Here is a 115,343-nt window from a genome sequence, read left to right as displayed (position 1 = left end):
CATCGGAACCTTCCCGCCGGTCGTCACCAGCGGCGCTGGCAGGATATCGCCGAGCTGATGGAGGCGGGGATCGCCGTCTACAGCACGCTCAACGTGCAACACGTCGAAAGCCTGAACGATCAGGTCCGCCGGATTACCGGCGTGGCGCAGCGCGAAACCGTTCCGGATGCTTTCCTCGACCGCGCGCGCGACATCGTGCTGGTGGATCTGCCGCCTCGCGAACTGATCGAACGGTTGCGCCAGGGCAAGGTGTATCTGCCCGATACGGCGAATCATGCGCTGAACGCTTTTTTCTCGCCGGCGAACCTGGCGGCGTTGCGCGAGCTGGCGGTCGAAACGGTCGCGCAGCACGTCGATAGCGAACTGCGCGAGCAGATGCTTGCCCATGGCGGAGCCATGCCGGTGCGCCGCCGTGTTCTCGCGGCCATCGACGGCTATCCGCACAGCGACTACCTGGTCCGCGTCGCGCGACGTATCGCGGAGCGTCGCGGCACGCCCTGGACTATCGCGTTCGTCGACACCGGCGCGACGTTGTCGGTCGAGCGTCGCGAGACGATCGATGCCGCCATGCGCCTGGCGCGGCGGCTGGGTGGCGATGCCGTCGTATTGCGCGGCCATGCGGTAGCGGACGAGTTACTTGCCCATGCGGATCGGGAGGGCGTGGCGCAAATCGTTCTGGGACGTACGCGCGAGCGTCCCATCGCGCGCTTTCTGGGTTTGTCGCTCACGCAGCAATTGCTTCGCCGCGGCGCGCATCTCGAATTGACGATCATTGCGACACCCAGCGAGCGCGCCGTCGCGCGGCGTCGCCTGCGCATGCCCGGCGGCAAGGGTTCGCGGGGCGAGTACGTGTTCGCGACCGTGGCGGCGCTGATCGCCTTCGGATTGTCGTTTGTCGCCGATCGCTATCTTTCCGTCGCCAACCTGTCGCTGATTTTTCTCACCGCCGTGCTGATCGTCGCGGTAAGGACGCGTATGGCCGTGGCGGTCTACACCGCGCTGTTGTGCTTCTTCGGATACAACTTTTTCTTCGCTCCGCCGCGTTACACGCTTGCGATCAGCAATCTCGACGACTTGCTCGCCGTATGCCTGTTCCTTGTCGCGGCGCTGGTATGCAGCCGGCTCGCCACGCGTCTGTCCAGTCAGGTGCAGGCGTTACGCAGCGCGCATGCGCAAAGTCGCGCACTGCTTTCGCTGGGCCAGCGACTGACCGCCAGTACCGATGCGGATAGCGTTCGCATGGTCGGTGCCGATGCGCTTTCGCGTTCGCTTCGCTGCACCGCCGCGGTGCTGGTACGTGAGGCCGACGGCACCATGCGCGTCGGCGCCGCCTCGCCGCATCGTTTCGAACTGGATACGCACGACGGCGCTGCCGCGGACTGGAGCGACCGGCATCGCGAGCCGGCAGGCCGTTACACGGACACGCTCAACGCCTCCGCCAGCTGGGTTCTTCCCCTTGGCGGCGAACCGAGCGTCGGCGTACTCGCGCTTCGTTTCGCACCCGGCGAGTCCGAACCGGACATCGAACGCCGGAGCCTGGCGTTGGCCATGGCGCAGGATATCGGGCAGGCGCTGCAGCGTGTGCGGTTGTCCGGCGAGCTGGAAAGCTCCCGTCTCGAGGGCGAAACGGAGCGATTGCGCAATGCGTTGCTGTCGTCGGTTTCGCATGACCTGCGCTCGCCGCTGGCATCGATGATCGGTTCGGCGGGCACGCTCGCCGCTTACTGGGATTCGGTTCCCGCAGGCGAACGACGCGAATTGCTCGATGCCATTCTGGGCGAAGGGCAGCGGCTCGATCGTTACATCCAGAATCTTCTGGACATGACCCGCCTGGGGCATGGCGGACTCAAGCTCAATCGGGACTGGGTCGATCTGCACGAAGTCGTCGCTTCGGCCACGTCGCGCCTGAGATCCCCTTTTCCCGATACGCATGTCGAGGCAACGGTCGCCCCGGACATTCCGCTGCTTTACGTTCATCCCGCCCTGGTGGAGCAGGCGCTGTTCAACGTGTTGGAGAACGCGGCGAAGTTTTCGCCACCGGACGAGGCTGTTCGTCTCCTTGCGCGCATGGAGAACCAGCGTCTGCTGATCGACGTCAGCGACCGTGGGCCGGGCATCCCGGAAGACGAGCGTCGCCGTATCTTCGACATGTTCTACTCGGTGGCCCGGGGCGATCGCGGCGCGCACAGTACCGGTCTGGGCCTTGCCATCTGCCGCGGCATGATCGGCGCGCACGGCGGCGCCGTGGAAGCCCTGCCCGGAGCCGGGGGGCAGGGCACGACGATCCGTATCTCGCTGCCCATGACGTCCGGTTCGCCCGAATCCGCGCCACAATAGGGACGTTCCGTCTCATGGCTGCCCGTATGAATGCCGCTCCCCGTGTCCTCGTTATCGACGACGAAACGCAGATCCGTCGCTTTCTCGACATCGGCCTGCGTGCGCAGGGGTATGAGGTTCTGCTCGCGGCCAACGCTGCCGAAGGCCTTGCCATGGCCGCGACGCGGACGCCGGACCTGGTGATTCTGGATATCGGCTTGCCGGACAGGGAAGGGCACGATGTGCTGGCCGAACTGCGGCAGTGGTCGCAGGTCCCGGTGCTGATGCTTTCCGTACGCGACAGCGAAACCGAGAAGGTGCGCGCGCTCGACGCCGGCGCCAACGACTACGTCACCAAGCCTTTCGGCATTCAGGAGCTGATGGCGCGGCTACGGGTGCTCCTGCGGCAAAAAGCGCCCGATGGCGCGATCGCATCGCCGGTCTACGACGACGGTCGACTGCATATCGATTTCGCGCGGCGGGAAGTCAGTCTCGACGGGCAGCCGCTAGCGCTGACGCGGAAGGAGTACGGCGTGCTCGCCGCGCTGATCGCGCACCGGGGCCGCGTCGTGACCCAGCAGCACCTGCTTCGCGACCTGTGGGGGCCGACCCACGTCGAAGACACCCACTACCTGCGTATCGTCGTGGGGAAGCTCAGGCAGAAGCTTGGCGACGATCCCGCATCGCCCGTCTGGCTGAAGACCGAAGCGGGCGTCGGCTACCGGTTTCTCGGTACGGGCTGATCGGAAGACGCGGGCTCGCCCGGCCGCGCATACATAGCCTTCGAATACGACGACCGACCCTTGCGCGGGCGGTTACGACGGCTTTGTGCGACTTGCGTTCGTGGAGCCCACGGGTGGTGCCCATGCCCCGCACTTTTAATTGCGCCGAATTTTCAGAATTGCCTTATCGGCGCGGGGCGTCGCGATCCCGATACTTCTCATCGAGGCGTCGCGGATCGATCTCTCCCTGTCCGCACAGCTTCGATCATTCCTTTATTGCAGGATTCACCATGAAAATCTCAACCATTACATTGGCTATCGCCATCACGCTGGGCGCGACCAGCTTTACCGCCGTCGGCGCCGATCTTGACGGCACCATCGAATTCACCGGTTCCCTCACCACGTCCACCTGCCTCATCGAAGGGCATCCGCCGGGCGGAAACGCGGCGAGAGTTCCGGTCAATCTTGGCGGCGTACCGGTCGCCAAGCTGGCAACCCCGGGTAGCGCGGCGGGCGATCGCGGTTTCACCATCACGGTAGGTGGCGCAAACGACACCGGATGCGAGGACGGCAAACTGGCAAAGGTCGGTTTCGATACCAGCAGCCCGCTTCTCGACACGACGACCGGGCGTCTGAATATCGACACCGGTACCGGCGCGGCATCGGGGGTACAGATCGAAGTGGCCAACCAGGATGACGATCAGCCCATTCATATGTTCACCGAGCGGTCGCACCCGGTCGTTGTCGCGAATCACACGGCTGTCATTCCGCTCATCGCCCGCTATCGCAGCGATCTGACTAACCCGGTGGTGCCCGGTACGGCGAACAGCCGCATTGGTTTCAACGTGACATTCGACTGATCGATTTCGTCGATCCGCGCGAGTTCGCGCGGCGGGGCTCGTCGCATGTGCGGCGAGCCCCATCTGGATCAAGGAATACGAACCATGCCTGGCTATAGAAAATTTATCGTCCTCGTCGGCACCGCCGCCTTTTTTGCGTTTTCTTCCTTGCCCGTATGGGCAGGCGTCATTATTGGCGGTACACGTGTCGTTTTTCCGGCGAAAGCTCGGGAAGTGACAGTGAGACTGCAGAACAAGGCCGCCGATCCCGCGTTGGTGCAGGCATGGGTCGACAATGGCGACGAACGGTCCACTCCCGATACGGCGGATGCCCCCTTCACGCTATCCCCGCCCATCTTTCGTATGGAGCCGGGCAAGGGGCACTCGATCCGCCTCATCCACACGGGCGAGCCGTTACCTGCGGACAAGGAAACCCTGTTCTGGCTCAACGTTCTCGAGGTTCCACCCAAACCGAAAAATGCCGAGGGGCAGAATATTCTGCAGTTCGCGTTTCGTATCCGGATCAAGCTGTTTTACCGACCGGAAAATCTGGCCTACGCATCCGTCGAAGCGCCGGAGCGACTCACCTGGACCCTGATTCGCGAAGGCCAGGAAGTCCAGCTCGAAGTCACCAACCCTACGCCGTACCACGTCACGTTCAGCGACGTCGCCCTGGTATCCGGTAGCCAGCGCTTCGCCAAGCGCGAAGCCGGTGGTGGAATGGTTTCGCCGGGCGAGAAAACTCGTTTTCCGATCGTCGGTGTCGATGCTTCCGCAAAAGAACTCACCGTCGAGTTCAAGACGATCAACGATTACGGTGCGATGGTTTCCGCTATCGCGCCTCTGACGCACTAACGACCTGCCGACGCTCCATCGGCGCCGTAAGCAAGTTCCCTGCTCGGCCGCTAACTGCGGTGGACCGGACGCGCCTGCGCGACCGCCGCGAATGACTAATGGACTGGACACAATGCGACCGCGACTGAGCATCAATACCCCGAGACATGCGGAACGACCGCATGTTCTCGGCGCTTTTATCCATGCTGCGCTTCTCGCGGGCGTCAGCGGCACGGCCGTTGCCGCCGAAACGAACGCGAACGACGAAGCGGTTGAGTTCGACAGCCGGTTCTTTCCGGCGGGTAGCCGCGCTGCCGCCGATGTATCGCGCTTTGGCCGGGCCAATGTCGTACTGCCCGACATCTATTCCGTGGACGTGTACTTCAATGGCGAGCGAAAGGGACGACGCGATGTGCGTTTTGCCGTCGTCGGCGACAACGAAGGCGCCAGTCCGTGTATCGAGCGAAGCTGGCTCGTTGAATACGGAGCCAAAGCGGGCGACGTGACCCTTGCCGCGCCCCGTGGCGACAGCTCGACATGCGAGCCCATCGACCGGATCATTCCCGGCGCCACGGCAAGCTTCGACGTCTCGGACCAGACGCTCGAACTCACTGTTCCCCAGGTTTACGTCAATCGTCTGCCGCGCGGTTACGTGCCTCCCGAACTGTGGGATCCGGGTATCGATGCCGGCCTGCTGTCTTATCGGGCCAACGCCTATCGCACGACGACAGGTCGCAGTTCCACGACGACGTCATATCTCGGTGTGGATGCAGGGGCCAATCTGCGCGGCTGGCAGTTTCGTCATACCGGAACGTTGAACGCAACCTCTGGCAACGGTATCCGTTACCAGAAGAATGCCAGTTACGTGCACCGCGACCTTCCCGCGGTGGGCGCGCAGCTATACCTCGGCGATACCTATACCGACGGCAGCATGTTCGACAGCCTCCGCGTGCGGGGTGTGCGACTTGCCAGGGATCAGCGCATGTTGCCGGGATCGCGCAACGGCTACGCGCCAGTCATTCGAGGCGTGGCCGCGACGAATGCACGGGTAACGGTGACGCAGCGCGGTATCAATCTTTATGAAACCACCGTGCCTCCTGGCCCTTTCGTCATCGACGATCTTTATCCGACGGGTTACGGTGGCGACCTCGACGTGACCGTGATCGAGGCAGACGGTCGTCGCGTCGAGTTCAAGGTGCCGTATGCGGCAACGCCGAATCTCTTGCGGGAAGGGCAGACGGACTATGCCGTCAGTGCCGGTCATCTGAACGAAGTGGAGCAGGCGGAGCGGCCTTATATCGCGCAGGCCACGCTACGTCACGGTATCAGTAACAACGTCACGGGTTATTTTGGCGGCGTGATGTCGCGTGGCTATGGCGCATATCAGTTCGGTGCGGCGTTCAACTCGCGCATCGGCGCGTTATCGGCCGATATCACCTATGCGCGGGCGAACGTGCCCGGTCTCGGTGTGTCCAATGGTCATAGTGTGCAGCTCCGTTACAGCAAGACGTTTTCCGGAAGCGGCACGATCTTCGCCCTTGGCGCGTACCGTTATTCCACCGCCAGCTATCTCAGTCTTCTTGATGCCAACCGTCTGCGTTCGTTGTATCGGCAGGGAAACGACATCCACGACTACGAGCGCATCCGCAGTCGCTTCGAACTGACGCTCAATCAGTCGTTGGGCGACCAGCGTGGTTCGCTGTTTCTTTCCGGTTCGGCGGAGAGCTTCTGGAATGCGAAACGAAATTCGGTCACGTACTCCGCGGGATACACCACGACGATCCGCTCGGCGACCGTGGGTATCGGTGTCCAGCGGGTACGGACGGCACTGGCGACAACCGGCAGGGGCCGCACGGAAACGCGTGCCCAGCTTACCTTGTCGCTACCTCTCGGTAGCGCTCCGCGTTCCCCTTATTTGTCCTCGGAAGTGGGGCACGAGACGTCGGGCGGCAGGCACGTGCGAGCCGGTATCAGCGGAACCGCTGGAAGCATGGGTCAATACAGTTACGCGGGTAGCGCCACGCGCCGTGGTGGCCGGACGTCGGTCGAGGCAACCGGGAGCTACGCGGCGCCTGTGGCGGACGTATCCCTCGGAGCCAGTAGCGACGGCGAGATTCGTACCGTGTCGGCGAGCGCTTCAGGTGGTCTCGTGGTGCATGGCGGAGGCGTGACCCTGGCACAGACGCTTGGCGAAACGATCGCCATTGCCCACGCGCCCGATGCGAAAGGCGCCATGCTCTCCAACACGCGCGGTGCGAAGCTCGATCGTCGTGGCTACGGTGTGGTTCCCTATCTCACGCCATACCAGATGAACGAGGTCGCGGTCGACCCCGTCGGCACATCGCTCGATGTGGAAATAAAAGCAACCAGTCAACGCGTTGCACCCCGTCGCGGCGCCGTTGTGCTGGTGAAGTATGAGACGGTCAATGGACGTGCTCTGCTGGTCAAGGCGCGTGCCGATGACGGCCTGTCGCTACCCTTCGGTGCCGAAGTGCTCGATCACCAGGGGCAGGTGGTGGGTGTCGTGGGGCAGGGCGGCCGCATCTTCGTACGCGACGGCGGCGATAGCCTCAGCCTGACCGTGCGTTGGGGCGACGGCGCCGGTCAGCACTGCGAAATCGCATTGCCTGCCGACCTGCCAAAGACATCCGGTAAGACGCTTACCACCGTCACATCATCGTGTACGCGAACGACGCCTGTTGCCACGGCTCGTGCGCACTAATCCGTTCGCTCGAAGGAAAGCATTGTCCATGATTCATCCAAGCAACGCCCTGTCGCGACGACTGCACGCATCGGGCCTGATTCTGCTGGCACTGTGTTCGTGTTCCTTACCCACACTTGCATCCACGCCAGGTCCCCAGCTCCACTTTGCCGTCACCGGGAATCTGATCGGCAGTTGCGGCTTCAGAACGACCGACATCCTGTTTGATATCGGTGATGTAAAAGCGAGCGATTTCCTCCAGGTGGGCACCGAAGTGGGCAACGCCGAGAACGCCATTGAGTCGACGGGTTGCCACGGTGTAACGAATGTAAAGATGGCGTTCTCTGGCACGGGTGAACCCGGCTATCCCGACCTGTTCGCTCTCGCTTCCGGTGGCGCCGAAGGCATTGCCGTGAATCTCCAGACGAGGGATGGCAGGCAAGTCAGGCCGGGGGCCAGCCTTAACTGGGCGCCTCAGCCAAACGGCGGCAAGTACCCGTTCAAGGCGAGCTATGTGCGCACGGGTGAGATGAAAGCCGGCGTAGCCAACGCCCAGATCACGGTGGACATTACCTATGACTAGCGGAGCGGGAGTGCTCGCGATCGCTATTGCCATCGCATGCCCTGCGATTTCGTTCGCGTCGAACGCCGGTGCGTTGGTGCAGCCGGGCACCTCGGAGAGCGTCAATCTCTGGGTGAGTGGCCGCATCGTCGGCGGATGCACGTTCGAGACGGCGGACCTCAAGATACCTCTCGGCCAGATCAAGGCGAGCGAACTCCCTGCCGTCGGTGCGCCCGGTCCGTGGGTCGATCGGGCATTTCGCGCCACGGCGTGCGATGCGGTAAACCGTGTGCTGATGAGTTTCGACGGCGTGCCTGACGTCGACGACGCGAATCTGTTCGCCGTGGACGATGCCTCGCGAGGCATCGCTATCGAACTGCAGACCGCGGATGGTCGCCCCGTCGTGCCCCGATCCCCTCAGCCGGTGGTCTGGGATCCTCTGCCCGCTCAGGGAGAGTTCGGTTACCGCGCGCGCTACAAGCGTGTGCGCGATATGACCCCCGGCCACGCCGACGCCACGGTAACCGTGGGCATGACGTTCGACTGATCGTTTGCGTCGTTTGCGATCGGTCGACGCGCAGGGAACGTCCACTTTTAAACTCATCAATGGATTGATATGAAAATTGCCGCGCTGAGGTTGGCCCTGAGCGTCCTGCCCATGGGTGCCTCACTCCTCCATGCCGCTCCCGCGGACCGGATTGACGCCAGGGTTCAGGGACGCCTGACGGGTAGTTGCGGCTTCGACCAGTCGCGCGACGTAAGGTTCGAGCTGGGCGATGTCTCCGCGTCGTCGCTACCTGAGGTGGGTGACACGAGTAGCTGGGTGTCGGGCGATATCGTGACGACAGGTTGCTTCGCTGTCGAAAAGGTTCTGATGACCTTCAACGCACCAACCGCCGCAACCGAAGGCCATCCGGAGCTTTTCTTCGCGTCCGGCGGATCGCAAGGCGTGGCCATCGAACTGCAGACGCAGGACGGCCAGGCCATCCTGCCCAACGATGCCAGCGCGCCATTGACCTGGATGCCCGCCAGTCAGGGAAACCGCTTTGGGCTCCGTGTGCGCTACCGTCGCATCGGCGCGCTGGGAGTGGGCGACGCCAAAGCCTGCATTGTCGTATTCATCGATTTCGCCTGACGGCCGGCCAGTCACCGATGGGACGCGGGCCGGGCTTGCGAATGACACCCGCGAAGCCCTTCGTCTTCCTCATCCATGCCTCTGGACCCGCCGACCCGGGTCGGGCAACCTCAGAGGCCGCGCTCTGGGGCCGTTTCCGGGCGACCGTTTGCAGGCCCCGGACGGATACCGGAAAATGACCGGTCCGATCCGCCCAGCCCGTCGACCCCAGCAGGGCGAGCGTGGTTAGATGGGCGGACTCGACGCCGGTTCGTCCTTCGGGTCGCGGTGAACAGACAGCAAACGAGGGAAATCCATGGCACGCGGCATAAATAAAGTCATCATCGTCGGCAACCTCGGCGCGGACCCGGAAACCCGGTACACCGGCAGCGGTACGGCGATCACCAGTTTGCGCATCGCCACGTCCGAGGCCTGGACCGACAAGGCGAGCGGTGAGAAGCAGGAACGCACCGAGTGGCACCGCGTCAAACTCTTCGGCAAATTGGCCGAAATCGCAGGCGAATACCTGAAGAAGGGCCGCCAGGTCTATATCGAAGGTTCGCTGCGCACCGACAAGTACACCGATAAAGACGGCGTCGAGCGCTACTCGACCGACATCATCGCCAACGAAATGCAGATGCTCGGCGGCAACGCCGGCGCGGAAGGCGGCGGTGGTGGTGGCGGCTTCGGTGGCGGCCAGGGCAACGCCCGCCCGCAGCAAGCTCGCAGCGGCGCCCCCGCTGGTGGTGGCGGTGGTCAGCGTTCGGGTGGTGGCGGCAACTTCGGTAACCGCGGCGGCGACGACTACGGCCAGTCGCGCGGTGGCAACGACCGCGGCGCCCCGACGCGCCAGGCACCCCCTCCGGTCAGCAACGAAGGCTTCGACGACGACGATATTCCGTTCTGAATCCTGCTGCGGCAGACGTGTTGCGTTACATCTCAAAGCCCGCCTATGGCGGGCTTTTTTGTTCCTTCCATATCAGGGGACAGACCGTTCCGTCACCCGTCTGCCGCAGGGAATGCACGACTGGTCGCTTGGCGCTGGATACATAGGCAGTGGCCGATGCTTAATCGATCCCCGGAAACCCGACAACCGTGGAGCGACGCATGAAATTTACCTGTCTTGCCCTGGTAGCGCTGATCGGAACGATCGGCACGGCTACCGCCTCCGACGTATCCCCGCGACCCGACAACACGACATCCAAAGCGCAGATCCAGCAACTGGTGGATACGTTCCGCTTGGCTATCATCGCGAAGGATGGCGCCAAACTGAGGAGCCTGTTCCTGCCGGACAACGGCACGTGGTTATCGGCATACGACGATGAAACCTACAAGGCGTTGAAGGCGAAGCGTCCGGATGTGCCGAAAGTGGCGCCCGACAATTACAGGAAATTCGCCGATTTCGTCAGCACCAGCCCGAAACCGCCGGAGGAAAAATTCTCCAACGTGCGTATCGATACGGACGGAACCATCGCCACGGTGTACTTCGATTACGCCTTCTTCCTCGACGGCAAGCAGACCAACGACGGCAGCGAAACCTGGCAATTGGTGAATACGGGCGATGGCTGGAAGATCAGTGCGATGCTTTACTCCGTCAGGCTCGACCCCGCGAAGATGCGCTGATTCCGACGTGTGCCGGGCGCAGGGACGCGTGCCACACGCATCGTCTGCTGGCGACCTTACGTTACGTCGCTTCCCAGTCGCATATTGATGCGAAGGTCAGTGGCCAGTTCGCGCATGGGTTCGTTGTCGCGGGTCTGTGTGATCCATCCGGCGTAATTGCCTTCGTCGGTTTCCCATGCCCATAAGGTGTAACCGAACTGGGCGAGGTAATCGTAGGCGGTAGAAAACAACGACGCCGCGTCCATGTCGTCGTGAAAATCGTCGTCGTCCGGATCGCCATTCCAGTCGATCGACAGATTCCAGCGCGATGCCAGTTCGTCGACAGCCTGCACCAGTGCATGCGTATCGTCGGCGTCCACCTGGAAACCCGAGCGCCAGTCGATGATCCGGGCGATCACTTCGACCGGATCGGTCTCTTCAGCCGCCTCGGTCATGGCTTCGCGATACGCCGCGAACTGCTGCATCGCCATGTCCTCGTCGCCGGGATTGATCAGGAGCAGCAAATGCCAGATGCGTGCCTCCACCGGATCGCCGCTCTCCTCATCGTGGTCGAGGTCGTGTTCGGAATCAAAATCGTCGTCGAATGAAGTCATGATCGGATCACTGATGGGGGCGGCACGCCGGGCAACGTATTATCGCCGGAAGCGTCCCGGCGCAGCTGCCAGAATAGCGGCTTGTCGAACGGTGCCCACCAGGGAGCGCGTACGCCTGCCGCCGAAAGCGCGTCGCGGACCCACTGGTTGCAGGTCGTGAACAGGCTGTAGTGGCCCTGCGCCTCGTAAAACGCATCGTTCTCCCCGTAGCCATGCCCCTCGATCGGGACAGCGCGGCCACTGGCATCCATCGTCGTACTTGCACGAATAAAAGCGACGAGCCTTCCGTAAGCCTCCGGCGTAAGCGTCAATGCCATCGCATCCGGCCCCGGAACCGGCGACTTTTCGTATTCGACATGCATCACGGTCCGGTCGAGACCGCTCAGCGCGTAAAGCGCCGTCGATGCATCCAGATCGTTCCACGTCGGCACGTTGAGGAAAAAGGTCCGGTCGCCCCAGCCAACCGTCACGACCTCCGGCGAAGAGCCCGATGGACGGTCAGGCGGACGTTCGGGAAAGATTTCCGTCCAGTCCATCGACTCGTTGCGAATGGGCATGGTCAGACCGGCGTGCACGCCGTTGGTCGTCAACCACACGGTGATACCCCGATCGGCGTCGTGCCAGTCGCGATTGACGGAAAGGCAGCCCAACACCGGCGCGGCGACGAGGTAGACGACGGGAAGCAGCAGAATGGCGAGCATGCCGCGCCACAGGATCGAGCGCAGCCGGGTGCCGGTTGTCGCACCGGAAGGAGACTTCTTTTCCGGCGATCTCGTCCTCGGATGCATCGACCGGTGTCCTCCGCTGGCTGACAAATCAGGCGTCTGTCACATTCGATAAGCTTACACGCCCCTCACTGTCGTTCCTGCGCAGCCAGGAATTCAGTGCGGTGTAGTGGGTTTTCGCGAGTACGTTGATTCAGCACTCCTGCGACCTCGATGCCATCGCGCTCAAACGCGCTGCGTGCGAATTATTATGGGCGCAAGACGGCCGCTCTTTGCCCCAACACGCCCCACCATCCGGAAGAGCCTGCCGCTGCCCTCGTCGCGACCGGTAGGAGCGCGCGTGAGTTGGGAAGGGCGAGGCAATGATTGCGCGACGTGGGCGCGACGAGGGCAGCGGCAGGCTCTGTGCGATGCGTAACAATGCACGGCGCTACGGCGAAGAGCTGATCGAGGGTGGTCGCGACAACCCCATGCACTGCACTGGGTCCCTGCCTGCGCAGGGACGACGGTGAGGGGGCACGTGAGGCGTGGCGATGGATCGTCGTCACCACGAATAGCGCGCACCCAGCGCCCCGCCCAGCGAGAGGTAATGGCTTTTCCCGACGCTGGACTCGACGTTCGTCCAGAGGGACCAATGTCCGGCCAGACGGGCTTCCAGGCCCGCCGTGACCGCATGCCTGCGACCCGGTGCGCCCGTGGCGACGTCTTCGCCATTGAAGGTCATGCGATCCAGCGAACGCTGACGATACAGCCAGTTCCAGCCGAGAAAAGGCTGGATGACGGTTCCGTTATGCAGGATATGGCGAGCGTGGATACGCATGCCGATGCGCGACGACATGCCCGCCGCATGGTCGAAGACGACGAGGGTGCCCTGGGCTTCGCGGTGAGGTGTCCCGTCGATTGCGATATAGGTCAGCTGCGCCTGTGGCTCGACGAAGATGGTTGTGGTTCCCGATGCGGCAACGGGCCACGCGTATCCGGTTTCGACCGAGCCGTCGAGCGTGCCGGCGCTATAGCGCTCGCGGGGAAGTCCCGAACCTTCGACGCTGTTGTTGAAGTGCGCATACTGCGTCCATGCATCGACGCGAAAGCCTTCGATCGCGGCCGGGTCCGCGTACCATGTTGCGTAGACGCCGAGTGCCGCACCGCGCACCTTGCCGCGGGAGGCATATCCGCTGATATGCGAATAGGTACTCGTATGCGCCTGTCCGGTGGACAGCATGACGCCCGCGATACCCAGGCCGCGGCGTTCCCAGTGCGCCAGATCGCGACCGATGCGAAGCGACCAGGTATTGCTCGTCGTCGCCAGCTGTTCACCTGCGTCGTACGTGGCATGGTCGTGGTCCATGCGTGCCCATGTGCCCTGTGCGGTGACATCGCCCCGGAGGTCGTGCGGCGACGTGTGGAAGATGTCGGTCATCGCTCGCTGGTTCGCTGGATAAGTGCCTGCTTCGGGGCGCCAGACATAGGGCGGCGGAGGCGTGACGGGCGGGTCGATGGCCGGATCGGGGCTGATACCTATCTCGGGATCCGGGCCAGGATCGGTCGGCGCTGTAGAACGCAGATACCAGTCGCCATCGCCCGCGCGCAGGGTGTCGCCCTTCACCAGAAAATATTCGTAAGCGCCGGCAACGGCCCGACCGCCCAGAACGAATTCGCCCGTCGACGTGCCATCCACGCCGACGAGCCGGATGCCTCGCAGGGTAAGGCCACCCACGCCGCCCGCGTTGTCGACGGCAATCGTCGTGCGTCCGGACGTATTGCCTGCTACCTGGAGAAGATCGCCCGGCGCGTCGTCGCCGGCCAGTGCGACGTTCATTCGAAGGAATGCATCGTTGCCGACATAATCGCCATCGACGCGCAACGTTCGGAACTGGCCGTCGATCGGTGGCGCGAAGACGATCGCGCTGCCGTCGACGCGCAAGTTGCCGACGCGCGAATCGTTCGTCATCGTCCAATGGCTGCCCTGGGTCAGGGACAGGTTATCCAGAATGCGGCTCGCACCGGTCCATTGCGAGGTGTTGTCCAGCGAAAGCACGACGCGTTCGCCGTCGGGCGTCGCTCCGCGACCGACGATATCGCCACTGGCAAAGACGCCGCCGCTCATCGTTACCGATAGCGGAGCGTCGGCGGTTCCGCCGACCGATAACAGCGTACCGTTGCCTCCGATAATGCGCGCACCTGCTGTCGCGTCGATGGCGGAGGCGCCGACGGCGACGATAGCGCCATAGCGTTCGCTTATCAGGGTGCTGCCAACCAGTTTCAGCGATGCCCCCTCGGCGATGGCCGCCGCCCAGGACTTCTCGCCCTCGGTCGCGATCTCGCTCTGGAATACATGCAATTTGCTTCCACCCTGGCCGTGCAGGGCATGCGCACCCGTGCCCGTCGTCCGGATGCTGCTGTCTTCGATGTCGACGTTTCCAGCCATATACGCCCACAGGCCGGTAGCACTCGCGCCGGTCGTCAGGATCCGGCTGCCGTTCAGTATCAGATTTCGTGTGCCGCGATTGGCATTGATGCCGTAGCTGAATTCGCCCGTGGTACCGATCGTTACGTTTGCCAGGCTCGCCGACGCGCCGTCGAGCAGGTAAATACCTTCCGCCGCGTTACCTTCGGTGACGAGCGTCGTGTCGCGCAGCTCGACGCTGGCGTTCGGGCCGGTGATATCGATGGCATAGGCTTTGTCTCCCAGTGTGTGGATAGTCGTATTTTCCGCGAACGCACGCGAGCCCGCGCCGACCGCGAGGCCGTACGCGCCGATGCCGTGGGTGCCGATGGTGCTTCGGTACATCCAGGCCTGCGCACCGCCGACAGTCTTCACGCCCGCGGAGCTGCTTCCCCAGGTATGCACGTCGACATTGCGCAACTCCACTCGTCCCCCAACGGGGACCGGGCCGTCGCGGCCGACCAGAACACCATCCGCCACGTCGCCGTGTGTATGAACTACGCCACCCTGTAGTAGCGCCAGACTACTGTCGTGCAGTACGCGCAGTCCATTGGCCTGGGAGCCGTGCGCGACGAAGTCGAGGTCGGTCGAGAAAGCCCTGCCACCGTTCAGCACGTGCAGGGCGTGGACGCCATCGTCGTCTACGTCTGCCCCTTCAAGCAGATAAACGCGCTCGCCGTCCACCACCAGGCCTTCGTCTTTCGCCAAGCTGACGCCGGGTGCCAGCAGCAGTGCGGCGGATTGGACCAATACACTTAATCGTTGTAGTCCGTGTTGCATTCGTCATCCTTGGTTTGCGCTAAACGCTGCAAACTAAGGGGCGAGCCCGCGTTGACGAATACGACTAGTCTGAATTTTTACTCCGAATTAGTAGTGCATGGTGTCCGGCTCAGATGTCGTCCGCCACGCGCAGTACAAGTTTGCCGCGATGGGTGCCGTCGAACAGGCGATTCAATACGACCGGCGCGTTGGGCAATCCCTCCGCCACGGTTTCTTCGGCCTTGATGCGGCCGTCCCTGACCCAGCCGACGAGTTCGCCCGCCGCGCGTTGGCTGTCGGGGAAGTCGAATGCAAGGAAACCGCGGACGGTGAGGCGCTTGACGATGATGATGCTGTAATCGTCGCTGGGCTTTTCGCTGCTGTTGTAGTTGGCGATGAGCCCGCACAACGCGACACGTCCACCGTTGACCATGCGTCCGAGGACGGCGCGCATCACCGCTCCGCCGACGTTTTCGAAGTTGACGTGGACGCCATCGGGGGTCGCGTCGGCAAGAGCCTGCTTCCAGTTCTCCGCTTTGTAATCGACGGCGGCATCGAAGCCCAGCTCATCGGTGAGGTAGCGGCATTTGTCCGCGCCACCGGCAATCCCGACGACGCGGGCACCCTTGAGCTTGCCGATCTGTCCGGCGATCGAGCCGACCGAGCCGGCAGCAGCGGACACGACCAGGGTCTCGCCGGGCTGAACGGGGGCGATTTCAGTCAGGCCGTAGTAGGCCGTGAGTCCGCTGAAGCCACACGCGCCAAGCAGGGTAGGCAGCGGTACGCCGGGATGGGATGGCAGCTTCGCGAACTGTTTCGCCTGCTTATCGTCGATGACCGCATAGTCTTGCCAGCCGAGCAGCCCCTGAACGAGGTCGCCCTCCGCAAAATGATTCGAACGGGAGGCGACGACGCGGCCAAGGCCGAGCCCCCGCATGGTTTCACCGATGGCGACCGGCGGCATGTACTGCGGCTTATCCGTCATCCACACGCGATTCGTGGGGTCCATCGACAGATAGAGCACGCGGACCAGCGTCTGGCCCTCCGCAATCTCGGGTGTCGTTTCCTCGACGAGATCGAAATCCTCGCGGCGAACGAGGCCCTCGGGGCGGGTTTTCAGGCGTAACTGACGGTTTAACAGCATGAAACGACCTCCTGTGTCGAAAACAATGGCGGCCACGACCGGCCTCTGGCGCCTCGCAGGCGGGAGATATAGCACTGCGGGGCGGGCTTGTCCGGTGATCGTGCCGTCTCGAAACCTTCACCCATGTCTGAACGGCTTACACCGAACGATCTGTCGCCCGGAACGGTATTCGTGGCATGGTATATAGGCAGGCGCGGCGATTCGCCGTGGAATACGCGCCGTCTGGTGTATGTCGAGACGCCGCGCCTGTCCCTATTTGGATAATTAAGAGGAGCCATCATGAAGACTGTATCGACCTTAGCCCTTGCCCTGGTCGCGGCCGCCCTGCTGGCCGGCTGCAGTAAGACGGAAGACACGCCGCCGGCAGCGGCCACGCCGCCTGCGGCATCCACCGCCGCTCCTGCGGCACCGGCTGCGGCACCCGAAACGGCGCCTGCGGCTACCGGTACGGCAGCAACGCCGGCACCCAGCTCCACCGCGGCCAAGTAAGAACAAACCTGCGCGAAGTTCGCTTCGCGCAGGTTTGGCTGGATCGGCAACGCGGTAACCGGGACTTTCGGCCGGTTTCCACCAGCATCTGAATGGGGCACGATCACCCGATTACTATCAGGGTGAAAGCACGCATGTCCCGTTTCCGTCTGACCCTCTTCTGTGGCCTGGCCGTTCTCGTTGCCGGCTGCCATGCGCCGGTGCGCACGACCGCACCCGCTACCCCTCTGAAAATCGTTACCTGGAACATGGAGCATCTGGCCGAGGCCGATGGCACGGGCTGCCGTCCGCGCACGGAGTCGGACTATGCGGCGATGCGCCGCTATGCCGACCAGATGGACGCGGACGTCATCGCGTTCGAAGAAGTGGAAACCGCCAAAGCCGCGGCACGGGTGTTCACGCCCGACAAATACCATGTCGTGTTTTCCGATCGGCCCGACAGTGGCCGCCACGGTGCGTGCGGCGGTTCGCGCGATGGCCTGACGATCCGGAAGCAGGATGTGGGCTTCGCCATTCGCAACGGCATCCCGTTCACCCGGCACGACGACGTACGCGAACTGGGCGTCGGCAATCCCGACCTGCGCTGGGGGGTGGACATCACCATCGAAGACCGTCAGCCGCTTCGCCTGCTCGGTGTCCACCTGAAGAGTGGTTGTTTCAAGGGCGAGCAGGGCAGTGCCTGCCCGGTCCTGCTCGATCAGGTGCCCGTACTGCAGAAATGGATCGGCGAGCGCGAGAAAGAAGGCGCCGCCTTCGTCATCCTGGGCGACTGGAACCGTCGACTCGACCTGCCCGGCGATCGCGTGTGGCTGGACCTCGGCCGCAGTACCCCGGGCGTCAACCTCGTCGACGCGACGGCCGGACATTCGGCCACGTGCGAGGCGAAATATCCCGACTTTATCGATCATCTCGTGATGAATCGCGCGGCGAGCACGCGTATGGTCGCGGGGTCGTTCAACGAGTTCACCTATGGCGTGCCGGAAGCGGAACATCCCTCCGACCACTGCCCCGTGTCGATCATGCTGACGCGGTGACTGTTCGCAAGACTGCTGGGAAGCCCCGATAGCATGCATCGACGGACGCGGTAGGGGCCGTGTCCGTCCCATCGTTACAGAGGAACTTCAATGACCGTTCGTCGCACGTTGTTGCCTATGCTTGCCTTGTCCGCCGCGCTTGCCGCATCGCTCGCCGCCGCGCAGACACCGCCGATGACGCCGGATATTCCGGCGAAGTTCGACAATCCGACCGCGAATCTCGATTACGTCAAACGCGACGTCATGATCCCGATGCGCGACGGCGTGAAGCTGCATACCGTCATCGTGATACCCAAGGGAGCGAAGCACGCGCCGATCGTGCTCACGCGTACGCCGTACAACGCCAGCGGCCGGGCCGCGCGCCTCGAATCGCCGAAGATGCGCGACCTGCTGCCCCAGGGCGACGAAGTCTTCGTCGATGGCGGCTACATCCGTGTTTTCCAGGACATCCGCGGCAAGTACGGTTCGGAAGGCGATTACGTCATGACGCGCCCCCTGCGCGGGCCGCTGAATTCCAGCGAGGTCGATCACTCGACCGACGCTTACGACACGATCGACTGGCTGGTGAAGAACCTGCCCGAATCCAACGGCAAGGTCGGCATGATCGGCTCGTCGTACGAGGGCTTCACCGTCGTCATGGCGCTGGTCAATCCGCATCCCGCGCTGAAGGTCGCGGTGCCCGAAAGCCCCATGGTCGACGGCTGGATGGGTGACGACTGGTTCCATTACGGGGCCTTCCGCCAGACGAACTTCGATTATTTCATCGGCCAGACCACGGCGCGTGGCAAGGGCTCGACGGCCGCGCGCGAAGGTTACGACGACTACACCAATTTCCTTGCCGCCGGTTCGGCGGGCGACTATGCGCGGCTCACCGGCATGGACGTATTGCCTTACTGGAAGAAGGTCAGCGAGCATCCGTCCTACGATGCGTACTGGCAGGGACAGGCGTTGGACAAGGTCATGGCCAAACAGCCCCTGAAAGTGCCGACCATGTGGCTGCAAGGCCTGTGGGACCAGGAGGACATGTGGGGTGCCATCCATAGCTACGAAGCGATGGAGCCGAAGGACAAGGGTAACGACCATAATTACCTGGTCATGGGACCGTGGCGGCATAGCCAGGTGAACTACGACGCGGCTTCGCTGGGCGCGTTGCAGTTCGAAGGCGATACAGCGTTGCAGTTCCGTCGCGACGTGCTGCGGCCGTTCTTCGACCAGTACCTGGTGGACGGTGCGCCGCGCGCCGATACGCCGCCGGTACTGATCTACAACACGGGCGAGAATCACTGGGACCGCTTCAAGTCCTGGCCGCTCAGCTGTGCCGAAGGCTGCAAGTCGAAACCGAAGCCGCTTTACCTCAACGCGTCCGGCGGCCTGTCGTTCACGGCGCCGGCGGCGGGGCAGCCCGAGCACGACGACTATGTATCCGATCCCGCCAAGCCGGTGCCGTACGTGCCGCGTCCGGTACGCTTCGGCGACCGCACGTCGTGGACCACCTGGCTCGTGCAGGACCAGCGCTTTGTCGACGGCCGCCCCGACGTGCTCACCTATGTCACCGAGCCGCTGACCGAACCGCTGCGTATTTCCGGTGTGCCGCAGGTCAATCTTTACGCCGCGACCAGCGGTACGGACAGCGACTGGGTCGTCAAACTGATCGACGTCTATCCCGAAACCATGGCGTCCAACCCGGCCATGGGCGGATACGAGCTGGCGGTGTCCATGGATATTTTCCGTGGCCGTTATCGCGAGAGCTTCGAAACGCCGAAGGCGCTCGCGTCGAACGAACCGTTGCTCTACAGGTTCGGCCTGCCTACCGCCAACCACGTGTTCAAGCCGGGCCATCGGGTGATGGTGCAGATTCAATCCTCCCTGTTCCCGCTGTACGACCGCAATCCGCAGACCTACGTGCCGAACATCTTCTTCGCGAAGCCGACCGACTACGTCAAGGCGACGCAGCAGGTATGGCATGCGCCGGGTAAGGCGAGCGCGATCGAGCTGCCGGTGGTGCCTTAGAGCGGAGGTGGGGGGTGGGAAGTGGGGGCGCGTTTCCGGCGGTCGCCTGAGGGAACGACATGCGCCAAGCAGGCGTTATGTCCGCCGGGCGATACCAGTCCCCTCATGCGCTCGCCGGAAACGCGCCCCCACTTCCCACCCCCCACCTCCGCTTTTCACCCATTGCCATTACCTCGACGTGACCGGGCGCTATTCTCCGCACCCAGGCTCACGTCCCGGAGTTCTGCCATGGCGAGCTTCAAGGTCACGCATCCCGAGCGCGTGGTATATGCCGAGGGCGATATCACCAAACAGGACGTCGCCGATTACTACGCCGCCGTCGCGCGCTGGCTGCTACCCGAACTGGTGAACCGCCCGTTGTCGGTGGTGCGTTGTCCTCACGGCGCGCAAGGTCAGTGTTTCTTCCAGAAACATCATGCCGATACCTTGGGCGCGCACGTACCAGCGGTGAAGCTCACCGAGAAAGACGGCGATCCGGCGGAATACATTTACGTCGACAGCATCGAAGGCGTGCTGGAACTGGTGCAGATGAACGCGCTGGAGTTTCATCCCTGGGGCGCACGGGTCGACGATCCGGACAAGCCGGATCGCCTCATCTTCGATCTCGATCCGGCGGAGGATGTGGAATGGAAAACGGTCGCCGCGGCGGCACGGGATATTCGCGATGTATTGCTCGGCGCCGGAATGGAAAGCTTTGTGCGGACGTCGGGCGGCAAGGGACTGCATGTCGTCGCGCCGTTCCAGCGCGGACCGTCGTGGCGCGAGGTCAAGACGTTCTGCGAAAGCGTGGCGGATGCGTTGGTGGCGAAGCGGCCGGCGCGTTACATCGCCGAAGCCAGCAAGGCGAAGCGCGAAGGGCTGATCTTCATCGACTGGTTGCGCAATACGCGAGGTGCGACGAGCGTGACCGGATGGTCGCTGCGCGCGCGTGCCGGTGCGCCTGTGGCCATGCCGGTGCGATGGGAGGAGATCGGGCGGTTGAAGACGGGTGGGGCGTTTGGATTGAAGCGGGCGTTGAAGCGGGCGCGGGATTTGCCGGAAGATCCGTGGGAGGGGATGGCGGCGTTGCGGCAGGTGTTGGGGAAGCTGCTCTAGGGCGTCCATCGCGGACAAAGTCCGCTCCCACCAGAAAACCGGCTCCGGTGGGAGCGGACTCTGTCCGCGAAAGCCGACAGAGCGGCGATGCCGCTCCGTAGCAACCTCAGGGCTTTCCACCCCGCCGGATAAGCGCCATAATTTCATCGCACGCGCCCATCGTGTGGTATCGGTCTTCCCGGCCGGGCTCTTCTCTAGGGCGTCCATCGCGGACAAAGTCCGCTCCCACCAGAAAACCGGCTCCGGTGGGAGCGGACTTTGTCCGCGAAAGCCGACAGAGCGGCGATGCCGCTCCGTAGCTACCTCAGGGCTTCCCACCCCGCCGGATAAGCGCCATCACCTCATAGCACGCGCCCATCGTGTGGTAATCGGTCTTCCCGGCCGGACTCTTCCTCTAGGGCGTCCATCGCGGACAAAGTCCGCTCCCACCAGAAAACCGGCTCCGGTGGGAGCGGACTTTGTCCGCGAAAGCCACCGGAGCGGCGATGCCGCTCCGTAGCTACCTCAAGGCTTCCCACCCCGCCGGATAAGCGCCATCACCTCATAGCACGCGCCCATCGTGTGGTAATCGGTCTTCCCGGCCGGACTCTTCTCGTCGTCGTACTTCCTGTTATCGCGCGTGAGAATGCGATACCAGGCACCGTACTCGTGATCGACGAAGTGTTCCCACGAATACGCCCAGATCCTGTCGTACCACACCGCATAACGCGGCTCGCCGGTGCGATCGTGCAGCAGTGCGGCGGCGGCGAGCGATTCGGCCTGAACCCAGAAATACTTGTCGTCGTCGCACACATAGCCTTCGGGCGAGAAGCCATAGGCGATGCCGCCGTGCTCGTCGTCCCAGGCATGGGCTAGTGCTTTGTCGAAGAAATGCTGCGCCGTCGGTACCAGCCAGGCGATCGACTGGTCACGCTTGGTCGTATAGCGATCCAGCATCAGCAGCAGCTTCGCCCATTCGGTCTGATGGCCGGGCTGGAATCCCCACGGGCGGAACAGGTGCTTGGGATTGTCGAGGTTGTACTTCCAGTCGACGTTCCAGTGAACGTCGTAATGCTCCCAGATCAGCCCCTCGCCGAGCTTTGCCTGACGCTGCGTCATGTTGTCGGCAAGCAGCAGCGCGCGATCGAGATAGCGGTCGTTACCCGTCGCCTCGTAGGCGGCGATCATCGCCTCGCACGTGTGCATGTTGGCGTTCTGGCCGCGATAGCCCGAGAAATTCCAGTGCTTGTCGGCTTCGTCCTTGTACAGGCCGTATGCCGGGTCCCAGTAGTGTTTCTCGAACAGATCCCAGGTTTCGTCCATCCATGCGGCGGCTTCGGTAATGCCGGCTTTCACGCCGCAGGAATACGCAAGCAGGACGAAGGCCACGCCATAGCAATGATAGGTTTCGTCTTCGGGCTTGCCGGACTCGATGGTCCACGCGTAACCGCCGGTTTCGGGATTGCGGTGGACGTCGCGCAGATACTTCAGGCCATGCCGGGCGGCTTCGACGTCTTCGGCCTTGCCGAACTCGATGGCTGCCATCGCGTGATTGAAAACGAAACGCGTGCTGCTGACCAGATGACGGTGCGTGCGGTTGTACACGCTGCCGTCGTCCTTGAAGTACTGGAAGAAGCCACCCGCCGGATCGATCTCGTTGGGCTTGTAGAACGCCATCGTTTTGGCGATGTGCGCACGAAGGACATCGGCGGAGCGGAAATCGGGAAGAGGTACGGTTGTCATGTGTGTTTCTCCATGAAGGCGCGTACTTCGGCCTGATCGGGGATGGCCGTGAACGAGCCCTTGCGGGTGACCGTGATCGCACCGCACGCGGCGGCGAAACGCAGCAGGTCGTGAAAGCGCGACGTGTCGGCGAGCAGGCCGGGCAACGTTTCGCGCGTGATTTTTTCGTCGGCCAGACGGCTCAGCAGGCCGCCGACGAAGGCATCGCCCGCCGCCGTCGCATCGACGGTCGTGACGGGCCAACCGGGGATCGTGCCGCGTCCGTCGCGGGTGAACCAGAGCATCGGTTCGCTACCGTCGGTCACGAGCAGCACCTTCGCTTCGCCACGCCACAACCGGGCAAGCAATGCATCGTCGGAACCGGCGCCCGCATGGATGAAGGCGAACTCCTCGGCGCTGAGTTTCACGATGTCGGCTTCGAGCAGCGCGTTCCACAAGCGCGGCATCGGTGCCTCGTCGCGCGGCCAGAGGGCGGGACGCAGATTCATGTCGAAACTGACCAGCGCACCCGCGGCGCGGGCACGGCGCATGCCGTCGATGGTGGTATCGGCAATCGCCGCTTCCGTCAGGCTGTTCGAGCAGACGTGGAAGATGGCCACATCGTCGAATGTCTCCGCACGGAAGTGTTCCGGCCGGAAAAGCAGGTCGGCGGCTGGCGGACGATAAAAACTGAAACTGCGCTCGCCGTATTCGTCGAGCGCGACGAAGGCAAGTGCGGTGCGTGCCTCGTCGGTGCGCACGACATCGGTCGTGCCGACGCCGAGTTCGTCGAGACTCTTCAGCAGGAAATCGCCGAACATGTCGCGGCTTAGCATGCCCGCGAAACGCGAGCGGGCGCCCAGGCGCGCGGCGGCGACGGCGACATTGGCGGGAGCGCCGCCGGCAAAGGGAACGAAGGCAGGCGGCTGGTTGCCGCCAGCTTGCGGCTGCGCGTGAAAGTCGATCAGCGCTTCGCCGAAGCAAAGAATGGATGCCATGCGATTGAAGCCTGTCCTATGGCGAGGAAACTGCGCGACGGCCGGTCGAATGCCGGCCGTCGCCAGACGTGATGGTCAGTGCGTGACGGTGGGGACCGCACGAACCTTGGAGCCGCTGAATCCGTAGAACACGATGTACGCGTAACCGATGAGCGGAATGAAGAAGGCGTGCTGCACGCCGATGTGGTCGGCGAAGAGGCCCTGGATATAAGGCATCAGCGCGCCACCGACGATCGCCATGATCAGCAGGCTTGAGGCCTTGCCGGTCAGGGGGCCGAGACCTTCGATACCCAGCGAGAAGATCGTCGGGAACATGATCGAGTTGAACAGACCGATGGCCACGATGCTGTAAACGGCGACCATGCCGGTTGTCGTCATGGTGGTCAGCAGCAACACGAGGTTGATAATGGCGAACAGACCAAGCAGCAGGCGCGGCGAGATCTTGACCAGCAGGGCGGAGCCGATGAAGCGACCGATCATTGCCAGCGTCCAGTACGCCGAAACGTAGTGGGTGGCTTCCTTCTCGCTGAAGTTGCCGATCTCCGGCATGTGCAGGTAGTTGACCAGGAAGCTGCCGATCGACACTTCCGAGCCCACGTAGAAGAAGATGCCCAGCACACCGAACAGCACGTGCGGATAACGCAGGGCGTCCTTCAGCGTGTGCTTCGACGTGTCGGCTTTCTCGGTGGATTCCTCGAGAGCCGGCAGGCGGAACAGCCAGACGAAGATGGCGAGCAGGAAGAGCACGATGGCAAGTCCGACATACGGGCCCTGCACCGAGCTGGCTTCCTGAGCGCGGTAGGTGAGCTGTTCGGCGGCGGAAAGCTTCGCGATCTCGTCGCCGCTCTTGACCGTATTGGCCAGGATCAGCAAGCCGCCGAAGATCGGCGCAATGGCCGTACCGGCGGAGTTGAGCGCCTGGGCCAGCGTGAGGCGGCTGGAGCTGGTGCGTTCGGGTCCGAGCAGGGCGACATACGGGTTGGCTGCGACCTGGAGCACCGTAATGCCGGTGGCCAGGACGAACAGCGCGCCGAGGAACGCTTCGTAGTTATGCAGCGCGGCGGCCGGCCAGAAGCCGAGTGCGCCGACACCTGCGATGGCCAGACCGGCCACGATGCCCTTCTTGTAGCCGAGCGCCGCGACCAGGCGGCCGGAGGGTAGCGACATCAGGAAGTACGCGCCGAAGAAGGTGAACTGGATGAGCATGACGCGCGCATAGCTCAGTTCGAACACGGCTTTCAGGTGGGGAATCAGGATGTCATTCAGGCAGGTAAGAAAACCCCACATGAAGAAGATCGTGGTCATCACGCCAAGGGCGAGAGGGAAGTAGGTGTAACGGGTGTCGCCAGCCTTGGCGGACGACGCGGGCGGTGTTGGCGCGGAAGCAATAGCCATGGGGCGCTCCGTTGGGGTCAGGAAGAATGGGGTGCGCAGCTGCTTTCGCGAATCACCAGCTGCACTGGCGCGATCGTATGGCCGGGTGCCGCGTCTGGATTGGAAAGTCTGCTCAGGATGAGTTCTGCCGCCTGCCTGCCGCGACCCCGTGGATCGACGGCGATGGTGGTAAGAGGCGGAACACTGACGGAAGCCTCGGCGACATCGTCGAAGCCGGTGAGGGCGAAATCCTCGCCCGGGCGCCGTCCACGCCGGGTGAGGCCAAGCATCAGGCCAAGCGCGACGGCGTCGTTGTAGCAAACCGCGGCCGTGGGAGCGGGATCGCGCAGAAACAGCGCGCCTGTCTGCCGCGCGGCTTCGAGGCGCGTGGGAGCGCTTTCGATCAGCCAGGCGGGGTCGATGGGGAGCCCGGCATCGCGCATGGCGCCGGCATAGCCGCGGCGGCGTTGTTCCACGGAGCTGGAGTCGCGGTGGCCGCCGAAGAAGGCGATGCGCTGGTGGCCCAGGCCGATGAGATGTTCGGTGGCGAGGCGGGCGCCACGCTCGTTGTCCATTTCCAGCGTGTCCCAGCGATGCTCGCCCTGGGCGTCGGGCAGTTCGCGGTTGAAGACCAGCAGAGGCGTATGGACGCCGACCGCGGCAAGCACGCGCTCGCCTTCGCTGCCCTCGGCGGGCGAGAGAATGATGCCCGCCGGACCGTGTTCGACCAGCGAGTTGAGTACCGCCTGCTGGCGCTCGGGCGATTCGCCCGTATTGCCCAGCAGGGTGACGAAGCCGGCGCGGCCCAGCGCTTCGTCGGCACCTGCCGCGAATTCGGCGAAGAAGGGGTTGCCCAGGTCGTTGACGACCAGGCCGATGCTGGACGAGGTACGGCGGCGCAGGTTGGCCGCGGCGCGGTTGTACACGTAGCCCTGTCGCTTCAGTTCGGCCTCGACCCTGGCCCGTGTGGCTGAATTGACCAGCGGACTGCCGCGCAACACCAGCGAGACAGTGGCGCGCGAAACGTCACACCCCAGCGCGATATCGGCGAGGGTGACCTTGCGGCGCTGCGGGGGTGGCTTAGGCATCGACTCGTTCCTTCAAACGATCTAAATCCGGGCGATCATCGCTCGGGACGGCAAACAAGGCATCACGCACTGCAACATGCATCGGCGAAGCAAGTTTGGTAGCTTCGGTCCGTTTATCACGATCCAAATCCATTGTAACGATCCGATCGAGGGGAAGCCGAATGTCGAAGTTCATCCGTCTGCGTCGTGGCCTGCTGGCCGCGGCGTTGTCCGTCCCCTTCGCGGTCGGGGTCGCGGCGGCCGGCAAGCCAGTCAGCGCCTGGTCCGCGGTCGACCCCATGGTGGGCACGGGTGGCGACGGACATACCTTCCCGGGCGCCACGGTGCCCTTCGGCATGATCCAGCTCAGTCCCGACACGGCCATGCCCGACTTCAAGCACGCCTATAAGTGGGCGGCAGGCTATCAGTACGGCGACAACAGCATCCTCGGTTTTTCGCATACCCACTTCTCCGGCAGCGGACATTCGGACCTGGGTGACGTACTGGTGATGCCGATTGCCGGCGACGTGCGGCTGGACCCCGGTACCCCGGACCAGCCGGGCAGTGGCTATCGGTCGCGCTTCGATCACAAGAGCGAGAAAGCCGAGGCAGGTTACTACGCGGTCACGCTGGCCGACTACGGCATTCGCGCGGAACTGACCGCCGGGACGCGCGTGGGCTGGCATCGCTACGCCTTTCCGAAGGGCAAGCCGGCTCACGTGCTGATGGATCTTCGGCCCAGCATTTACGACTACGACGGCAAGGTCCTGTGGGCGAGCCTGCGCGTTCGCGCCGACGGTACGGTGACCGGCGGTCGTTCGACTCGCGGCTGGGCGCCGGGTCGGCAGCTCTTCTTCGCCATGCGTTTCAATCAGCCGATGACCTCGCGCATGCTTTACAACCGCGAGAAGGACATCGTCTATCACGGCTTTGGCGGCCCCGGAAATCGTGCGGAAGACCGCGACGGGCAGGCCGGCCGGGCGCTGGAAGGCGTGTTCGACTTCGGTCCGCTCGACAAGCCGCTGATCGTCAAGGTCGCCGTGTCCTCGGTCAGCGAGGACAACGCGATCGCCAACCTCGACAAGGATGGCGTCGGTTTCGACTTCGACGCCCGCCGCGCCGAAGCGCGCGGGGCGTGGGAAAAGGCGCTGGCCACGGTCGATGTCGACGCGCCGGCGAAGACGCGCGAGACGTTCTACACGGCCCTGTATCACGCGATGATCGCGCCGGGTCTGTCCATGGACGTCAACGGCGAATACCGCGGTCCGGACAATCAGGTGCATACGGCGAAAGGCTTCGACTTCTATTCCACGTGGTCGCTGTGGGACGTGTTCCGCGCGCAGCAGCCGTTGATGACCCTGCTCCAGCCGGCAAAGAGCAACGATTTCGTCAGCTCGCTGATCGCCTCGCAGCAATCCAGTCCGTTCGGTATCCTGCCCGTGTGGGCGTACCAGGGCATGGAGACATGGTGCATGATCGGCTACCACGCCGTTCCCGTGATCGCCGATGCCTATATGAAGGGCATCCGCGGTTACGACGCCAAGGCCGCGCTCGATGCCATGGTGGCCAGTGCGTCCTATGGTCCGTACGGTGGCCTCGACGACTATATGAAGCTCGGTTACGTGCCGATCGACCGTCAGCCGGAAGCCGCGTCGAAGACGGTCGAATACGCGTACGACGACTGGTCGCTGGCGCAGATGGCCCGCGCCATGGGACAGAACGACATCGCCGATACGTTCACGAAGCGGGCCGGTAACTGGCGCAACAGCTTCGATACGAAAACCGGTTTCGTACGCGCGCGCAAATCCGATGGCGCCTTCCGCGAACCGTTCGATCCGGGACAGGCCGGTTACGGCAGCGATTTCACCGAAGGCAATGCGTACCAGTACTCCTGGTTCGTGCCGCAGGACATCGCGGGTCTGGTGAGTGCGCTGGGTGGCGACGACAACTTCGTGAAGAAGCTGGACGAGGTATTCGACGCGAAGGTCGATCCGAAGGCATTCGCGCACGTCGAAGACATTACCGGCCTGATCGGCTGGTATGCGCACGGCAACGAACCGAGCCATCACATGGCGTATCTGTACGACTTCGCGGGTCAGCCGTGGAAGACGCAGGAGCGCCTGAAGACGGTCATGGATACCCAGTACACGCCCACGCCGACCGGACTGGTAGGTAACGACGATCTTGGCCAGATGTCGGCTTGGTACGTGTTCACGGCGATGGGCTTCTATCCGGTTACGCCGGCCAGCAACGAGTACGTGATTGGTCGCCCCTTCGTGAACAAGGTCACGCTGAATCTTCCGGATGGGAAGCACTTCACCGTGTCCGCCGAGCATCTGGATGCGTCGCATCCGTATGTCGGACAGGTCACGTTGAACGGCAAGCCGCTCGATCGCACGTATGTCCGCCATGAGGAAATCGTCGCGGGTGGCGAACTGAAGTTCACGATGCAGACGCAGCCGAACAAGACCTGGGGTACCGCGCCTTCCGCGCGGCCTTCTTCGATGTCGAAGGCGGCGCAGTAAGTAACTGGCATTTCTTCGTCGTCGCTCCGTTGGCTTTCGCCCGCAAGCGGGCTCCTACAAAAAACCGCACCGCCGCTCTTGTAGGAGCCCGCTTGCGGGCGAAAGCCAACGGAGCGACGACGCGGCAACCCCACCCCTCACGACGGTTTCACGCCACCTCCTGCAAAAAGCACGCCTCCTGCAGGACAGGCGCGCACTCGCTCCCGGTCGTATTCCGTTAAATCGGACGCGTCCGGGTTAAGCGAAGGGGCGCCTGTTGCATCGATTCCGAGGCCTCCGTGACCGTCCCGTCAACACCATGCACGCGCGAAGCGTGCCAGAATGCGTGTCCGTCCCGGGCAGGAAGGGCTGTGAGGGTAGTGGTCGCATGATCCAACGTATCGGACTGCGCTGGCGTATGGCCGGCCTGCTGGTCGCCGTTGTGGTGATCGTAGGGCTCCCCTATATCGTGACGCGCTCAAGCGCCGACGATGCACTCGTTTCGCGTGACTGGGTGACGCATACCGCCGAGGTCAAGACAGGCGTCTATCGCCTGGAAGCCGCTCTGCGCGACAACGAAGCGGCCGTCTACACCATGCTTGCGCCGGGTGCCGTTATCGATCCCGTGCTGGAAGACCGCACCGTAGGCGCGCGAAAGACGGTTCCCGGCGTTCTCGGCAACCTGCGCGACATGATGCGCGACAATCCTTCGCAGATGACGCGTCTTGGCGCGCTGGAAGCCGTGGCAAACGGTCGTATCGTACTGATGGATCAGGCACTCAAGCGCCTGCGTGCCGGCGACCGCGCCGGCGCGCTCGAATCGATGGAAGATTCCCGAAAGCTCTTTGCTTTCCGCGACCTGATCACTCAGGTAGTGGCCGAAGAAGACACCCTGCTCGTCGCGCGTCGCGAACACGCGAACGAACTGGCCACGAATAACCGGCTCGTACTGCTGATCGCGGCGCTGGCGCAGATAGCCTTGCTGGGTATCGTCGTCGTCGTTTCCGAGCGGCAGATAGCCATCCGCCTGAATGCCGAATCGAGAATGCAGGAAGCCGTGCAGCGTTCGCTGCTGATCGTGCAAGCCGTCCGCGAGCCGATCGCCATGCTCGACGACGACCTGCGCACGCTGCTGGTGAACACCGCCTTCGGCGAGCTCTACGGTATCGACAGCGATCGGGATAGCAGTATTCCGCTTCAGGACGTTGGCGACGGTGCCTGGACCGATGGCGCCCTGTTGCAGCGGCTGAACGACGTGATAGCGCGCGATCGCGAACTGTGGGACTACGAGCTTACCCAGCGCACGGTCGATGGCATCGACCGCTTCGTGGTGATCAACGCCCGTCGCATCCATCAGCCCGACAGCAAAAAGCCGGCATTGCTGCTGACGGTAAGCGATATCACCGCGCGTGCGCTGGTCGAGCAGAAGGTCAACGAACTGAACCGTCAGCTGGAAGGCAAGGTCGAACAGATCTCGGACGTGAATCGCGAGCTCGAAGCGTTCAGCTATTCGGTATCGCACGATCTGCGTGCTCCGTTGCGGCATATCTCCGGTTTCGCCGGCAAGCTGGAAGCCCAGCTTGGAGAAGATGCCGACGAGCGCTCGCGTCATTACATCGACGTCATCAGCAGCTCTTCCCGGCGCATGGCCCAGTTGATCGACGATCTGCTGGTTTTCTCGCGACTCGGGCGCGGCGCGTTGCGTCTGCAACCGGTCGACATGCAGTCGCTGGTCGAAGAAGCGAAGGCGCTTCTCGAATCGGATACGCAGGAACGACACATCGACTGGCGCATCGCACCGCTGCCCATCGTGATCGGCGACGAAAACATGCTGCGCACGGTCTGGCAGAACCTGCTGGGCAATGCGGTGAAGTACACATCCCACCGGGAGCGCGCGGTGATCGAGGTCAAACTCGGCCGCACGGGTACCGGAGACTACGAATTCACGGTATCGGACAACGGTGCCGGTTTCGACATGCAGTACGCGGGCAAACTTTTCGGCGTGTTCCAGCGTCTGCATCGCGCTTCGGAATTTCCCGGCAACGGCATCGGCCTGGCCAACGTACGCCGCATCATCGCGCGCCACGGCGGACGGACCTGGGCCGACGGCGAAGTCGACCGCGGCGCAACTTTCCACTTTTCACTACCGGCCTCCGATGTGCCGGGCTCAAGAATGGGTGACACATGAACCAACGCGACCTGCGCACCATCCTGCTCGTCGAAGACTCCAGCGCCGACGCTGAAATGGCGATGGATGCACTTCGCGAGGCCAAGCTCGCCAATCCCATCGTCCATGTCGAGGACGGTGTCGATTGTCTCGACTATATCTATCGTCGCGGCCGCTTCGCCGATCGCCCCGAGGGCGATCCCGCCGTCGTGCTGCTCGACATCAAGATGCCGCGAATGGATGGTCTCGAAGTACTGAAGCAGTTGCGTACGGACGAACAGCGCCGGCGCCTGCCCGTGGTCATTCTTTCGTCTTCCCGCGAGGAAAGCGATCTGGCGCGGAGCTGGGATCTTGGCGTCAACGCCTATGTGCTGAAGCCCGTCGATGCGCAGCAGTTCTTCACCGCGGTGCAGACGCTCGGTCACTTCTGGGCAGTGCTGAACCAGCGCCCCGATCCCATCTGAACCACCCCATCCGAACCAGAGTCACGAGCGGAACGACGAGATCCATACCCACATGAATGGACAAGCGCAAAAGGTCCGGATTCTCCAGGTCGAGGACAGCCCGCTCGACGCGGAGCTCGTGCTTTCGGAGCTCGATATGGACGGCCTCGCGTACGAGGTGCGTCTGGTCGAGGACGAGGCGGCCTTCACGCGGGCGCTGGACGAGTTCCACCCGGATATCATTCTTTCCGACCTGAGCATGCCGGTATTCAGCGGCGAACGTGCGCTGGAGGTGTTGCGGGAGCGCAGTAGCGATATCCCGTTTATCTTCGTTTCGGCGACATTGGGCGAAGAGGCGGCCATCGAAGCGTTGCGCAACGGTGCCACCGATTACATCCTCAAACAGAACACCGCGCGTCTTGCGTCCGCGGTGCGTCGCGCATTGCGCGAGGCCGAAGAGCAGCGTGCGCGTGCGCGCGCCGAGCTGGAACTGATTCGTGCGCAGCGCTTCGAGAGCCTTGCGTTGCTGGCTGGCGGTCTCAGTCACGATCTGCGAAACCTTCTTCAGCCGTTACTGCTGGCCGGGGATACTTTGCAGGACTACGCCGACGATCCGCGCCTGGCGCGTCTCGGTGCGCTGGTCCGCGACTGCGGACGGCGCGGACTGGAAATGGTTTCGTCGATGCTTTCGTTCGCCCGTGGCGCACGTCGCGCGGAGCAGGTGCGTCTCGGGGCGTTACTCGATGCGCTGAAATTATTGATGCAGGGCAGTGTGCCGCGCACGGTACAGATGGATGTCGATGTTTTCGACCCGGAAATTTCCATCGAAGGCAACCACACCGAACTGCAGCAGTGTCTGCTTAACCTGTGCCTCAATGCGCTTCAGGCCATGCCCGATGGAGGACAGCTTCGCGTCGAAACAGCACAGATCAATCTTCCCGAGGACTTCTTCGTCGAAGGGGAGCAGCCCGCCGCGGGTCGCTATCTTCGCCTGAGCGTGATCGATTCTGGCGTGGGGATGTCGCAGGACGTCCTCCAGCGTCTGTTCGAACCGTTCTTTACCACCAAGGAAACCGGCACCGGGCTCGGTCTGCTTTCGTGCAAACGCATCATCGCCAGCCACGGTGGTGTCATGCGTGTGCGCAGCAAACCCGGCGAAGGCACGCAATTCCACCTGTACCTGCCGCTTGCCGAAGGCGACGACTCGATCGCGGAAACGATGCGTACCGAAACCGGCCTGCTTGGCGAAGCCGAGCGCGTACTGGTTGTCGTCGAAGAAGCGATGCAGCTCTCGCTGCTGGTCGATACCCTGGATGCTTACGGCTATCAGGCCGGCGCGAGCCAGAGCGGCACCGCCGCGTTGCAATGGATCGAAGCGCACGGCATTCCCGATCTTGTCGTATTGGACGCCGACATGAATCTGTTCACGGGAGTGCGTACGCTGGCGGCATTGCTGGAGCGTGGCTACAAACGTTCGGTACTTCTCCTCGCCCGCCCCGAATCCCCGCCGAACCTCGATGAACTTCCGACCCTGGAGCATCTTTACGTGTTGGACAAGCCCGTGCAGGCAAGGGCGTTGTTGCGCACGGTGCGCGAGGCGCTGGATGCCAGCGAAGGGAAAGTCGTCTAAGCCGTCGCGCTGTTGCAACGAGCAGTTCCCTGACCAGTTGGGAGGGATTCGTCGATCCATGCGTTGCGGTCGCGGCGATGCCGCTCCATTTTCGTGGGTGCCGGTCCGCATGCTTCACGATATGGAAGGGCGCGTCCATCGGTTCGCCCGCAGAAACGTTCCATAGTCGTTGAAACGAACTCCCGCTTCACGCATCGCCTTGTATGCCACCGGCGCGGATAGCTGGCGGATATAGAACGGTTCCTTGACCACGAAGTGGTGAATGACATGCGTCGCACCGAAGTTGAAGCAGAACGCCTGAAACGGCCACAGCCACCAGGGGTTGAGTACCTGAACCTGTTTGGCGAGGTCGTTTGCTTCGATGTCGCCGTAATAGTGAATATTCGATGTTATGAAGTGCAGGCAGAGTGTTCGGAAGATGTTGGGTCCGATAAGCACGACTACGACGATATCTACGATATGCATGAAATCTGTCGTTGCATTCGACCATGCCATGGCATGGTCGAATGCATTGGCAAGCAGGTTGATCGCATGGAATCCGAGGAATAAATACCAGAGTCCCCAGTTGACGATGGTCAGCGGCATATATGCCTTGCCACCCATGCGGATGAGCCTGAGTTTCTTTTCCATGGAGTCCTCTCTGCCGATCATGACGACGGTGGAGACGACCAGGTCGCAGACCATTAGCAGGCGCAGCATTCCCCAGGGGGTGCCATTGGAAAGCGTGCGCTCTTCGATGTCGCCTTCGGTGCCGGACAATTTGTGATGGTTCAGGTGGTGCTGGCGACGGACCCATGGGTTAATGGTGCTCGGTCGCGCAAGCCAGCAGAGCGTGAGCATCACGTGCTGCGCCGTTCGCGTCCCGCGGAAGTAGAGGTCGTGTAACAGGTCGTGCTCGATCTCGTGCAGCAGCGAGGCGAAGAATGCGTTCAGCAATAGGCAGGCCCACCAGGCGATGAACCCGCCGATATAGAGCGCGGCGCTGCCGAGCATGCCGAGCAGTGCGAGAACCATGATGCCGGCACCGAGGGCATTCTGGTGTTTCAGGAAGGGATGGCGCCGTCGAAGTTCCGCGCCATAACCGGTCACTACGCCGCGAACGTGAAGCGCCCCATCCCGTGGGGCCGATTCGTTGAACCCAGACGTCGATGCCGACATGACGTGCGCTCCCCGTAGACGGACAGGGTGTCCGCGGTTACGTACTGGGAGCTTTTGTCTATTCCGAACGAAACGCAATAGGCCATGCGTTGTAGGGCACCGGACAACGGTATCAGTCGATGCCCAGCTTCTTCAGCTTGTAACGCAGCGCACGGAACGTGATGCCCAGCTTCCGTGCGGTGGCGGTCTTGTTGTAGCGCGCTTCTTCGAGTGCTTTCACGATCGTGTCGCGTTCGATGTTGGAGATGTAATCTTCCAGGGGCACATCGCTGTGTGTTGTGCCGCGCAATGCGGATGTCGCGGGGGCAGCCGCGCCGCCCGTGCCGTCGGCGGCATGGGTGCGCTGGGGAAGCATCAGGTCGCCTGCTTCGATCGTATCGCCTTCGGCCATGGCCATGGCACGCTCGAGGATGTTTTCCAGTTCGCGGACGTTGCCCGGGAAATGGTAGGACTCCAGTGCCGCGAGTGCGTCGGGCTTCAGACGGCCGCTGGGCATGCCCGATTCGGTGGCCAGTTGTTGCAGGATGAAATCGGCCAGCGCGGGTACGTCGCCGCGACGTTCGCGCAGCGGAGGAACGCGCAGTTCGATGACGTTGATGCGATAGAAAAGGTCCTGACGGAACAGGCCTTGCTCGACGAGCGCGGCCAGATCCTTGTGCGTGGCGGACAGGATGCGCACGTCGACGGGGACTTCGTCGCGGCCGCCGATGGGGCGTACCGCTTTTTCCTGGATGGCGCGCAGCAGTTTGACCTGCATGTGCAGCGGCAGCTCCGCGACTTCGTCGAGGAACAGCGTGCCACCCTGCGCCGCCTGGAACAGGCCTTCCTTGTCCGCGTGGGCGCCGGTGAAGCTGCCTTTGCGATGACCGAAGAATTCGCTTTCCATCAGCTCCGACGGAATGGCGCCGCAGTTCACGGGCACGAAGGCGCCGGGAGCGCGTGGGCCCATTTCGTGGATCAGGCGGGCGACCAGTTCCTTGCCCACGCCCGACTCGCCGCCGATATAGACCGGCGCCTGGTTGCGCGAGAGTTTGGAAATAGTGGAGCGCACCTGCTGCATCGCGGCCGAGGTACCGATGAGGCGGTCGGAGGACTGGGTCCCCTTCGCGCCGCCGGCTTCGGCTTTACGTTCTTCGGAGAGCTTCAGCGCGGTACGTACCAGTCGTCGCAGCAACTGGATGTCGACGGGTTTGGACACGAAGTCGAAAGCGCCGGCCTTCAGGGCGTTCACGGCCGCGTCCACGTTGCCGTAGGCCGTGATCATGGCCACCGGCGTTTCCGGATAGGTCTCGCTGATCAGTTCGATCAGCTCCTGACCGCTGCCGTCGGGAAGGCGCATGTCGGTGAAGCAGAGGTCGTAACGACGACCGGCCAGTGCGCTCCGCGCTTCGCTGACGCTGCCTACCGCGTCCACGTCGAGTTCCATTCGACCGAGTGTGATGGTCAGCAACTCGCGGATATCGCGCTCGTCGTCGATGACCAGTACGGTCTGTTTGCTCATGAGTTCCGGTCGATGTCCTTAAGCGTGAAAGGTTAACCCTGCCCGGACGCCTTCGCAAAGCGCGGCGTTCACGCTCTTGCCGCCACGGGGGCGGTGGCGGCGGTTCGTGCGGGGGGAGTGAGGCTGATCCGGAAGCAGCTGCCGCCACCGGCCACGCGTACGTATTCCAGCGCCGCCTGATTGGCTTCGCTCATCTGGCGAGCCAGGTAGAGGCCAAGCCCCGTGCCGTATTCGTGCGTGGTGAAGAAGGGTTCGAAGATCTGTGCGGCGACTTTCGGGGGAATGCCGGGGCCGCGATCGATGACTTCGAGGATGGGCGTGCCCGTATCGGAGTTGCGCGCCACGATCATCACCCGTGCCGGCTCGTTCGGCATGCGCCCGTAGCGCAGTGCATTCTGGACGAGATTCCACGCTACCTGTTGCAGATGCTGGGGATCGGCGACGGCGGCCACCGGTTCGCCCGGGGCCACGGCACGCAGAATGTCGGCGCCCAGGTCGTTGCCCTGGCGGTATTCGGCCACGAAGTGGTGGACCCACTGGCTGAGGTCGAGCGTTTCCGGCCGGGAGCGCTCGCGGCGCGACAGCTGGAGGATGTTCTCGATAATTTCGTTTAACCGCGAACAGTGATTGTTGATGATCTCGACCATGCGCAGGTCGGTGTCGTTCATGTCCGTCGATTCGGCCAGCAACTGCGCCGAATAGTGGATGGCGGCCAGGGGATTGCGGATTTCATGGGCGATCGATGCCGAAAGCCGGCCCAGCGAGCTGAGGGTCAGTTCCTCGGCGCGGCGCGACAGCAGCGAGGTGTCGTCCAGGAAGATCAGGACATGGGAATCGTCGTTGGGCGCCAGCCGGGAGAAGCGGGGCACGACCTCGGGGACGCCGTCGGCCAGTGCCGTGGCCGTTTCGTCCAGTTTGCCCGCCGTGCGCCAGTGATAGAGGCGGCGGGACAGTTCCGGGGCCAGCGTGCCCAGGTCGCGCTGGTCGGCCGACGGATTGCCCATGAGCATCCACGCCGATTCGTTGAGCTGGTGGATGCGGTTGCCCTCGTCCACCAGCAGCACGCCGGTTTTCATGCGCCGGATGATGAGTTCGTTGACCTGCGAGAGGTTGGCCAGGTCGATGCCGCGCTGCTCGGCCAGTGCTTCGGACGCGCGGATATTCCGGCCGAGCACGTAACACAATGATGCGGAAGCGAAATACGCTAATCCAAACAGGGCGTACTCCAGCATTTCGCGGTCGCCGCTGTCCGGCTGAACGTCGAAGAAGGTATGCCCCAGCATGGCCAGCGAGGCCACGGCGGCGAAGAACATGGACAGTCGCAACGGCAGCAGCAGCGAGCCGGTGGCGATATTGACCACCAGCATCATCGCCACGCCCATCCGCACGTCGTGCATCAGGATCAGGGCTACCGCCGCGGCCAGTACGTCGAAGACGAGGCCGGCGGACACGACAATAACCGGGTGATTGAGTGCCTGCCGGGTGCGGGCCACCATGACCAGCGCGACCAGCAGGTAAGCCAGCGCCATGACCCGGGCCAGCAACGGATCGGGCAGGGTAGGCCACGCCAGGTGGCCCGGCCGGAAAGCCAGGGCGATATAGACAGCGGCCTGGCCCAGGCGGAAATAATTGAAAAAGAAGAGCTCGTGACGCGCCGTGCTCTGATTTTCCCCGCTATTCCTCGTGTTGAGGTTCGACGCGATAGTTGACACGGTTCGAGCCTCCGCCTGGCGTCCCTCAGTCCCCGGCAGTATAGGCGTGGACGGAAGCAGTCATACACATTTCGGGCGGTTGAGGTGTTTGGGGATGGTGAAGCGGGGGTGGGGGGTGGGAAGTGGGGGCGTGCTTCCGGCGATCGCCTGAGGGAACGACAAACGCCACGCAGAGATAGCTTCCGCCGGGCGATACCCGCCCCCTCAGGCGTTCGCCGGATCGACGCCCCCACTTCCCACCCCCACCCCCGCTTCACCATCCCCCGCTAATCCACAAACCCCCAATGCGACTTAATTCAGAGCATCCCTTGAGCCGCCAAAGGCCTTCACGAACGGCCAATGACACCGCGCCCCTTTCCATCTGGGCGCCCTTCCGGGAAAATACCCGGCCGTATTGTGTGAAAACCCGACGACGTCCTGTCGGCTCCACGCACTGCATGAAGGCGCCGCGCCCCCGCGCGCACCATCCCCCATGCCCGTACAAGCCGCGTGCTGGCTTGTACGCATTCGTACGTTTTCTTCCGTTCGCTCGAGGTATCGAATGAATTTCCACGAGTACCAGGCTAAAGAGCTCTTCGCGAAATACGGCATCGCCGTACCGCCGGGCAAAGTCGCCAACTCTCCCGATGCCGCTGTCGACGCCGCCAAGCACCTTGGTGGCACGCAGTGGATGGTTAAGGCCCAGATCCATGCCGGCGGTCGCGGCAAGGCCGGTGGCGTCAAGTTCTGCCGCAGCCTGGACGACGTCCGCGCCGCTGCCAAGGGCATGCTCGGCACCAACATGGAAACCTACCAGTCGGCCGGCCGTGCGCTGCCCGTCAACCTGGTGCTGGTGACCGACGCGACCAACATCGCCCGCGAGCTGTACCTCTCGATCCTCGTCGATCGCGATACCAAGGCCATCTCGTTCATCGCCTCCAAGCACGGCGGCGTGGACATCGAGCAGGTTGCCAAGGAGACGCCGGAAGACATCCACACGTTCTCCGTCGACTTCGTCGAAGGCCTGCAGCCGTACCAGTGCCGCCAGCTCGGTTTCGCGATGGATCTCAACGCGAAGCAGGTCGGCCAGCTGACCAAGATCATGCTTGGCCTGTACAAGCTGTTCAACGAGAAAGACCTCGCGCTGGTCGAGCTGAACCCGCTCGCCGTGCTCGAAGACGGCAACCTTGCCGCCCTCGACGGCAAGGTCGACTCGGACGACAACGCCGAATTCCGTCACGCCGATCTGGCCGCCATGCGCGACCTGACGCAGGAAGACGCAGCCGAAGCCGCCGCGATCCGCCATAACCTCAACTACGTGACGATGGACGGCACGATCGGTTGCATGGTCAACGGTGCCGGTCTCGCGATGGCCACCATGGACGTCATCAAGCTGGCGGGCGGCGAGCCGGCCAACTTCCTCGACGTCGGCGGCGGCGCCACCAAGGAACGCGTCACGGAAGCGTTCAAGCTGATTCTGTCGTCGGACAAGGTGCAGGCCATCCTGGTCAACATCTTCGGCGGCATCGTTCGCTGCGACCTCATCGCCGAAGGCATCATCGCCGCGGTGAAGGAAGTCGGTCTGAAGATCCCCGTCATCGTGCGCCTCCAGGGCACGAACGTAGAGAAAGGCCGCGAACTGCTGGCGAACTCCGGTCTGGCGATCACGCCGGCCGACGATCTCAACGACGCGGCCCAGAAAGCCGTGGCTGCGGCCAAGGGCTGAGGAGAGAACCATGAGCGTCCTCGTTAACAAGAACACCAAGGTTCTCGTCCAGGGCTTCACCGGCCAGCAGGGCACCTTCCACGCCGAGCAGGCCATCGACTACGGCACCAAGGTCGTCGGCGGCGTGACCCCGGGCAAGGGCGGTTCCGAGCACATCGGTCTGCCGGTCTTCAACAGCGTGAAGGAAGCGGTCAACGAGACCGGCGCCGACGCGTCGGTCATCTTCGTGCCGCCTCCGTTCGCGGCCGACTCGATCCTCGAAGCCGTCGAAGCCGGCATCAAGGTCATCGTGACGATCACCGAAGGCATCCCGGTCCTCGACATGCTGCGCGTCAAGAACGTGCTGAAGTCGCATCCGGACACCATCCTGATCGGTCCGAACTGCCCCGGCATCATCACCCCGGGCGAGTGCAAGATCGGCATCATGCCGGGTCACATCCACAAGCCGGGTAAAGTCGGCATCGTGTCGCGTTCGGGCACGCTGACCTATGAAGCGGTCTTCCAGACCACCAACGAAGGCCTTGGCCAGTCGACCTGCATCGGCATCGGCGGCGACCCGATCAACGGTCTGAACTTCATCGATTGCCTGAAGCTGTTCCAGGACGATCCGCAGACCGAAGGCATCATCATGGTCGGCGAAATCGGTGGCAGCGCGGAAGAAGACGCCGCCGAGTTCATCGCCCAGTACGTGAAGAAGCCGGTCGTCTCGTTCATCGCCGGCGCTTCGGCCCCGGCCGGTAAGCGCATGGGCCATGCCGGTGCGATCATCTCCGGTGGCAAGGGCACGGCGGCCGCGAAATTCGCGGCGCTGGAGAAAGCCGGCGTCACCACCGTGAAGTCGCCTGCCGATCTCGGCAAGACGCTCGCGGGTCTGATGAAGTAAGAGCGCGCAAGCGTTCGTAGTATGAAAGGCCGCGGCAATGCCGCGGCCTTTTTGTTTGCAGCTCGCCAATAGGTGCTCTCTGCACGTTCTCTATGTGCTCTTTGTGGGAGCGCGCCTGCGCGCGAAAGCCTACGGAGCGGAGATGCTATGCGTGGCATCCGCAGCCCGGAGATTGGGCTCGCGATGGAGATCTTGCCGCTTCATTGCTCCGTAGGCTTTCGCGCGCAGGCGCGCTCCCACAGAGAGCAAAAGTCGTCGTCGCGCAAAGTCCGTCGACTAACGCCGCAGTCTTGCCGGCCCCAGCATCTGTGCCGACACCCCCGCATCGACCAGATGCGCCGGCAGCGGCCGGCGCAGCACGAGATTCGCGCACGCCTCGGCCATCGCCGCCGAGGTCTGTATGCCGTAGCCGCCCTGCGCAGCAAGCCAGAAAAACCCCTCCACGTCCGTGTCGTAACCGCCGACGAGATCGCTATCGGCCACGAACGAACGCAATCCCGCCCACGTACGCGTCGGACGGCGGATCGTCATCGTCGTGGCTTCCTCGATGCGATGGATGCCGAGCGCGATGTCGTATTCCTCCGGCTGCACGTCGTGCGGCGAGACGGGGTCGGCATTCGCGGCCGATCCCAGCAGCAGGCCCGCGTCGGGTTTGAAATAGAAGGTCTCGTCGATGTCCACGACGAAGGGCCACGTGCTCGTATCGATGGCCGGAGGCGGCTCGAAAAGAAATGCGGAGCGGCGCCGGGGTTCGAGTCCGATGGGAGCGACGCCCGCCTGCATGGCGACTTCGTCGGCCCATGCACCGGCGGCGTTCACGAGCACCGGCGCGCGATAGACCCGTTCCGCGCAGGCGACTTCCCAGCGGCCGGCGTTGTGCGCGATGCCGCGAATATCGGCATCGAGACGCAACTGGCTTCCCCGTGCGCGTGCGCCGCGCAGGAAGCCCTGATGCAATTCGTTGACATCGATATCCGCGGAGCTGGGTTCGAACAGCGCGATATGCGCCGCTTCCGGGCGCAGCACGGGCACCATCGCGAGAAGGCGGCTGGCATCGAGCAGTTCGAGGTCGTGCGTGTGCGGCTTCACGGCGTCGTATTCCTCGCGCACGCGATCGGCCTGCGAAGCGTTGCCGATGACGATATTGCCGCGATGAAGCAGCAGCGGATGCTCTGCGAAACCGGCTGGCGGATGGTCGAGGAATGGACGCGTGGCGCGAGTCAGCGCGCGCACCTGCGGCGAACCGTAGGACTCGCTGAAATGTGCGGCCGAGCGGCCCGTCGTATGCATGCCCGCGAAAGCTTCGCGTTCCAGGATGAGCACGCGCGCGTGCGGTGCGAGGAACCAGGCGATCGACGCACCGGCGATGCCGGCGCCGATCACGATGATGTCGAAGTTCGTGGTGTCGTTCATGCGTCGTCGTCTTTACGCGATTGAGCGGCGACGACGCTCGTCGCCGCCAGATCCGCGGTCACGTTGCCCAGCGTCGCCAGCGCATCGGGAAGCGTGTCCACCGCCAGCATCAGGCCTAGCGGTCCGACCGGCAAGCCCATCGCCTGTGCGACGGGAAGATTGGTGGCGATAAAGGTCACCTGTCCCGGCAGCCCGATCGAGCCGAGGCTTATCACCACCGCGAGTGCCGCACCGGCGGCCAGTTGCGCCACGCCAAGATCGATCCCGTAAGCCCATGCGATAAAACTCGCCGAGACGACGTACTGCACGGGGCTGGTCAACCGGAACAGCGAGACGGCCATGGGCAGCACGAGCGCGGTGACGGCCGGCGGATAGCCCAGTCGCCGATCCGCGCTTTCCAGCATCGCGGGCATCGAAGCCAGCGACGACTGTGTGCTGGCCGCGACGATCTGCGCCGGGACGATGGCGACGGCGAAACGGCTCATCGATTCGCGGCCCCATACGCGAACGACGGGCAACATCAGTGCGGTGACGACGATATAGATCGCGCATTCCACCAGCACGTACACGCCCAGCGCTCCGAGCATATGCAGGCCGGCGCGTGCGCAGACGGCGAGAATCAACGCGAAGACGCCAAAGGGCGCAACCGCAAGTACCCAGCCCACGATGACGATCATCGCATCCGCAACGGCCTGGAAAAAGCCGACGACCAGCGTACGGCGCACCGCTTCGATGCGGGTCAGCGCGAAACCGAAGAACATCGCGAACACCACTAGCGGCAGCATGGCGTTCTGTGCCGCCGCCATGATCGCGTTGGTGGGCACGATGCCGCCGAGCCAATCCGCCCAGCCAACAGGCGCCGCCGCAACGGGTGCATGTGTCGCGACCGCGTGGTTCAGTGCGTCGGTCAGTGCCGCGCTGCGCGGAAACAACGCGAACAACATGGGTGCGGCGAGCGCGGCGACCGCGGCGCCCAGGGCGAGGATCACGATAAAGACGACCAGCGCGCGCCGGGCGATGCGTCCCGAGGCGGCGGCATCCGTCGCGGCATTCGCGCCGACGACGACCAGCGCCAGCACCAGTGGCACGACGGTCATCTGCAACGCACTCAGCCACAGTTTGCCAAGCGGCTGCACGGCATCCGCCACGTGCACGGCGGTATCCGGCGCGTACGAGGCGAGCGCGATACCGAGGACGGCGCCGGCGGCCAGACCGATGAGTACCCGTCGGGTCGGCGTCACGGTGCCGGCAGCCGCCAGGTGCTGCGCAGGCGTGCGTATTCGTTCTTCGGCAGCAGTACGAAAACGGGCTGTTTCTTCGGGTCGAGCCACGCGAGCAGATGTTCCATCGTGGTATCCGTCATGGCCGTACAGCCCGCGGTCGGCGAGGTGGGCGACTTCCACAGGTGCGCGAAAATGCAGCTGCCCTTGCCCTTGCGTGCATCCGGGTTGTGTTCGATCACGAAGCCGATCCGGTAGGCATGGTCGCCATTGAAATGCAGGTCGCGCCGCATGGGTTCCGTGGAACCCTCGACGGCTTTCTCTCCGACCTTTCGCGCGTCGACGAGTTGATTGTAATAAGGCGAGTCGCTGACATCGACACAATAGTCGGATGCCGTGAGTCCGCGATACGGCATGCCGGTTCCGTTCGTTTCCGCGTAACCGAAAGCGGGGCCAATGTGGAACACGCCGGCCGGGCTACGGTTGTCGCCTTCGACCTTTACGGGTCCGTCGGACGGGGCGGGGTTGAGACCGATACCCCACGCGGCGCCATTGCTTCCGATCGTCACGTCCGATGCGGTGCCGTCCGGGCGCCATGCACCGCCGTCGCGCGTATACGCACGCAGCGTGCCGTGATCGGTATTCCAGTCGTCGACGATCACCACCACCATCTGCCGGGAACGTGCCCATGCGACAGGTGCATCGGTTGCACAGACATGCGGCATCGCACTGGCAAACAACATCAGGGCAGCAGTGACAGCGCGCGGATAACGTCGAAGTTCTGGCATGGGCGTTGGCGTCCGGTCGGATCAGGAGTCGAGCGTTTGCTGGATGCGGTCGAGGTTGGCGACCAATTGCGCATGACGCGTATCGTCGCTTTCGCAAAGACTGACGAATACGGTATCGAGCAGGTGCTGCAACGAGGACTGGTACACCAGCGACTGGATGTACGGCAGGTCGTCGTGTGCGGAAACGACCAGAGCGATATCCGCCAGAGCGCGCAGTGGATTGGAAGTGTGCCGCGTGACCGTAATCACCTGGCCGCGGCGTTCATGGAAAAAACGTGCGATCTTGCATAGTCCCGGATGCTTGCCATGTTCGGAGAATGCCAGCAGCACATCGCCCGGCTGCGCCGTGGATATATTGGCGGCCATGCGCGCGGCATCGAACTGGTAGATGGCGAGAATGCCGAGCAGCGACAGCTTGAGCGCAAACCCCCGCGCGTAAATATCGTCCTCGCCCAGGCCGATGATGAACACCTTGCCCGACCGGCCGGCTGCGTCGATGGCCTGCACCGTACGCTCGACGGTTTCGCGAGAGTTGATCAATCGCGTGGCTTCCTCCGCTTCGTTCTTGCGTCGCCACAGAACGGCGCCGGGCGGATCGTCCGATGCGTCGGCGGCCGTCGCCACGCTATCCGCGTCGCCGTTGTCGCGTGCGATAGCCTCGCCTACCGAATACTTGAGATCGGGGTAGCCGCGAAAGCCCAGCTTCTGGGTGAATTTCACGACGCTGGACTGACTGATGCCGAGTGCGTTCGCCAGTTGCTGCGAGGAATAGTCGCGCAGCAGCAGCGCGTTCTCGAGGATGAAGTCGGCAATACGTCGCTCTACCGCCGACATGCTGTCGCGTTCGGAACGAATCTTGACCAGTGGCGACATGGGGGAACCTCAGCCGCAGGGTTCGAGGCCGCGAATTTCGCGGATGCCCAGGCCGGGCGCGTCGGTCACCGAGATTTCGGACTCGTTGAAGATCACGCCGCCGTCGACGGGGTTGTACAGGCATAGCGATGGTCCGTCGAGGTCCACCTTCGTAATGATATTGGCGTGGGCTACGGCAACATGGACGGCGGCGGCGACGCTGATGCTCGTTTCCAGCATGCATCCGATCATGCATTCCACGCCGTACATGCCGGCAATATCGGCGATGCGGACAGCGTTGGATATGCCGCCGGTTTTCATGAGTTTGATGTTGATGATATCGGCCGCGCGCATGCGGATCAGGTCGATGACTTCCATCGGGCCGAATACGCTTTCGTCGGCCATGATCGGCGTGTGCACGCGTTCGGTCACGTAGCGCATGCCTTCGAGATCGCGTGCCTTCACGGGTTGTTCGACCAGTTCCAGGCGGACGCCTGCATTCTCCAGCGTGTTCAGTGCGTAGACCGCTTCCTTGGCCGTCCAGCCCTGGTTGGCGTCCAGGCGCAGCAGGGCGCGATCCTCGACGGCGGCATAAATGGCGCGCACGCGCTCGATGTCGACGCCGATGTCCTTGCCGACCTTGATCTTCAGCGATTCGAAACCGCGTTCCACGGCATCGATCGAATCGGCCACCATTTTGTCGATGTAGTCGACGCTGATGGTGATATCGGTGGTGATCACCGGATCGCCGCCGCCGAGCAGCTTGTAGAGCGGGGCACCGTAAAGCTGGCCCCACAGGTCGTAGACAGCGATTTCCACCGCCGCTTTCGCGCTGGAGTTCTTTTCCATCGAACCCTGGATCAGCTGGGTCAGCCGGTTGAGGTCCGCGACGTCCTGGCCGATCAGCCGGGGCGCGATGTAATGACGGATCGCATCCACGATCGAGCCATGCGTGTCGCCGGTGATGACGGCGGTCGCGGGAGCTTCGCCATAGCCGATGTTTCCGTCGTCGGTATGCACCATGACGACGATGTCCTCGACTTTGTCGACGGTCCTGAGCGCCGTCTTGAAGGGCGTCTTCAGCGGCACGCGCAGCATGCCGAACTGGATATCGGTGATTTTCATTGATTCCCGCTGATCGAGAGAAAGGGGCGCACGGATGACCTCAGGGACGGATGCGAACGATGCTGGTCATGTGGTCGACGAACGTCTGGCGGTCGTTGAACATCATGGGCAACAGCGGGGTGACCGATACTTCGTTGAGTTTGACGTGACGCATCGTGCCGTCGGCCGTGCGATAGCTCATGCCGCCGACGTCGTGGATCACATAGGGCTGGCCGTCGATTTTCCCGATGACCATCATCACGTGACCGGGGATGTAGACAAGGTCGCCGATGTCCAGTGCAAGGGCTGCTTTCTCGCGCGTATCGTGGCTGTCCGCCTCGGTGAACAGGCGATGGTCGAGCCCCGGACTGATGCTCTGGTCGCGGGTATTGCGCGGCATCTGCACGCCCATGCCGCGATAGACATCCGACACGAAGCCGCTGCAATCCCGGCCGTTGTATGCATGTCCCCAGCCATACCGTTCGCCGAGGAACTTGAATGCCTGACGGATGATGTTGGCACGCGTCAACGGAAGGTAGTCGGCGGCCGAATCCTGATTCCGTTGCAGCAGAGCCGGCTGGAAGGACAGCGAGCCATCGGCGCCACGGACGGGCAGGGTAAGCACGTAGGAGGTATACGGACTCTGGCCGTTGACGGGCTGATCGGGTGGCAGCGACGTGTCGAGCGGAACGCGCGTTCCCATATCCAGCTGCACTTCGGAAACGGCAGGCGCTTCGGGTGTGAACACGGTGCGCGGTTTCGCGCCGGTGACGACGCGATACGGCGTTCGGTCCGTGTATGCGAATACCTTGTCGGCCGATCCTTCGGCGATGTCCTCGCGGACGACCCATGCGGCGTAGCGCGGACTGACGACGAACAGCCAGCGACCGTCGCGGCTGGTATGGACGATGACCAGCGGATCGCCCGGGAATAACGCGCTTTCCTGGAAGCGATCGATATCGGTATCGCCGGCGCGACTGAACACGCGCACATCGGTGGGATAGCCGCGAAGGGCGGTGCGGCGTACCGCCATGCCGTAGCGTGGCGACACTTCGGCGGGAATGGCGGCGAGCGCGACGTTGTCCATGACCGCGTCTATCGCGGACGAGGGCACCGGTTTGCCGGCGATATCGAACAATGCCCCGGACGGCCGCTTCGACAGCTTCGCGATCCATGCCTCGACCCGATCGTGCGGTAGCGTGGCGGGAAGGTGGCGAATGTCGTGCATCGATGGATCGAGGCGCGCGACCTTCGCATTGAGCGCGGCGATAGCCGCGGTATCGAGCACGACAGCATCGGGAGCGGTAAGCCTGCCTACCCAGAATTCCGGCGTGAGTTGCGCATCGGCGACCCCCATGACGCCGGACGGAGGAACGGGCATCGCGGCGCGTGCGAGGACCGGAGCACCCGCCATAGCCAGTGCGAGTGTCGCGGCGAGCAGGGAGCGTCTCAGGGTATGCATACCGTCGTCCTTATCAGGTAGCCAGTCTCGACAGGACGGTCGCTACCACAAGACCGAAGCCCGTACCGATGATATAGCCGAGCAGTGCAAGCAGGATGCCCACGGGTACCAGCGAACGCGAGTACGTGGCGGCCAGCACCGGTGTCGCGGCCACGCCGCCGATGTGCGCCAGCGAGGAAATGCCGCACAGGTAAAGATCGAAATGGAATACGCGTGCCGCCAGCGCGAGCAGCACCGCATGGATGGCGATGACGCTCAGGCCGCACAGCAAATACATGGGCGCGGCGGCGATGCCGGCGAAGCTGCTCTGCGACGCCAGTACCGCGACGACGGAGATCAGCAGCGCGCTGGACACCGCCTGCGCGCCCGGCAGACGCGATAGCGGCGTATGCGCGGCGACCAGTCCCGCGCCCGTGGCGAGCAGGATCGTCCAGGTGGTGCCCGTCACCATGCTACCGACGGGAAGTTCCGCGCCAAGCCATGCGGACACCGCGGCGACGAGCAGCGCGAGCCCCAGCCACAGCAGCACGCTGTCCCCCGTGGCGGGCGCGCGCGGCGCCGTTTCGGCGACGGCCATGTCCGCACTGGATTTGGCGCGGGCCCAGCGATTGAACGCCGGTGCGAGTCGCGCTACCGAGAACAGCACCACCACCCACATCGAATAACCCAGCGCGTCGGTCAGCAGTGTCGTCGCCAATGCGGTGTCGGACATGCCGATCGCCTGCTTCACGGCGATCATGTTCGCCGTGCCGCCCACCCAGCTACCACTGAGGGACGCCAGCGGCATCCAGCCGTCGCCCGGCAACCAGCGGCGAAACATCAGGAAAGTGACGACGAAGGCGATGAACAGGCTGATCGACGTACACACGAATACGGCGAGCACGCGCGGGCCGAGCGCGAAGATCGCCCGCAGGTCGCAGTTGATCATCAGCAGGAACAGCAGGGCGGGAACCAGCCGGGCGACGAGCATCGACTGCGCCGCGTGGATCTCTTCGCTGGCGCTCCACAGGCCGGCAACCGACAGCGCCGTGACCATCAGATAGGTCAGGACGATGGGGGGAAGAACCTCGAATACCTTCCAGCCGAAGCGGCGTTCGATGGCTGGCCAGAAACCGGCGGCAAGCAGCATGACGGCGAGATAAGGCCAAACCGACTGGATCATGGGGTCCCTTTGGGTGCCGCCGGAGCGGAGTCAGGAATATCTATTCCGATTGTATACGCCTGAAGCATAAATTATTGACCGCGCTTTGCAAGCATGTTACACAGCCTCGAAGCGATGCAGCGACAGCAGCTTCTTTCGAGAAGGGGACCTGGGGCGGTGAAACCGGCAATGGCACGTCAAAACGCGATCGGGCGTACCGCCTGTGTTGCCATCCTGTTGCTCGCGGCGTCCTTCGGCGCGATCGCGGTGGAGGCCGGCGATCCGGTGCGGCAGGTCGTCGGGCTGATCGACGCCGGCCACTTTCGCGAGGCTGAAGCCGATATCGCCAAGGCCCTTTCGACCCCCGGCGTTTCCGCGCAGACGAACGAAGCGCTGTTGTTCCAGCGCGAACGCATGCGCCGGATCCTTATCGACTTCACGCTCGACGCGGATGCGGTGAAGACGCGTCTTCGCAAGCAGATTCCCGATCTTACCGACGCCGAATTCGCACGGTGGGACGCGGCGGGACTGCTGGAAAAGCAGGTTATCGACGGACGCACCCTTTACTTCAAGCGATCGCCCGGCAACCTGTTTCGAGTGAGTCCCGAAGCGCTGGCTCGTCGCAAAATACAGACGCCGTTCGACGACGGCCCGAACGAAATACTCAACGGTCACCATCGCGCCGTACGCGACGCTGCGCTGGCCAGCGGAAAGACCAGCGTGCTGCCGCGACGTGTCCGCGTGACGCAGACCGTGACCGTAAATGCCGATGCGGTGCCCGCCGGGGAGACGATACGCGCCTGGATTCCGTATCCGCGCGCCATCGCCGGTCAGCAGGAAGACGTCCGGCTAGTCCGCAGCGAACCCGGGAAAGCGGATATCGCACCGGAAGCGACGTTGCAGCGTACGGCCTATCTGGAACAGCCGGCACGGCCGGGCAAGCCGACGACCTTCGCCGTGACCTACGAGGTCACGCTGTACGCACGCTATCAGGCCATCGATGCAAAGAAAGTCGTGCGTGCGCCGATCACGCCCGAGCTGGCGCCGTACGTCGCCGAGCGCGCGCCGCATATCGTCTTCACCGATGCGATGCGCAAGTTTTCGCGCGATGCCGTCGGTAACGAAACCAATCCATATCTTGTTGCGCAGAAGCTGTTCGCCGCGGTGGACCGTATTCCCTGGGCAGGCGCTCGCGAGTATTCGACCCTTTCGAATATCGGCGACTACACCTTGCATGCCGGGCATGGCGACTGCGGGGAGCAGACGCTGCTGCTGATGACGCTGCTGCGCATGAATGGCATCCCGGCGCGCTGGCAGTCCGGCTGGATATTCTCCGACGGCAAATACAACAACATCCACGACTGGGGCCAGGTGTATCTGGCGCCGTATGGCTGGGTGCCCATGGACGTGACCTTCGGTCGCCTGCATCCGGGACCGCATGCGAAGCCCGGCGATGCCGCGTTGGAATGGTTTTACCTCGGCGGCCTGGATGCGTATCGCATCGCTTTCAACGACGACTATTCGCAGCCGCTGATACCGGCGAAGCATTTCTTCCGGTCCGAGACGGTGGATTCGCAGCGCGGCGAAGTCGAGTGGAAGGGCGGCAACCTCTATTTCGACCAGTGGGATTACGACTTTCAGTGGCAGACGGTGGCGCCGGCGCAGGGGAGTGGCGGCGGCTAACCCGGGTCACTTCTAGCGGTATCGATAACATCATCTTATGGGAGTGGGGAGATGGGGGAGATCAACACGAGCCGGCGCATGCTGCGTCGGGGGGCTTTGTGTGTGGCAATCGGCCTTTGCTTCGCGGCATGGCAGCCGGCGCATGCGGCGAATACCGACGGTTCCGTGGTCGGCCGCACGAAGCCCGGCGCCACGGTAACGGTGCGCGATCCGGGCACCGGACTCACCCGGTCGGTAACGGCGGACGATAGCGGCAACTACCGTTTTCCGTTCCTGCCTATCGGTCGCTACACGCTGGAAAGCAACAAGGACGGCAAGCCGGTCGGCGATCCAGTGAACGTCAACGTCAGTCTCGGCAATGCCACCACCGTGAACATCGGCGAGAAGAGCGGTACCCCGACCGAACTGGAAGGCGTGAGCGTCACCGCGTCCAGCGTCGTGACCGCGGTGGACGTTACCTCCACGGAAACGGCGACGAATATCAGCCGCGACCAGCTCGCGCGACTGCCCGTGGACCAGAGCGTCCAGTCGGTGGCGCTGCTGGCGCCCGGCGTCAACAAGGGCAATGCGGGATTCGGCGGTATCTCGTTCGGCGGCTCGTCCGTGGCCGAGAACTCGTTCTACGTGAACGGTCTCAACGTTACCGATTTCTATAACCGCAACGGCTTCTCCGAGGCCCCGTTCGCGTTCTATCAGGAATTCCAGGTAAAGACCGGCGGCTATTCGGTGGAATTCGGTCGCACGACCGGTGGCGTAGTTAATGCGGTCACGCGTTCGGGCACCAACGAATTCAAGGCCGGTACCGAAATGACCTTCGAGCCGGGTGCCTGGCAGGCCCAGCAGAACGATCGTTACTGGGATGGCGAGCGATACATCACCTCGTCGGACGACCGCTACACGCGCACGAAGATGAACGTGTATGCGTCCGGCCCCATCGTGAAGGACAAATTGTTTTTCTTCGCGATGTACGAGGCGCGCGGTTATACCCCGCGCAACACGGACAATACCGGCACGGTGATGACCCAGAACGATACGGACAGCGGCTTCTGGGGCGCCAAGATCGACTGGCACATCAACGACAAGAACCTGCTGGAGCTGATGGCGTTCTCCGATAAGGACAAGAACATCGGCTCGGTCTACAACTACGATTTCGACACGAAAACCACCAGCGCGAAGAACGACGAAATCTACAGCGACACCGGCGGCAAGAACTGGAATCTCACCTATACCAGTTACCTGACCAACGACTTCTCGATGAAGCTGATGTACGGACGCAACGAGCGGGAGGCATTCACCCGGGCCCAGAGCGACCTGGAGTGCAATCCCGTCGCCAGGACATCGGCCGTGCCGGCGCCTGGCGTTCCGCTGGGTTGCAGTACGAGCACGGCAGTGCAGAAGCGCAACGACCTGCGCAAGCAGGGCCGCGCCGACTTCGAATGGAACCTGGGCGAACACCTCGTCCGTTTCGGCTACGACCACGAGGTCGATTCGTCCGACTACCAGCGTCACTATCCCGGTCCGGGCGCTTTCTACTACAACATCTACGCGACGACGCCCGGCGCGACCATCGAAAACGGCGGCGTCGTGCCGGCGGGTTATACGGCCTACGTGCGTGCACGTCGCTATGAGATTGGCGGCAACTTCGAAACCACCAACTCGGCGTACTACCTCGAGGACAATTGGTCGATCACGCCGAATTTCCTGCTTAACGTCGGCCTGCGCAACGATGGCTTCAACAACAAGGCGGGCAATGGCGCCAGCTATATCAAGATGGACAACATGATCGCGCCGCGACTCGGGTTCTCGTGGGATCTGCACGGCGACGGCACGACCAAGATCTTCGGCAACCTCGGCCGCTATTACCTGCCCGTGGCCAACGTGATCAATATCAAGCAGGCGGGCGGTTTGCTCGACGAGCGCACGTACTACGCCTTCAACGGTTACCAGATACTCGACCGCAACGGTTCGCCTTACGCGATGCCGATCCTCGGGCCGCAGATCGGTCAGGTCGACAACTCGCAGGGCAACGGTACCGTGGGCGACCTGCGTTCCGAAGTGGATCGCGATATGGACTCGGTCTACCAGGACGAGGCGATCCTCGGCTTCCAGCAGGCGATCGACGACAAGTGGTCGTGGGGTGTCAGCGGAACCTACCGCAAACTGCATAACGCGATCGACGATATGGAGATCAGCGCGACGCCCCAGTGCGGCGGCAATGGCTACGTCGGTTGGGTGATGGCCAATCCGGGCTCGAAGGTCACCGTCTATGGCGACACCAACTGCGACGGCAAGCCAGACGGCTGGCTGACCATCGACACGTCGAAGCAGGGTTGGGCGATGTACGACGCGCAGGGTAATTACCTTGGTCAGCGCGGATGGAAGAAGCCAAAGCGCACCTATGCCTCCATGGAGCTTCAGGTGGATCGCGCATGGGACGAGAAGTGGGCGTTCAATGCGTCGTATGTGCTGTCATGGAATCGCGGCAATGCGGAAGGCCCGGTGAACTCGGACACCAACTTCGACGACACCGGTCGTACGGAAAACTTCGACGATCCGTGGGTCAACCTCAGTAGCGGTTACCTGCCGAACGATCATCGTCACCAGCTCAAGTTCCGTGGCACGTACGCGATCAACAAGCACTGGCAGGTGGGCGCCGATCTGGTCGTGCTCTCGGGTAGCCCGATCACGGGCTATGGCGTGGGCAATCCGTACGACGCGACCGTGTACCACAGCTATTTCATCTGCGTGCAGAACTGCGCGGATCCGGTGTCGGAAAACCGCGTCTACCAGGCCTCGCCTCGTGGCGAGAAGCGCACGCCGTGGACGTATAACCTTGGCGCGAGCATTACCTACCTGCTTCCCGTCAGCGACAAGAACAACCTGCGCGTGAAGCTTGCCGTCTATAACCTGCTCAACCAGCAGCGCACCCTTGGGGTGGACCAGGACCTTCAGACCTCGGTCGGCGGCACCAGTTCGACCTACCTCCAGCCGCAGCGGTTCCAGTCTCCCCGTTTCGGCCAGTTGACGGTTTCACTGGACTTTTAAGAGCGGGGATTGGGGGTGGGAAGTGGGGGTGTGTTTCCGGCGATCGCCTGAGGGCACTGCTATTGTCAGGCAGATGCAGCGCCTGCCGGGCGCGTGTCGGTCCCTCGGGCGATCGCCGGAAACACGCCCCCACTTCCCATCCCCAACCCCCTCTTCCGACCAACCATCATGACTACCCATACCGACACCTACGCTCTGGCAACCGTATTCGACGGCGTCGATCCGCACGCGCTCGCGCGGGTGGTCGGCACCCCCTGTTACGTGTACTCGGCCGCGACGATCCGCCATCGCATCGCCAGTCTTGCGACGGCACTTCGCGGCAGGCCGGTTACGCTTTGTTATGCCGTGAAGGCCAATCCCGGTTTCGCGGTCCTCCAGCTGATGGCTGCCGAAGGTGTCGGCGCGGATATCGTTTCCGAAGGCGAGATGTGGCGCGCGTTACGCGCAGGCATTCCCGCCGGGCGTATCGTCTTTTCCGGCGTCGGGAAGCAGGACAGGGAAATTCTTGCCGCGCTGGATGCCGGTATCTCGCGTTTCAACGTCGAATCGGCCGACGAGCTGGCATCGCTGCAACGGCTCGCCAGCGAACGCGGCCGCATGGCTCACGCCGCCGTCCGTGTGAATCCCGATGTCGACGCCCTGACGCACGCGAAGATCAGCACCGGCAAGTCGGAGAATAAGTTCGGCGTCAGTATCGCCGAGGCGCGCCGCTGGTTCGCCGGAAGCGGTTCGCTCTCCCATGTGCGGCTCGATGGCCTGCACGTACATATCGGCTCGCAGATCGTCGATGTCGCACCGTTTCGTCTTGCCATCGGCAGAGTGGGCGATCTGTGGCGCGAACTGGTTGCGGCGGGTCATGCGATCCGCAGCATCGACGTTGGCGGCGGCCTTGGCGTGCGCTATCGCGCGAGCGACCGGGCGGTCGATATCGCTGGTTATGTTTCGGCGATCCGGGAGGCGCTGACAGGATTCGACGGTGCGTTGCTGCTCGAACCCGGGCGCTATCTTGTTGCTGAGGCGGGCGTGCTGCTGACGCGCGTGTTGCGTGTGAAGCAGGGCGACGAACGTCAGTTCCTCGTGCTGGATGCGGCCATGAACGATCTGGCCCGCCCCAGCCTGTACGACGCCTGGCACGATATCGTCCCCCTGCACGACGCACCGCAACCGATGCAGGTATACGACGTGGTCGGCCCCGTCTGCGAGACCGGCGACACGTTCGCGCGCGAACGCGAGGTGGAAGCATGCCGCCCAGGCGACCTGGTGGCCATCCTGGGGGCAGGGGCTTATGGTTCGTCCATGGCCAGCACGTACAACTCGCGTCCGCTGGCCGCCGAAGTCATGGTTGAAAACGGGCGCTATGCGGTCGTGCGCAGGCGGCAGACCTTCGATGAAATGATTGCCGGCGAGCAGCCGGCGAACGACTGGCAGGTAGCATGAAAACCATCCACGCGGCGGTGCTGTCCTTTCTTCTGGCCAGTCCGCTCGCGCGGGCGGAGCGGGATCCTCCGATCACGATCGATACCCATGTCGATATTCCGCTGTCCTATATGCACGACCCGCGCTTCGATGCGGGCAAGGACAGTGTGCTGAAGGTCGATCTGCCGAAGATGAAACGCGGTGGCCTGGACGCTGCGTTCTTTGTGATCTACGTGGAGCAGGGGCCGCTGACGCCAGCCGGCTATGCGAAGGCCGTCGCGCAGGCGGCGCGTAAGTACGACGACATCGATCTGATGCTGGAGCGTTACCCGGAACGCATCCGGCTGGCCCGGCGACCGGAAGACGCGGTGGCCAACCGTGCGGCTGGCCGTCTCTCGGCGATGATCGGCATCGAGAACGGGTATTCGCTGGGTCACGACCTGAAGCGGCTCGATGCGGCCTATGCGCGCGGTGCGCGCTATATCGGACTCGCGCATGTCGGCAATAACGATCTTTGTGGCAGTTCGCTGCCGAAGGCGGAGCTTGGCGACACACCGGACAGCAACCTTGGCCTCAGCGACTTCGGGCGCGCGGTGGTGCATCGGGCCAACCAGCTCGGCATCATGGTCGATATCTCGCATGCGTCCGACGCCTGCGTGCGCGACGTGCTGGCTGCTTCGACCGTGCCGATCGTCGCATCGCATTCCTCGGCACGGGCGCTTACCGATCATCCGCGCAATCTTCCGGACGATCTGCTTCGTGCGATAGCGGCGAAGGGCGGTGTGATCCAGGCGGTGGCGTACAAGGAGTTCCTGAAGAAGGACCCCGCGCGCGAAGCGGCCGAAAAAAAGCTGCAGACGGACGTGGCGAAGAGCGCGGGCGACGCGGAGTACGACAGCGAGAAACACGACTACCTGCCCGCGTATGCCGAGGGGATGCGTCGCATCCAGCAGACGCATCCTCTGGCGACGCTGGAAGATTTCCTCGACCACATCGAGCATATGGTGAAGGTCGCGGGTGTGGATCACGTCGGCATTGCTTCGGACTTCGACGGTGGCGGCGAGGTGACGGGCTGGATGGATGCCTCGGAGACCCGCAATGTGACGGCAGGTCTGCGTCGACGCGGCTTCAGCGATGCGGATATCGCGAAGATATGGGGCGGCAACCTATTGCGGGTATGGGGCGTCGTCACGCAGGCAGCGACGCCATACGACCGTCTGTTCGACGAGGCCATGCGGCGTTACGACTTGCCGGGCCTGGCGGTCGGTGTCATCGAGAACGGCCAGGTCGTTTATACGCGCGCCGCAGGCGAGCGCATCGCCGGTTCCGGTCAGGCCATCGATCGCGACACGCTCTTCAAGATCGCATCCAATAGCAAAGCGATGACCACGGCGTTGCTGGCGCGCCTCGTTGCCGCCGGCAAACTGCGCTGGGACGATCCGGTGACGAAGTATCTTCCCGATTTCCGTATGTACGACCCGTGGGTCACCCGCGAGATCGAAGTGCGCGACCTGCTGATTCATAACAGCGGCCTGCGCGAGGGTGCGGGCGACCTGATGCTATGGCCGGAACCGAACACGTTCACGCGCAGGGACATCCTCGCCGGACTGGCGTACCTGAAACCCGAACACAGTTTTCGTTCGCGTTACGCGTACGACAACCTGCTTTATGTCGTAGCGGGCGAGGTAGCGGCGAGCGCGGGTGGGGCGCCGTACGAAACACTGTTGCGTCGCGAGGTATTCGCGCCGCTCGGTCTTTCGCGTTGCCAGATCGGACAGTGGCGGCGCGACGAGGTCGGCAACGTGGCGCAGCCGCATCTGCGTTTGCACGAACGGAATGTAGTGACGAATGCCGACGGCGATAACGTGCCTGCCATTACGTCGGCTGCCGCCGGCGGCGTGCGTTGCAGTCTGGACGATATGTTGCGTTGGGCGAACAACTGGCTGGCGCCGACCGCGGCGCAGCAGACGTGGCTTACGGCAGCCCAGCGCGAACCGCTCTGGTCCGCACAGATGCCGATGCCGGTGGGTGAGCGCCGCCGCGCATGGAACGACACGCATCTGTACGCCTATGGTTATGGCTGGCGACTGGCCGATGTCGACGGCATGTGGAGCGTTTCGCATACCGGCACGCTTTCGGGCATGTATTCGACGGTCAGTCTGCTGCCGAAGCAGCAGTCCGGGTTTGTGATCCTGATGAACGGAGGGGGCGAGGACGCGCGCGACGCACTCGCCGAAGCGCTGCTCAAGCGATTCACCGCACCGGGCGAGGATCGCGATGTCGCGTATTACGCCGACCGTATCTCGGCGGAGGCGAAGGCAGGCAAAGCCCCGCGCGCACCGGATACGTCGGGTCGCAAAGCCGTCACCGTCACGGAAGGAAAGGACTTTCTGGGGGTGTGGCGCGACCCGTGGTTCGGCGAGATATCGATCTGCCCGGCTAACGACGGGGTCGCATTCGTATCCGCCCGGTCTCCCGTGATGACCGGTATGTTGAAGCGGGTCGGCAAGCGATATCTCGTACAGTGGAACCGCGAACAGGTCGATGCCGAACCGTGGCTCGACCTGACCGATCCCTCGACGCTCCATCTGGCCAAGGTCGATCCCGATGCCGACTTCAGCAACGATTTCGAAGATCTCGCGTTCGCCCGTGTCCGCGATTGCCCGTAGCGCATGCGTTTGGCTGCTGCTATCGACAGGTGGCGCGTATGCGGCGGAGCCGCCGCCCACGATATCGCCGGCAAGCACGCCGGCCGAGGCGGGGATGGTCGATATTCGCGACCTGATTCCGGATATCGAAGAGAGTATTCACTACGCGGGTAGCGACAATTTTACCGGCGCTCCGGTGGACGGCTACGCCGCACCGCGCTGCTATCTGCGGACCGCCGCCGCGCAGGCGCTGCAGCGCGTCGAGACGGCGCTTCGCAAGGACGGCATGCGGCTGATGGTGTGGGATTGCTATCGTCCCGCGCGCGCCGTGCAGGCCTTCGTGCGCTGGGCACACGACCTCGCCGACGTGCGGACCAAGGCTCTGCACTATCCGAACCTCGACAAAAGCGTGCTGCTGGGCGACTACATCGCGCCCATCTCCGGGCACAGCAAGGGCGCGACGGTCGATCTCACGTTGATGCGCTGCGTGCCGGGCGGCAAGGGATGCCAACCGCTGGACATGGGTACGGATTTCGATTTCTTCGATCCTCTCGCCAACACCGATTCGCCGGCGGCGACGCCCGGACAGCGGGCTAACCGGCAACGGCTGGTCAAGGCCATGGCGGCAGCGGGCTTCGTGAACTATCCGCAGGAATGGTGGCATTACACGTTGCCTTCCGCAGCGGTGCCTGACGTTATCTACGACGTACCGGTGGAGTAATCATGCGCAAGGCATTGGGCTGGCTGGCGGTCGCCGTTGTGGTGTTGTCCGGTTGTGCCGGCAGCACGGCGAAACGGGACCGGGATGTCGACGGGCTGATGCAGCGCTACACGGGTAACGTGCCCGGCGCGTCGTTGCTGGTGCTGAAGGACGGTGTACAGGTCGTCCGTCGCGGCTATGGCATGGCCGATATGGAGCGGGGTATCGCCGCCACGTCCGCTACGAATTACCGGCTTGCATCGGTCACGAAACAGTTCACGGCCGCCTCGGTCCTCCTGCTGGTGCAGGACGGTCGCGTCGGCCTCGACGATCCCGTGCGTCGCTGGTTGCCGTCCCTGCCTTCTGCCGCCGACGGCATCACGATCCGTCATCTGCTGACGCATACGGGTGGCCTGATCGATTACGAAGACATCATGGCGCCGGACACGAAGGTGCAGCTTCGCGACGTGGATGTGCTGCATCTGCTGGAAGGCACGAATCGTACGTACTTCCCGCCCGGTAGCCAGTACCGCTACAGCAACGGCGGCTACGCCATGCTCGCGCTCATCGTCGAGAAGGCTTCCGGCATGAGTTTTCAGGCTTTCCTGCATGAGCGTATTTTCCAGCCGCTGGGCATGACGCGCACGCTTGCCTATGTGCAGGGCGGGCCGCCCGTCGACCATCGCGCCTTCGGGTATTCGGAGGAGGGCGGTCGCTGGACGCGTACCGACCAGAGCATGACCAGCGCGGTCCTCGGCGATGGGGGTATCTATTCGTCGGTGGACGATCTGGCTCGCTGGGACGCCGCGCTATACGACGACCGGCTGCTGAGCGACGAGTCGCGCCGTCTTGCTTTCAGGCCGTGGACGCATACGGACGATCCCACCATCGAATACGGTTTTGGCTGGCGCATTACCGGCGAGACACTGTGGCATTCGGGCGAAAGTATCGGCTTCAGGAATGTCATCGTGAGATATCCCGGCCGCCATCTCACCGTGATCCTGCTGACCAATCGGAACGACCCCGAGCCGTATCGCACGGCGCTGGCGGTGGCTGCATTGTTTCGCTGAGCCCGCCCCCGTTCTCTGTAGGAGCCCGCAAGCGGGATCCTGCAATGTGCGTGCGTCACACTATGGCCGTCTAAACGTCGATACGGTTGACACGCCCTTCCAATGTGCTACAAATGGTGCGCAGCAGCAGACAAAGGGGCTGTCCGTGCACTTCCCACATCCGGCTTTTCGCCTTTCCCGTCGCCGTGCGCGTATCGCGCCGCGATGTTGTATCTAGAGCGCGCCTCGCGCATGGCCTGAGGGCCCGTGGGTAGTCGCGCTCCTGTCCGCTCGACCGAACTGACTCGAATAAACGCCGCGCAGGCGTAACGGGCGGCTTTGTCCGTCGATCCTGCCAGCCGCTGCGAACGCGCCCGCCGCCCTTATAGAAGGCGGTGCGCCGGAGGCTGGCTTTCTTTTGGGAAGGGGTAGATAGCTCGATGGCAACGCCGTTACTGAAAAAATCGCTGCTCGTCGCGGCGATGTTCGCCGCGCTGGCCGATGGCGCATGGGCGCAGTCGACCACCGGAACGATCTATGGCCAGGTCAAGGCGAACGATGGCGATATCGTCCGTGTGGACAACGGGGCTGGCCTGACCCGCGAAACATCCGTGGATGCACGCGGCAGGTACTCGATCGCGCAGTTGCCGCTCGGCACCTATACGGTATCGGTGATAAGGCAGGGCGCGCCGGCGCAGACCCGCGACAACATCGCACTACGCGTCGGTTCGGGCGTGGAGGTGTCTTTCGCGGATCGCGATGTACAGGACCTCGGCGGCGTAAGCGTGTCGGCGCACGTGGCGCCATCGATCGACGTAACGTCCGTGGATTCGCGGACGATCGTCACCGCGGACCAGCTCGCGAAGCTGCCGCTCGCGCGCTCGTCCGAAGCGATTGCCTTGCTGGCGCCCGGCGTCGTCGACAACAGCGGTGGCTATAAGAGCGCCACGGGCAATTCGCTGGTGACCTTCGGTGGCTCCGCCGCGAGCGAGAATGCCTACTACATCAACGGATTCAGCACGACCGATCCGTTGCGTGGTTTCGGCGGCCTGTCGCTGCCGTATGGCGCGATCGACCAGCAGGAAGTCTATACGGGCGGCTATAGCGCGCAGTACGGCCGGTCCGATGGCGGCGTCATCAACGTGGTGGGCAAGCGCGGCACGAACGAATGGCATGGGGGCACCCAGGTCATCTGGGAACCGAACGCCGCTCGTGCGCAGAGCATCGACAGCTACTATACGAACGGCCTGCCGCCGCAGCCGCGTGCCGGATCGCTGTATGCGCCGAACCGCGCCAATACCGAAACGAGTACGACAGTCAGTGCTTATGCCGGCGGTCCGCTGATCAAGGACAAACTCTTCCTTTTCGCCGCGGCGGAAGTGGAACGGCAGACCGGCAACACGGTCAGCGACGTGACCAAGACGCAGGCGCCCGATACGCGATACCGCTACAACCTGCCGCGTTGGTACGCGAAGCTGGACTGGAATATCGACGACAGCAACATCGTCGAAGTGACCGGTGTGTCGGACAAGAGCGAAAAGCGGGGAACGATCTACGACTACGATTACACCGCAAGACAGCGCGGCGCGTACATCAACGGCGCCAGCAATGAAAAATACGGTGGCGACGTCTATACCGCGAAGTACACGGGTTACATCACCGACAGCCTGACCGTGACGGCGCAGTACGGCAAGATGGATACGGTCAGTTACATCAGTCCGCCCGGTTACGATCCCAGCGCGACATATATCGGCGGACTGGTCTACCAGAATCCCGCGATCACGGGCGGTTCGACCCGCAACGGTAACCAGACCGTTTTGTCGCTGACCAATCCCGGACGCGGGAACACCACGACCAATACGCGGTTCGACGTCAGCTATGTGCTGGGCGATCACACGCTCACGGCAGGCATCGACAATCAGACGGCGGTTGCCCGCGACCAGGGCAGTTCGAGTTCGGGGCCGGGCAACATCTGGACCTATGCACAGGGCCAGCCGAACCTTCCGATCTCGACGGGTCTGGGCGTCGCCGCGCCCGGATCGTATCCGGGCGGCGAGAACGGTTACTACGTCGTCAAGGGTGTGAGTTCGAGCCTGGCCACGGTGCGTTCGGCACAGCGCGCGCAGTTCGTCGAGGACAAGTGGCAGGTCAGCGACCGGCTGCTGCTGACGCTGGGTCTTCGCAACGACCAGTTCACCAACTACAACGCCAACAGCGAAGCGTTCATCCGGCAGACGAAACCGCAGTGGGCGCCCCGGCTGGGTTTCAGCTGGGACGTTTACGGCGACGCGAGCTTCAAGGTGTATGGCAACGCGGGGCGCTACTACCTCGGGCTGCCACTCAATCCGGCGCTGAATGCGGCCGGCGGTTACCTCAGTACCAGTCAGTACTTCACCTATACCGGCATCGCGAACGACGGTACGCCGACCGGCCTGACGGCTATCGCGCCGGGCGTGCCGGTGTCGTCGAATAACGCGCTGGGCATCCTGCCCGATCCGCGTACGGTGACCGCGAAGGGCATCAAGGCCGAGAACCAGGACGAATACATCCTCGGTTTCACGAAGCTTGCCGGCGACCACTGGCTTTACGGCGCCAAGGTGACCTATCGCAAGCTGCGCAACGCGATCGACGATTTCTGCGATATCGACGCCATCGTCGCCAAGGGGCGGTCGCTGGGTTATGCGATCGACGCCAGGCAGGCCAATAGTTGCTACCTGTTCAATCCGGGGCGGGCGAACACGTTCAATCTGAAGGATACGTCCGGCAACTATGTCGCCGTGCCGGTGACGAACAAGGAGCTTGGCTTCGACGCGCTCAAGCGTGCGTATTACAGCCTGGAGCTGTTGCTGGAGCATCCGTTCGACGGCCGCTGGTACGGGAAGGCCGGCTATACGTTCTCGCGCAGCTACGGCAACACCGAAGGACAGCTTCGCTCCGACCTCAACCAGACCGCCACCTCCACCAGCGAGGACTGGGACAACGGCGCGATCATGGAAAACACCAACGGTCCCCAGAACAACGACCACACGCACCAGATCAAACTGTTCGGCTATTACCAGATCACACCCGAGTGGCTCGCCTCGGCGAATATCAGTGCGATCTCGGGGACGCCTCGCCACTGCCTGGGCTACTACGGCCCGAACCACGAAGACCCGGTCGGTTACGCCCCGTACTACCACTTCTGCGATGGCCAGCCGTCTCCTCCGGGCAAACAGGGCCGGTTGCCCTGGGTACGGCAGATCGACCTTGGCCTGACGTATCGTCCCGATTTCGCGGATAAGAAACTGGCCTTCAGTGCGAGCATCTTCAACCTGCTCAACGAGCAGCACGCGCTTCAGCGCTATCCGGTATCCGAGTCGGGCCCCGGCGTGGCCGAGGCCGCTTACGGCGTCGTGACCCAGCGGCAGGCCCCGCGTTACGGGCGACTCAGCGTCTCGTACGACTTCTGAGGTGGGCCGGCCGTAGCGACTCGCCGGGCCGGCGGGTCGCTACGGCGTTATCATCGGCTTCTTCGCCCGTACGATAACGACCGTCCCCATGACATCTTTTCGCTTCGCTCTGGCTCAGTTCGACTTTCCCGTTGGTGCCACCCACGCCAACGCTTTACGGGCCAAGGAGCTGGCCGACAAGGCCCGGGATCAGCTCAAGGCATCCCTCATCGCATTTCCCGAGCTGACCCTGAGCGGCTATCCGCCGGAAGACCTGCTTCAGCGCCCGAGCTTCCTCGAAGCCTGCGCCGTGGAACTGTCCTCGCTGGCGCCGCGTATCGAAGGTATCGCCGCGGTGGTCGGGCATCCGGATACGCGCGGCGAAGTATTCAATGCCGCGAGCCTGCTCCGGGGCGGCGCGGTCGAGTGGACGTATCACAAGCAGGCGCTCCCCAATTACACCGTGTTCGACGAGAAGCGCTACTTCCGCGCCGGCGAGCACAGCCGCGTCTTCGAGATCGAGGGCGTGCGCGTCGGCATGCTGATCTGCGAGGACATATGGGAAGCCGAGCCGGCCGCGCACGCCGCCGCGGCGGGCGCCGAACTGCTGCTCGTCATCAATGCATCGCCGTATGACAGCCGCCAGGCCGCTACCCGCGAACGACTGCTGCGCCAGCGCGCCACCGAGAACGACGTGGCGATCGCCTATGTCAACCTCGTCGGCGGCCAGGACGACCTGCTGTTCGATGGCGGTTCGCTGCTGGTACAGCGCAACGGGAATATCGCGGCGCGTGCGCCCTCGTTCGAGGAAATGCTGCTGACGGTAGAGTTCGACAGCGCATCGCGCTCCCTGAAAGCCATCGACTGGCCCGAAACCGACGAGGGCGATCCGCATGTCGTCATGTATGCGGGCCTCGTTCGCGGCGTCCACGACTACGTCTGCAAGAATCATTTCTCGGGCGTGCTGCTTGGCCTTTCCGGCGGTATCGACTCGGCGCTGACGCTGGCCATCGCGGTCGATGCGCTGGGCGCCGACCGGGTCACGGCCGTCATGATGCCCACGCGTTACACGTCCGACCTGTCGCTGCACGAAGCCAAGGCACAGGCCGAGCATCTCGGGGTCGAATACCACGTCCTTCCCATCGAGAACATCTACGAATCCTTCGTCGGTACATTGGCGCCGGTATTTGAGGGCAGGGCGCCGGATATCACCGAGGAAAACCTCCAGTCGCGTTCGCGCGGCGTGCTGCTGATGGCCATGTCGAACAAGACCGGCCGCCTGCTGCTGTCCACGGGCAACAAGAGCGAAATGGCCGTCGGCTACGCCACGCTCTACGGCGACATGTGCGGTGCGTATGCCCCGCTGAAGGACCTCTACAAGACGGTGGTCTACGACATTTCGCGCTGGCGCGCGGGAATCGATGGCGCCATTCCAAAGGCGGTGATCGAGCGTCCGCCATCGGCGGAGCTGCGCCACGAGCAGACCGATCAGGATTCGCTGCCGCCTTACGACGAACTGGACGCCATCCTGGAACGTTTCATCGAAGGCGAGCAATCGGCGGAAGACATCATCGCAGCCGGTTACGACGACGCGACCGTGCGCCGTGTGATCCGCATGGTTTTCGTCAATGAGTTCAAGCGTCGGCAGTCAGCGCCGGGGCCGCGGGTGACGACCAAGGCGTTCGGGCGTGAGCGTCGGTATCCGATTACTTCTGGGTGGCGATAGGCGGGTGCGCTTTTCGGCGTGTTTGACCGGCTTGCACTAGAAGAGCGTCGCAATTCGGGAAGTCGCCGCACGGAACCAGTCGGCCCCCTCGCCGGGCCCACGTCGGACGGTCGCTGCGCGACGTGGGTGGACTGGCGGGGCTCGGTGAGCGGGCTCGGCTTTGCCATCGCTTTCGCCGTAGCACTCGGACGCTTCGCGAAGAGCCGTCGGCCACCGCCCTCGACGCTCCGGCTTCACCGTCGCTCGGGAAGGGATAGCCGCTGCGCGGCTGGTGTTCTATGGCTGCGCCCCGTCGCGCCCGCGCGGCGGGCGGGGGTTTTCGATTCGGCTCCTGCCTCAGCGAAAACGGCGGACCGTCCTGGTCCGCCCCCTGCGGGCCTTGTCCGCCCGCCGCGCTCGGTTGCGCAAGTCGCGTCGAGGGCGGTGGCCGACGGCTCTTCCGGGTGTTGCGGTTACGTGGAGGAAAGCAGCGCGTGACGCATGACCGGTGGTGACCGTATCTGGTCCGGTCCCATCACCTGCTCGGCTTGCGCTCTCCCCACAACAAACCGCAGTCGACGGTGCCGTGGCCGGGTTGGCCCTTGGGGCCGCCTTAGCCGAGGGCCGCGATGACTCGTCGGAGCGAAAGCGGCGCTACGGCCCGCTCCCGCAGGGACGGCGCCGAAGGCCCCAAGGGCCAACCCGGTCGCGGCTTCCTCAAGCCACGACCGTGAGGCGGCTGTCCCCGACCGAAGAGCGACAAGACACGTCAAGCCGTCCCCGTTAATGCGCGAAGAGCCAAAAAAAACCGGCTTTCGCCGGTTTTTTTTCGTTCCTCAATGGTGACCCGAGAACGGGATCGCCTTGCGCCAGATCGATGGGCCATGCGGCCACTTGGCGTCGGTGAGGTAGGGATGGTTCGGGTAGTTCAGCGCCAGCACCTGACGGGTCTGATCGGCCAGCGGCTGGCGGTCCAGCTCGATGTAGCTGCGGGTAAGGATCGCCAGGGCGTCCGCGGTCTGCGGCGACTGTTGGTAATGCTCGATGACGTACTGCGCGCGGTCGGCGGAGGCGATATAGGCCTTCACCCGCACGTAGTAAGTGGCAACGTTGATTTCGAACTGGGCCAGCTGGTTGCGCAGGAAGATCATGCGCTGGCGGGCGTCCGTGGCGTAGGCGCTGTTCGGATAGCGGCGCGTCAGCTGGCTGAAGTCGTCGAAAGACTGCAGGTTATAGCCCTGATCGCGGCGCGTGGAGGCGCCGTCGCGCTGGATATAGCGCTCGAGCAGACCGCCGGTTCGATCAAAATTGATCAGACCGCGCAGGTAATAGGCATAATCTGCATGCTTGTGGGTCGGAAACGTCTTGATGAATCGATTGATCGTCGAGGACGCGTCTTCCGGCTTGTTGTCTTTGTACTGCGCGTAAGCCAGCTCGATCTGAGCCTGTTCGTTGATGTCACCCGATGGGAAACGGGCGATGAGCCGTTGGTAGGCTTTCTCTGCCGCGGCGAAGTCGGCGTTTTCCAGCGATTCGTGGGCAGTGGCATAAAGCTTGTCCACCGGCATGGTGTCGATGGTGTCGCCTTTATGGCGGAACATCGAACAGGCGCTGGTCGCGAGGGCGAGAGCGAGCAGAATTATCAGCTTGGTAGCGCGCATTGAGAGAGTTCGGATGCTTAAGCGAAATTGCATGATAGCCGAAACCGGCCAGTTTCCGGGGGCACGGTCGTGACCGTGCTTCGGCATGAGGCCACGGTGCCGGTAACGGCCGCGGGACGTCGTTTCGACCAGGCTTTGGCCGAGATGTTCCCGCAGTATTCAAGATCCCGCCTGACCGGATGGGTCAAAGCGGGCTCGGTCCTGCTCGACGGCAAGAAGGCGCCCCCGCGCCAACTGCTGCATGGGGGGGAGAAAGTGGAGCTGGAGGCGGAGCTCGAAGCCGAGGTCGTGGCGGCTCCGGAGGCCATGGACCTCGATATCCGCTTCGAGGACGACGACCTGCTGGTGCTGGACAAGGCGCCGGGCCTGGTCGTCCATCCGGGCGCCGGCAACCCGGCGGGTACCCTGCTGAACGCCCTGCTGCACCATTGTCCGAAGCTGGCCGAGCTGCCGCGCGGCGGCATCGTGCACCGGCTGGACAAGGACACTGCCGGCCTGATGGTGGTGGCCAAGTCGATCGCGGCGCATACGGCGTTGGTGGCGATGCTTTCCCGCCACGACGTGCATCGCCAGTACGAGGCGGTGGTCATTGGCACCATGGTCTCCGGCGGTACGGTGGATCAGGCCATCGGCCGGCACCAGCACGATCGCCTGAAGCAGGGCGTGCGCGACGTGGAGGATGGCGGCAAGGAGGCGATCACCCATTACCGGATACGCGAGCGCTTCCGTGCCCATAGCGTGCTCCAGTGCAATCTGGAAACCGGCCGTACCCATCAGATTCGCGTGCATCTGGCCCATATGGGGCATCCGCTGATCGGCGATCCGCTTTATGGCAACGGCCTGCGTCTTCCGCGCGGCGCCGATCAGGCGCTGATCGATGTTCTGCGCGGGTTCCGTCGTCAGGCGCTGCATGCCGAGCGTCTGGCGTTCGAGCACCCGATCACGGGAGAGGCGCTGGACTTTGCCTCGCCGCGCCCGGCCGATCAGGAAGCCCTGATCGAAGCACTGCGTCTGGATACGGCGCAGCATCCGGACGACTGAGTATGAGCGAACCGTGGATTGTCCCCGACTGGCCGGTGTCTGCCGGTGTCCGTGCCGTGGTGACCACGCGGCTGGGGCCGGGTGTGTCGGCCGCGCCATTCGGGCGGTTCAATCTGGGATCGCGTTGCGGAGACGGTCCGCACGCGGTGGCGACCAATCGCAAGACGCTGGTAACGGCGTTGGACCTGCCCGCCACGCCGTTCTGGTTGCGACAGGTGCACGGAACGGCGGTGGCGAATGCCCTTGCCGGTCCGGTCGAACCCGAGGCGGATGCCTCGGTGGCGACGGGGCCGGGTGAGGTGCTCGCGATTCTGACGGCCGATTGTCTGCCGGTGCTGTTCTGTTCGCCGGACGGGAAACGCATCGGTGCCGCGCATGCGGGCTGGCGTGGATTGCTCGCGGGTGTGCTCGAACGGACGGTCGAAGCGATGGACGGTGAAGTCATCGCATGGATGGGGCCGTGTATCGGTCCCGCATCGTACGAAGTGGGCGACGAAGTGCGCGATGCGTTCGTGGCCGTGGATGCCGCGGCGAGCGGGGCTTTCCGTCCCACGCGTCCCGGACACTGGCTATGCGATCTGTACGCGCTGGCCCGGATGCGGCTGGCGGGTGCGGGCGTTGCCGGCATTTACGGCGGGGGATTCGACACCCTGACCGACGAGCGGTTCTATTCGTATCGCCGCGATGCCGCGGGAAGCGGGCGATTTGCCTCGCTGATCTGGACCGACGCCTGACCGACGACTGCAAACTCCCGCCCGTTCGGGCGGGAGTTCACGAAGGTTAGTCCTTCTTCTTTTTGAAGAACTTCGCGATGACCCCGCCTATCGCGGCGATGCCGATCACGATGAATTTCTTGGCGGCGAGCAGGAGCAGGCCCAGTTTCGCGAACAGACCGGCCTTGGCCGCGATGCCGCCGGCGACCAGTGCGCCGATGCCGTATGCCGCTATCTTGTCCGTCTTCTCGTCGAAGTCGCCGTACTGCTTGCCGGCTTCGAAATCGGTCATGGCCAACACTTCGGGCATGTCCTTTTCGACCTTGGGCAACTGGCCGATGGGGGCGATGGCCGAGAGTTGCAGATAACCATGGCGGCCCAGCACGCGGATGTCGTAATTCAGGCTGCGCGACTGTTCGCCATCCTTGTCCTTGAACTCCAGTTCGCGAGCCCAGTAGAGCTTGTGCGAGTCGGCGTCGTAATGGGGCGCGGTGGCCCAGCCAACGAGTTCGACGGCCGGGTAGCCCTCTTTGACGCGCTCTTCGTTGGCATCGTGCGTACCTTCCTTCATATCTTTCAGAAGGTCGTCGTAGTCGATGTTTTTTGCTTCGTCGTCGCGGACGTGGCCATCGTCGGAGTAGGTGACGATCACGGCCCAGGCGCTCTCCTGGGTCAGTACGTCCGACGTGGTGCCGGGCACGATAAGGCCGAGTACGTCCTTGTCCGGCGGGTTGCCCCACAGGTCTTCGAGTACGCGCTGGGCATCGCTCGCGGGGACGAAGGCGTAACCGGGCTTGAGCTTCAGCGTGGCATGTGCGCCGGGAACGGTGACGTTACCCGTCTGCAGCGTGACGGACGACAGGAATTTACGCAGCGCGGCATCGTCGGCGGCATCGTCCGAAGACGCAGCCGCGCCATCGTCGGCCACGACGACAGGAGTGGGTTCCGCGAATGCAAGGCCAGCGGGTCCGGTGGCGAGGGCCGCAAGCAGGGCCGCCCGCAGCGCGCAGGACGCGATCGTCATTGAATGTCCCCTTGGAGTTCGCGCGACACGGTGTGTCGAAGAACGCGACCGCAAGATTGTACGAGATCGCGCGCGCCGTGGCGCGGGGGTCACGATATCGTCAACGGCGTCGGCAGATAGATTTCCGGCTTGACCTTCGGCGGCTCGGTCAGTGCCTGCATGAAAGCGTTGCGCCACGCCGTGATGTCGTTGCGTTCCAGGACATCCATCATCGACTGCCAGCGCATGCGGCGCTCTTTCAGCGGCATTTTCAAGGCGCGCGACAGGGCATCGGATACCTCGTCCAGGTCCGACGGATTGACCAGCAGCGCCGCATCCAGCTCCTGCGCCGCGCCCGCGAAGCGGGAAAGCACGAGTACGCCGGGGTCCTGCGGGTCCTGGCAGGCAACGTATTCCTTGGCCACGAGGTTCATGCCGTCGCGCAGCGGCGTGACGAGACCCACTTTGGCTACGCGGAAATAGCCCGCCAGGACCTTATGCGCGAACGACTTGTTGACGTAGCGGATCGGTGCCCAGTCCGGCTCGGCATACTGGCCATTGATATGGCCGGCGCTGCGTTCCAGTTCGCGACGGAGCTGGCGGTATTCGGGAACGTCGGAACGGGACGGCGGCGCGATCTGCAACAGCGAGACGCGACCGCGCATGTCCTTGTGATCGCGCAGCAGGCGCGCGAATCCTTCGAAACGTTCCGGCAAGCCCTTGGAATAATCGAGCCGGTCGACGCCGATGATCAGCGCGCGATCGTCCAGGCTGGCGCGCAATCGGGAGACCGCGCCGGTGTCTTCCGCGCGATGCGCCAGCTCCACGGCTTCGGCGGTGTCGATGCTGATCGGGAAGACACCTGCCCGGAAGATACGGCCATTAGCGGCACGGATGCGGCCGCCGGTACGCATCGCGGCCCCGAGTTCGTGCAGGAAATAATCTTCCAGCGCGCGCAGGTCGCGCTGGGTGTGCAAGCCGACCAGATCGTACGATGCCAGTGGCTCAAGCAGTTCGCGATGCCGTGGCAGCGTGATCAGCAGGCCTGCCGCCGGAAGCGGCGTATGCAGAAAGAATCCGATCTTGTTCTCGACGCCCAGCTCGCGAAGCATGGCGGCCAGCGGAATCAGGTGATAGTCGTGCACCCAGATCACGTCGTCTTTCTGGATCAGCTTCGCAACGGTACGTGCGAAGACGCGATTGACGCGCAGGTAGCCTTCGAGATGATCGCGCCGGTAGTCGACGAGGTCGCCGCGATAATGGAACAGCGGCCAAAGGGCGCGATTGGCGAATCCGCTGTAGTAATCGTCGTGGTCGGCTTTCGAGAGATCGATCGTTGCGTAACTGATGTTGCGCTCGGAGACCTCGTGCACTTCCCTGCCGCTGTCGGCGGCGATGTTGCCGCTCCATCCGAACCACAGGCCCCCGCGTTCCTGGAGTGCGGCGTTCATGGCCGATGCTAGCCCGCCGGTCTGGGTCTGCCGGGGCAGCGCCACGCGATTGGATATGACGACTAGGCGGCTCACGGCCGCGCGACCTTTTTGGTGGCGACAGACCCGGTACGAGCCTTCATTCCGCTGCCGGAATCGGGCTGGGCTGGCTTCGGGCGGCTTTCCGGTTGGGGCATCGACTGCGTCTCCTTTATGTGAGCGTGGCGCTCACGTCAGCCAACCAAGCATGGACACCGGCCGGGCTAGGTAACGTGAAACCGGCGACCGTGGGTTCGCGCGTTCCGACCCTGATACTGCTGCCTCCGTGTGCGTTGACGATGACAAAGGCATGTTCGTCGGTGAAATCGTCGCCGAGGTAGATGGGTCGTCTGCCGACGAACGGTTCGCTGCGAAGCATGGTTTCGACGGCTTTGCCTTTGTCCATGCCGCGTGGCTTGAACTCGTAGACATAGCTGCCCGGTTGCACTTCGAAACCCGGAAAGCGCGCCGCCACGGCGGGCGTCAGCGCGGCCAGCGCGGCCTGGCGTTCCGGTCGCTCGCGGCAGTGCAGGGCGATGGAAAATCCCTTGTCTTCCACGCGCACGCCAGGTAACGACGATGCCAGTGCGAATACGGCGTCGCGCAGCGCGGCCAGTTCCACCGGGTCGACCGTCGCCGTTTCGATGCTGCCGTTCGCGCCGCGCCTTTCCATTCCATGTTGCCCGGCGGCGGCCCATGCCGGACGACCGAAGAGCCGGTCCAGGCTGGCAATGGGGCGGCCACTGACCAGGGCCAGTGCGCCGCCGAGTTGTTCGCGCAGGCGGTCCAGCATCGGCACGAGGCCGGAGTCGACGGTGACGCCCTCGGGATCGTCGGCAAAGGCGAGCAACGTGCCGTCGGCGTCGAGAAAAAGGGCGCTGTGTGCGGTAACGAGGCTGGGAGGAGGAGCGCCGAGCGGAAGGGATCGATGCGGTGCGGTCACGTTGACTCGTTTCGGCAGCGGGTGCCCAGTCTGCCAGCCCGTTTGTGAAAACGACCTTTAGTCGACGGTTGAAGGCGTATGGTCTGACCCGCACCTATTGGCCAGTGGCGGCGCGCGGCTGCCAGACAGATATGGGAGAGAAACCGATGCGAATGGATAAGCTGACGTCGCGGTTCCAGCAGGCCCTTGCCGACGCCCAGTCGCTGGCCGTGGGGCGCGACAACAACCTGCTCGAGCCGGCACACGTCATGGCGGCCTTGCTCGACCAGCAGGGTGGCTCCACCGGCCCGCTGCTGACCCAGGCCCAGGTCAACGTGCCGACCTTGCGTCAGCGTGTGGCCGAAATACTGGATCGTCTTCCGCGGGTCACCGGACAGGAAGGCAATATCAGTGTTGGCAACGAACTGACACGCCTGCTCAACCTCACCGACAAACTCGCGCAGCAGCGCGGCGATCAGTTTATCGCGAGCGAATTGTTCGTCCTGGCCGCGCTGGAGGATCGTGGCGACATCGGTGGCGCGTTGAAGGCGGCCGGTGCTACGAAGGAACGTCTGGAAGCGGCTATCGAAAAGCTGCGCGGCGGGGAAAAAGTGCAGTCCGAGAATGCCGAGGAACAACGCCAGGCCCTGGAGAAATACACCATCGACCTGACCGAGCGTGCCGAAAACGGCAAGCTCGATCCGGTGATCGGTCGCGACGAGGAAATCCGGCGTACGATCCAGGTACTGCAGCGGCGCACCAAGAACAATCCGGTGCTGATCGGCGAGCCGGGCGTGGGCAAGACCGCCATTGTCGAAGGGCTGGCCCAGCGCATCATCAATGGCGAAGTGCCCGAAGGCCTGCGCGACAGGCGCGTACTGTCGCTGGACATGGGCGCGCTGATCGCGGGTGCGAAATTCCGTGGCGAGTTCGAAGAACGCCTGAAAGCGGTGCTCAACGATCTCTCGAAGCAGGAAGGCCGCGTCATCCTGTTCATCGACGAACTGCATACGATGGTCGGTGCCGGCAAAGCCGACGGCGCGATGGACGCGGGCAATATGCTGAAGCCGGCGCTGGCGCGCGGCGAGCTGCATTGCATCGGTGCAACCACGCTGGACGAATATCGCAAATACGTGGAAAAGGATGCGGCGCTCGAACGCCGCTTCCAGAAAGTCTTCGTGGGCGAGCCCAGCGTGGAAGACACGATCGCGATCCTGCGTGGCCTCAAGGAGCGTTACGCGGTGCATCACGGCGTGGAGATCACCGATCCCGCGATCGTCGCGGCGGCGACGCTGTCGGCGCGTTATATCCCGGATCGGCAGTTGCCCGACAAGGCTATCGATCTGATGGACGAAGCGGCCTCGCGCATTCGTATGGAGATCGACTCCAAACCCGAAGAGCTCGATCGTCTGGAGCGCCGCCTGATCCAGCTGAAAATTCAGCGCGAGGCACTGCGCAAGGAGAAAGACGAGGAATCGAAGCAGCGTCTGGCCACTCTGGAAAGCGATATCGAAAAGCTGGAACGCGAATTCTCCGACCTCAATGAAGTCTGGAAATCGGAGAAAGCCACCCTGCAGGGCGCAACGAAGATCAAGGAGCAGATCGAGCAGGCGCGCCTGGAACTGGAGGCCGCGCAGCGCCGGCAGGACTACGCGAGGATGAGCGAGATCCAGTACGGCAGGCTACCGGAACTGGAAACGCAGCTTGCCGCCGCGCAGACAGCGGAGCAGCAGGATTTCACCCTGTTGCAGGATCGCGTCACCGCCGAGGAAATCGCGGAAGTGGTGTCGCGCTGGACGGGTATTCCCGTCGCCAAGATGCTGGAAGGCGAGCGCGAGAAGTTGCTGAATATGGAAGAGGCACTGCATGCGCGTGTCGTCGGTCAGGACGAGGCGGTTCGCGCCGTGTCCGACGCGATCCGGCGCGCGCGTGCGGGTCTGTCCGATCCCAATCGTCCTTACGGTTCGTTCCTGTTCTTAGGTCCCACGGGTGTGGGCAAGACCGAGCTGTGCAAAGCGCTGGCGGGATTCCTGTTCGATACGCAGGACGCGATGATCCGCATCGACATGAGCGAGTTCATGGAAAAGCATTCCGTGAGCCGGCTGGTTGGCGCGCCTCCGGGTTATGTGGGTTACGAAGAGGGTGGCTATCTGACCGAGGCGGTACGTCGCCGGCCGTATAGCGTGATCCTGCTCGACGAAGTCGAGAAGGCCCATCCGGACGTATTCAACATCCTGCTGCAGGTACTGGACGATGGACGCCTGACCGACGGTCAGGGCCGCACGGTGGATTTCCGCAATACGGTTATCGTCATGACCTCGAACCTGGGTTCCAACCTGATCCAGGAGCAGGCGGGCGACAGCGAGGCGGATTACATGCAGATGAAGGCGTCGGTGCTAGGCGTCGTGCAGGGCCACTTCCGTCCGGAATTCATCAACCGTCTGGACGACCTGGTGGTGTTCCGTCCGCTGGACAAGCGGCAGATCCGTTCGATCGCACGCATCCAGCTCGATTACCTCGGCAAGCGTCTGGCGGATCGCCAGCTGAAACTGGAACTGACCGATGCCGCGGTCGACCTGCTCGGTAGTGCCGGATTCGATCCGGTCTATGGTGCTCGTCCGCTGAAGCGGGCGATTCAGCAGCAACTGGAGAACCCGCTGGCGCAAAAGATCCTGTCTGGAGCGTTCGCGCCGGGGCAGACGATCCGCGTGGATTCGGACGGGTCGCATCTGATGTTTTCGGCGGAGTAGTTCTGGCAGGGGTTTCCGCATCGTCGCTTCGTTGGATTTTCGCCGACAAAGTCGGCTCCCACCAATCAAGAGCGAACGCTCGACAACCGGTGGGAGCCGACTTTGTCGGCGAAAGCCAACGAAGCGGTTTAGCCGCTATTTCCAGCGATACGCCACCTTCCCGTAAACAAACGCACCATTGAACCCGAACGGCGAGCTACTGCTATACGGCAGAATCCCCGACGTGCTGTTCGCTGCGAGTACTTCATCCGGATACTTGTCGAAAATGTTGTCCGCGCCGAGCGTGAACGTCCAGTTGTCGACGTTGTAGTCGGCGGCAAGATCGAGCACCCACTTCGCCGAGAACGTCTGATCGTTCGCCGGTACCGTGCTCAATACCGTGAACTGCCCGTAGCGGCTGAGATCGGCACGGAATCCCCAGTCGCTGAGGCGGTAGTTGCCGCCCAGGGTCAGTTTGTCGCGCGGCGATCCCTTTGTGATGCGACCCTGTTCGACACGGCCGATACGCTGCAGCGTGAGTCCGTTCTGCGATAGCTGCGGTGGGTTGGGTGCGATGTTGAGGATGTCGGTCTTGTTGTAGTTGTAGCCAAGGTTGAGGTCGAGCGTGCCGACCGAAACATTCGGGCGCCAGCTGCCCACGATGTCGACGCCGCGCGTGCGGGTGTCGACGGCGTTGGTGAAGTAGCGGCCGCCGTTGACGCCCGGATAGCCCTGCGAGGCAAGGAATGCCGCGACGGCGGTGCCGGTCAGGTTTTCGGACAGGACGATGCGGTCGCCGATACGTATCTGATATGCATCGACGGTGACCGATGTGGCATCGGTCGGCTGCACGACAAGGCCGAGGCTGTAATTGGTCGACTTCTCGGCCTTCAGCTTCTGCGCGCCGAACGATTGAGCGACCGGACTGGTGACCGGGAACGTGCGCACTTCGTACGGTACGCTGTTGATAAATACCGTCGATGTCGTGGAGTAAAACTGCTGTGCGAGCGACGGCGCGCGAAAGCCATTGGATGCCGTGGCGCGCAATGCGACTTTGTCGGTGAAGGCATAGCGCGCGGATAGTTTGCCGGCGACGGTGTTGCCGAAGTCGCTGTACTTCTCGTAGCGAGCCGCCGCGGATGCCGAGAGTTTCTCGGTGACCTCCGCATCGAGTTCTGCATAGGCCGCATAACTATGCCGGCTGTTCGAGCCCGAATCCGACGGCCGGAAGCCGGGGAAAACCTGCGCACCGGTACCGGAGTAGGACGTGGGATCGCCCGCGTCGATTTCGTAGTTTTCGTGCCGGTATTCGCCGCCCCATGCAAAGGTCAGCGGGCTGTGCAGCCAGCTCGCGTCGAAGTCTTTCGATACGTCGAGGTTCACCAGTTTTTCGGTGTTCTGCAACGTACCTGCGTAGAAGTGCGTCGGACTGGTGGGGCCGAGCGTGGTGTTCAGGCTGTTGTCGACATCGAATTGCAGCTGGTTCTGGCCGTAGTTGCCACTGAAATCCCAGTTCCAGCCGGCCGTCTGTCCACGGATGCCGGCAACCAGCGAACGGTCCTTGGACGTGGTGGCGATGATCGGCAGGAAGCCGTCGGGATAGATCGAGCGGATGTTGCGGCTGTCCAGCCCGGGGCGCCAGAAGCCGGCGGCGTCGGCGTTGCGGTTGCTCGCGTTGCCGAAGGCATACAGCGTGACCGTAGGGGCCAGGTTGTACTGGGCGTTGACGAACGCCGACTGATGTTTGACGTCCGGATCGCCGAAGCGCTGGTTGACGCGGCCATAGCTGGGATCGGCGGGATTGCGCAGGTCGGGGCCTGCGCGATTGGTCGGATCGTCGTGACCGGCATCGCCCGCCACGCGTATCCAGCCATCCTTGCCGAGGGCGAAACCGATATCGCCGCCGCCGTCGCGCTGGATGCCGTCGCCGGCACTGTATTTGCCCAGTGTGCCGTTGACGCTGCCGCCGGTCGCGCCGCCTTTGAGCACGATGTTGATGACCCCGGCGATGGCATCGGAGCCGTACTGGGCTGCCGCGCCGTCGCGCAGGACTTCGATGTGGTCGACGGCCTCGATAGGAATGGCGTTGAGATCGACCGGCGACGAACCGCGCCCCTGCGTGCCGTTGAGATTCACGATGGCGCCTGTGTGCCGGCGCTTTCCGTTAACCAGCACCAGTACCTGGTCCGGGGAGAGGCCGCGCAACTGGGCGGGGCGAGATCCGTCCGTACCATCGGTCAACGAAGGTCGCGGAAAATTGAGCGAGGGCAGGGCGCGTGCAAGCGCCGTGGCGAGTTCGGTGGTGCCGGTAGCTTGCAGGTCGCGCGGGCCGAGCACGTCGATGGGAGCGAGCGATTCGCTGACCGTGCGTCCGGTGGCACGTGTGCCGGTCACCACGACGGTGTCGAGCTGGGATGCTTTTTCGGGAGTCGGCGGCGCGTCCTGGGCCATCGAGCAGTTCGCGGTCAGCGCCAGGGCGATGGCGGTGGTAAGCGCGGCGTGTCGTGCACGGATGCGTTGCAGGCTCATATTGTCTTCCCCGGAAAGGCACCATGGCGTTATGCTGCGGTGCACGAAATGTCAGGCTTGCATAAAATGCGATGCCAGGTCAACAGCCGTTTAGACGTCCAAAGAAAATCCCGGTTTCTGTAGGAGCCCGCTTGCGGGCGAAAGCCAACGGAGCAGTGACGATGTGTGTCGCATCCGCAGCCCGTAGAGCGGGCTCGCGGAGGTGAGCATCCGTCTTCCCCGCCCTGCTGGCTTTCGCACCGTCATTAGATCTTTTGCCTGGCACAAGCCCGCAAGCGGTCTCCCGTAAGGAGGAATGCGCGCCCACAGACATGGAGGGATGCGCGCGCGCCCATTGAAAAACCTGCCTTCGGACAGATAATGCCGGGCTACGGCGCGCAATGCGCCAGATACGGAGCTTCCCCCATGCCCATCTACGAATTCCAGTGCCAGGCCTGCGGGCATCGCTTCGAACGTCTGCAAAAGATCTCGGACGCCGATCCGGAGATTTGTCCGACCTGCGGCGAGCCCCGCGTAGGGCGGATGTTGAGCGCGCCGTCGTTCCGTCTGGCTGGCAGTGGCTGGTACGAAACCGACTTCAAGAAGGACGGCGACAAAAAGAAGAACCTGGTCGAAGGCTCCAGCGGGGCGCCCGCCTCTCCGGCCGCGGCCGCGGCAGCGGCCCCTGCGCCTGCACCTGCACCCGCGCCATCCACGGGTAGCGCGTCGACCGACTGAATGGCCGGTAATCGCCGTGTAGGGACGGAAACGCTTTCGTCGATTCCGTTCAATGGCCGTTGTGGATGATGCGATAGCTTGGGGTCATTCACAGCGGGAGTTACGTATGCGCGGTTTTGTCGGCATGGTCGCTATAGCGGCGGTGGCGTTTGTCGTGGGAGCGGGAGTGGGCGTGCCGGTCACGGCGCATGCGCAGGGCTATGGCCCGATCCATTGCGATAGCAATGGCGGACGCTTTACCCGATGCGATGTGCCCTGGCGCGATGCCGAGCTGGTCCGCCAGGATTCGAATGCCCCATGCGAACGAGGCCGTAGCTGGGGTATGGATCGTCAGGGCCTGTGGGTCGACAAAGGTTGCCGTGGCCAGTTCGTCCCCGCGCGCGGGCGTCCCGGCTGGGGCGGCGACGATGGTCGTCCCGGTTGGGGTGGCGGTCGCCCGGATGACGACGACGACCGGCCGGGCTGGGGCGGTGGACGCCCCGACGATGGCTATGGCCGGCCGGGTGGCTGGGGGCGCGAACGCATCGTCGATTGCGACAGCAATAACAGCCGGTACAACCGTTGCAACATCGATGTCGGTCGCGGTGGGGTCCGTCTGATCAAGCGCAAGTCCGACGCGCGCTGCAACGAAGGCGAGGGCTGGGGCTGGGACGGTCGCGGCATATGGGTGGACCGGGGCTGCCGGGCGCAGTTCTCTGTCGACGTACGCTGAGTTGGGGCGGGCGCCTACATGCATTGGTGAAGCTAACTGTCTTCGGGGTTAGGGCGACGTACGTATTGTTTCGGCAGGAAGCCAAGACAGCCACAAGGAGTTGCCATGCGCGTCGCCACGATCGCCTTTCTCGTTGTTATCGCTACTGGACTCGCCGGTACCTGGTCGTTCCTCTCGCAGGCGCTGGCTCAGGAGGGGCCGGTGACGTGCGAGAGCCAGGATGCCCGCTTCACTCGTTGCTTCGTGACCTGGCAGGACGCCAAAGTGGTTAAGGGTTTGTCGAAGGCCTATTGCGAGCGAGGAGTTAACTGGGGACTGGATCGCGAGGGCTTGTGGGTGGATCGGGGTTGCCGGGCCAGGTTTGCCGAGGTCTCCGATCGCGAATCCATCCACGTCCGGCGCGCAAGAATTGTTCATGCCGATGAATCTCGCGATCGGGACCGGACGGTGGTGCTGGACCGCGATCGAGGCCATGGAGGGTTCGACTGGGCTCGACCGTACGATGAAACGCACAGGGCCGGGGAGGCCCGGCCGGGCGGTGCCGCTTCCTCGCGCGTTGTCGAATGCAATAGCCGGGAGCGGAGGTATCGCGTCTGTCTCGCGGGGCGCGGCAATCACCATGGCCGGATGATCCGGCAACTGTCCGACGCCCGTTGCCAGGAAGGTTACAGCTGGGGATGGAACCGGGCCGGCGTTTGGGTGGACAAGGGCTGCCGCGGTATTTTCGAGGTATACGACTGAGCGCCCCTCGTGGCCTCCGGCGGCCTTGAGAGACCCCGTGTCATGGTACGATCCGGGGTCTTTTCATCGCTTTACGCCGCCACGGCGGCCCGGAGTCTTCACGCGCATGCGCACGCACTTTTGCGGTCTGATCGACGAGTCGCTGATCGGCCAGGACGTCACCCTCTGCGGTTGGGTCAATACGCTTCGTCTCCAGAGCCACGTGGCCTTCGTCGACCTTCGCGACCACGAGGGCATTGCCCAGGTCGTGATCGAGCGCGAGAACGTCGATGCGTTCGCCATCGCGGGTGATCTCGGCTACGAGTTCTGCATCAGGGTCACCGGCCAGATCCGTAAGCGCCTTGCGTCCAACGACAAGCTGAAGACCGGCACGGTGGAGCTCATCGCCGAACGCGTGGAAATCCTCAACGCGGCCCGCGATCTGCCGTTCGCGCTGCACGAGACGCCGAACGAAGACATGCGGATGACCTACCGTCATCTGGACCTGCGCCGCCCGGAAATGCAGCAGATGATGCGCACGCGTACCGCGCTGGTGCGCGAGCTGCGCCGCTATCTGGATAACGCGGGTTTCCAGGATATCGAGACGCCGATCCTGACGAAGGCCACGCCGGAAGGCGCGCGCGACTACCTGGTGCCCAGTCGCGTGCATCCGGGGCAGTTCTACGCGTTGCCGCAGTCCCCGCAGCTGTTCAAGCAATTGCTGATGATGGCTGGCTTCGATCGTTACTATCAGATCGCGCGCTGCTTCCGCGACGAAGACCTGCGCGCCGACCGCCAGCCGGAATTCACCCAGCTCGACCTGGAGTTCGCCTTCGTCGAAGAGCGCGACGTGCAGGACTTCGTCGAGGACCTGATTCGCCATGTATTCCGCGAAGTGCGCAAGGTCGAGCTGGATGCCAGCTTCCCGCGCATGACGTACGAAGAGGCCATGCGCCGCTTCGGCTCGGACAAGCCCGACCTGCGCATTCCCCTCGAACTCAACGACATCGCCGAGGCGGTGAAGCACGTGGAGTTCAAGGTGTTCGCCGAACCGGCCAACGACCCGGCGGGCCGCGTGGCCGCGCTGCGCGTGCCGGGCGGCTCGGACCTTTCCCGCAAGGACATCGACCTGCTCGCCGAATACGCCGGCAAGTACGGCGCGAAGGGCCTGGCGTGGATGAAGATCGAATCCCTGGCCAAGGGCCGCGAAGGCGTTGCCTCGCCGGTGCTGAAATTCCTCGACGATGCCGCGCTGGAGAAAATGCTTGCGCTGACCGGCGCGCAGGACACCGATCTGGTGTTCTTCGGCGCGGGTGCGTGGAAGACGGTCACCGACTTCATGGGTGCCTTGCGTATCAAGGTCGGTCGCGACCGCGGTCTGGTCGAAAATGCCTGGAAGCCGTTGTGGGTTACCGACTTCCCGATGTTCGAATACGACGCCGACGAAAAACGTTACGTCGCCCTGCATCATCCGTTCACTGCGCCGAAGGTCGACGACATCGCCGATCTGCGCGCCAATGCGGCGAACTCGGTCAGTCGCGGCTACGACATGGTGCTCAACGGCAACGAAATCGGCGGAGGGTCCATCCGTATCCACCGTCCCGACATGCAGAGCGCGGTATTCGAACTGCTGGGCATCGGTGCGGAAGAGGCCGATGCGAAGTTCGGCTTCCTGCTGAAGGCACTGCGCATGGGCGCGCCGCCCCACGGTGGCCTGGCCTTCGGTATCGACCGTATCGCCGCGCTGATGGCGGGTACCGAGTCGATCCGCGACGTTATCGCCTTCCCGAAGACCACCAGCGCACAGGATCTGATGACCGACGCACCGTCGACGGTCTCCGATCCGCAGCTGAAGGAACTGCACGTGCGGGTCGCCATCGAACCGAAGGCCTGACGGCCCGCATGCGATGAGCGCCGACGCCCCCCAGGTCATTCTGCTGCACGGCCTGTGGATGCGGGGATTCGCGCTGGCGATGCTGCAACGTCGCCTGCGCGAAGCGAATTTCGAGGTCCATCGCTTCGAATACATGAGTGTGGCCTCGCCCCCCGAAAAAGCGATCGAGCGACTGCGCAAGCGTATGAAGGCGCTGGCTCCCGCGCCGGTCCATATCGTGGGTCATAGCCTGGGCGGTATCCTGGCCCTGCTGGCCTGTCGCGAGCAGGACGACCTGCCGCCCGGCCGCATCGTCTGTCTGGGTTCGCCGCTTGCCGGCAGCGCCGCCGCGCGTGGCCTGACGGGGCATTGGGGTGGCGACATGCTGCTCGGCCGCAGTCGCGAACTGCTCGAGCACGGACTGGAGCGCTGGGACGGCGGACGCGAGGTCGGCATGGTCGCCGGGCGCATGCCCATGGGGCTTGGCGCTTTCCTTGGCGACCTGAACACCGAGCACGACGGCTCGGTGGCCGTGGCGGAAACCCGGCTGCCCGGTATCGCCGCCCATTGCACGCTGGAAACCAGTCACACGGGCCTGCTGGTGTCCGCGGATGTGGCGCGCCAGGTGGTTTCGTTCCTGCGCGACGGGCGTTTCGAGGTCGCCTGAGGGTTTCCCTCGCACGCGCTCGCCATTCGGGTAAAATCCGCCGCTTGTCCGTCTGTAAGTGGCAGGAAATGTTATGGGTAGAGGCCCGTCCATCGAAGGTCGCAAGAATGCCGAAGACGCCAAGCGCGCCAAGGTATTCACCAAGCTGATCCGCGAAATCACCATCGCGACCCGCGGCGGCGTACCCATTCCCGCGGAGAACCCGCGCCTGCGCGCGGCCGTGGACAAGGCTTTGTCGGCCAACATGACTCGCGACACCATCGATCGCGCCATCAAGCGTGGCTCGGGTGCCGACGGCGGCGCCGACATGCATGAAATCCGCTACGAGGGCTACGGCCCGGCGGGTACCGCGCTGATCATCGACTGCGTGACCGACAACCAGACCCGCACCGTCGCGGACGTTCGCGCCGCGCTGAACAAGCTCGGCGGCAACATGGGCACCACCAATTCGGTGGCGTTCCAGTTCACCCGCGTCGGGCAGGTCGTCGTCCACACCGGTGGCGACGCGGGTGTCGAGTCGAAGCTCGAGGAAGCCGCAATCGAGAACGACGCGGAAGATGTCGTGATCGCCAACGGCGTCGGTACCGTCCTGCTGGCCGCCGACCCCATCGCGGTCGAGGCGATGCGCAAAGCGCTCGCCGCCGCCGGTTTCAAGGTCGACAGCTCCGATGTCGTCATGCGTCCGAACGGTCCGCTGGTCACGCCAACCGGCGAAGCGCTTGAGCATTTCGAGAAGCTGCTCGAGCGTCTGGACGCCCTGGACGACGTCGACGAGGTCTATCACAACGCCTTGCTTCCCCCCGAGGACGCCGATCAGGAGTAAGGTCTCGGCCTCACTCGTATCGGCACCCTTCAAGCATGGTCCGCATTCTCGGCATCGATCCGGGCAGTCAGCGCACGGGCGTCGGTGTAATCGACGTGGCCGACGATGGTTCCCTGAAGCATGTTTTCCACGGCGCGCTGGTCGTGGCGGGCGAAGAAACGTTTCCTCTGCGCCTCAAACGCATATTTGACGAGTTGTGCGCCATCATCGGCACGCACGGTCCGGCGGAAGCTGCGATCGAGCGTGTATTCATGGCACGTAACGCCGACTCGGCACTAAAGCTGGGGCAGGCGCGCGGCGCCGCCATCTGTGCCGTCGTCAGCCAGGGAATCCCCGTGCACGAATATGCCGCGACCGAGGTCAAACAGGCTGTGGTGGGTACGGGGCGCGCCGACAAGACCCAGGTCCAGCACATGATCGGCATCATTCTCGGCCTGAAAGGCCCGTTGCAGGCGGACGCGGCCGATGCGCTGGCCATCGCCATCGCGCACGCGCATACGCGTTCGAGCATTCAACGCGTGGGGATTCCGCGCACCGCATGGAGGCGTCGCCGATGATCGGTCGACTACGTGGCACCCTTATCAGCAAGCAACCGCCGTCCCTGCTCATCGAGGTGGGCGGCGTGGGTTATGACGTCGACGCGCCCATGTCGACGATCTACGACCTGCCGGCCACCGGTCGCGAAGTGACCTTGCTTACCCATTACGCGGTCAAGGAAGACGGCGTGGCGCTGTACGGGTTTTTGCGCGAAACCGAACGGGCCATGTTCCGCAATCTGCTGAAGGTCAGCGGTATCGGCGCGAAGATCGCGCTGGCGGTTCTTTCCGGCGTGGCTACCGACGACCTCGCGCGGCTGGTGCATTCGGGCGATATCGCCGCGCTGACCAAGATTCCGGGCATTGGCAAGAAAACCGCCGAACGCATGGTGGTCGAGCTTCGCGATCGTGTGGACGCCGTGGGCGTTCGCCTGCCGGGCGTCAACGGATCGATGGGCGAACTGCCGACCGACCCGGTCGGCGAGGCGACGATCGCGCTCCAGCAACTGGGTTACAAGCCACCGGAAGCCGCCAGGCTGGTCGGTAAGGCTGCGGCCGAAGGCGATACCGCCGAGGCCATCATTCGCAAGGCGCTACGCGCCGCTCTGGGAGGCTGATAGTGAATCCGGAGATGCAGACGGACGTACAACACGCACATGGCAAGCGCCTCGGCGCTCTCGCGCTTGGCGCGATCGGCGTCGTATTCGGCGACATCGGCACGAGCCCGCTGTACACGATGAAAGAAACGTTGGGCACGCACGGGATGTCGCCGCAGCCGGCCGCCGTGCTGGGCATTCTGTCGCTTATTTTCTGGGCGCTGATCATGGTGGTGTCACTGAAATACGTGACCTTCGTGATGCGCGCGGACAATAAGGGCGAGGGCGGCATCATGGCGCTCATGGCGCTTGCGCAGCGCAGTGTCAGCGGGTCTCCGCGAGCGCGCTGGGTGCTGGCTGCCATCGGCATTTTCGGCGCATCGCTGTTCTATGGCGACGGCGTGATCACGCCCGCGATTTCGGTATTGTCGGCGGTCGAAGGTCTGGAAGTCGCGACGCCACAGCTCGAGGACTATGTGGTCCCGATCAGTCTGGTCATCCTGTTTTTCGTCTTCGCGGTCCAGCGGCACGGTACCGCGACGGTGGGCAAGGCCTTCGCGCCGGTGATGACTTTGTGGTTCCTCGTGCTTGCCATGCTGGGCCTGAATCAGTTGGTCCAGCATCCCCAGGTACTGGCGGCGGTCAACCCGATCTATGCGGTCGACTTCTTCCTCGAACACAAGAAACAGGCATTCATCGCGCTTGGCGGCGTGGTGTTGGCGTTGACCGGCGCCGAGGCGCTGTATGCCGATATGGGGCACTTCGGTAAAAAGCCGATCCGTGTTGCCTGGTTCGGTTTCGTGCTGCCCGCTTTGCTGATCAACTATTTCGGGCAGGGCGCGCTGCTGCTGCACGACCAGTCCGCCATCGAAAATCCGTTCTACAAGATGGTGCCCGACGACTTCCTCTATCCCATGATCGCGTTGTCGACGATGGCCGCCGTCATCGCGTCGCAGGCGGTGATTTCCGGTGCGTTCTCGATGACGCGCGAAGCCATGCAGCTCGGCTATTCGCCGCGCATGGCGGTGGTGCATACGTCCCGCGAAATGTCCGGCCAGATCTTCGTGCCGTGGATCAATCGTCTGCTGCTGGTCCTGGTCATGCTGGCGGTGCTGGGCTTCCGCTCGTCGAACAACCTGGGTGCCGCTTACGGTATCGCGGTGACCGGCACGATGACGATGACCACGCTGCTGGCGCTGGTCGTGGCGCGCAAGCGCTGGCACTGGCACTGGTCGGCGGTCATTTCGGTCGGCGTCCTGTTCCTTATCATCGATCTGGCATTCTTCGGGGCGAACGCACTGAAGATCGCCCACGGTGGCTGGTTCCCGCTGGTACTCGGCGTCGTTATTTTCGCGATGATGACGACGTGGCGACGCGGCAGGGAACTGGTGGTGCGTGAAATCAAGCAATCCGGTCTGGCGCTGGAGCCCTTCATCGCCAACATCTCCGACCATCCGCCGCTGCGCGTGCCCGGCACGGCGGTGTTCCTGACCGCGAATCAGAATTCCGTACCGCACGCGATGCTGCACAACCTCAAGCACAACAAAGTTCTGCACGAGCGCAATGTGCTGCTGACGGTCGAGATGCTGGAAACCCCTCTGGCCGAAGCCGATGAGCGTATGGAAGTCATCGATTTCGGCGGAGGTTTCTTCGGGCTGCAACTGCGCTTCGGCTTCGCGGAAGATCCGAACATTCCGTTGTCGCTGAGCCGCGCGACGAATCTCGGCCTCGATTTCGACATGATGGACACGACGTTCTTCCTGTCGCGCGAAACCATCGTCGCCGACGCCAGGCGTCCCGGCATGGCCCTGTGGCGCGACAAGCTGTTCGCGTTCATGGCGAGAAACGCGCTGCCGGCAACGGCGTTCTTCCAGATTCCGGGCAATCGCCTGATCGAATTGGGTGCGCAGGTCGAAATCTGACCTGCCGGGCGTCCGGCAGGCAGGGATATAGGGGCTATTGGACCCCTCGTCCTGCCATAATGCGTCAATGACCGAACACCGCATCATCTCCACCGCGGCCGCCATGGACGACGAGGCGCTGGAGGCCAGCATCCGCCCCAAACGTCTCGCCGAGTATCTTGGCCAGGAGACGGTGCGCGAGCAGATGTCGATCTATATCGAGGCCGCGCGCAAGCGGGGCGGGGCGCTGGATCACGTGCTGATCTTCGGGCCGCCCGGCCTCGGCAAGACGACGTTGTCGCATGTCATCGCCAACGAGCTGGGTGTGAATCTGCGGTCCACGTCGGGTCCCGTGCTGGAGCGCGCCGGCGATCTCGCCGCGCTGCTGACCAACCTCGAAGCGAACGACGTGCTGTTCGTGGACGAAATCCACCGCCTGTCGCCCGTGGTCGAGGAAGTGCTCTATCCGGCGATGGAGGACTTCCAGATCGACATCATGATCGGCGAAGGTCCCGCGGCCCGTTCGATCAAGCTCGACCTGCCTCCCTTTACCCTGATCGGCGCGACCACGCGCGCGGGTCTGCTCACGGGGCCGCTGCGCGACCGTTTCGGCATCATCCAGCGGCTGGAGTTCTACAGCGTCGACGAACTGACCGCGATCGTCCGTCGCGCGGCGAAGATATTCGGTATCGCCTGCGAGCTGGAGGGCGCCGTCGAAATCGCCCGCCGCGCGCGCGGTACGCCGCGTATCGCCAACCGGTTGCTCCGGCGAGTCCGCGACTTCGCCGAGGTACGTGGCGACGGACGCATCAGCCATGACCTGGCCCGTGCGGCGATGGACATGCTCAAGGTCGACATGCAGGGATTCGACGACCTGGATCGCCGCCTGCTCAACGTCATCATCGAAAACTTCGAGGGCGGTCCGGTTGGCGTGGAATCGCTGGCCGCGGCGCTCAGCGAGGACCGCGGCACGCTGGAAGACGTCGTGGAGCCCTATCTGATCCAGCAGGGCTATCTGATCCGCACGGCCCGCGGCCGCATGGCGACGGCGAAAGCGTGGCGCCATCTGGGCCTGAGCCCGCCGCCGCGCCAGTCGATGGCGCCGGACCTGTTCGCGGGCGATGCATGACGACCTTCACGTGGCCCGTGCGAATCTACTGGGAAGACACCGACGCCGGTGGCGTCGTCTACCACTCGAACTACCTCCGTTTCATGGAGCGGGCCCGTACGGAATGGCTGCGCGCACAGGGTATCGACCAGGTCGGGCTGCGCGAGCGCACCGGTCTGGCCTTCGTCGTTCGCGATATGCAGCTCGATTTCCTGCGCCCGGCCCGTCTGGATGATGAACTCGCGGTTTCCGTGGCAGTCAAAGAGAGGCGCTCAGCCAGTATGCTGTTCGCCCAGGAGATCGCGCGCGGCGACGGCACGGTGCTGGTCCGCGCCACGGTGCGCGTTGCCTGTGTCGACCTCGTAACGATGCGGCCGGCGCAGATTCCGGGCGACCTGTTTCCCCAACATTTCCCTACCCCTTAAAGACATACCCGGCGGAGAGCCCAGAAGCGATGAACGGTGGACTGAACATTTTCAAGCTGGTCGCGGAAGCGAGCCTGCCGGTGCAGCTGGTCATGCTTCTGCTACTGGTCTTCTCGTTCCTGTCCTGGGTGATCATCATCCGCAAGTACTCGCAGTTGAAGCAGGCGCACGAGAACGCCGAGTCGTTCGAGGACCGTTTCTGGTCCGGCGCCGACCTGGCTGCCCTGTTCCGCGAAGTGGGTAACCGCGACGGTCAGCATGGCATCGAGAACGTCTTCGAAGCCGGCTTCCGCGAGTTCGCCCGCCAGCGCCAGCGTCGTGTGACCGACGTCAACCGCGTGATGGAAGGTTCCGAGCGCGCCATGCGCGTGGCCGGCACCCGCGAAATCGGCAAGCTGGAACAGAACCTCGAATTCCTCGCCAACGTCGGCTCCATCAGCCCGTACGTCGGTCTGTTCGGTACCGTCTGGGGCATCATGGGCGCGTTCCAGGGCCTGGGCGAAATGAAGGACGTCACCATCGCCGTGGTCGCGCCGCATATTTCCGAAGCGCTGATCGCGACGGCCATGGGCCTGTTCGCCGCTATCCCGGCCGTGTGGGCATACAACCGCTACGCCAACAAGGTCGAGCGCCTGGCTTCCCGCTACGAAGTATTCCAGGAGGAATTCTCTTCGGTGCTGCAGCGGCAGATCCACGCCGACGACGTCGCCTGAGGCCGGAGCGATCACTACCATGCGCCCCCATCGCCGGCAAAAGCGAAAACTGAAGTCCGAGATCAACGTCGTTCCCTACATCGACGTGATGCTCGTGCTGCTGATTATCTTCATGGTCACCACGCCCATGATGAATCTCGGCGTCGACATCCAGCTGCCGCAGACCAATGCCAAGTCCTTGCAGGACAAGAAAGACCCCGTCGTCGTTTCCGTTGACGAAACGGGGCAGATCTACCTGACGGCCGAGGGCGAGAAGCGCCAGCCGGTCAGCGCGGACGAGTTCCGTACGCGGATCACGGCCTATCACAATGCCAATCCCGAGCTTCAGGTCCTGGTGGCTGGCGACAACCGTGTCGGCTACGGCAAGGTCTACGCGATCCTGCCCATCCTGCAGGAGGCCGGCGTGTCCAAGATCGGCCTGATGAGCCAGCCGGAGTCGGGCGCGAAGAATGGCAAACCGTAAGGAAACGTCCCGCGCGGTCGTTCTCGCCGCGCTGCTGCATCTTGGCATCGTGGCCTTCCTGGCCTTTGCGATCATCCCCTGCTCGACGTACGAAGAGTACGCCGAGCGTCTGGGCGTGCCCGCGGAATGGAATCCGATGAAGTGTCCGGCGCCGCTCGAGTTGCCCGGTCAGATCATCGAGGCGACGCTGGTTGGGCCGACGGGTAGCCCGCCGCCGAAGGCGACGAAGGTCAAGCCGACACCGGACACCACGCCGCCGCCGCCGGTCATTCCGGCCCCGACGCCTCCCCAGCCGGTGAAGCCGCCGGTACCGACGCTGCCGCCGCCGCCCAAGCAGCCCGACGTCAAGGATCAGGAAAAGGTTGTCGACGACGCCCTGCAGAAGGCCGAGGACGCGAAGAAGCTCCAGGAAGAAAAGCAGCGGCAGCAGCAGGCCGAGATCGACGCGCAGAACGAAAAGAAAAAGCAGGAAAAGCAGAAGGAGATCGACGAGATCTTCAAGCAGCTCGATGCCGCCAAAGCACAGACGAAGAAAGCCGATTCGACGAAGAAGCAGGCCGAGCAGCAACTGAAGGACCTGCAGAATGCGAAGGAAGACGGTCTTCCCGACCTGCCCGCGGCTGCCCAGAAACAGACGGGTACCAATGGAAAGGACAGCGGCAAGCTGGGTCTGTACATCGCGGCGATCCAGAACGCGGTGACGGCCAACTACACCCGGCCGGACGATATGCCGAACGTCCCCTGCCAGGTTCATGTGATCCAGATCCCCGGTGGGCAGGTAACCAGCGTCAAGGTCGATGCCAGCTGCCCGTACAACGCATCGCAGCGTACGTACGTCGAAAATGCCGTGCTGCGTGCCCAGCCGCTTCCTTATGCCGGGTTCGAGGATGTCTATCAGCGCGACATCACCTTCACCTTCCGGCCTTAATGATGGGCCGCCAGCGCGTCCCGATGGGCGCGCGGCGGTTCAGACCTCGGTCATGCTCGGCCTCCGGGCCGGGTTAACATCCCGTAGCCGTTTCCTTACATCCAGGTCGCAATGAATCAGCCCATGCGCAGAACGATTTCCCGCCTCGCCATACTCGTGTCGCTCGTGGCCGCCTTCGTGGCCGGTCCGGTGGCTGCCCAGTCGCTCAACGTCGAGATCGCGAACGGCCTCAAGACCGCCACGCCGATCGCGGTCGTTCCCTTCGCACAGCAAGGCGGGGCACCGCTGCCGACCGATGTCGCCGACGTGATCCGCGCCGACTTCAACCGTTCGGGCAAGTTCCGTTCGCTGGACAAGGCCGACATCGTCGAAACCCCGTCGAAGGGTGCGGACATCAAGTTCGCGACCTGGCGCCTGCTCAAGCAGGACTATCTGACCATCGGCCGCATCGCGGATGCCGGCGGCGGGATGATTCGCGTCGAATACGAACTGTGGGACGTCAATCGTCAGCAGAGCCTGCTTGCCCAGGCATTCACGGCTCCGTCCGGCGACCTGCGCGGCGTGGCTCACCAGATCGCCGACCAGATCTACGAAAAGATCACCGGCGTCCGTGGCGCGTTCTGGACCCGTATCGCTTATGTCACCGCCGTTGGCGTGAGCAACAACACCACTTATTCGCTGATCGTGGCCGACTCGGACGGTTTCAATCCGCAGGTCGTGGCCCGGTCGCGCGAGTCCCTGCTTTCGCCGGCCTGGTCGCCGGACGGCAGCAAGCTCGCCTATGTTTCTTTCGAAAGCGGCAACTCGGCCGTTTACGTGCAGAACATCGGAACCGGCTCGCGTAGCCTGATCGCATCGCACCCGAAGGGCATCAACAGCGCGCCGGCCTGGTCGCCGGACGGCAGCAAACTGGCCGTCAGCCTGTCCTATGTGGGCAACCCGGAAATCTTCATCATCGACGTGGCCAGCCACACCGAAACCCGGGTCACGAACAACTTCGCGATCGACACCGAGCCGACCTTTACGCCGGACGGCCAGAGCCTGATCTTCACTTCGGATCGCTCGGGCAAGCCGCAGCTCTACCAGACATCGATCTCGGGCGGCAACGCCACGCGCCTCACCTTCCAGGGCGGCTTCAACGCCAGCCCCTCGCTCAGCTTCGACGGGAAGCAGATTGCGATGGTGCAGGGCAACGGGAACGTGTATCGTATTGCAATCATGGACCGTAGCCTGGGGAATCAGGTGCGCTTCGTATCTCCCGGCAACGTGGACGATTCGCCTAGCTTCGCGCCAAACGCCAGCATGCTGCTTTATGCCGCATCGCAGGGTACGCGCGGCGTCCTTTACGCGGTTTCGGCCGACGGTCTGGTACGTCAGCGTCTCGTCCTCTCGGATGGTGACGTTCGCGAACCGTCCTGGGGTCCATACAGACAGCGCTGATTGGCGCGACGTCGCATCCGCGGCGCGCGACTTTGGCAAAGTCCAGGGAAAGGGCGCGGGCATCCGCGCCTTTTCTGCGGACGAAAGATTTAACTGGCAGCGGCGTTCCACGCGGTTGCCGGTGCGTTGGCAGGGGTACGGGACAGTGCTCCGTCGACGCGATGTAAGTAAAAAAAACAGCCGGACAACCGGCGGTGCCTGTCCCGTAACCGTAATCGACTGTCGGAACTCAACTGTTGAAGGAACGTCCCATGAATAAGACCGTTCGCGTCACCCTGGCCGCCCTGCTGTGCGTGGGCGCGGTCGCCTGCCATAAGAAGCAGGAAGTCAAGCAGCCCGTCCAGCCGCCCGTCCAGCAGACGGTCGACAACTCGGGCAACAACACCAACGGCAAGTATCAGCCGTCCGATCTCGACACCGATGCCTGCCTCCGTCAGCGCGTCGTGTACTTCGATTTCGACAAGAACGAGGTTAAGCCGGAATTCCAGCAGATCGTCGCGTGCCACGCGAAGTACCTGCAGGACCGTCCGTCGTCGGCCATCTCCCTCGAAGGCAACACCGACGAGCGCGGCACGCGCGAATACAACCTCGGCCTCGGCGAGCGTCGTGGCAATGCCGTCTCCAGCGCCCTCCAGGCTGCTGGCGGTTCGGCTGGTCAGCTGAACGTTGTCAGCTACGGCAAAGAAAAGCCGACCTGCCGCGAGCACAACGATGATTGCTGGAGCAAGAATCGTCGCGTCGAGATCGTGTACACCGCGAAGTAAGTAATGAAAAAACTGGCTAACAGCTTCACGGCCAGGCTTGGCGTGGCGGTCGCACTAGCGACCGCCACGTTCTTCGGTCTGCCGGTCCATGCACAGGACTCCCGCTTGAGCCTCGCCGACCGTGTGTCGCGCCTCGAGCAGCAGTCGCAGCGCGACCAGGGCACGACCACACTGGTGAACCAGGTCAACGATCTCCAGCAGCAGGTTCAGCAGCTGCAGGGTCAGATCGAGGAACTCCAGCACCAGAACCAGCAACTCCAGGATTCCACCAAGGCCCAGTACTCGGATCTCGATTCGCGTATCGGCGGTCTTGAAAAGGGCGGCGCCCAAGGCGCGCCCGCACCGGCAGCGCCGGCACCTGCCACGCCGGCGGCGACACCTCCCCAGGGCAAGTCGGCACCAGCCGCGCCCGCCGCGAACGCTCCGGCCGCTACCGCTTCGGCGGGCGAACAGGCAGCTTACGACGCCGCCTTCAAATCGCTGCGTGGCGGCGATTTCGTTGCCGCTTCGCGTGGCTTCCGTGATTTCCTTCAGCAGTATCCCGACAGCCCCCTCGCGCCCAATGCCTATTACTGGCTGGGCGAGTCGTACTACGCGACCATGAATTATCCGGTCGCACTCGAGGCGTTCCAGCGTCTGGTCAAGCTGTATCCGCAGAGCGAAAAGGTCTCCGACGGCCTGCTCAAGGTCGGCTACTGCCAGGCGCAGCTCAAGCAGAACGATGCCGCCACGGCGACGCTGAAGTCGGTCGTCTCGAAATACCCCGGTTCGAAGGCTGCCAGCCTTGCCCAGGAACGCCTGCGTCGGATGCAGCGTCCACCGGCAAACTAAGTCATGAGCGGCAGCACCGTCATTCCGGCGGATGCAGCGCCGGCCGCGCCTGTCGCGGAACGGTTGCGCATCACCGAGATATTCCACTCGATCCAGGGTGAGGCCGACGCCATCGGCTGGCCGACGGTATTCGTGCGCCTTACCGGCTGCCCGTTGCGCTGCGTCTGGTGCGATACCGAGTACTCGTTCCACGGCGGGCAGTGGCACGATATCGATGCCATCCTTGCCGAGGTCGCCAGCCATGGCGCACGCCATGTATGCGTGACGGGCGGTGAGCCGCTGGCACAGAAGCGCTGCCTGATCCTGCTACGTAAGCTTTGCGATGCCGGTTACGAGGTGTCGCTGGAAACGTCCGGCGCGCTGGATGTGGCGACGGTCGATCCGCGCGTCCGCAAGGTCATGGATCTGAAGCCGCCCGACTCGGGCGAGAGTGCGCGCAATCTCTGGTCGAACCTCGACTACCTTCTTCCGCACGACCAGGTGAAGTTCGTGATCGCGAGTCGCGCCGACTTCGAGTGGTCGCGCGATGCGGTCGCCGAACACCGGCTGGTGTCGCGCTGCATGGTTTTGTTCTCGCCCGTGCACGGTAAGGTCGAGCCGCGCGAACTGGCCGAATGGATTCTCGCCGAGCGCCTCCCTGTCCGCTTCCAGATGCAGCTGCATAAGCTGCTGTGGAACGACGCCGCCGGACATTGATCCGTCCGGGCCTGAAGGCCTGGTTCTTTTCCTTTCCCGTAAACCCGGTAGTCATCGCCATGAACGCATCCAGCCCGTCCCGTAAAGCCGTCATCCTCGTTTCCGGAGGCATGGACTCCGCCGTCACGATCGCGATGGCTCGCGAACAGGGGTTCGAGGTTTATGCACTGAGCGTGGCGTACGGACAGCGGCACAGCTCGGAACTCGAAGCGTCGGCGCGTGTGGCGAAGATGCTTGGCGCTGTGGCGCACAAGACAGTGCATGTCGACCTGCGCAGCATCGGCGGCTCGGCGTTGACAGCCGATATCGACGTGCCGGAGGAGGGTGGCGAAGGCATTCCCGTTACCTATGTGCCGGCACGGAATACGATCATGCTGTCGATCGCGCTTGGGTGGGCTGAGGTATTGGGCTCGTCGGATATTTTCTGCGGCGTCAACGCGGTGGATTATTCGGGCTATCCCGATTGCCGTCCCGCGTTTATCGAATCGTTCCAGGCGCTGGCCAACGTCGCTACCAAGGCGGGTGTCGAAGGTGCCGGTATCGTCGTGCATGCGCCACTGATGAATATGGGCAAGGCGCAGATCGTGCGCGAAGGCGAGCGCCTTGGCGTCGATTTCGCCGCTACCGTCAGTTGCTATAACGCCGATGCGCAGGGGCGCGCCTGTGGGCATTGCGATGCATGCCGTCTGCGGGCGCAGGGATTCCATGAGGCTGGGGTTGTCGATCCTACGCATTACGTTTGAGCGGTTGCGCTTTGCGCCGTGTTTGACCAGCGGAAGAGGGTTGCAATTCGGGGTGTCGTCGCATGGAACCAGCCGGCCCCCTCGCCGGGCCCACGTCGAGCGGTCGCTGCGCGACGCGGGTGGACTGGCGGGGCTCGGTGAGCGGGCTTCCTGCCCGCACACCGAGGAAGGGGCGTCCTGCCCCTTCCCCCTTCGGGGCCTTATCCGCCAGTCCACCCTCGCCCTCCTACCGGGCCCGCCGAGGGGGCCGGCTGGCTCCACCGAGCGGTGAGGCAATGGGTGTGACGAGCAAAGCACACCGCTGACAATCCCTTGCGCCACTTTCCCCCTCGCCGTCGTTCCTGCGCAGGAACGACAGTGAGGGTGGCGGGTTCCGGTGCGTTTTAGATGGGCTCGTCGTAGAGCCCCAGCTCCGCCAGCCCGGGTGGTTTTCCCGCCGACGTCAGCTGTATACGCACGCTCTCCGCTTCCACGCGGCCGAATGTATGGAACTGGAAAGACGCGGGATGCTCGCCCGATACGAGTTCCTTCCATTGCCCATTGCGCTGGTATTCCACGCGATAGGATGCGATGCGACTCGCGGTACCGTAATCTTCGAGCCCTTTCGATTCCACGATCGACAGCGTGTTGAACGCAGTTGGCTTGCCAAGGCGCACTTCGAGCCACGCCGTCGTCTTCCCTTCGTCGGCGACCCAGAACGTACTGAAGCGATCGTCGAATGCCAGGTCCGGTCCGGTGGCATCGGCGCTGCTGCTGGCGTAGGCGGGTTTGCCTGCGGCGAGATTGGGAGTCGTGACGATCGTCGACGCGCGGATGGCCGGCGCGGGGCCTTCGTTCTTCCAGAGCTTGCCGATTTCCGCGAGCCGTTCGATGGCATTCGGATCGAATTGTCCGTCGCGGTTTGGTGCGACATTGAGGATCAGATTGCAGTGATTGCGATTGAAGGGGACCAACCATTCGTCGACGATCTGGCGGGCGGCGCGCAGTTCCTGTTTCGGATAAGTCGTTTTCCAGAACCAGTCGCTTTGCAGTGTTGTGCCCGATTGCGAAGGGACATCGCTGTCTGCCGGAATTTTCTGTCCGGCGTGCTGCTCGTACTGCTTGATGTCTGTGTAATAGAGCGCGGCCCCCGGATAGCTGCCCGCGTTGTGATCCGTGACCAGGCAGTCGGGTTGCAGGCGTTTTACCAGATCGTAGATGCGACGGTAGGGCAGCTGGTCGTAACCGATGCGCGACCACGATGCGTTCCAGCCATCGAAGATCATCGCTGTCATGGGGCCGTATTGGGTCAATAGTTCGGTGAGCTGCGCTTCGATCAGGGCAATTTTCGCGGGGGTTACGGTGCGCGCGCGAATGTCGGCGCGCAGGTCGAGCATCGAGAAATACAGGCACGGCTTAAGGCCCTGCGCTCGGAAAGAGTCGACATAAGCACGCACGATGTCGTGCCGGTACGACGAATCCATGACGTTGGTGCTGCCTGTCTTCGTGGGCCACAGGCAGAAGCCATCGTGATGTTTGGTGGAGAGGCAGCCGTAACCCATGTTCGCCGAGCGCGCGGCGCGTGCCCACTGGTCGGTATCGAGATGGGCAGGATTGAACAGGTGCGGCGACAGCGTGGGGTCGCCCCATTCACGCTCCTCGAACGTCGCCATGTTGAGATGGATGAACATACCGAAGCGCAGATCGAGGAAAGCCTGCTGTGCGCGGAGAAGGCGATTGCCTCCTTCTGCCGCGGTACCGCTCGCGGTGTAAGGAGCGAATGGTTTTGCGACAAGGGGGACGGTTGCGGCGATGCCGCTGGCGAATGCCAGCGCCTTCGAGAATTCACGACGATTCATGCGCGATGGATCTCCTTCACCTGGGTCACTTGCAAGGGATGCGCGTACCTTGCAAAGGCGGCGCGGGGTGTCGCGAATTCGCCGAGCATGCGCTCAAAATTGCGCCGATTCAATCGATCCAAGTGGGCGCGGGCCCGGTGTTCGGCGAGCGGGTGATCGGTATGGGTTCGATTGCGCAGTCGTCGCGAAAGTCATCGGGGCGGACAGGCGGACAGGCGGACGAGCAGACGGGCTTCGTGGTGAGAGGCCGTGACCCGGTATGAACGGAAGAAGGTAAGCGCCGTGCGCTTTTCGGTCGCTGCGTGAACGAGCGACAGGTATCCGGGCGTAATGGTGGGTCGTGCCGGATTCGAACCGGCGACCTACGGATTAAAAGTCCGTTTCACCATGTAACGATTTCAGTAGCTTAGGTTGCGCATTTTTTCGGGATTACACCAGTCTACGTCCCAATATAGTCAGCTACTTACGTGATCTTTTTACGGGGTGTTTTGGGTAGTGGTGGAGGCCTGCACTACGGGTAGGCTGAGGTCGTATATGTCCATCATGGACTCGGTCTTGTGGCCGCTACTGTGTTGCTTGTCCGCGCGATTGCCGGCGGTGTCCGTTACACCGCGCCGCTTCAGATCGTGCAGGCCGAACCATTCGTCGTCAGATAGGATCTTCTCTTTCAGAGCCATCTTCCTGATGCGCTGCCATGCGGAGTCAAGCCCGCTCTTCGATATCTTGCCGCCGTGGTTCGCGACGACCAAGGGGCGGTCCGTCGCGCGGAGCGGTATCGGCATTGCCTTTGCCGCCCAGATCCCGTCCCGGTAGCGGATGAGGGCATCCCACGCCATGCGCATCCGCGGCGTCCAGGCAACGATGTTGTCGCGACTTCCCTTGCGCCTGTTGGTTTGAATTCCCTCGTCCAGTCCATGCGCCTCGGTCAGGGTTACGACTTCGATCCCGCGCAGCCGACACAAATAGGCGATGTCAGCTACTGCCCAGAGGTAGGGCGGGCAGCTTCCTTTGCTACGCGCGGTGAGCTGCCCACTGTTGTAGGCGAGCTTGACCAGAGCGGCCATGACCGACGGCTTTGGCAGCCGCCGCTGCTGGCGCTCCTTGGCCTGCCGAACGCCCTTGACGGGATTAGTGTTGGCATACCCCTCACGCACGGCCCAGGAATACACCAGGCGCAGGTATCGCATGAGGTGATTGGCCTTCGTGGGCGTTCCCTCGGCGGCGATCTTCCCCACTAGGCGCTGAAAGAAGGCCGTATTGAGTCGCTTGTAGTTGAGCGCCGACAGGGTGCGACCATCCTTCAGGATGATCTTGCCCGCAAGCACCCGCTGTTTTGCGTAGTCATCGCGGGTACGTTCTCCGAGGGACGTGTAGTCATAGCTCTTGTGATACTCGCCGAACATCCATTCGAGGCACATGCGATCGACGCCACGTATTTCCTCCATCGCGTGGTGAAGGTCGGAGAGCATTGCATCGGCGCCGGCAACCTTCTGTCGCCGCGGTTTCGGGTCGCGGTGGATGGTGTACCAGACGCGATCTCGACGGTCCCAATAGCACCCAATGGGCAGCTTCTGGGCGACGATGTGATCCGGCATTGATCGGTCGCGCTTTCGGGGGCGGCCGCGCGTCACAGGAGATCCTCGGGGCGATAGGCGTCGTCGTTTCCAGCCGTTGCTACTCCCAACGCAGCGTTGACCGCTTCCACTGTCGTCCACGGGCCGTCAGCCCCATCCCGGACGCGGATTCCCTGAGTGCTCGCCCATCGCTTGATCGCAGCGGCCTGCTGGCGGCCGGATAGTCGCCGCAACTCGGCCGCGTCGACGATATGGTGGTTGTTCACGGGTTCGCCGCCTCCTTATCGATCTGACGGAACTGCACGACCCACACCCACGGGTTGTCGGCCCAGCGCGTGCCCGCCTTGGCCAGGCCGTCCCAAAGGTGGGCGAAGCCGTGCACTGTTGCCGGCAAACATTCGCCCCGAGTCGCCTCGGTCCCGACGGCATCCGCCGCCATATGGTTGTTGACGCCCTCGGCGTGTGCCTGCTCCTCGGTGATGTTCCGCAGCCGCTCGACGCGCACGGCGGTCACCTCCAGCCAGATCCGCGCCCAGGACTTCGGCATGTGGATCGACGGCGTCCACTGACGACCGTCCATGAATATTTCAGCGACCCTGTCAGAAATGTCAGCGCGATACGTCATAGCCCCCGTGTTGGCGCAGACCTCATCCCAGGTATGCGGGATGTCCTCGCGCGTCAGACCGATCTCTGAGGGGTGCGGCTCACGGGCGGCCGTCTCGCGCACGTACAGCCGGTCGCCGATCTGGCAGGGCGGCCTGAGCCATTCCTCGAAATCGGGGTGCGGGTTGTGCGGGATGCGATGCTCGAACCGCCATAGCCCTGCGCCCTCGCGCCACTGGCCGGTGTATTCGGGGAACATCTGCCAGTGATGGACGAAGGGCTGATGCTTCACCAGACGACGCGTAACTGTCTTGCGGCCTTCGAGCACCGCGCGCACCATGGCGCCATTCATCAGGATGGGGAGTTCACGCATGGTGCATTGCCTCGAGGTGGTCGGTCTGCTGCTGAACACCATCGCCGCTGTCGTCCTGGGCGTTTGCTCGACTGCTGGCGTTTTTGTGATGCCGAATGGTTCCGTCTCCCTCGGAGGCGACCCGAGCCTGCCCAACGACATCCGCACCGCTCGAAACCGCGTTCGCTACCGGCGCCAGAAGTTCGGGACGCCCATCGGGTGGGCACTGTTCGGCCTGGGTTCGCTTGCGCAGCTCGTCGCGCTGCTGGCGAAATAGCACGGCCCAGTCCTCAGCTTCGTCCGGCTTGCCGAGCGAGCCAGTAGCAGCGCGGCGCAGGGTCATGCACGAGGTCTGGCGCCAAGTGATTTCCAGCGCACCGGCGGTAGTGGCCGCGGCGCGCTTGGATAGCGCAATGTCATAGTGGCTTCGGTGCTTCGGCGGGGCCTGCCACCAGCGTCGCGAGACGCCGATCTTGTCGGCCATCGCGTGCAGTTCCTCGTCGGTGTCGGCGATCATGTGGCACATGACCATCCTGCCGAATTGGGCGCGCATGTTGTCGACGTAGACGGTCACGGCTGCACCGCCTTGGCCTTCTCGCGATCGAGCTGCCTCATGCGTTGCGCGACGTCGGCTTTCTGTTCCTCAATGTATGCCTCCTTGCATGCCCACTCAACATACTGGCCGACGTCCTCGCCCCCTTCCATGGTGATATCGAGGGAGGCGCCGATAAGCCGGCACGCCGTCCGATTGTGTCCGTTGGCCAGCGTTTCTAGGACGGTCCATCCGCGCCGTTCGGCGTTTTTCTTCTGGTCACGACCGGACATGTAGCCGATGACCCAACCGAAGATCAGCAGCCAGACGCCAGAGAAGATCAGCGCACCATTCATGGCTGCATCTCCGCATCGGGCGCTGCGGCGAGTACGGCGAAGCGACAGTCGTTCCAGCCGGCCACCCATCCCCTGGCGTGATCCTGATAGCCGCGCGCACGCGCATCATCAATCGTCACCGTCTCCGGCACGCCCACGGGGCGCGGCTGGGCGGCGAGTGCAGCTTCCAGAGCAACCTTCATCGCGGCTTTCGTGTGTTCATGGAACTCGATGACGGACCGCTTCCGCTTGAAATGCGCGACTTCATAGTCAGCGTGGGCGTGGTTCGCTGCGACAATCATGGCGTGGGTCACCACTTCCCCAGCCTGCTCGACCGTGGGGGCGGCATCCGTGGGGCGGGGATGGGCGAGGGCGGCTTCAAGAACGCGGATCAGGTCGTGGACGTTCACGCATACAGCATCCGCATGATCGGGGTCGAACGGCTCCATATCGCAGAGTTCGCGAACGATCGCACCAACGTCCGACGCCTCGACAGGCTGCGCTTCGATCGCGACGACCTGCGGAGCCCACATCGAGACGCCGTCCTCGTATACGTTGATCAGGTCCGGGTCGGGGTTCGGGATGGCATCGAACTGGGCGCGGTAGATGGGGCAGTCGTCTTCGGGGCCGTCGGAAATGATCCGCGTGACCGAGCCGTCCATGCCTACCTTGATGCCGATCAAGGTGTCATACGGATCGACGGAGACGATGCGGACGCGCGAACCGACGGTGATTTCGTTGTTCATGGCTTCGGTTCCTCATTGGCTGGGGCTTTGGTCTGGGAAATCGCTTCAGAGATCTTGGCGATGAGGGATTCAGCGGCCGGGATGCTCATCACCTGATGGCAGCCGCCCACGAAGACGTAGATCTGGCCGTCGATCGCGCAGGCCGCAGGGCGGTCGGTGTTCGGCTTCATGCGGTCACCGCTTCGCGCACGTAGAACGCGATGGGGCCGTCGTCGGCATCCCAGATTCCAGCCAGCAGCCAACCATCGCCGCCGGGTATGGATGGCGTCCACCCGTTCAGATCGTCGTCGCCGTCTTCAAACCATGCCTCCAACTGCTCGTCTGTCGCGTCATATTCGAACTCGACGAACGTGTGCTCGAGTCCTTCGCGGGCAAGTGCCTTCGGATCGATGAAGCCTTCGTCTTCGGTGTTGAAGGGTTTGTCGTAGAACTGGGGCAGGTCCGGATGCTCCACGAAGCCACGGTCGTCGCGCTTAGGGAGGCGCGCTGGGTCGAATAGGCGGATGGGCTGGATGGGCGTATCCATGTCAGGCCTCCGGCACCACGAAGCGCTCGACATCCTCGATGAGGTGGAAGGTCGGCGGGTCGATGGAATGTATGTATTCGCCGATGGCGTCCAGGCGCTTCTGAAGCTCGGCGGTCTGTTCATCGCTGAGCCCGTCCGGCCAATACCCCGCGCTCTCTCCAAAGTCGTCATCGGCGCGGTTCATCATCTCCTCAAGGAAGGTGGTCGCGCCCATGATGAAGTCGCCCGCATGGGGCGGCGCCGCACGGCGACCAGTGAAGACCGTGCTGCCTGCCGCAAGGCCGTTGTGCTCGTCGACGGCCGCCTCGATAGCCTCCTCGCGGCTGTTGTACTCGCCATGAAAGGTCTCTTCGTCGTAGCTGTAGCTGAAGGTCTCGGTATCCATGGTCATTCCTCGATCTGGATTTCGTGGTCGCGGCAGCACGCATCGATGGCGTCACGCACGCGGCGGCTTTGGTTGGGATAGTCCGGGTCGGCCTGGTCAAGAGCTGCGAATGCGGACTGGAAGGCGGCGCGTGCTTCGCTGGTGGAGCAGTCGCGCGGAACACCGAGGACGTCGCTCCAGTGCTGGCGTACAGGCAGGGCGGCCACAGGCGCGGACCGAGTGCGCATGTGATGTGACTCGCGGGCGACTTGTGCCTGCGACGGGGTGAGCGCGAGCTCGACGTGCGTCACGACTGGCTGCTGCGCCTCGGCGAGGCCGACAGGCCACCAGCTCGTGCGGCCACCAGCGCAGTCGTCACGTAGCATCTTGCCTTCGGTGTAAAGGTCTAACAGCCGACGACGGGCCTGATGGACAGACAGCCGAGCCTCGACCGCGATTTCAGCCGTGAACGCGCCATACCGGACGGCGACCGCATCGCCGTGGAGGACCAGGTCCATCGTGTCGTTGCGCGCAACATGACGCAGGCAAGCCCGGGCCACGGCCTTCTCGAAGTCGGACGGGGTGAGGGTCATGCGGTCGCTTCCTTCGCGAACAGGGGAATTTGGCTCTCGGCGGCGGTGCGGTCCGCCTTATCCGAAGCGTGCATACGCTGGGCATCTGCGATGCGTGCGGCTGCCATCGCCACGTAGTCGGCGTCCAACTCGATGCCAACGAATTCGAGGCCCTCGAGTACTGCGCCGCGGCCCGTGCTGCCGGAACCCATGAATGGGTCCAGCACAATGCCGCCTACCGGAGTCACCAGCCGGCACAGGTACCGCATCAGTTCAGTGGGCTTAACCGTCGGGTGGGTGTTTGCGCGCTTCGGAATCTCGTATCCGTCGTCACGGCGGGTGATGTGCTGTCCTGAGGTATTCGAGACCATTCCTGCAGCAACCTTCTCGAAGCCGTCGAGTCCCGCCTCGCGGTCCTTTTTGCTGGCCTTAGCGCAGTAGAAGAATCGTGCTGCACTACCAACATCACCGCGCGGCGCAGGATTGCTTGTGACGTTGCGCAGCTTGCCGAAAACCTGATTGCCAGCTGGTTCGCCATCGTTTTTTGCTCGGGAGAGCTGTCCTGGCGCAGTCGGGAAGGTGCTCAGGACGTCGTCACTACCGTCGTGGATGAGGTTTGCAGGCCATCGGCCCGCCGCGACGCCGCCGCGAGGTCCGGGCGTCTCTGCGAATGAGGTCGATTCCCGGTCGTCGCAATCACGTGCGGTACTTTCCTCACCCGCCCGGGCGCGCGGTATTGCCTCGTCATGTCGGCAAGGGATGCGTCCAGCGCCGGCGCGAAGGGCCTCCGCCGTATGAATTCGGCACGCGTCAATGTTCAGTGCGCCGGTACCGAAGGCGTTGAAGTTCGCCGCGACGGTACCAATGAGGGGCTTCCTTGCAACCACAACGGGCTCATGGGCTGGTTTCAGTGCCGTACCGCCCCACGCACCGTTGTGCGACTTCGGAAACCCGCTCCCGAACATCCACATGATCTGGTCGCGGATCTCGAAGCCGGCATCCTCGATGCCACTTGCCATGCGGTGGTAGGTCCGAGGGCTGGCGAACGAGAGCAAGATGCCGCCCGGCTTGAGAATGCGCAGCGCTTCCGCGGCCCAGGCTTCGCTGAAGCGCTGGAACGCCTTCATCGCTTCGGGTGCGAGGTCGTACATTCCTGCAGCGGCAGCCTTGCCGTTGCGAGTACGGCCAGCGTCTGAACTGTCAGCGCTAGCATGCCGTCTCTCAATGTCCGCGCCATCCCACGCCTTTCCCATGAATCTGATGCCGTAGGGCGGATCGGTCACGACTGAATCAACACTGTTGTCGGCCAACGCGCGCATCACATCGAGGCAGTCGCCAGTGTGGACGGTGACGGTCATGCGGCCACCGCCATTTCTTCCGGAACGCGGTCGAGATTCGCCTCGGCGATGGCGCGCAGAGGGGGCGGGCTGACCGAATTGCCGACCATGCGCACGCTCTTGCTGATGCTGAGCTTCCGGCCATCCGCAGTGCGGTCGATGATGTAGTCAGCGGGGAAGCCCTGGGCGCGAAAAAGTTCCTCGCGGCGGAGCATGCGAAGGCCGATGTCCACGATCACGTATGGGCTGCCCTGCACCCATACCGTGACGAGGGCGATGCGATCGCGCGTAGTTATGGTGTCGACGGGTTCGGCGAGATTTAGCGCCTGGCCGTTGCCGTAGTAGTTGATAAGGAACGCAGCGACGCGGAGCGCACCCTCTTCATGTTCGCGACTGAGCGTGCATTCGACGACGGCATGATGCTCGCCGCCCGCACTGATCGTCGCCAGCGGATCATCCGCATTCGCCGCCGAGCTCGTGCCGCGCAGCTTCGCGAGGCTCACCGCCGAGAGACGGTTCTGGCTACCGGTGCCGCAGATGGTCGGAGCCGGGCGGTCGATGGCGATACCGTCGCCGTCGTAGAAGCCGCCGTTCGCCTGCTCAAGGAAGGCAGTCATCACGCCCATGGCATGCGCAGCTCCCGCCGGCCGCACCGCGCCGGCACCCGATGTGATCGTCGGCATCGGCTCATCCGCCGCTGAGCCCGTGCTGTCGCCACGGAACTTGACGAGGTGTACGGCGGCTAGAGCGTGCTTCACGCCTCCTGCCGGCGTCACACCGAGCGGAGCTTCGATGTCGAGCGACCTCGGCGCCTGGCCCACCCGCTCCCCGTAACCAATCTGGACGAGCACCGGCTGAGCCAGGCAGGCGTCGGCCTTGGCCGTTGTGGTTGGCGCTGGCTCATGGACTGAGCGCTCTGAAGTCTGGCCCATGCGACCGCCGACGCCGACGATAAACGGCTGGGCAGCTTTCACGACGTAACGAACCGCGCCCCGCGCGATACGGCGCTGCGTCGCGTCCGCCAGCGGACGCTTCACGCCAAGCTTCCGTGCCTCGTCCTTGTCCAAGAAGATCGACGGGCATGGGACAGTAAAGTCGATGCAGTCGGCCGCGGTGACAAAGGGCAACAGGCCCGGCGAGTTGCCATGAGTGGGCTTCGGCCAGACGATCGGCATACCGTCGCGGCGGGCGACGAGGAACAGGCGTTTGCGGCTCGTGCCTGCACCATAATCGCAGGCCGACAGCTTTTTCCATTCGACGACATAGCCGAGCGCGCGCAGGGCGGCGACGAAATGGTCCCATGTCCGTCCGGCGCGGCGCTTGTCGGGGACCAGGCACTGCTCCCATACAGAGACCTGCTCGCCCTTCGCTGCAACGGTGCCATCAATCTTCACGACGCGGCCGGTGGCCTTGTCGCGCTTTGAGATGAGCGGACCCCATTTCAGGATCTGCTCGACGTTCTCCAGGCTGATGATGCGTGGCGCGAGGTCGACCTTGGCCAGCTTACCAGCGACCTTCGGCACCACCCACGACAACGAGCGAGTCGCCTTCGACCTTGGCTGACCGCCCTTGGCCTGGCTGAAATGTGTGCAGTCCGGTGAGGCGTGGAACCAGCCGACGGGCCGACCAGCAACTTCGCGCACGATATCCACCACGTAGACGTCGGCCTCCATGTGGTGCGTGAACGGATGGTTCGCTGCGTGCATCGCGAGGGCGTCCGGGTCATGGTTGACGGCAACGTCTGGATCGCGGCCGAGCGCCTGCTTCAACGCCTCGCTGGCACCGCCGCCACCGGCAAAGAAGTCCACGACGATCTCGCCCGGCCGCAACGCGGAGACAAGCTGGCCCTTCGGAAAGTTGAAGCCGGACTGGGAAGAACCGTCAGCCATGTGCGCGAAGCTCCTGTGGTGCGTTGGCGTTCTGCGGAAGATCGGGATAGGTGCCCCACGGCGCGCGGAGTTCGCGCCACGGGTTGTTAAGGGAGATAGCGGAGCGATGCGCGTACCGGCCGCGCACGCCGTCATCCCAGAGTTCTCGGCACCTGGTGGTCTGGTTGTCGAACCAGCCGGAGAAGAGGTCGGGCGTGCGCGACATGGGTCAGACCTTGACCGGAAGCACGGTGCGCATGCCCTGGACGTTGGGCCGACTGACAACGCCTTCGGCTTCCATCCGCTCCACCAAGCGAGCGGCGCGGTTGTAGCCGATGATCAGCCGCCGCTGCACGTGTGAAATGCTTGCCCGATGTGTCTCGCGTACCGCCGCAACGGCCTTCGCGTACATGTCGTTGTCGTTCTCGTCGATCACAGGGAATTCCTTCGCCGGTCAGCCCGGCGTCTGTCGTTTAAAAGGGGATGTCGTCGTCATCGAAGCCCTCGGTCACCGGTTCTACGGCGGACTGGGCGGGCGTCTGACGCCTGTCGTAGTTGCTCGATTCGTTGCTGGCGCGCTGCTCGCCCCGGCGATCGCCACGCTGGCCACCGCCGTTACGGGGATTCCCGCCGCGGCTGCCGCCCTGGTCGACGGTGCCGAGCATCTGCATCTCGTTCGCGATGACGTCGGTGGAGAAGCGTTCGATGCCCTCGCGGTCGGTGAACTTGTCCGTTCGCAGCGAGCCTTCGATGTAGACCTGACGGCCTTTCTTCAGGTACTCGCCCGCGATCTCGGCCAACTTCCCGAACAGCTTCACGCGGGTCCACTCGACACGCTCCTGCTTCTCGCCGGTCTGCTTGTCGACCCACTGCTCGGAGGTCGCAACGCGCAGGGACGTGATGGCTGTCGTGCATATCCTACCGCGGCGATCCGATCAAGCAATTCGCCGATGATGCCGAGGCGATGTTCAATTGGCGGTCCGCACTTTGGAAGTGGGCAGCCGATTGGCAGTCAGGGTTCAACGGTTCGATTCCTTCGACGATACCCGCGTTTGAGGAAATACGGGCCATGGCTCCGCAGCCGGAAGCCTTCGGCTGGGTAGTGCACCCGAAGGGCGTGATTATTGGATCGCAACAGCCGCAGGAGAACCCGACGGCATGACGATCTTCGCCGACATCCAGACGCTTGAGCCTGGCGCATGGGTGGAGTTGTTCGAGATCGACGCGCGCTCCATCACGGGTGGTGGCGCCGGCGACATCCTGCGCTTCCATGGATACACGCAGGTCGGCCCGATCTACTGGCAGGGGACCACGTACGAGCCGTGGCCAATCGCGGCACAGGGTTTCAAGATCGACCCCGGCCAACCTCCCGTGCCGACGCTATCGGCGGGCAACGTCGATGGCCGGCTGACAGCGCTGTGTCTCGCGTATCAGGATCTCGTCGGTGCACGTCTCACGCGCAGGCGTACGCTCGGCAAATACCTCGATGTGGCGAACTTCCCCGGCGGTAACCCCACCGCCGATGCGGAGCAGGAGATCCCGCCCGAATTGTGGTTCATTGAGCGCCGCTCATCGGAGGACAGCACGCAGGTGACATGGGAGCTTTCGAGCCCCATGGACTTCGGCGGTCGTCAGCTGCCCAGTCGGCAGATTGTCGCCAACGTTTGTAGCTCGCTGACGAAGGGCGGTTATCGCGGGCCGTATTGCGGCTACACCGGCCCGCCGGTGGCGCGCATGGACGATTCCCCGACCGACGATCCGGCGCAAGATGCATGTGGTGGTCGCCTGACGTCGTGCCGGTTGCGCATCTGGCCGAATGGCGAACTGGCGTACGGTTCGTTCCCTGCCGCAGCGCTCATCAAGTGAAGGCGGCGACCCAGAGGGCGCTGCACGCGCATGCCTTGGCGGAATACCCGCGCGAGTGTTGCGGCGTCGTCGTCGTGCGCAAGGGGCGGGAGCGATACGTGCCGTGCCGGAACATCGCGATCACGCCCGATGAGCATTTCGTGCTGGCTCGCGAGGACTTCGCCTTGGTGGACGATGAGGGCGAAATCACCGCGCTCGCGCATTCCCATCCCAACGTACCTGCGCGGCCGTCCCAAGCGGACCTGGTCGCTTGCGAAGGGTCTGAAGTGCCATGGATCATAGTAAGTGTCATGCCGGTCGACGGCGACCCTACCGTGGCCGACACCGCCATCATCGAACCCACGGGCTACGAGGCGCCGTACGTAGGCCGTGAGTGGACGCATGGTCTGCTGGATTGCTGGGCACTCTGCCGTGACTGGTATGCGCGAGAGCGAAGCATCGATCTGCCGAACCCGCCCCGTACCGATGGGTGGTGGGACGATGGGGCATCGGACCTGTATGGCGACGCGGCAATGCAGGCCGCGGGATTCGCGAAGGTACCGGCAGGCGATATCCAGCCTGGTGATCTCATTCTCATGCAGATCAGGGCGAAGAACCTTGTCCCAAACCATGCCGCGGTCTATATCGGCGCCGGGCATATTCTCCATCACCTATCCGGTCGGCTCAGTTCGCGCGACGTATATGGCGGGTACTGGCAAGAGGTGACGCGGGCGGCGTGGCGGCTGGTGTAACCTGCGCCTTTTCAGATGGGGGATAGGGAATGCGCAAGGAATGGGTGGTTCTGGCAGTGGCCGTCGTCGGTGGGTGCGCAAGCGTGTCGGATCTCCGAACCGCTCCGCCGAAGTCGGTATTCGAAAGTGGGAAGACGGTCGATCAGCTGACCACCTGCGTTGCAGATGGATGGGCCGAAAAACGTGTGCAGATAGCGGTTGTTCCCACCGCGGGTGGGAAGAGCGTTCAGCTCCTGAATGCGAGTGGACCTCCTGTCGTCTTCCTTGATGTGACCGATCGCGATACCGGGTCAAAAGCGGCGCTCTACTCGCAAACCGGGTCGGGCGGATGGTTCGCAACTCGTGCTGAGGCATGTCGATGACTTCAGCGCGTACCTACTGATATAAAAAACCCGCTGCTAGCGGGTTTTTTTATGGGTGAAATATGACGGCGACGACAATTCTTCTTTCAGGTCCGATGCGAAAACGCTTTGGCCGTGAGTTCAAACTGCACCTTGATACAAAAACCCCTTCCGAGGCAATTCGCGCGCTATGCGCCATGGTTGAAGGTTTTCGCACATACCTCACGACAGCAAAGGATCGAGGAATCGAGTTCGCCGTGTGGCGCGGCCGCGGTCCTGCGGCTGAGAATCTTTCGGTCGAACAGCTACGTGAACCCGCTGGAGAGGTTATTCGTATCGCCCCGATCCACGTGGGCGCGAAGAATGGCGGTGTCCTTACAACCATCGTGGGAGCGGTCCTGATCGTTGTCGGTGCTATCGGTATGGCCACGCCCTTTGGTCAGGCGCTCGGCGGCGCGGCATGGGGGCCATTCTTGATGAACGCCGGCATTGCGATGGCAGCAGGTGGTGTCATACAGCTGCTCAGTCCCCAGCCGAAGATCAACAAGGCCGCGGACTCGGCGGACAACCAGTCGAGCTACATCTTCAACGGCCCAGTGAACACCACTGCACAGGGCAACTGCGTGCCAGTTCTCTACGGCGGCCCGATGGAAATCGGCTCTGCTGTCATCTCGGCGGGCATCGAGGCGACCGACTACAGCACGGCGCCGAGCAACGTCGGCTCCGGTACGGTGCTGGGCAACTTCAAGACGACGCCCTACGACGACTGACACCGTCGCTCTACATTCCGATACGACCACCCAAGCCCGCCGCGCGCGGGCTTTTTTTATGGGAAATCCATGGGCATCGATCCCCGTATCTCCGGCGCCAAAGGCGGCGGCAGCGCCCACACGCCTGTCGAAGCCCCCGACACGCTGCGCTCGATTTCGTATTTCCGAATCGAAGACCTGCTATCCGAGGGCGAAATCGGCGGCCTGGTGAATGGCCTTCAGTCGGTGAAGCTCAACGGCACGCCGGTCGCTAACGCTGATGGGTCGCTCAACTTCACTGGTGTCTCGGTGCAGATCCGTACCGGCACGCAGGATCAGAGCTACATCCCCGGTTACGGCGCGGTCGAAAGCGAAATCGCCGTGTCGACGGAACTGAAGTTCGGCACGCCGTGGGTGCGCGCGCTTTCGAACGTGGAGCTGTCCGCCTTCAAGGTGTTGCTCCAGGTCGACGCGCTTCAGAAGAGCGATACCAGCAACGGCGATATCAACGGCTACTCGATCCAGTACGCGATCGACGTCTCGACGGATGGTGGCGCATACAACACCGTTCTGACCACTGGGTTCACCGGCAAGGCTAGTGGCCCCTACCAGCGTAGCCACCGCATCGATCTTCCGAGGGCGACGACGGGCTGGAACGTGCGCGTGCGCCGCCTGACCGTCAACGCCAACAGCTCCACGACGGCCGACACGACGCGCGTCATGTCGATGACCGAGATCATCGACGCGAAGCTTCGGTATCCGAACAGCGCGTACGTTGCGATCAGCGGGGATGCTTCGCAGTTCTCCAGCATCCCTGCACGGTCCTACGTCTGCTGGGGCCGGCTGATCCGTATCCCGAGCAACTACGACCCGAAGACACGGACCTACACGGGCGTGTGGGATGGCTCCTTCAAGATTGCGTGGACGAACAACCCGGCATGGATTCTGTACGACATGGTCGTACAGGAGCGCTTCGGTCTGGGTGACCTTATCGACGCATCGCTGATCGATAAGTGGGAGTTGTACCGGATCGGCCAGTACTGCGACCAGATGGTCAGCGACGGGAAAGGCGGTCAGGAGCCGCGCTTTACTTGCACCACCTACCTCCAGAACCGGGCAGACGCGTTCCGCCTGCTTGGCGATATGGCGTCGGTGTTTCGCGGCGTGTCGTACTGGATGGGCGGCGCGATCACCAGCGTGGCGGACATGCCGCAAGACCCGGTGTACACGTATACCGCGGCCAACGTGATCGACGGGCGGTTTACCTATCAGTCCAGTGCGCGGAAAACGCGCTATAGCACGGCACTGGTGACGTGGAACGACCCGGCCAACAGCTACCGGCAGGTGGCCGAATACGTCGATCACCCCGACGCACTGCGGCGTTACGGTATCCAGCCCACCGAGTTCGTTGCTTTCGGCTGCACGAGCCAAGGGCAGGCGCATCGTGCCGGCCAGTGGGCACTGACGACGAGCTACTACGAGACGGATTCGGTGACGTTCGCCGTCGGCCTTGAGGGCCTTAAGGCGGCGCCGGGTCAGATCGTCCGCGTTGTCGATCCCGCCCGGGCAGGCGCAAGGCAGGGCGGCCGCATATCCATGGCGACGGCGACGGCCATCACTGTCGATCGCTCGCCCGATGGCGTTGCGGTTGGCGACACGCTGACCGTGAACCTGCCTACCGGGACTGCGGAGACGCGGATGATTTCGGCCATCGATGGCCGCGTGATCCGGGTGGGGCAGGCCTTCAGCCAACTTCCGGCCGGGCAGGCGGTATGGGCCGTGGAGAGCGCGACGCTTGCGGCACAGACCTTTCGCATTCTCAACGTCAGCGAGGACACATCGGACGGGGCCATTCGATTCACGATCAGTGCCGTGCAGCACGTCGCCGGCAAGTTCGCCTTCATCGACAACGGCACCCAGATCCAGATCCCGCCGATCAGCAAGCTGCCAGTGGGATCTCAGGTCCCGCCGACGAACGTGCGCATCACCAGCCACCAGGTGGTCGAGCAGGGGATCGCCAACAACGTCATGACGATCGCGTGGGATGCGCCCGCCGGTGCCGCGCGTTACCAAGTGGAATGGCAGAAGGATTCCGGCCAGTGGATTCAGGCCGGCAATGTGTCGACGACATCGGTGGACGTGATCGGGATCTACACCGGCACGTACGTTGCCCGCGTCACCGCATACAACAACGGCAACACGCCCTCGCTGGCGGCGCTCAGTGACCCGACGCCTGTGTTGGGCAAGACCGGCGCCCCGCCGGCATTGACGAGCCTCACGGCGAAGAGCCTGGTGTTCGGTATCCGATTGGACTGGGGCTTCCCCGCTGGCGCCGAGGACAGCCAGCGGACCGAGATTTGGTATGGCACGACGGCCAACCGCGACAACGCGACGAAGCTCGGCGACTACGCCTACCCGGGCAACTTCATGGAGATGCATGGGCTCGCGGCTGGAACGTCGCTGTTCTTCTGGGGCCGCATCATCGACAAGGCTGGCAACGTCGGCCCTTGGTATCCGGAGGTCGGGGCCGTTAACGGTCAATCGAGCATTGATGCTGCTGCCTACGATCAGTACTTCTCCGGCAAGATCAACGAATCCGCACTCGGTCACCAGTTGCTGTCCGACATCGAGGCCGTCAAGGATGTCGGTGGCCAGCTGGCCGACATGGCGGAGAAGCTCGGCGCCGTAGAGGGCGAAATCTCCCGCGTCGACGGCATCATCTCGGTCTTCGATCCGCCCATGGCTGGCGACGAAGGCGAGCACGCCGGCGACACGACCGTTTACGCGGGCGTGTATTCCGAACAGTCGGCTCGCGCAGATGCGGACGGGGCACTGGCCAAGCGCATCGACACGGTCGCCGCCTCCATGGATGGCTTCTCTGCGCTGGTTCGCGACGAAACCACGGCTCGCGTAACTGCCGACGGCGCGATGGCCGAGCGGATCACGACCGTACAGGCTGCGACCGACACCGCGACGGCCGCCGTCCAGCAGGTGTCTCAGGCTGTCGTCGGCATCGACGGCAAGATTCGGGCGACCTACACGGTCAGGGCGCAGGTGATGGCCGATGGCCGCATCTACGGCGCGGGCATGGGCCTTGGCGTCGAGCAGCAGCCCGACGGCTCCTACCAGTCGCAGGTGCTGTTTCAGGCAGATCGCTTTGCCGTCGTCAACGTAGCGAATGGTGTGACGACGGCGCCGTTCGTCATTCAGGGCGGCCAGGTATTCATCAACCAGGCGATCATCGGCACGGGCTACATCACCAATGCCATGATCGGCAACGTCATCCAGTCGACCGCTGTCGACAGCACCGGCAATGCCCTCTGGACGCTCGACAAGAACACCGGCTTCAGTATGCGCGGCTCAGGCGGGGCGGGGCGCACGGAACACGACGGCAATGGTGGCCGCGTCTACGACACGAACGGCGTCCTGCGCGTGCGTTGGGGTATCTGGTAATGCCGCAGGGTTTCCAGGTCTTCAATGGCTCGGGCGGCGTCGTGCTGGATACGACCATGCGCACCGGGCGGATTCTCGGGTCGGTCGTTATCACCGGAAACAACGGGTCGGTGAACGTGCCATCCGTCATCGGCACGCCATTCGTGATCATCCCGAAGTGGCCACGCCCCTCGAACTCGGGGCAGTTCGGTGAGGCATTCGTCGCGGGCAACGTGACGTTCGATGGGACCACCATCCGATGGTCGTTTGGCCTTGGTGGTGCGATCGCGGACCTCACGACTGTCTACTACGGAGCATATTGAATGACGGCTGGTTTTCAGGTGATCACCGATGCCGGGTCGATCCTCATAGACCAGGACTTCCCCAACCTTGCGCTTGTCGCGCGCGGGACGATTGCTATCGGATCGAACGCGGATGCCGGCGGGTACCGCGGCACGGTCAATATCCCAGCGACGGGGATGCCCATGGTGTTCGTGCGCAGCGGTGGGTTTGTGGCTATCGTTGACGCCACGGTCGGGAGCTTCGGCTACCTGATGGCGCAGGGCGTCACGTCTTTCGACTACTTCGCGTTCGCCCCGCCCCAGTCCTTGCCATCGAACTATGGCATGCAGGTCTTCGATGGTGCGGGGCGCCTGTGCTTCGACGCCGCACAACAGTACCTCCGGGTCACAGGCGTGATTGCCATCAACGCGCAAGTGATGAATTTCAACGATAGCGGCGGGGTAGGGAACATCTTGTCCTTCGGCCTACCTGGGGCGACGCCGGCCATCTGCTTCTCCGACCCCGGATTCCAGTTTCAGGTTCTGACGGGTAGCGGGGTTTCAGGTGGAACGAGCTATCGCACGATCGCGCGCTGCGGCATGCGTATCAATGGGGCGGCGCTGGACATTGCTCAGGTGCAGGCGCGGAGCGACATCTCGCTCCCCGGCGGCGTAAACGTCAACACGCGGTCTGCCGCGTCCCCCATGAGCGCGATCATCGCCGACGTGACCGGCATGTAGTAGACGGGGCGGTCGGCCTAGAGGCGATGCCGCGCTTCCCGGTGGTCGTCGTGCGTGCTGGCGCGGCACTGAGGGCAGCCGCCGGAATGTACGACCCGTCCATAGCGGCGGATGTAGCGCGCATAGTCGCGGTCGTGGAGTCGGCAGTAGCCGCGCTCATTCAGGCGCTTTGCCTCATGGTGCCGCGTCAGGCAGGTCACCCCACGTGGTCGACCATTCATTTCTTCGGGCGCGGGTAGCAGCTGGGGCAGAACTGTATGCGCCCGCGCACGAACTGGGGGTATCGGATGGAGTGCTTCTCGCAGAACCGATACGAGTCCAGGACATTGCCGCGCTTGCCGGACCATCCGGTGCGGCGAGATGTGTCGCGGGAGAGGGGGCGTTGAATACTCATGGCACGAATTTTCGTGCCTGCGCGTCTCATTGATCGCGACGCGAGATGGCGATATCGAACCGTCGGCACTGCGTCTATCAGGCCCGCATTCGCATCAATTTTACGGTCAATTTTACGGTAGGCCACATTAAGGGGCTTCACCTGACCGCTAAGCTACTGATACGTAATGGTGGGTCGTGCCGGATTCGAACCGGCGACCTACGGATTAAAAGTCCGCTGCTCTACCAACTGAGCTAACGACCCTTACGCGAACAGCCCGCTAGTTTAGTGGGAGGCGCGGAGTCGCACAACCTCACATGGGTCAGAGTGTGGCGACGATGGCCTCGACGTCGCGGCCGGCCTGGCGCCAGGCGCCGATGCCGCCCGTCAGGGGGCGCACGTTGGCGAAGCCCAGCCGGGTCAACCGCTGGGCCACCTTCGCCGCAGTGACCTCGTTGGGACACGAGCAATAGATGACCAGGGGCATGTGCCTGGGGAGTGCGGCGAGCTCATCCTCGGCGGTACTCAGGTCGAACAGTCGCGAACCGGGAATGATGTAGGGGTCGTCCTTGCGGACGCTTGCGGCGCGGACGTCGACGATGAGCGCACCCGGGTCGTTGGCCAGCAGGATCGCCAGTTCGTCGACCGTGATGCGGTTTTTCTTCAGCTGCATGATCAGCAATGTGCGACGCGCCCAGCGGAAGGCGATCCACAGGATGAGCCCGGCTATGGCGACGGCGGCCATGCCCATGCCGAACTGACGCAGCAGTGCGAGTACGGCGTCGATCTGCCGGTAGAAAACCATGCCGACGGTCAGGCCGACGGAGATCCACAATCCCGCGCCGATCAGGTCGAAGAGGGTGAATCGCGAGAAACGCGTGTCAGCCGCCCCGGCGATGGGAATGGCGACCAGCGACAGGCCGGGTACGAAACGCGAAATGAGCAGTAGCTTCACGCCGCGTTTCTCGAAGAAGCCGCCTGCGCGCCGCACGCAGGTATCCGGCGACAGCGAGATCTTGCACAGACGATCCAGTACGCGATAGCCGTAGCGGCGGCCGGTCATGAACCATACGGCGTCGCCGGCAAAGGCGCCGGCGAGGGCGCCGACAAAGGTCGCCAGGACGAGCAGCGGATTGTTCAGGGCGACAAGGGTGCTCCCGACGACGATAAGCGCAGGCATGGCAGGCACGGGCAATCCGATCGCCGCCGCGAACACGCTTGCAAAGGCTGCTATGGGCGCCGCCCCTGACCAGTCGTTGCTCGAAAGTATCATTGTCCCGCGGAACTCCCGGATCCCATCGCAGAACGATACGCCGGATGGGTTACACGCGACACATGGCGTCGCGGGGGCGCGGTCTCAATGGGGCAAGGTCAACTGGCGCGGCGCAGCGACGTGGACTCGGCGCTCCAGTCGCTCCGGCGGTCGACGCCATCGACTTCCACCCAGAACGTACTGCCCGCGCCGGGTCGCGAACGTACGCCGATCTGCCCGCCGAGCACATCGGCAATGCGCCGGGCGATGGTCAACCCCAGCCCGTAATCCACGTGGCCGGGAAGCCGGACGAATTCCTCGAAGATGCGTTCCTGTTGCTCGGAATCGATGCCGACGCCGTTGTCGCGGACTTCGATCCGGACGCCGCGACCGCGACGACGCGCGGCCACGAGTACCCGGCCATGGGGTGCGCTCGCCATGGCGTTCGCCACCAGACGATGCAGGAGCTCGCCGAGCAGTGCCCCATCGCTATGTAGCGGGAGGCGTCCGCCGCGCCAGCGCAGGTCGACATGCAGGCGATGCGCTTCGGCCGCGCACGTGTCGCGCTCGCGTACGAACAGGTCCGATGCGATCAGATCGACAGGCAGAGGTTCGACGATACCGGCATCGAATCTCGCCATTTCCATCAGTGCATCGAGCAACTCGGTCATGCGGACCAGATTCGAACCGATCTGCGCCAGCGCCGCGCGTTGATGCAGATCCTTGCCCGGTTGCATGCCTGCCACGAACAGACCCATGGCCTGTAGCGGCTGGCGAAAGTGGTCGCCGAAGCGTGCGACGAACCGCGTTTGTCGCGCAATGTCGCGAAGCCGGAGGCGCAGCGCCTCGGCCATGCGATCTTCGTGATGCGCGCGTAGCTCGGCTACTTTGTCGATGCATTCGTCGAGCGCATCGAATTCGACGACGCCTGTCTGGATGGGTTCGATGAATGGCCGTCCACGCAGTACGCGCATGAAACGATCGCGCACGGTATCTAGCGGACGTACGACCAGCGACGCATGCGCACAGGTGGCCAGCGCGAAAATGACGAGTATGCCCAGGGTCATGAAGGTTCCGAACCATACGGCGGATGTGCGCCGGTCGTTCGACGGACGCGCGTCCGAGATCGCGGTCAGTTCGCCATAGGGCGTTGCGACGGTGACCCGGTAGGTGGTGGCTTTGGCGAGTGGGGCACCGTTGTCGATGACGATCCGCCGGCCGTTATCCCGGCGCAGACTGACCAGGGTCGTGGGAGGGTTGGCAGTCAACGCCAGTTGAAGCGCGTGTCGAAGTTGTTCGTCGTTGCCTGCATCCACCATACTTTCGCCGATGCGAAAAGCCTGTGCGGTGGCAAGCGCCTGCGCCTCGGTGGTCAGCGAACTCATAGTGGTCGCGGTGAACGCAACCACCATGGTGAGGGCGACCAGCGTCATAGGCAGCAGGCCGCTCAGCAACAATCTGCTGCGAAGCCGCACGGGACGGCGAGCCGGTTGGAGCGACGCTGTCATGGCGGCGGGCCTTGGACGGAGCTTTGGCGATGACCCGACTCTAGTGGGCGCGCGACGGCGGCGCGATACTCAAAGCGATGTAGCCAGCAGGCCTAGCCCATTCGACCTATGTGCGCGGGTCAGTGCGCGCGCAGTTGTCCGACCAGTGCGCGATGATCGTCTTCGATCTTCTTCAGGCGAGCTTCGCGGGCCGCCTCGCTGACCCATTGAGCGGTCGTCGCGCGGCGTCGCTCCAGCGTGTACTCGATGTCGGCGAAGGGCGCCAGGTCGCTGTTGCTCGCAGGCGCGAAACCGCTGATGTCGTGGATATGCTGGAGATTGACTTCTTCGCGTGTGCTGTCCTTTCCCTTACCGTAGTTCACGAGAAAGGTCGCGATGCGTTCGCGTAACGACAGCGGCAGGTCGGTCCGTACCACGATGACCGCATGGGGAATCAGCGACGAACGCCAGAGCACGCGAAGGCGGGCGTACTGGTCGGGGAAGTGTTGGGCGAAGCGTTCGAGGTCGGCGGTGTTGTTCGTCGCCACGTCCACTTCGCCGTTCGCCACCGCAAGCGCATTGTTCTGGTGGTTGTCGACGTGAACGTTGGAAAAGAACGTATCCGAATCGAGGCCGCGCGCGGCGAACAACTGGGTTTCCGGAACGAGATAGCCCGATACCGACAAGGCTTCGCCGCGCGCGTAACGCCAGCGGCCCTGCCGCGAGAAAAGCTGATCGAGCGTTCGCAGTTTGGAGTCGGTGGCGACGATGAGCAACGCGTTGTAACCCTTGGATCCATCGCCGCGCGTGAGGTGTGCGATGACCTGCATGTTGTGCCGGGTTACGGCATCCAGTGCCAGTCGTCCGGACAGAAAGGCGATGTCGACGCGCTGCTCGCTGATGGCCTGCGCGATGCCTTCGTATGTCGTGACGGAGATGCTTCGAATGGGACGATCCAGCGCTTTGCGCAGGTCGTCGAGCATCGGCTGCCAGGCTTCCAGCGATTCGGCGGGTCCGCCGATGGGCAGGATGCCGAAGGTGAGTGGCGCCCCGGGATCCTCGTCGATGTTTCTGGATTTCTGCGCCAGGGCAGGGGTGCACGCAAAGACCAGGATCAGTAAGAAAACGTACCAACGATGGCGCGCGCGTATCCACCGCGGTATTCGATGACGTTCCAGCATATGCCTGCCCCGAGAACCATCTTGCGCGCTGCGATC

General features: G+C 63.5%; 98 protein-coding genes, 1 tRNA gene and 1 pseudogene (1 of these 100 only partly in view). 57 read left to right on the top strand and 43 right to left on the bottom strand.

The window, feature by feature from the left end:
• From AC3IR3_RS17000 to AC3IR3_RS16955, 10 genes are all read left to right on the top strand, one after another.
• A protein-coding gene (locus AC3IR3_RS17000; protein WP_489193854.1) for a DUF4118 domain-containing protein crosses the window boundary here: on the top strand, window positions 1-2,337 show its 3' portion. It extends 336 nt beyond the left edge of the window; the window shows 2,337 of its 2,673 coding nt (coding positions 337-2,673); its start codon lies beyond the left edge, outside the window; it ends in the stop codon at window positions 2,335-2,337.
• A gap of 14 nt (window positions 2,338-2,351) precedes the next feature.
• Window positions 2,352-3,059: a response regulator gene (locus tag AC3IR3_RS16995; protein ID WP_243649243.1), complete on the top strand. Its 708-nt coding sequence runs from the start codon at window positions 2,352-2,354 to the stop codon at window positions 3,057-3,059.
• A gap of 269 nt (window positions 3,060-3,328) precedes the next feature.
• A complete protein-coding gene (locus tag AC3IR3_RS16990) occupies window positions 3,329-3,898 on the top strand; it encodes a fimbrial protein (RefSeq protein WP_489193852.1) in 570 nt (189 codons plus the stop codon).
• Between the two features lie 219 nt (window positions 3,899-4,117).
• Complete coding sequence (locus AC3IR3_RS16985) at window positions 4,118-4,732, top strand: fimbrial biogenesis chaperone (RefSeq protein ID WP_489193850.1); 615 nt, start codon at window positions 4,118-4,120, stop codon at window positions 4,730-4,732.
• A gap of 112 nt (window positions 4,733-4,844) precedes the next feature.
• Entirely contained in the window at window positions 4,845-7,433 is a 2,589-nt protein-coding gene (locus AC3IR3_RS16980) for a fimbria/pilus outer membrane usher protein (RefSeq protein WP_489193848.1), read from the top strand.
• A gap of 28 nt (window positions 7,434-7,461) precedes the next feature.
• Entirely contained in the window at window positions 7,462-7,995 is a 534-nt protein-coding gene (locus AC3IR3_RS16975) for a fimbrial protein (RefSeq protein ID WP_489193847.1), read from the top strand.
• 10 nt (window positions 7,996-8,005) lie between these two features.
• Window positions 8,006-8,521 carry a fimbrial protein gene (locus AC3IR3_RS16970; RefSeq protein ID WP_489193845.1) on the top strand — a complete coding sequence of 172 codons (516 nt, stop codon included), beginning with the start codon at window positions 8,006-8,008 and terminating at the stop codon, window positions 8,519-8,521.
• A gap of 69 nt (window positions 8,522-8,590) precedes the next feature.
• Entirely contained in the window at window positions 8,591-9,109 is a 519-nt protein-coding gene (locus tag AC3IR3_RS16965) for a fimbrial protein (RefSeq protein WP_489193843.1), read from the top strand.
• A 295-nt stretch (window positions 9,110-9,404) separates the two neighbouring features.
• Complete coding sequence (gene ssb, locus AC3IR3_RS16960; protein WP_489193841.1) at window positions 9,405-9,995, top strand: single-stranded DNA-binding protein; 591 nt, start codon at window positions 9,405-9,407, stop codon at window positions 9,993-9,995.
• Window positions 9,996-10,195: 200 nt separating this feature from the next.
• Entirely contained in the window at window positions 10,196-10,711 is a 516-nt protein-coding gene (locus AC3IR3_RS16955; protein WP_489193839.1) for a nuclear transport factor 2 family protein, read from the top strand.
• A gap of 56 nt (window positions 10,712-10,767) precedes the next feature.
• Here AC3IR3_RS16955 and AC3IR3_RS16950 read toward each other — a convergent pair whose 3' ends face one another.
• From AC3IR3_RS16950 to AC3IR3_RS16935, 4 genes are all read right to left on the bottom strand, one after another.
• Window positions 10,768-11,304, bottom strand: a complete 537-nt coding sequence (locus tag AC3IR3_RS16950) for a DUF6630 family protein (protein ID WP_489193838.1) — start codon at window positions 11,302-11,304, stop codon at window positions 10,768-10,770.
• Entirely contained in the window at window positions 11,301-12,092 is a 792-nt protein-coding gene (locus AC3IR3_RS16945) for a TIGR02117 family protein (protein WP_489193836.1), read from the bottom strand. The genes AC3IR3_RS16950 and AC3IR3_RS16945 overlap by 4 nt, the downstream gene beginning before the upstream one ends.
• Before the next feature lie 481 nt (window positions 12,093-12,573).
• Window positions 12,574-15,225, bottom strand: a complete 2,652-nt coding sequence (locus AC3IR3_RS16940) for an autotransporter family protein (RefSeq protein WP_489193834.1) — start codon at window positions 15,223-15,225, stop codon at window positions 12,574-12,576.
• 139 nt (window positions 15,226-15,364) lie between these two features.
• Window positions 15,365-16,378, bottom strand: coding sequence for an NADP-dependent oxidoreductase (locus AC3IR3_RS16935; protein WP_489193832.1), 1,014 nt, complete (start codon window positions 16,376-16,378; stop codon window positions 15,365-15,367).
• 279 nt (window positions 16,379-16,657) lie between these two features.
• Here AC3IR3_RS16935 and AC3IR3_RS16930 point away from each other — a divergent pair, with 279 nt between their 5' ends.
• The 4 genes from AC3IR3_RS16930 to ligD all read left to right on the top strand — a co-directional run bounded on the left by AC3IR3_RS16930 (window position 16,658) and on the right by ligD (window position 21,006).
• Window positions 16,658-16,867: a hypothetical protein gene (locus AC3IR3_RS16930; RefSeq protein WP_207906826.1), complete on the top strand. Its 210-nt coding sequence runs from the start codon at window positions 16,658-16,660 to the stop codon at window positions 16,865-16,867.
• Window positions 16,868-17,001: 134 nt separating this feature from the next.
• On the top strand, window positions 17,002-17,901 hold the full coding sequence (locus tag AC3IR3_RS16925; RefSeq protein WP_489193829.1) for an endonuclease/exonuclease/phosphatase family protein: 900 nt from the start codon (window positions 17,002-17,004) through the stop codon (window positions 17,899-17,901).
• 90 nt (window positions 17,902-17,991) lie between these two features.
• The gene (locus AC3IR3_RS16920) at window positions 17,992-19,911 is read left to right on the top strand and encodes a CocE/NonD family hydrolase (protein ID WP_489193828.1); all 1,920 of its coding nucleotides are present in this window, start codon (window positions 17,992-17,994) and stop codon (window positions 19,909-19,911) included.
• Window positions 19,912-20,139: 228 nt separating this feature from the next.
• Entirely contained in the window at window positions 20,140-21,006 is an 867-nt protein-coding gene (ligD, locus tag AC3IR3_RS16915; RefSeq protein WP_489193826.1) for a non-homologous end-joining DNA ligase, read from the top strand.
• Between the two features lie 504 nt (window positions 21,007-21,510).
• Here ligD and AC3IR3_RS16910 read toward each other — a convergent pair.
• The 4 genes from AC3IR3_RS16910 to AC3IR3_RS16895 all read right to left on the bottom strand — a co-directional run bounded on the left by AC3IR3_RS16910 (window position 21,511) and on the right by AC3IR3_RS16895 (window position 26,167).
• Complete coding sequence (locus AC3IR3_RS16910) at window positions 21,511-22,728, bottom strand: AGE family epimerase/isomerase (protein ID WP_489193824.1); 1,218 nt, start codon at window positions 22,726-22,728, stop codon at window positions 21,511-21,513.
• Window positions 22,725-23,705: a carbohydrate kinase family protein gene (locus AC3IR3_RS16905; RefSeq protein WP_489193823.1), complete on the bottom strand. Its 981-nt coding sequence runs from the start codon at window positions 23,703-23,705 to the stop codon at window positions 22,725-22,727. The genes AC3IR3_RS16910 and AC3IR3_RS16905 overlap by 4 nt, the downstream gene beginning before the upstream one ends.
• 75 nt (window positions 23,706-23,780) lie before the next feature.
• The gene (gene fucP / locus AC3IR3_RS16900) at window positions 23,781-25,010 is read right to left on the bottom strand and encodes an L-fucose:H+ symporter permease (RefSeq protein WP_489196953.1); all 1,230 of its coding nucleotides are present in this window, start codon (window positions 25,008-25,010) and stop codon (window positions 23,781-23,783) included.
• Between the two features lie 107 nt (window positions 25,011-25,117).
• The gene (locus AC3IR3_RS16895; protein ID WP_489193821.1) at window positions 25,118-26,167 is read right to left on the bottom strand and encodes a LacI family DNA-binding transcriptional regulator; all 1,050 of its coding nucleotides are present in this window, start codon (window positions 26,165-26,167) and stop codon (window positions 25,118-25,120) included.
• Window positions 26,168-26,328: 161 nt separating this feature from the next.
• Here AC3IR3_RS16895 and AC3IR3_RS16890 point away from each other — a divergent pair, with 161 nt between their 5' ends.
• The 4 genes from AC3IR3_RS16890 (at window position 26,329) to AC3IR3_RS16875 (ending at window position 32,890) form a co-directional block, all read left to right on the top strand.
• A complete protein-coding gene (locus tag AC3IR3_RS16890) occupies window positions 26,329-28,671 on the top strand; it encodes a GH92 family glycosyl hydrolase (RefSeq protein WP_489193818.1) in 2,343 nt (780 codons plus the stop codon).
• Window positions 28,672-29,038: 367 nt separating this feature from the next.
• Window positions 29,039-30,838: a sensor histidine kinase gene (locus AC3IR3_RS16885; RefSeq protein ID WP_489193816.1), complete on the top strand. Its 1,800-nt coding sequence runs from the start codon at window positions 29,039-29,041 to the stop codon at window positions 30,836-30,838.
• A complete protein-coding gene (locus tag AC3IR3_RS16880) occupies window positions 30,835-31,281 on the top strand; it encodes a response regulator (RefSeq protein ID WP_132144047.1) in 447 nt (148 codons plus the stop codon). Before AC3IR3_RS16885 ends, AC3IR3_RS16880 begins: the two co-directional genes overlap by 4 nt.
• A 52-nt stretch (window positions 31,282-31,333) precedes the next feature.
• Entirely contained in the window at window positions 31,334-32,890 is a 1,557-nt protein-coding gene (locus tag AC3IR3_RS16875) for a response regulator (RefSeq protein WP_489193815.1), read from the top strand.
• 114 nt (window positions 32,891-33,004) lie between these two features.
• Here the strand turns inward: AC3IR3_RS16875 and AC3IR3_RS16870 are convergent, their stop codons facing one another.
• From AC3IR3_RS16870 to AC3IR3_RS16860, 3 genes are all read right to left on the bottom strand, one after another.
• Window positions 33,005-34,048: a fatty acid desaturase gene (locus AC3IR3_RS16870; protein ID WP_489193814.1), complete on the bottom strand. Its 1,044-nt coding sequence runs from the start codon at window positions 34,046-34,048 to the stop codon at window positions 33,005-33,007.
• Between the two features lie 112 nt (window positions 34,049-34,160).
• Entirely contained in the window at window positions 34,161-35,549 is a 1,389-nt protein-coding gene (locus AC3IR3_RS16865; RefSeq protein ID WP_489193812.1) for a sigma-54-dependent transcriptional regulator, read from the bottom strand.
• 68 nt (window positions 35,550-35,617) lie between these two features.
• Window positions 35,618-37,252 carry a sensor histidine kinase gene (locus AC3IR3_RS16860; RefSeq protein ID WP_489196952.1) on the bottom strand — a complete coding sequence of 545 codons (1,635 nt, stop codon included), beginning with the start codon at window positions 37,250-37,252 and terminating at the stop codon, window positions 35,618-35,620.
• 550 nt (window positions 37,253-37,802) lie between these two features.
• Here AC3IR3_RS16860 and sucC point away from each other — a divergent pair.
• Window positions 37,803-38,966: an ADP-forming succinate--CoA ligase subunit beta gene (gene sucC, locus AC3IR3_RS16855; protein WP_132144053.1), complete on the top strand. Its 1,164-nt coding sequence runs from the start codon at window positions 37,803-37,805 to the stop codon at window positions 38,964-38,966.
• Between the two features lie 10 nt (window positions 38,967-38,976).
• Window positions 38,977-39,849: a succinate--CoA ligase subunit alpha gene (gene sucD, locus AC3IR3_RS16850; protein WP_489193810.1), complete on the top strand. Its 873-nt coding sequence runs from the start codon at window positions 38,977-38,979 to the stop codon at window positions 39,847-39,849.
• A gap of 276 nt (window positions 39,850-40,125) precedes the next feature.
• Here sucD and AC3IR3_RS16845 read toward each other — a convergent pair whose 3' ends face one another.
• From AC3IR3_RS16845 to AC3IR3_RS16815, 7 genes are read right to left on the bottom strand one after another with little or no spacing between them, the layout of a single operon-like run.
• Window positions 40,126-41,262 (bottom strand): NAD(P)/FAD-dependent oxidoreductase, encoded by a 1,137-nt coding sequence (locus tag AC3IR3_RS16845; RefSeq protein ID WP_489193809.1) that lies wholly within the window; start codon window positions 41,260-41,262, stop codon window positions 40,126-40,128.
• A complete protein-coding gene (locus tag AC3IR3_RS16840) occupies window positions 41,259-42,503 on the bottom strand; it encodes a dicarboxylate/amino acid:cation symporter (RefSeq protein ID WP_489193807.1) in 1,245 nt (414 codons plus the stop codon). The genes AC3IR3_RS16845 and AC3IR3_RS16840 overlap by 4 nt, the downstream gene beginning before the upstream one ends.
• Complete coding sequence (locus AC3IR3_RS16835; RefSeq protein ID WP_489193806.1) at window positions 42,500-43,270, bottom strand: L,D-transpeptidase family protein; 771 nt, start codon at window positions 43,268-43,270, stop codon at window positions 42,500-42,502. The genes AC3IR3_RS16840 and AC3IR3_RS16835 overlap by 4 nt, the downstream gene beginning before the upstream one ends.
• A gap of 21 nt (window positions 43,271-43,291) precedes the next feature.
• Window positions 43,292-44,143: a MurR/RpiR family transcriptional regulator gene (locus AC3IR3_RS16830; RefSeq protein ID WP_489193805.1), complete on the bottom strand. Its 852-nt coding sequence runs from the start codon at window positions 44,141-44,143 to the stop codon at window positions 43,292-43,294.
• 9 nt (window positions 44,144-44,152) lie between these two features.
• Window positions 44,153-45,247 (bottom strand): dipeptide epimerase, encoded by a 1,095-nt coding sequence (locus tag AC3IR3_RS16825; protein ID WP_132144065.1) that lies wholly within the window; start codon window positions 45,245-45,247, stop codon window positions 44,153-44,155.
• A gap of 40 nt (window positions 45,248-45,287) precedes the next feature.
• The gene (locus AC3IR3_RS16820; protein WP_489196951.1) at window positions 45,288-46,679 is read right to left on the bottom strand and encodes a C40 family peptidase; all 1,392 of its coding nucleotides are present in this window, start codon (window positions 46,677-46,679) and stop codon (window positions 45,288-45,290) included.
• A gap of 22 nt (window positions 46,680-46,701) precedes the next feature.
• Window positions 46,702-47,850 carry a DUF819 family protein gene (locus AC3IR3_RS16815; RefSeq protein ID WP_489193804.1) on the bottom strand — a complete coding sequence of 383 codons (1,149 nt, stop codon included), beginning with the start codon at window positions 47,848-47,850 and terminating at the stop codon, window positions 46,702-46,704.
• Between the two features lie 168 nt (window positions 47,851-48,018).
• On the opposite strand from AC3IR3_RS16815, the gene AC3IR3_RS16810 reads away from it, so the two are divergent.
• The 8 genes from AC3IR3_RS16810 to AC3IR3_RS16775 all read left to right on the top strand — a co-directional run bounded on the left by AC3IR3_RS16810 (window position 48,019) and on the right by AC3IR3_RS16775 (window position 63,524).
• Window positions 48,019-49,512, top strand: a complete 1,494-nt coding sequence (locus AC3IR3_RS16810) for a transglutaminase-like domain-containing protein (protein ID WP_489193803.1) — start codon at window positions 48,019-48,021, stop codon at window positions 49,510-49,512.
• Between the two features lie 51 nt (window positions 49,513-49,563).
• Window positions 49,564-52,557 carry a TonB-dependent receptor gene (locus AC3IR3_RS16805; RefSeq protein WP_489193801.1) on the top strand — a complete coding sequence of 998 codons (2,994 nt, stop codon included), beginning with the start codon at window positions 49,564-49,566 and terminating at the stop codon, window positions 52,555-52,557.
• A gap of 168 nt (window positions 52,558-52,725) precedes the next feature.
• A complete protein-coding gene (lysA, locus tag AC3IR3_RS16800) occupies window positions 52,726-53,994 on the top strand; it encodes a diaminopimelate decarboxylase (RefSeq protein WP_489193799.1) in 1,269 nt (422 codons plus the stop codon).
• Entirely contained in the window at window positions 53,991-56,642 is a 2,652-nt protein-coding gene (locus AC3IR3_RS16795; RefSeq protein WP_489193797.1) for a membrane dipeptidase, read from the top strand. The genes lysA and AC3IR3_RS16795 overlap by 4 nt, the downstream gene beginning before the upstream one ends.
• Entirely contained in the window at window positions 56,623-57,342 is a 720-nt protein-coding gene (locus AC3IR3_RS16790; protein WP_489193795.1) for a M15 family metallopeptidase, read from the top strand. The genes AC3IR3_RS16795 and AC3IR3_RS16790 overlap by 20 nt, the downstream gene beginning before the upstream one ends.
• 2 nt (window positions 57,343-57,344) lie before the next feature.
• A complete protein-coding gene (locus tag AC3IR3_RS16785) occupies window positions 57,345-58,391 on the top strand; it encodes a serine hydrolase domain-containing protein (RefSeq protein ID WP_489193793.1) in 1,047 nt (348 codons plus the stop codon).
• Between the two features lie 419 nt (window positions 58,392-58,810).
• The gene (locus AC3IR3_RS16780; RefSeq protein WP_489193792.1) at window positions 58,811-61,819 is read left to right on the top strand and encodes a TonB-dependent receptor; all 3,009 of its coding nucleotides are present in this window, start codon (window positions 58,811-58,813) and stop codon (window positions 61,817-61,819) included.
• A gap of 88 nt (window positions 61,820-61,907) precedes the next feature.
• Entirely contained in the window at window positions 61,908-63,524 is a 1,617-nt protein-coding gene (locus tag AC3IR3_RS16775; protein ID WP_489193790.1) for an NAD+ synthase, read from the top strand.
• Between the two features lie 815 nt (window positions 63,525-64,339).
• Here the strand turns inward: AC3IR3_RS16775 and AC3IR3_RS16770 are convergent.
• A complete protein-coding gene (locus AC3IR3_RS16770; RefSeq protein ID WP_489193788.1) occupies window positions 64,340-65,164 on the bottom strand; it encodes an outer membrane protein assembly factor BamD in 825 nt (274 codons plus the stop codon).
• A gap of 69 nt (window positions 65,165-65,233) precedes the next feature.
• Here AC3IR3_RS16770 and rluD point away from each other — a divergent pair, with 69 nt between their 5' ends.
• A complete protein-coding gene (gene rluD, locus AC3IR3_RS16765; RefSeq protein ID WP_132144081.1) occupies window positions 65,234-66,205 on the top strand; it encodes a 23S rRNA pseudouridine(1911/1915/1917) synthase RluD in 972 nt (323 codons plus the stop codon).
• A 2-nt stretch (window positions 66,206-66,207) separates the two neighbouring features.
• A complete protein-coding gene (gene pgeF, locus AC3IR3_RS16760; protein ID WP_489193786.1) occupies window positions 66,208-66,939 on the top strand; it encodes a peptidoglycan editing factor PgeF in 732 nt (243 codons plus the stop codon).
• Between the two features lie 46 nt (window positions 66,940-66,985).
• Here pgeF and AC3IR3_RS16755 read toward each other — a convergent pair whose 3' ends face one another.
• From AC3IR3_RS16755 to otsB, 3 genes are all read right to left on the bottom strand, one after another.
• Window positions 66,986-67,942, bottom strand: coding sequence for a DUF2167 domain-containing protein (locus AC3IR3_RS16755; RefSeq protein WP_489193785.1), 957 nt, complete (start codon window positions 67,940-67,942; stop codon window positions 66,986-66,988).
• Window positions 67,943-68,031: 89 nt separating this feature from the next.
• A complete protein-coding gene (otsA, locus tag AC3IR3_RS16750; RefSeq protein WP_489193784.1) occupies window positions 68,032-69,447 on the bottom strand; it encodes an alpha,alpha-trehalose-phosphate synthase (UDP-forming) in 1,416 nt (471 codons plus the stop codon).
• 115 nt (window positions 69,448-69,562) lie between these two features.
• On the bottom strand, window positions 69,563-70,333 hold the full coding sequence (gene otsB / locus AC3IR3_RS16745) for a trehalose-phosphatase (RefSeq protein WP_489193783.1): 771 nt from the start codon (window positions 70,331-70,333) through the stop codon (window positions 69,563-69,565).
• A 146-nt stretch (window positions 70,334-70,479) separates the two neighbouring features.
• On the opposite strand from otsB, the gene clpB reads away from it, so the two are divergent.
• Window positions 70,480-73,062 (top strand): ATP-dependent chaperone ClpB, encoded by a 2,583-nt coding sequence (gene clpB / locus AC3IR3_RS16740; RefSeq protein WP_489193782.1) that lies wholly within the window; start codon window positions 70,480-70,482, stop codon window positions 73,060-73,062.
• Between the two features lie 135 nt (window positions 73,063-73,197).
• Here clpB and AC3IR3_RS16735 read toward each other — a convergent pair whose 3' ends face one another.
• A complete protein-coding gene (locus AC3IR3_RS16735; protein WP_489193781.1) occupies window positions 73,198-75,570 on the bottom strand; it encodes a TonB-dependent receptor plug domain-containing protein in 2,373 nt (790 codons plus the stop codon).
• 405 nt (window positions 75,571-75,975) lie between these two features.
• Between AC3IR3_RS16735 and AC3IR3_RS16730 the strand changes: the two genes are divergently transcribed.
• The 19 genes from AC3IR3_RS16730 (at window position 75,976) to queC (ending at window position 92,226) form a co-directional block, all read left to right on the top strand.
• A complete protein-coding gene (locus AC3IR3_RS16730) occupies window positions 75,976-76,287 on the top strand; it encodes an FmdB family zinc ribbon protein (protein ID WP_489193780.1) in 312 nt (103 codons plus the stop codon).
• A 106-nt stretch (window positions 76,288-76,393) separates the two neighbouring features.
• The gene (locus AC3IR3_RS16725) at window positions 76,394-76,999 is read left to right on the top strand and encodes a DUF3011 domain-containing protein (RefSeq protein ID WP_489193779.1); all 606 of its coding nucleotides are present in this window, start codon (window positions 76,394-76,396) and stop codon (window positions 76,997-76,999) included.
• Window positions 77,000-77,104: 105 nt separating this feature from the next.
• A complete protein-coding gene (locus tag AC3IR3_RS16720) occupies window positions 77,105-77,740 on the top strand; it encodes a DUF3011 domain-containing protein (protein ID WP_489193778.1) in 636 nt (211 codons plus the stop codon).
• A gap of 106 nt (window positions 77,741-77,846) precedes the next feature.
• The gene (aspS, locus tag AC3IR3_RS16715) at window positions 77,847-79,613 is read left to right on the top strand and encodes an aspartate--tRNA ligase (protein WP_489193776.1); all 1,767 of its coding nucleotides are present in this window, start codon (window positions 77,847-77,849) and stop codon (window positions 79,611-79,613) included.
• Between the two features lie 13 nt (window positions 79,614-79,626).
• Window positions 79,627-80,259, top strand: coding sequence for an esterase/lipase family protein (locus AC3IR3_RS16710; RefSeq protein ID WP_489193775.1), 633 nt, complete (start codon window positions 79,627-79,629; stop codon window positions 80,257-80,259).
• Between the two features lie 73 nt (window positions 80,260-80,332).
• Window positions 80,333-81,082, top strand: coding sequence for a YebC/PmpR family DNA-binding transcriptional regulator (locus tag AC3IR3_RS16705; RefSeq protein WP_132144105.1), 750 nt, complete (start codon window positions 80,333-80,335; stop codon window positions 81,080-81,082).
• Between the two features lie 35 nt (window positions 81,083-81,117).
• Window positions 81,118-81,639, top strand: a complete 522-nt coding sequence (gene ruvC, locus AC3IR3_RS16700) for a crossover junction endodeoxyribonuclease RuvC (protein WP_489193772.1) — start codon at window positions 81,118-81,120, stop codon at window positions 81,637-81,639.
• On the top strand, window positions 81,636-82,235 hold the full coding sequence (gene ruvA / locus AC3IR3_RS16695) for a Holliday junction branch migration protein RuvA (RefSeq protein ID WP_489193770.1): 600 nt from the start codon (window positions 81,636-81,638) through the stop codon (window positions 82,233-82,235). The genes ruvC and ruvA overlap by 4 nt, the downstream gene beginning before the upstream one ends.
• Window positions 82,236-82,249: 14 nt before the next feature.
• Complete coding sequence (locus tag AC3IR3_RS16690) at window positions 82,250-84,136, top strand: potassium transporter Kup (RefSeq protein ID WP_132144111.1); 1,887 nt, start codon at window positions 82,250-82,252, stop codon at window positions 84,134-84,136.
• Between the two features lie 67 nt (window positions 84,137-84,203).
• Entirely contained in the window at window positions 84,204-85,244 is a 1,041-nt protein-coding gene (gene ruvB, locus AC3IR3_RS16685) for a Holliday junction branch migration DNA helicase RuvB (RefSeq protein WP_489193768.1), read from the top strand.
• Entirely contained in the window at window positions 85,241-85,648 is a 408-nt protein-coding gene (ybgC, locus tag AC3IR3_RS16680) for a tol-pal system-associated acyl-CoA thioesterase (protein ID WP_132144115.1), read from the top strand. Before ruvB ends, ybgC begins: the two co-directional genes overlap by 4 nt.
• A 29-nt stretch (window positions 85,649-85,677) precedes the next feature.
• Window positions 85,678-86,361 (top strand): protein TolQ, encoded by a 684-nt coding sequence (gene tolQ / locus AC3IR3_RS16675; RefSeq protein ID WP_132144117.1) that lies wholly within the window; start codon window positions 85,678-85,680, stop codon window positions 86,359-86,361.
• 19 nt (window positions 86,362-86,380) lie between these two features.
• Window positions 86,381-86,824 (top strand): protein TolR, encoded by a 444-nt coding sequence (tolR, locus tag AC3IR3_RS16670; protein ID WP_489193766.1) that lies wholly within the window; start codon window positions 86,381-86,383, stop codon window positions 86,822-86,824.
• Window positions 86,811-87,752 carry a cell envelope integrity TolA family protein gene (locus AC3IR3_RS16665; protein WP_489193764.1) on the top strand — a complete coding sequence of 314 codons (942 nt, stop codon included), beginning with the start codon at window positions 86,811-86,813 and terminating at the stop codon, window positions 87,750-87,752. Before tolR ends, AC3IR3_RS16665 begins: the two co-directional genes overlap by 14 nt.
• 123 nt (window positions 87,753-87,875) lie before the next feature.
• Window positions 87,876-89,192, top strand: coding sequence for a Tol-Pal system beta propeller repeat protein TolB (gene tolB / locus AC3IR3_RS16660; protein ID WP_489193763.1), 1,317 nt, complete (start codon window positions 87,876-87,878; stop codon window positions 89,190-89,192).
• 251 nt (window positions 89,193-89,443) lie between these two features.
• Window positions 89,444-89,956, top strand: a complete 513-nt coding sequence (gene pal, locus AC3IR3_RS16655) for a peptidoglycan-associated lipoprotein Pal (protein WP_132144124.1) — start codon at window positions 89,444-89,446, stop codon at window positions 89,954-89,956.
• 3 nt (window positions 89,957-89,959) lie between these two features.
• Entirely contained in the window at window positions 89,960-90,787 is an 828-nt protein-coding gene (gene ybgF / locus AC3IR3_RS16650) for a tol-pal system protein YbgF (RefSeq protein WP_489193761.1), read from the top strand.
• A gap of 3 nt (window positions 90,788-90,790) precedes the next feature.
• Complete coding sequence (queE, locus tag AC3IR3_RS16645; RefSeq protein WP_489193759.1) at window positions 90,791-91,483, top strand: 7-carboxy-7-deazaguanine synthase QueE; 693 nt, start codon at window positions 90,791-90,793, stop codon at window positions 91,481-91,483.
• A gap of 59 nt (window positions 91,484-91,542) precedes the next feature.
• Window positions 91,543-92,226, top strand: a complete 684-nt coding sequence (gene queC / locus AC3IR3_RS16640) for a 7-cyano-7-deazaguanine synthase QueC (RefSeq protein WP_489193757.1) — start codon at window positions 91,543-91,545, stop codon at window positions 92,224-92,226.
• Window positions 92,227-92,609: 383 nt separating this feature from the next.
• Here the strand turns inward: queC and AC3IR3_RS16635 are convergent, their stop codons facing one another.
• Window positions 92,610-94,064 (bottom strand): alpha-L-fucosidase, encoded by a 1,455-nt coding sequence (locus AC3IR3_RS16635; RefSeq protein ID WP_489193755.1) that lies wholly within the window; start codon window positions 94,062-94,064, stop codon window positions 92,610-92,612.
• 5 nt (window positions 94,065-94,069) lie between these two features.
• Between AC3IR3_RS16635 and AC3IR3_RS16630 the strand changes: the two genes are divergently transcribed.
• A complete protein-coding gene (locus tag AC3IR3_RS16630) occupies window positions 94,070-94,327 on the top strand; it encodes a hypothetical protein (protein WP_489193753.1) in 258 nt (85 codons plus the stop codon).
• Between the two features lie 213 nt (window positions 94,328-94,540).
• On the opposite strand, the gene AC3IR3_RS16625 is transcribed toward AC3IR3_RS16630, so the two are convergent.
• The 15 genes and pseudogenes from AC3IR3_RS16625 to ssb (AC3IR3_RS16555) form a co-directional block, all read right to left on the bottom strand.
• Window positions 94,541-95,659 carry a site-specific integrase gene (locus tag AC3IR3_RS16625; RefSeq protein WP_489193751.1) on the bottom strand — a complete coding sequence of 373 codons (1,119 nt, stop codon included), beginning with the start codon at window positions 95,657-95,659 and terminating at the stop codon, window positions 94,541-94,543.
• A gap of 32 nt (window positions 95,660-95,691) precedes the next feature.
• A complete protein-coding gene (locus AC3IR3_RS16620) occupies window positions 95,692-95,904 on the bottom strand; it encodes a hypothetical protein (RefSeq protein ID WP_489193750.1) in 213 nt (70 codons plus the stop codon).
• Complete coding sequence (locus AC3IR3_RS16615) at window positions 95,901-96,614, bottom strand: hypothetical protein (protein ID WP_489193748.1); 714 nt, start codon at window positions 96,612-96,614, stop codon at window positions 95,901-95,903. The genes AC3IR3_RS16620 and AC3IR3_RS16615 overlap by 4 nt, the downstream gene beginning before the upstream one ends.
• Window positions 96,607-97,167 carry a DUF4031 domain-containing protein gene (locus AC3IR3_RS16610; protein ID WP_489193746.1) on the bottom strand — a complete coding sequence of 187 codons (561 nt, stop codon included), beginning with the start codon at window positions 97,165-97,167 and terminating at the stop codon, window positions 96,607-96,609. The genes AC3IR3_RS16615 and AC3IR3_RS16610 overlap by 8 nt, the downstream gene beginning before the upstream one ends.
• Entirely contained in the window at window positions 97,164-97,481 is a 318-nt protein-coding gene (locus tag AC3IR3_RS16605) for a hypothetical protein (RefSeq protein ID WP_489193745.1), read from the bottom strand. The genes AC3IR3_RS16610 and AC3IR3_RS16605 overlap by 4 nt, the downstream gene beginning before the upstream one ends.
• Window positions 97,478-98,206: a hypothetical protein gene (locus AC3IR3_RS16600; RefSeq protein WP_489193743.1), complete on the bottom strand. Its 729-nt coding sequence runs from the start codon at window positions 98,204-98,206 to the stop codon at window positions 97,478-97,480. The genes AC3IR3_RS16605 and AC3IR3_RS16600 overlap by 4 nt, the downstream gene beginning before the upstream one ends.
• The gene (locus AC3IR3_RS16595) at window positions 98,203-98,376 is read right to left on the bottom strand and encodes a hypothetical protein (RefSeq protein WP_489193741.1); all 174 of its coding nucleotides are present in this window, start codon (window positions 98,374-98,376) and stop codon (window positions 98,203-98,205) included. The genes AC3IR3_RS16600 and AC3IR3_RS16595 overlap by 4 nt, the downstream gene beginning before the upstream one ends.
• Window positions 98,373-98,732: a hypothetical protein gene (locus tag AC3IR3_RS16590; protein WP_489193740.1), complete on the bottom strand. Its 360-nt coding sequence runs from the start codon at window positions 98,730-98,732 to the stop codon at window positions 98,373-98,375. Before AC3IR3_RS16590 ends, AC3IR3_RS16595 begins: the two co-directional genes overlap by 4 nt.
• Window position 98,733: 1 nt before the next feature.
• On the bottom strand, window positions 98,734-99,117 hold the full coding sequence (locus AC3IR3_RS16585) for a hypothetical protein (RefSeq protein WP_489193738.1): 384 nt from the start codon (window positions 99,115-99,117) through the stop codon (window positions 98,734-98,736).
• A 2-nt stretch (window positions 99,118-99,119) separates the two neighbouring features.
• Window positions 99,120-99,689 (bottom strand): hypothetical protein, encoded by a 570-nt coding sequence (locus AC3IR3_RS16580; RefSeq protein WP_489193736.1) that lies wholly within the window; start codon window positions 99,687-99,689, stop codon window positions 99,120-99,122.
• Entirely contained in the window at window positions 99,686-101,026 is a 1,341-nt protein-coding gene (locus AC3IR3_RS16575; protein ID WP_489193734.1) for a DNA-methyltransferase, read from the bottom strand. Before AC3IR3_RS16575 ends, AC3IR3_RS16580 begins: the two co-directional genes overlap by 4 nt.
• Window positions 101,023-102,894 (bottom strand): DNA cytosine methyltransferase, encoded by a 1,872-nt coding sequence (locus tag AC3IR3_RS16570; protein ID WP_489193732.1) that lies wholly within the window; start codon window positions 102,892-102,894, stop codon window positions 101,023-101,025. Before AC3IR3_RS16570 ends, AC3IR3_RS16575 begins: the two co-directional genes overlap by 4 nt.
• Window positions 102,887-103,099, bottom strand: a complete 213-nt coding sequence (locus AC3IR3_RS16565) for a hypothetical protein (protein ID WP_489193730.1) — start codon at window positions 103,097-103,099, stop codon at window positions 102,887-102,889. The genes AC3IR3_RS16570 and AC3IR3_RS16565 overlap by 8 nt, the downstream gene beginning before the upstream one ends.
• A 3-nt stretch (window positions 103,100-103,102) precedes the next feature.
• Window positions 103,103-103,303: pseudogene (locus tag AC3IR3_RS16560) on the bottom strand (DNA translocase FtsK); the annotation flags it as partial.
• 43 nt (window positions 103,304-103,346) lie between these two features.
• A complete protein-coding gene (gene ssb / locus AC3IR3_RS16555) occupies window positions 103,347-103,766 on the bottom strand; it encodes a single-stranded DNA-binding protein (protein WP_489196950.1) in 420 nt (139 codons plus the stop codon).
• 265 nt (window positions 103,767-104,031) lie between these two features.
• On the opposite strand from ssb (AC3IR3_RS16555), the gene AC3IR3_RS16550 reads away from it, so the two are divergent.
• The 6 genes from AC3IR3_RS16550 to AC3IR3_RS16525 all read left to right on the top strand — a co-directional run bounded on the left by AC3IR3_RS16550 (window position 104,032) and on the right by AC3IR3_RS16525 (window position 111,014).
• Window positions 104,032-104,739, top strand: coding sequence for a phage minor tail protein L (locus AC3IR3_RS16550; RefSeq protein WP_489193728.1), 708 nt, complete (start codon window positions 104,032-104,034; stop codon window positions 104,737-104,739).
• A complete protein-coding gene (locus AC3IR3_RS16545; RefSeq protein WP_489193726.1) occupies window positions 104,736-105,470 on the top strand; it encodes a C40 family peptidase in 735 nt (244 codons plus the stop codon). Before AC3IR3_RS16550 ends, AC3IR3_RS16545 begins: the two co-directional genes overlap by 4 nt.
• A gap of 424 nt (window positions 105,471-105,894) precedes the next feature.
• Entirely contained in the window at window positions 105,895-106,581 is a 687-nt protein-coding gene (locus AC3IR3_RS16540) for a tail assembly protein (RefSeq protein ID WP_489193724.1), read from the top strand.
• Window positions 106,582-106,650: 69 nt separating this feature from the next.
• A complete protein-coding gene (locus AC3IR3_RS16535; RefSeq protein WP_489193722.1) occupies window positions 106,651-110,013 on the top strand; it encodes a TipJ family phage tail tip protein in 3,363 nt (1,120 codons plus the stop codon).
• Entirely contained in the window at window positions 110,013-110,315 is a 303-nt protein-coding gene (locus AC3IR3_RS16530; protein ID WP_489193720.1) for a hypothetical protein, read from the top strand. Before AC3IR3_RS16535 ends, AC3IR3_RS16530 begins: the two co-directional genes overlap by 1 nt.
• The gene (locus AC3IR3_RS16525; RefSeq protein WP_489193718.1) at window positions 110,316-111,014 is read left to right on the top strand and encodes a hypothetical protein; all 699 of its coding nucleotides are present in this window, start codon (window positions 110,316-110,318) and stop codon (window positions 111,012-111,014) included.
• A gap of 561 nt (window positions 111,015-111,575) precedes the next feature.
• On the opposite strand, the gene AC3IR3_RS16520 is transcribed toward AC3IR3_RS16525, so the two are convergent.
• From AC3IR3_RS16520 to phnD, 4 genes are all read right to left on the bottom strand, one after another.
• A tRNA-Lys gene (locus AC3IR3_RS16520) sits at window positions 111,576-111,651 on the bottom strand.
• A gap of 58 nt (window positions 111,652-111,709) precedes the next feature.
• A complete protein-coding gene (locus AC3IR3_RS16515; protein ID WP_489193717.1) occupies window positions 111,710-112,567 on the bottom strand; it encodes a VTT domain-containing protein in 858 nt (285 codons plus the stop codon).
• A 191-nt stretch (window positions 112,568-112,758) separates the two neighbouring features.
• Complete coding sequence (locus AC3IR3_RS16510) at window positions 112,759-114,147, bottom strand: sensor histidine kinase (RefSeq protein WP_489193715.1); 1,389 nt, start codon at window positions 114,145-114,147, stop codon at window positions 112,759-112,761.
• A 119-nt stretch (window positions 114,148-114,266) separates the two neighbouring features.
• Window positions 114,267-115,307: a phosphate/phosphite/phosphonate ABC transporter substrate-binding protein gene (phnD, locus tag AC3IR3_RS16505; protein ID WP_489193713.1), complete on the bottom strand. Its 1,041-nt coding sequence runs from the start codon at window positions 115,305-115,307 to the stop codon at window positions 114,267-114,269.
• Window positions 115,308-115,343 lie beyond the last annotated feature (36 nt).

This window comes from Luteibacter sp. GL_149, from assembly GCF_057834065.1.
Note: the sequence above shows the minus strand (reverse complement) of the source record. Positions and strands in the feature narration are given on the sequence as shown.

Bases quoted from the DNA above. Each gene is read 5' to 3' on its own strand.
- AC3IR3_RS16995 (WP_243649243.1), top strand. From the start codon at position 2,352: ATGGCTGCCCGTATGAATGCCGCTCCCCGTGTCCTCGTTATCGACGAC.
- AC3IR3_RS16990 (WP_489193852.1), top strand. From the start codon at position 3,329: ATGAAAATCTCAACCATTACATTGGCTATCGCCATCACGCTGGGCGCG.
- AC3IR3_RS16980 (WP_489193848.1), top strand. From the start codon at position 4,845: ATGCGACCGCGACTGAGCATCAATACCCCGAGACATGCGGAACGACCG.
- AC3IR3_RS16975 (WP_489193847.1), top strand. From the start codon at position 7,462: ATGATTCATCCAAGCAACGCCCTGTCGCGACGACTGCACGCATCGGGC.
- AC3IR3_RS16965 (WP_489193843.1), top strand. From the start codon at position 8,591: ATGAAAATTGCCGCGCTGAGGTTGGCCCTGAGCGTCCTGCCCATGGGT.
- ssb (WP_489193841.1), top strand. From the start codon at position 9,405: ATGGCACGCGGCATAAATAAAGTCATCATCGTCGGCAACCTCGGCGCG.
- AC3IR3_RS16955 (WP_489193839.1), top strand. From the start codon at position 10,196: ATGAAATTTACCTGTCTTGCCCTGGTAGCGCTGATCGGAACGATCGGC.
- AC3IR3_RS16950 (WP_489193838.1), bottom strand. From the start codon at position 11,304: ATGACTTCATTCGACGACGATTTTGATTCCGAACACGACCTCGACCAC.
- AC3IR3_RS16945 (WP_489193836.1), bottom strand. From the start codon at position 12,092: ATGCATCCGAGGACGAGATCGCCGGAAAAGAAGTCTCCTTCCGGTGCG.
- AC3IR3_RS16935 (WP_489193832.1), bottom strand. From the start codon at position 16,378: ATGCTGTTAAACCGTCAGTTACGCCTGAAAACCCGCCCCGAGGGCCTC.
- AC3IR3_RS16930 (WP_207906826.1), top strand. From the start codon at position 16,658: ATGAAGACTGTATCGACCTTAGCCCTTGCCCTGGTCGCGGCCGCCCTG.
- AC3IR3_RS16925 (WP_489193829.1), top strand. From the start codon at position 17,002: ATGTCCCGTTTCCGTCTGACCCTCTTCTGTGGCCTGGCCGTTCTCGTT.
- AC3IR3_RS16920 (WP_489193828.1), top strand. From the start codon at position 17,992: ATGACCGTTCGTCGCACGTTGTTGCCTATGCTTGCCTTGTCCGCCGCG.
- ligD (WP_489193826.1), top strand. From the start codon at position 20,140: ATGGCGAGCTTCAAGGTCACGCATCCCGAGCGCGTGGTATATGCCGAG.
- AC3IR3_RS16910 (WP_489193824.1), bottom strand. From the start codon at position 22,728: ATGACAACCGTACCTCTTCCCGATTTCCGCTCCGCCGATGTCCTTCGT.
- AC3IR3_RS16905 (WP_489193823.1), bottom strand. From the start codon at position 23,705: ATGGCATCCATTCTTTGCTTCGGCGAAGCGCTGATCGACTTTCACGCG.
- fucP (WP_489196953.1), bottom strand. From the start codon at position 25,010: ATGACCACGATCTTCTTCATGTGGGGTTTTCTTACCTGCCTGAATGAC.
- AC3IR3_RS16895 (WP_489193821.1), bottom strand. From the start codon at position 26,167: ATGCCTAAGCCACCCCCGCAGCGCCGCAAGGTCACCCTCGCCGATATC.
- AC3IR3_RS16890 (WP_489193818.1), top strand. From the start codon at position 26,329: ATGTCGAAGTTCATCCGTCTGCGTCGTGGCCTGCTGGCCGCGGCGTTG.
- AC3IR3_RS16885 (WP_489193816.1), top strand. From the start codon at position 29,039: ATGATCCAACGTATCGGACTGCGCTGGCGTATGGCCGGCCTGCTGGTC.
- AC3IR3_RS16880 (WP_132144047.1), top strand. From the start codon at position 30,835: ATGAACCAACGCGACCTGCGCACCATCCTGCTCGTCGAAGACTCCAGC.
- AC3IR3_RS16875 (WP_489193815.1), top strand. From the start codon at position 31,334: ATGAATGGACAAGCGCAAAAGGTCCGGATTCTCCAGGTCGAGGACAGC.
- AC3IR3_RS16870 (WP_489193814.1), bottom strand. From the start codon at position 34,048: ATGTCGGCATCGACGTCTGGGTTCAACGAATCGGCCCCACGGGATGGG.
- AC3IR3_RS16865 (WP_489193812.1), bottom strand. From the start codon at position 35,549: ATGAGCAAACAGACCGTACTGGTCATCGACGACGAGCGCGATATCCGC.
- sucC (WP_132144053.1), top strand. From the start codon at position 37,803: ATGAATTTCCACGAGTACCAGGCTAAAGAGCTCTTCGCGAAATACGGC.
- sucD (WP_489193810.1), top strand. From the start codon at position 38,977: ATGAGCGTCCTCGTTAACAAGAACACCAAGGTTCTCGTCCAGGGCTTC.
- AC3IR3_RS16845 (WP_489193809.1), bottom strand. From the start codon at position 41,262: ATGAACGACACCACGAACTTCGACATCATCGTGATCGGCGCCGGCATC.
- AC3IR3_RS16835 (WP_489193806.1), bottom strand. From the start codon at position 43,270: ATGCCAGAACTTCGACGTTATCCGCGCGCTGTCACTGCTGCCCTGATG.
- AC3IR3_RS16830 (WP_489193805.1), bottom strand. From the start codon at position 44,143: ATGTCGCCACTGGTCAAGATTCGTTCCGAACGCGACAGCATGTCGGCG.
- AC3IR3_RS16825 (WP_132144065.1), bottom strand. From the start codon at position 45,247: ATGAAAATCACCGATATCCAGTTCGGCATGCTGCGCGTGCCGCTGAAG.
- AC3IR3_RS16815 (WP_489193804.1), bottom strand. From the start codon at position 47,850: ATGATCCAGTCGGTTTGGCCTTATCTCGCCGTCATGCTGCTTGCCGCC.
- AC3IR3_RS16810 (WP_489193803.1), top strand. From the start codon at position 48,019: ATGGCACGTCAAAACGCGATCGGGCGTACCGCCTGTGTTGCCATCCTG.
- AC3IR3_RS16805 (WP_489193801.1), top strand. From the start codon at position 49,564: ATGGGGGAGATCAACACGAGCCGGCGCATGCTGCGTCGGGGGGCTTTG.
- lysA (WP_489193799.1), top strand. From the start codon at position 52,726: ATGACTACCCATACCGACACCTACGCTCTGGCAACCGTATTCGACGGC.
- AC3IR3_RS16795 (WP_489193797.1), top strand. From the start codon at position 53,991: ATGAAAACCATCCACGCGGCGGTGCTGTCCTTTCTTCTGGCCAGTCCG.
- AC3IR3_RS16785 (WP_489193793.1), top strand. From the start codon at position 57,345: ATGCGCAAGGCATTGGGCTGGCTGGCGGTCGCCGTTGTGGTGTTGTCC.
- AC3IR3_RS16780 (WP_489193792.1), top strand. From the start codon at position 58,811: ATGGCAACGCCGTTACTGAAAAAATCGCTGCTCGTCGCGGCGATGTTC.
- AC3IR3_RS16775 (WP_489193790.1), top strand. From the start codon at position 61,908: ATGACATCTTTTCGCTTCGCTCTGGCTCAGTTCGACTTTCCCGTTGGT.
- AC3IR3_RS16770 (WP_489193788.1), bottom strand. From the start codon at position 65,164: ATGCGCGCTACCAAGCTGATAATTCTGCTCGCTCTCGCCCTCGCGACC.
- pgeF (WP_489193786.1), top strand. From the start codon at position 66,208: ATGAGCGAACCGTGGATTGTCCCCGACTGGCCGGTGTCTGCCGGTGTC.
- AC3IR3_RS16755 (WP_489193785.1), bottom strand. From the start codon at position 67,942: ATGACGATCGCGTCCTGCGCGCTGCGGGCGGCCCTGCTTGCGGCCCTC.
- clpB (WP_489193782.1), top strand. From the start codon at position 70,480: ATGCGAATGGATAAGCTGACGTCGCGGTTCCAGCAGGCCCTTGCCGAC.
- AC3IR3_RS16735 (WP_489193781.1), bottom strand. From the start codon at position 75,570: ATGAGCCTGCAACGCATCCGTGCACGACACGCCGCGCTTACCACCGCC.
- AC3IR3_RS16730 (WP_489193780.1), top strand. From the start codon at position 75,976: ATGCCCATCTACGAATTCCAGTGCCAGGCCTGCGGGCATCGCTTCGAA.
- AC3IR3_RS16725 (WP_489193779.1), top strand. From the start codon at position 76,394: ATGCGCGGTTTTGTCGGCATGGTCGCTATAGCGGCGGTGGCGTTTGTC.
- AC3IR3_RS16720 (WP_489193778.1), top strand. From the start codon at position 77,105: ATGCGCGTCGCCACGATCGCCTTTCTCGTTGTTATCGCTACTGGACTC.
- aspS (WP_489193776.1), top strand. From the start codon at position 77,847: ATGCGCACGCACTTTTGCGGTCTGATCGACGAGTCGCTGATCGGCCAG.
- AC3IR3_RS16710 (WP_489193775.1), top strand. From the start codon at position 79,627: ATGAGCGCCGACGCCCCCCAGGTCATTCTGCTGCACGGCCTGTGGATG.
- AC3IR3_RS16705 (WP_132144105.1), top strand. From the start codon at position 80,333: ATGGGTAGAGGCCCGTCCATCGAAGGTCGCAAGAATGCCGAAGACGCC.
- ruvC (WP_489193772.1), top strand. From the start codon at position 81,118: ATGGTCCGCATTCTCGGCATCGATCCGGGCAGTCAGCGCACGGGCGTC.
- ruvA (WP_489193770.1), top strand. From the start codon at position 81,636: ATGATCGGTCGACTACGTGGCACCCTTATCAGCAAGCAACCGCCGTCC.
- AC3IR3_RS16690 (WP_132144111.1), top strand. From the start codon at position 82,250: ATGCAGACGGACGTACAACACGCACATGGCAAGCGCCTCGGCGCTCTC.
- ruvB (WP_489193768.1), top strand. From the start codon at position 84,204: ATGACCGAACACCGCATCATCTCCACCGCGGCCGCCATGGACGACGAG.
- ybgC (WP_132144115.1), top strand. From the start codon at position 85,241: ATGACGACCTTCACGTGGCCCGTGCGAATCTACTGGGAAGACACCGAC.
- tolQ (WP_132144117.1), top strand. From the start codon at position 85,678: ATGAACGGTGGACTGAACATTTTCAAGCTGGTCGCGGAAGCGAGCCTG.
- tolR (WP_489193766.1), top strand. From the start codon at position 86,381: ATGCGCCCCCATCGCCGGCAAAAGCGAAAACTGAAGTCCGAGATCAAC.
- AC3IR3_RS16665 (WP_489193764.1), top strand. From the start codon at position 86,811: ATGGCAAACCGTAAGGAAACGTCCCGCGCGGTCGTTCTCGCCGCGCTG.
- tolB (WP_489193763.1), top strand. From the start codon at position 87,876: ATGCGCAGAACGATTTCCCGCCTCGCCATACTCGTGTCGCTCGTGGCC.
- pal (WP_132144124.1), top strand. From the start codon at position 89,444: ATGAATAAGACCGTTCGCGTCACCCTGGCCGCCCTGCTGTGCGTGGGC.
- ybgF (WP_489193761.1), top strand. From the start codon at position 89,960: ATGAAAAAACTGGCTAACAGCTTCACGGCCAGGCTTGGCGTGGCGGTC.
- queE (WP_489193759.1), top strand. From the start codon at position 90,791: ATGAGCGGCAGCACCGTCATTCCGGCGGATGCAGCGCCGGCCGCGCCT.
- queC (WP_489193757.1), top strand. From the start codon at position 91,543: ATGAACGCATCCAGCCCGTCCCGTAAAGCCGTCATCCTCGTTTCCGGA.
- AC3IR3_RS16635 (WP_489193755.1), bottom strand. From the start codon at position 94,064: ATGAATCGTCGTGAATTCTCGAAGGCGCTGGCATTCGCCAGCGGCATC.
- AC3IR3_RS16630 (WP_489193753.1), top strand. From the start codon at position 94,070: ATGGATCTCCTTCACCTGGGTCACTTGCAAGGGATGCGCGTACCTTGC.
- AC3IR3_RS16625 (WP_489193751.1), bottom strand. From the start codon at position 95,659: ATGCCGGATCACATCGTCGCCCAGAAGCTGCCCATTGGGTGCTATTGG.
- AC3IR3_RS16615 (WP_489193748.1), bottom strand. From the start codon at position 96,614: ATGCGTGAACTCCCCATCCTGATGAATGGCGCCATGGTGCGCGCGGTG.
- AC3IR3_RS16605 (WP_489193745.1), bottom strand. From the start codon at position 97,481: ATGAATGGTGCGCTGATCTTCTCTGGCGTCTGGCTGCTGATCTTCGGT.
- AC3IR3_RS16600 (WP_489193743.1), bottom strand. From the start codon at position 98,206: ATGAACAACGAAATCACCGTCGGTTCGCGCGTCCGCATCGTCTCCGTC.
- AC3IR3_RS16595 (WP_489193741.1), bottom strand. From the start codon at position 98,376: ATGAAGCCGAACACCGACCGCCCTGCGGCCTGCGCGATCGACGGCCAG.
- AC3IR3_RS16590 (WP_489193740.1), bottom strand. From the start codon at position 98,732: ATGGATACGCCCATCCAGCCCATCCGCCTATTCGACCCAGCGCGCCTC.
- AC3IR3_RS16585 (WP_489193738.1), bottom strand. From the start codon at position 99,117: ATGGATACCGAGACCTTCAGCTACAGCTACGACGAAGAGACCTTTCAT.
- AC3IR3_RS16580 (WP_489193736.1), bottom strand. From the start codon at position 99,689: ATGACCCTCACCCCGTCCGACTTCGAGAAGGCCGTGGCCCGGGCTTGC.
- AC3IR3_RS16575 (WP_489193734.1), bottom strand. From the start codon at position 101,026: ATGACCGTCACCGTCCACACTGGCGACTGCCTCGATGTGATGCGCGCG.
- AC3IR3_RS16570 (WP_489193732.1), bottom strand. From the start codon at position 102,894: ATGGCTGACGGTTCTTCCCAGTCCGGCTTCAACTTTCCGAAGGGCCAG.
- AC3IR3_RS16565 (WP_489193730.1), bottom strand. From the start codon at position 103,099: ATGTCGCGCACGCCCGACCTCTTCTCCGGCTGGTTCGACAACCAGACC.
- AC3IR3_RS16550 (WP_489193728.1), top strand. From the start codon at position 104,032: ATGACGATCTTCGCCGACATCCAGACGCTTGAGCCTGGCGCATGGGTG.
- AC3IR3_RS16540 (WP_489193724.1), top strand. From the start codon at position 105,895: ATGACGGCGACGACAATTCTTCTTTCAGGTCCGATGCGAAAACGCTTT.
- AC3IR3_RS16535 (WP_489193722.1), top strand. From the start codon at position 106,651: ATGGGCATCGATCCCCGTATCTCCGGCGCCAAAGGCGGCGGCAGCGCC.
- AC3IR3_RS16530 (WP_489193720.1), top strand. From the start codon at position 110,013: ATGCCGCAGGGTTTCCAGGTCTTCAATGGCTCGGGCGGCGTCGTGCTG.
- AC3IR3_RS16525 (WP_489193718.1), top strand. From the start codon at position 110,316: ATGACGGCTGGTTTTCAGGTGATCACCGATGCCGGGTCGATCCTCATA.
- AC3IR3_RS16515 (WP_489193717.1), bottom strand. From the start codon at position 112,567: ATGCCTGCGCTTATCGTCGTCGGGAGCACCCTTGTCGCCCTGAACAAT.
- AC3IR3_RS16510 (WP_489193715.1), bottom strand. From the start codon at position 114,147: ATGACAGCGTCGCTCCAACCGGCTCGCCGTCCCGTGCGGCTTCGCAGC.
- phnD (WP_489193713.1), bottom strand. From the start codon at position 115,307: ATGCTGGAACGTCATCGAATACCGCGGTGGATACGCGCGCGCCATCGT.